The organism is Thiohalomonas denitrificans (assembly GCF_900102855.1).
Classification (GTDB): Bacteria; Pseudomonadota; Gammaproteobacteria; order Thiohalomonadales; family Thiohalomonadaceae; genus Thiohalomonas; species Thiohalomonas denitrificans.
This window is the reverse complement of record NZ_FMWD01000007.1, coordinates 109,188-224,530: the sequence shown is the minus strand read 5'-3', so window position 1 is coordinate 224,530 and position 115,343 is coordinate 109,188. Positions and strand designations below refer to the sequence as shown.

Annotated in this window: 101 protein-coding genes, 7 tRNA genes and 2 pseudogenes (1 of these 110 only partly in view); 74 read left to right on the top strand and 36 right to left on the bottom strand. The window is 58.2% G+C overall.

Going from position 1 to position 115,343, the window contains the following annotated elements; translation table 11 throughout:
- Window positions 1-264, bottom strand: the beginning of a protein-coding gene (gene folD, locus BLP65_RS12500) for a bifunctional methylenetetrahydrofolate dehydrogenase/methenyltetrahydrofolate cyclohydrolase FolD (protein WP_092997690.1). Its footprint begins 591 nt before the window's first position; 264 of the gene's 855 nt are visible here — the first part of the coding sequence; it begins with the start codon at window positions 262-264; its stop codon lies off the left edge, out of view.
- 200 nt (window positions 265-464) lie between these two features.
- Between folD and BLP65_RS12495 the strand changes: the two genes are divergently transcribed.
- The 7 genes from BLP65_RS12495 to BLP65_RS12465 all read left to right on the top strand — a co-directional run bounded on the left by BLP65_RS12495 (window position 465) and on the right by BLP65_RS12465 (window position 3,531).
- Window positions 465-541: transfer RNA gene (locus BLP65_RS12495), tRNA-Pro, on the top strand.
- Window positions 542-577: 36 nt separating this feature from the next.
- Window positions 578-654, top strand: a tRNA-Arg gene (locus tag BLP65_RS12490).
- Between the two features lie 26 nt (window positions 655-680).
- Window positions 681-756 (top strand) — tRNA-His (locus tag BLP65_RS12485).
- A 288-nt stretch (window positions 757-1,044) separates the two neighbouring features.
- A complete protein-coding gene (locus tag BLP65_RS12480) occupies window positions 1,045-1,707 on the top strand; it encodes a MotA/TolQ/ExbB proton channel family protein (RefSeq protein ID WP_092997687.1) in 663 nt (220 codons plus the stop codon).
- Between the two features lie 22 nt (window positions 1,708-1,729).
- Complete coding sequence (locus BLP65_RS12475; RefSeq protein WP_175452561.1) at window positions 1,730-2,098, top strand: ExbD/TolR family protein; 369 nt, start codon at window positions 1,730-1,732, stop codon at window positions 2,096-2,098.
- Entirely contained in the window at window positions 2,095-2,841 is a 747-nt protein-coding gene (locus BLP65_RS12470; RefSeq protein WP_092997682.1) for a TonB family protein, read from the top strand. Before BLP65_RS12475 ends, BLP65_RS12470 begins: the two co-directional genes overlap by 4 nt.
- Before the next feature lie 201 nt (window positions 2,842-3,042).
- On the top strand, window positions 3,043-3,531 hold the full coding sequence (locus tag BLP65_RS12465; RefSeq protein WP_092997679.1) for a copper chaperone PCu(A)C: 489 nt from the start codon (window positions 3,043-3,045) through the stop codon (window positions 3,529-3,531).
- Between the two features lie 126 nt (window positions 3,532-3,657).
- On the opposite strand, the gene BLP65_RS12460 is transcribed toward BLP65_RS12465, so the two are convergent.
- Together BLP65_RS12460 and BLP65_RS12455 are read right to left on the bottom strand one after the other, a co-directional pair.
- Complete coding sequence (locus BLP65_RS12460) at window positions 3,658-4,614, bottom strand: sigma-54 interaction domain-containing protein (RefSeq protein ID WP_092997676.1); 957 nt, start codon at window positions 4,612-4,614, stop codon at window positions 3,658-3,660.
- A gap of 12 nt (window positions 4,615-4,626) precedes the next feature.
- On the bottom strand, window positions 4,627-5,334 hold the full coding sequence (locus BLP65_RS12455; RefSeq protein ID WP_092997673.1) for a sulfite exporter TauE/SafE family protein: 708 nt from the start codon (window positions 5,332-5,334) through the stop codon (window positions 4,627-4,629).
- 122 nt (window positions 5,335-5,456) lie between these two features.
- Between BLP65_RS12455 and BLP65_RS12450 the strand changes: the two genes are divergently transcribed.
- The 5 genes from BLP65_RS12450 to clpX all read left to right on the top strand — a co-directional run bounded on the left by BLP65_RS12450 (window position 5,457) and on the right by clpX (window position 9,229).
- Window positions 5,457-5,532 (top strand) — tRNA-Lys (locus BLP65_RS12450).
- Window positions 5,533-5,659: 127 nt separating this feature from the next.
- Window positions 5,660-5,744 (top strand) — tRNA-Leu (locus BLP65_RS12445).
- Window positions 5,745-5,858: 114 nt separating this feature from the next.
- A complete protein-coding gene (gene tig / locus BLP65_RS12440) occupies window positions 5,859-7,160 on the top strand; it encodes a trigger factor (RefSeq protein ID WP_092997670.1) in 1,302 nt (433 codons plus the stop codon).
- Between the two features lie 25 nt (window positions 7,161-7,185).
- Entirely contained in the window at window positions 7,186-7,839 is a 654-nt protein-coding gene (gene clpP / locus BLP65_RS12435) for an ATP-dependent Clp endopeptidase proteolytic subunit ClpP (RefSeq protein WP_092997667.1), read from the top strand.
- 109 nt (window positions 7,840-7,948) lie between these two features.
- Entirely contained in the window at window positions 7,949-9,229 is a 1,281-nt protein-coding gene (gene clpX / locus BLP65_RS12430) for an ATP-dependent Clp protease ATP-binding subunit ClpX (RefSeq protein WP_092997664.1), read from the top strand.
- A 45-nt stretch (window positions 9,230-9,274) separates the two neighbouring features.
- Here clpX and BLP65_RS16975 read toward each other — a convergent pair whose 3' ends face one another.
- A complete protein-coding gene (locus BLP65_RS16975; protein WP_092997661.1) occupies window positions 9,275-9,598 on the bottom strand; it encodes a hypothetical protein in 324 nt (107 codons plus the stop codon).
- A gap of 133 nt (window positions 9,599-9,731) precedes the next feature.
- Between BLP65_RS16975 and lon the strand changes: the two genes are divergently transcribed.
- The 6 genes from lon to BLP65_RS12395 all read left to right on the top strand — a co-directional run bounded on the left by lon (window position 9,732) and on the right by BLP65_RS12395 (window position 16,428).
- Complete coding sequence (gene lon / locus BLP65_RS12420) at window positions 9,732-12,152, top strand: endopeptidase La (RefSeq protein ID WP_092997658.1); 2,421 nt, start codon at window positions 9,732-9,734, stop codon at window positions 12,150-12,152.
- Between the two features lie 243 nt (window positions 12,153-12,395).
- Window positions 12,396-12,668 carry an HU family DNA-binding protein gene (locus BLP65_RS12415; RefSeq protein ID WP_092997655.1) on the top strand — a complete coding sequence of 91 codons (273 nt, stop codon included), beginning with the start codon at window positions 12,396-12,398 and terminating at the stop codon, window positions 12,666-12,668.
- Window positions 12,669-12,683: 15 nt separating this feature from the next.
- Window positions 12,684-12,759, top strand: a tRNA-Val gene (locus BLP65_RS12410).
- Window positions 12,760-12,772: 13 nt separating this feature from the next.
- Window positions 12,773-12,849, top strand: a tRNA-Asp gene (locus BLP65_RS12405).
- Between the two features lie 162 nt (window positions 12,850-13,011).
- Complete coding sequence (locus BLP65_RS12400) at window positions 13,012-14,913, top strand: SurA N-terminal domain-containing protein (protein WP_175452560.1); 1,902 nt, start codon at window positions 13,012-13,014, stop codon at window positions 14,911-14,913.
- Between the two features lie 207 nt (window positions 14,914-15,120).
- Entirely contained in the window at window positions 15,121-16,428 is a 1,308-nt protein-coding gene (locus tag BLP65_RS12395; RefSeq protein ID WP_175452559.1) for a dicarboxylate/amino acid:cation symporter, read from the top strand.
- A 100-nt stretch (window positions 16,429-16,528) separates the two neighbouring features.
- Here the strand turns inward: BLP65_RS12395 and BLP65_RS12390 are convergent, their stop codons facing one another.
- Window positions 16,529-17,842 (bottom strand): enoyl ACP reductase FabMG family protein, encoded by a 1,314-nt coding sequence (locus BLP65_RS12390; RefSeq protein ID WP_092997649.1) that lies wholly within the window; start codon window positions 17,840-17,842, stop codon window positions 16,529-16,531.
- A gap of 567 nt (window positions 17,843-18,409) precedes the next feature.
- Here BLP65_RS12390 and BLP65_RS12380 point away from each other — a divergent pair.
- The 4 genes from BLP65_RS12380 to BLP65_RS12365 all read left to right on the top strand — a co-directional run bounded on the left by BLP65_RS12380 (window position 18,410) and on the right by BLP65_RS12365 (window position 24,232).
- On the top strand, window positions 18,410-20,218 hold the full coding sequence (locus BLP65_RS12380; protein ID WP_092997643.1) for an extracellular solute-binding protein: 1,809 nt from the start codon (window positions 18,410-18,412) through the stop codon (window positions 20,216-20,218).
- Window positions 20,218-21,267, top strand: coding sequence for a microcin C ABC transporter permease YejB (locus BLP65_RS12375; protein ID WP_092997640.1), 1,050 nt, complete (start codon window positions 20,218-20,220; stop codon window positions 21,265-21,267). The genes BLP65_RS12380 and BLP65_RS12375 overlap by 1 nt, the downstream gene beginning before the upstream one ends.
- A gap of 92 nt (window positions 21,268-21,359) precedes the next feature.
- Window positions 21,360-22,376 (top strand): ABC transporter permease, encoded by a 1,017-nt coding sequence (locus tag BLP65_RS12370; protein WP_092997637.1) that lies wholly within the window; start codon window positions 21,360-21,362, stop codon window positions 22,374-22,376.
- Between the two features lie 239 nt (window positions 22,377-22,615).
- The gene (locus BLP65_RS12365; RefSeq protein ID WP_092997634.1) at window positions 22,616-24,232 is read left to right on the top strand and encodes an ABC transporter ATP-binding protein; all 1,617 of its coding nucleotides are present in this window, start codon (window positions 22,616-22,618) and stop codon (window positions 24,230-24,232) included.
- Here the strand turns inward: BLP65_RS12365 and BLP65_RS12360 are convergent.
- From BLP65_RS12360 to gloB, 3 genes are all read right to left on the bottom strand, one after another.
- Window positions 24,229-24,573, bottom strand: coding sequence for a hypothetical protein (locus BLP65_RS12360; RefSeq protein WP_092997631.1), 345 nt, complete (start codon window positions 24,571-24,573; stop codon window positions 24,229-24,231). The genes BLP65_RS12365 and BLP65_RS12360 overlap by 4 nt on opposite strands.
- Window positions 24,574-24,590: 17 nt before the next feature.
- Complete coding sequence (locus BLP65_RS12355) at window positions 24,591-26,270, bottom strand: lytic transglycosylase (protein ID WP_092997627.1); 1,680 nt, start codon at window positions 26,268-26,270, stop codon at window positions 24,591-24,593.
- A 120-nt stretch (window positions 26,271-26,390) separates the two neighbouring features.
- Complete coding sequence (gloB, locus tag BLP65_RS12350; protein WP_245688320.1) at window positions 26,391-27,200, bottom strand: hydroxyacylglutathione hydrolase; 810 nt, start codon at window positions 27,198-27,200, stop codon at window positions 26,391-26,393.
- Between the two features lie 38 nt (window positions 27,201-27,238).
- Between gloB and BLP65_RS12345 the strand changes: the two genes are divergently transcribed.
- From BLP65_RS12345 to dnaQ, 3 genes are all read left to right on the top strand, one after another.
- A complete protein-coding gene (locus tag BLP65_RS12345; RefSeq protein ID WP_092997624.1) occupies window positions 27,239-28,027 on the top strand; it encodes a methyltransferase domain-containing protein in 789 nt (262 codons plus the stop codon).
- 75 nt (window positions 28,028-28,102) lie between these two features.
- Complete coding sequence (gene rnhA / locus BLP65_RS12340; protein WP_092997621.1) at window positions 28,103-28,567, top strand: ribonuclease HI; 465 nt, start codon at window positions 28,103-28,105, stop codon at window positions 28,565-28,567.
- A gap of 109 nt (window positions 28,568-28,676) precedes the next feature.
- Window positions 28,677-29,408: a DNA polymerase III subunit epsilon gene (dnaQ, locus tag BLP65_RS12335; RefSeq protein WP_092997618.1), complete on the top strand. Its 732-nt coding sequence runs from the start codon at window positions 28,677-28,679 to the stop codon at window positions 29,406-29,408.
- A 516-nt stretch (window positions 29,409-29,924) separates the two neighbouring features.
- On the opposite strand, the gene nuoI is transcribed toward dnaQ, so the two are convergent.
- The 3 genes from nuoI to BLP65_RS12320 all read right to left on the bottom strand — a co-directional run bounded on the left by nuoI (window position 29,925) and on the right by BLP65_RS12320 (window position 31,754).
- Entirely contained in the window at window positions 29,925-30,413 is a 489-nt protein-coding gene (nuoI, locus tag BLP65_RS12330; RefSeq protein WP_092997614.1) for an NADH-quinone oxidoreductase subunit NuoI, read from the bottom strand.
- A gap of 188 nt (window positions 30,414-30,601) precedes the next feature.
- The gene (locus BLP65_RS12325; protein WP_175452558.1) at window positions 30,602-31,075 is read right to left on the bottom strand and encodes an AP2 domain-containing protein; all 474 of its coding nucleotides are present in this window, start codon (window positions 31,073-31,075) and stop codon (window positions 30,602-30,604) included.
- A 196-nt stretch (window positions 31,076-31,271) separates the two neighbouring features.
- A complete protein-coding gene (locus BLP65_RS12320; RefSeq protein WP_092997811.1) occupies window positions 31,272-31,754 on the bottom strand; it encodes a MarR family winged helix-turn-helix transcriptional regulator in 483 nt (160 codons plus the stop codon).
- A 393-nt stretch (window positions 31,755-32,147) separates the two neighbouring features.
- On the opposite strand from BLP65_RS12320, the gene ectA reads away from it, so the two are divergent.
- From ectA to BLP65_RS12305, 3 genes are read left to right on the top strand one after another with little or no spacing between them, the layout of a single operon-like run.
- The gene (ectA, locus tag BLP65_RS12315; protein WP_092997608.1) at window positions 32,148-32,645 is read left to right on the top strand and encodes a diaminobutyrate acetyltransferase; all 498 of its coding nucleotides are present in this window, start codon (window positions 32,148-32,150) and stop codon (window positions 32,643-32,645) included.
- A gap of 22 nt (window positions 32,646-32,667) precedes the next feature.
- A complete protein-coding gene (gene ectB, locus BLP65_RS12310; protein ID WP_092997605.1) occupies window positions 32,668-33,948 on the top strand; it encodes a diaminobutyrate--2-oxoglutarate transaminase in 1,281 nt (426 codons plus the stop codon).
- Entirely contained in the window at window positions 33,945-34,346 is a 402-nt protein-coding gene (locus tag BLP65_RS12305) for an ectoine synthase (protein ID WP_092997602.1), read from the top strand. Before ectB ends, BLP65_RS12305 begins: the two co-directional genes overlap by 4 nt.
- Before the next feature lie 197 nt (window positions 34,347-34,543).
- On the opposite strand, the gene narL is transcribed toward BLP65_RS12305, so the two are convergent.
- From narL to BLP65_RS16970, 3 genes are all read right to left on the bottom strand, one after another.
- On the bottom strand, window positions 34,544-35,200 hold the full coding sequence (gene narL, locus BLP65_RS12300) for a two-component system response regulator NarL (RefSeq protein ID WP_092997599.1): 657 nt from the start codon (window positions 35,198-35,200) through the stop codon (window positions 34,544-34,546).
- Window positions 35,201-35,203: 3 nt separating this feature from the next.
- Window positions 35,204-37,144, bottom strand: a complete 1,941-nt coding sequence (locus BLP65_RS12295; protein ID WP_092997596.1) for an ATP-binding protein — start codon at window positions 37,142-37,144, stop codon at window positions 35,204-35,206.
- Between the two features lie 127 nt (window positions 37,145-37,271).
- Entirely contained in the window at window positions 37,272-37,622 is a 351-nt protein-coding gene (locus tag BLP65_RS16970; RefSeq protein WP_175452545.1) for a hypothetical protein, read from the bottom strand.
- Between BLP65_RS16970 and BLP65_RS12290 the strand changes: the two genes are divergently transcribed.
- From BLP65_RS12290 to moaA, 9 genes are all read left to right on the top strand, one after another.
- A complete protein-coding gene (locus tag BLP65_RS12290; protein ID WP_092997593.1) occupies window positions 37,531-38,793 on the top strand; it encodes an MFS transporter in 1,263 nt (420 codons plus the stop codon). The two genes, BLP65_RS16970 and BLP65_RS12290, sit on opposite strands and share 92 nt — an antisense overlap.
- Window positions 38,794-39,333: 540 nt before the next feature.
- Complete coding sequence (locus BLP65_RS12285; protein ID WP_092997590.1) at window positions 39,334-40,947, top strand: MFS transporter; 1,614 nt, start codon at window positions 39,334-39,336, stop codon at window positions 40,945-40,947.
- Between the two features lie 222 nt (window positions 40,948-41,169).
- Complete coding sequence (locus BLP65_RS12280; protein ID WP_092997587.1) at window positions 41,170-44,925, top strand: nitrate reductase subunit alpha; 3,756 nt, start codon at window positions 41,170-41,172, stop codon at window positions 44,923-44,925.
- A gap of 50 nt (window positions 44,926-44,975) precedes the next feature.
- Complete coding sequence (gene narH, locus BLP65_RS12275) at window positions 44,976-46,526, top strand: nitrate reductase subunit beta (RefSeq protein WP_092997584.1); 1,551 nt, start codon at window positions 44,976-44,978, stop codon at window positions 46,524-46,526.
- A gap of 11 nt (window positions 46,527-46,537) precedes the next feature.
- Window positions 46,538-47,062, top strand: coding sequence for a nitrate reductase molybdenum cofactor assembly chaperone (gene narJ / locus BLP65_RS12270; RefSeq protein ID WP_092997581.1), 525 nt, complete (start codon window positions 46,538-46,540; stop codon window positions 47,060-47,062).
- A gap of 71 nt (window positions 47,063-47,133) precedes the next feature.
- Window positions 47,134-47,832, top strand: a complete 699-nt coding sequence (gene narI / locus BLP65_RS12265; protein ID WP_092997578.1) for a respiratory nitrate reductase subunit gamma — start codon at window positions 47,134-47,136, stop codon at window positions 47,830-47,832.
- Window positions 47,833-47,925: 93 nt separating this feature from the next.
- The gene (locus tag BLP65_RS12260) at window positions 47,926-48,387 is read left to right on the top strand and encodes a c-type cytochrome (protein ID WP_175452557.1); all 462 of its coding nucleotides are present in this window, start codon (window positions 47,926-47,928) and stop codon (window positions 48,385-48,387) included.
- A gap of 284 nt (window positions 48,388-48,671) precedes the next feature.
- Window positions 48,672-49,037, top strand: a complete 366-nt coding sequence (locus BLP65_RS12255; protein ID WP_092997572.1) for a TusE/DsrC/DsvC family sulfur relay protein — start codon at window positions 48,672-48,674, stop codon at window positions 49,035-49,037.
- 85 nt (window positions 49,038-49,122) lie between these two features.
- Window positions 49,123-50,094 (top strand): GTP 3',8-cyclase MoaA, encoded by a 972-nt coding sequence (gene moaA, locus BLP65_RS12250; RefSeq protein WP_092997569.1) that lies wholly within the window; start codon window positions 49,123-49,125, stop codon window positions 50,092-50,094.
- Window positions 50,095-50,111: 17 nt separating this feature from the next.
- On the opposite strand, the gene treY is transcribed toward moaA, so the two are convergent.
- The 5 genes from treY to BLP65_RS12225 all read right to left on the bottom strand — a co-directional run bounded on the left by treY (window position 50,112) and on the right by BLP65_RS12225 (window position 59,185).
- Window positions 50,112-53,000, bottom strand: a complete 2,889-nt coding sequence (gene treY, locus BLP65_RS12245; RefSeq protein ID WP_092997566.1) for a malto-oligosyltrehalose synthase — start codon at window positions 52,998-53,000, stop codon at window positions 50,112-50,114.
- Window positions 52,993-54,852 carry a malto-oligosyltrehalose trehalohydrolase gene (gene treZ / locus BLP65_RS12240; protein ID WP_092997563.1) on the bottom strand — a complete coding sequence of 620 codons (1,860 nt, stop codon included), beginning with the start codon at window positions 54,850-54,852 and terminating at the stop codon, window positions 52,993-52,995. Before treZ ends, treY begins: the two co-directional genes overlap by 8 nt.
- Window positions 54,853-54,998: 146 nt before the next feature.
- Entirely contained in the window at window positions 54,999-57,146 is a 2,148-nt protein-coding gene (gene glgX, locus BLP65_RS12235) for a glycogen debranching protein GlgX (protein WP_092997560.1), read from the bottom strand.
- Window positions 57,147-57,257: 111 nt separating this feature from the next.
- Window positions 57,258-58,499 carry a glycosyltransferase gene (locus BLP65_RS12230; RefSeq protein WP_092997557.1) on the bottom strand — a complete coding sequence of 414 codons (1,242 nt, stop codon included), beginning with the start codon at window positions 58,497-58,499 and terminating at the stop codon, window positions 57,258-57,260.
- Window positions 58,496-59,185 (bottom strand): DUF5752 family protein, encoded by a 690-nt coding sequence (locus BLP65_RS12225; protein ID WP_092997554.1) that lies wholly within the window; start codon window positions 59,183-59,185, stop codon window positions 58,496-58,498. The genes BLP65_RS12230 and BLP65_RS12225 overlap by 4 nt, the downstream gene beginning before the upstream one ends.
- Before the next feature lie 387 nt (window positions 59,186-59,572).
- On the opposite strand from BLP65_RS12225, the gene BLP65_RS12220 reads away from it, so the two are divergent.
- The 4 genes from BLP65_RS12220 to BLP65_RS12205 all read left to right on the top strand — a co-directional run bounded on the left by BLP65_RS12220 (window position 59,573) and on the right by BLP65_RS12205 (window position 63,181).
- Window positions 59,573-60,106 carry a NapC/NirT family cytochrome c gene (locus BLP65_RS12220; protein ID WP_175452556.1) on the top strand — a complete coding sequence of 178 codons (534 nt, stop codon included), beginning with the start codon at window positions 59,573-59,575 and terminating at the stop codon, window positions 60,104-60,106.
- Window positions 60,107-60,267: 161 nt separating this feature from the next.
- Window positions 60,268-61,209 carry an ankyrin repeat domain-containing protein gene (locus BLP65_RS12215; RefSeq protein WP_092997548.1) on the top strand — a complete coding sequence of 314 codons (942 nt, stop codon included), beginning with the start codon at window positions 60,268-60,270 and terminating at the stop codon, window positions 61,207-61,209.
- Between the two features lie 60 nt (window positions 61,210-61,269).
- A complete protein-coding gene (locus BLP65_RS12210; protein ID WP_092997545.1) occupies window positions 61,270-61,863 on the top strand; it encodes a c-type cytochrome in 594 nt (197 codons plus the stop codon).
- A 16-nt stretch (window positions 61,864-61,879) separates the two neighbouring features.
- Window positions 61,880-63,181 carry an NAD(P)/FAD-dependent oxidoreductase gene (locus BLP65_RS12205; RefSeq protein WP_092997542.1) on the top strand — a complete coding sequence of 434 codons (1,302 nt, stop codon included), beginning with the start codon at window positions 61,880-61,882 and terminating at the stop codon, window positions 63,179-63,181.
- Between the two features lie 48 nt (window positions 63,182-63,229).
- Here BLP65_RS12205 and BLP65_RS12200 read toward each other — a convergent pair whose 3' ends face one another.
- Both BLP65_RS12200 and BLP65_RS12195 read right to left on the bottom strand, forming a co-directional pair.
- The gene (locus tag BLP65_RS12200) at window positions 63,230-63,922 is read right to left on the bottom strand and encodes an SDR family oxidoreductase (protein WP_092997539.1); all 693 of its coding nucleotides are present in this window, start codon (window positions 63,920-63,922) and stop codon (window positions 63,230-63,232) included.
- 13 nt (window positions 63,923-63,935) lie between these two features.
- On the bottom strand, window positions 63,936-64,580 hold the full coding sequence (locus BLP65_RS12195; RefSeq protein WP_092997808.1) for a nicotinamidase: 645 nt from the start codon (window positions 64,578-64,580) through the stop codon (window positions 63,936-63,938).
- A 149-nt stretch (window positions 64,581-64,729) separates the two neighbouring features.
- Here BLP65_RS12195 and BLP65_RS12190 point away from each other — a divergent pair, with 149 nt between their 5' ends.
- From BLP65_RS12190 to BLP65_RS12135, 12 genes are all read left to right on the top strand, one after another.
- On the top strand, window positions 64,730-66,142 hold the full coding sequence (locus BLP65_RS12190) for a DegQ family serine endoprotease (protein WP_092997805.1): 1,413 nt from the start codon (window positions 64,730-64,732) through the stop codon (window positions 66,140-66,142).
- A gap of 57 nt (window positions 66,143-66,199) precedes the next feature.
- Window positions 66,200-66,691, top strand: a complete 492-nt coding sequence (locus tag BLP65_RS12185) for an Hsp20/alpha crystallin family protein (protein WP_245688318.1) — start codon at window positions 66,200-66,202, stop codon at window positions 66,689-66,691.
- Between the two features lie 331 nt (window positions 66,692-67,022).
- Complete coding sequence (locus tag BLP65_RS12180; RefSeq protein WP_092997536.1) at window positions 67,023-68,810, top strand: thiamine pyrophosphate-requiring protein; 1,788 nt, start codon at window positions 67,023-67,025, stop codon at window positions 68,808-68,810.
- Window positions 68,811-68,815: 5 nt separating this feature from the next.
- Complete coding sequence (locus BLP65_RS12175) at window positions 68,816-69,907, top strand: enolase C-terminal domain-like protein (protein WP_092997799.1); 1,092 nt, start codon at window positions 68,816-68,818, stop codon at window positions 69,905-69,907.
- A 12-nt stretch (window positions 69,908-69,919) separates the two neighbouring features.
- A complete protein-coding gene (locus BLP65_RS12170) occupies window positions 69,920-72,856 on the top strand; it encodes an FAD-binding and (Fe-S)-binding domain-containing protein (protein WP_092997533.1) in 2,937 nt (978 codons plus the stop codon).
- A 16-nt stretch (window positions 72,857-72,872) separates the two neighbouring features.
- Window positions 72,873-73,247, top strand: coding sequence for a sensory rhodopsin transducer (locus BLP65_RS12165; protein WP_092997530.1), 375 nt, complete (start codon window positions 72,873-72,875; stop codon window positions 73,245-73,247).
- 80 nt (window positions 73,248-73,327) lie between these two features.
- Window positions 73,328-74,215 (top strand): alpha/beta hydrolase, encoded by an 888-nt coding sequence (locus BLP65_RS12160; protein ID WP_092997527.1) that lies wholly within the window; start codon window positions 73,328-73,330, stop codon window positions 74,213-74,215.
- Window positions 74,216-74,312: 97 nt separating this feature from the next.
- Window positions 74,313-76,127, top strand: a complete 1,815-nt coding sequence (gene recQ, locus BLP65_RS12155) for a DNA helicase RecQ (protein WP_092997524.1) — start codon at window positions 74,313-74,315, stop codon at window positions 76,125-76,127.
- Between the two features lie 195 nt (window positions 76,128-76,322).
- Window positions 76,323-76,820, top strand: coding sequence for a GlcG/HbpS family heme-binding protein (locus BLP65_RS12150; protein WP_092997521.1), 498 nt, complete (start codon window positions 76,323-76,325; stop codon window positions 76,818-76,820).
- 363 nt (window positions 76,821-77,183) lie between these two features.
- Window positions 77,184-77,357, top strand: a complete 174-nt coding sequence (locus BLP65_RS12145; protein ID WP_092997518.1) for a YqaE/Pmp3 family membrane protein — start codon at window positions 77,184-77,186, stop codon at window positions 77,355-77,357.
- Window positions 77,357-78,874: an FAD-dependent oxidoreductase gene (locus tag BLP65_RS12140; protein ID WP_092997515.1), complete on the top strand. Its 1,518-nt coding sequence runs from the start codon at window positions 77,357-77,359 to the stop codon at window positions 78,872-78,874. Before BLP65_RS12145 ends, BLP65_RS12140 begins: the two co-directional genes overlap by 1 nt.
- 36 nt (window positions 78,875-78,910) lie before the next feature.
- On the top strand, window positions 78,911-79,504 hold the full coding sequence (locus BLP65_RS12135; protein ID WP_092997512.1) for an exopolysaccharide biosynthesis protein: 594 nt from the start codon (window positions 78,911-78,913) through the stop codon (window positions 79,502-79,504).
- A gap of 30 nt (window positions 79,505-79,534) precedes the next feature.
- Here the strand turns inward: BLP65_RS12135 and BLP65_RS12130 are convergent, their stop codons facing one another.
- Both BLP65_RS12130 and BLP65_RS12125 read right to left on the bottom strand, forming a co-directional pair.
- On the bottom strand, window positions 79,535-79,960 hold the full coding sequence (locus tag BLP65_RS12130; RefSeq protein WP_092997509.1) for a c-type cytochrome: 426 nt from the start codon (window positions 79,958-79,960) through the stop codon (window positions 79,535-79,537).
- A 39-nt stretch (window positions 79,961-79,999) separates the two neighbouring features.
- Window positions 80,000-80,416: a DUF4399 domain-containing protein gene (locus BLP65_RS12125; RefSeq protein ID WP_217631987.1), complete on the bottom strand. Its 417-nt coding sequence runs from the start codon at window positions 80,414-80,416 to the stop codon at window positions 80,000-80,002.
- 155 nt (window positions 80,417-80,571) lie between these two features.
- On the opposite strand from BLP65_RS12125, the gene BLP65_RS12120 reads away from it, so the two are divergent.
- From BLP65_RS12120 to BLP65_RS12110, 3 genes are read left to right on the top strand one after another with little or no spacing between them, the layout of a single operon-like run.
- Window positions 80,572-81,627 carry a DUF2235 domain-containing protein gene (locus BLP65_RS12120; RefSeq protein ID WP_092997506.1) on the top strand — a complete coding sequence of 352 codons (1,056 nt, stop codon included), beginning with the start codon at window positions 80,572-80,574 and terminating at the stop codon, window positions 81,625-81,627.
- Between the two features lie 37 nt (window positions 81,628-81,664).
- Window positions 81,665-82,120: an NfeD family protein gene (locus BLP65_RS12115; RefSeq protein ID WP_092997503.1), complete on the top strand. Its 456-nt coding sequence runs from the start codon at window positions 81,665-81,667 to the stop codon at window positions 82,118-82,120.
- A gap of 35 nt (window positions 82,121-82,155) precedes the next feature.
- Complete coding sequence (locus BLP65_RS12110) at window positions 82,156-83,118, top strand: SPFH domain-containing protein (RefSeq protein ID WP_092997500.1); 963 nt, start codon at window positions 82,156-82,158, stop codon at window positions 83,116-83,118.
- 138 nt (window positions 83,119-83,256) lie between these two features.
- Here BLP65_RS12110 and BLP65_RS12105 read toward each other — a convergent pair.
- Window positions 83,257-84,781, bottom strand: a pseudogene (locus BLP65_RS12105) (OFA family MFS transporter).
- 164 nt (window positions 84,782-84,945) lie between these two features.
- Here BLP65_RS12105 and BLP65_RS12100 point away from each other — a divergent pair.
- The 4 genes from BLP65_RS12100 (at window position 84,946) to BLP65_RS12085 (ending at window position 87,644) form a co-directional block, all read left to right on the top strand.
- Complete coding sequence (locus tag BLP65_RS12100; protein WP_092997494.1) at window positions 84,946-85,566, top strand: TetR/AcrR family transcriptional regulator; 621 nt, start codon at window positions 84,946-84,948, stop codon at window positions 85,564-85,566.
- Window positions 85,567-85,814: 248 nt separating this feature from the next.
- Window positions 85,815-86,036, top strand: a complete 222-nt coding sequence (locus BLP65_RS12095) for a hypothetical protein (RefSeq protein ID WP_092997491.1) — start codon at window positions 85,815-85,817, stop codon at window positions 86,034-86,036.
- Window positions 86,037-86,054: 18 nt separating this feature from the next.
- Window positions 86,055-86,498, top strand: coding sequence for a hypothetical protein (locus BLP65_RS12090; RefSeq protein WP_245688317.1), 444 nt, complete (start codon window positions 86,055-86,057; stop codon window positions 86,496-86,498).
- A 69-nt stretch (window positions 86,499-86,567) separates the two neighbouring features.
- Window positions 86,568-87,644 (top strand): NAD(P)-dependent alcohol dehydrogenase, encoded by a 1,077-nt coding sequence (locus BLP65_RS12085; RefSeq protein ID WP_092997485.1) that lies wholly within the window; start codon window positions 86,568-86,570, stop codon window positions 87,642-87,644.
- A gap of 18 nt (window positions 87,645-87,662) precedes the next feature.
- On the opposite strand, the gene BLP65_RS12080 is transcribed toward BLP65_RS12085, so the two are convergent.
- Both BLP65_RS12080 and BLP65_RS12075 read right to left on the bottom strand, forming a co-directional pair.
- Entirely contained in the window at window positions 87,663-89,255 is a 1,593-nt protein-coding gene (locus tag BLP65_RS12080; RefSeq protein ID WP_092997482.1) for an ABC-F family ATPase, read from the bottom strand.
- Window positions 89,256-89,555: 300 nt separating this feature from the next.
- Window positions 89,556-91,199 (bottom strand): hypothetical protein, encoded by a 1,644-nt coding sequence (locus BLP65_RS12075; RefSeq protein WP_092997479.1) that lies wholly within the window; start codon window positions 91,197-91,199, stop codon window positions 89,556-89,558.
- 487 nt (window positions 91,200-91,686) lie between these two features.
- On the opposite strand from BLP65_RS12075, the gene BLP65_RS12070 reads away from it, so the two are divergent.
- Complete coding sequence (locus BLP65_RS12070; RefSeq protein WP_175452554.1) at window positions 91,687-94,896, top strand: ATP-binding protein; 3,210 nt, start codon at window positions 91,687-91,689, stop codon at window positions 94,894-94,896.
- Window positions 94,897-94,951: 55 nt separating this feature from the next.
- Here BLP65_RS12070 and BLP65_RS12065 read toward each other — a convergent pair whose 3' ends face one another.
- Window positions 94,952-95,785: an alpha/beta fold hydrolase gene (locus BLP65_RS12065; RefSeq protein ID WP_092997474.1), complete on the bottom strand. Its 834-nt coding sequence runs from the start codon at window positions 95,783-95,785 to the stop codon at window positions 94,952-94,954.
- 53 nt (window positions 95,786-95,838) lie between these two features.
- Window positions 95,839-96,906, bottom strand: coding sequence for a CAF17-like 4Fe-4S cluster assembly/insertion protein YgfZ (gene ygfZ, locus BLP65_RS12060; RefSeq protein WP_092997471.1), 1,068 nt, complete (start codon window positions 96,904-96,906; stop codon window positions 95,839-95,841).
- 364 nt (window positions 96,907-97,270) lie between these two features.
- Between ygfZ and sdhC the strand changes: the two genes are divergently transcribed.
- From sdhC to BLP65_RS12030, 6 genes are all read left to right on the top strand, one after another.
- Window positions 97,271-97,651 carry a succinate dehydrogenase, cytochrome b556 subunit gene (gene sdhC / locus BLP65_RS12055; RefSeq protein ID WP_092997468.1) on the top strand — a complete coding sequence of 127 codons (381 nt, stop codon included), beginning with the start codon at window positions 97,271-97,273 and terminating at the stop codon, window positions 97,649-97,651.
- Complete coding sequence (gene sdhD / locus BLP65_RS12050) at window positions 97,648-97,998, top strand: succinate dehydrogenase, hydrophobic membrane anchor protein (protein WP_245688316.1); 351 nt, start codon at window positions 97,648-97,650, stop codon at window positions 97,996-97,998. Before sdhC ends, sdhD begins: the two co-directional genes overlap by 4 nt.
- Window positions 97,989-99,749 (top strand): succinate dehydrogenase flavoprotein subunit, encoded by a 1,761-nt coding sequence (gene sdhA, locus BLP65_RS12045; protein WP_092997465.1) that lies wholly within the window; start codon window positions 97,989-97,991, stop codon window positions 99,747-99,749. The genes sdhD and sdhA overlap by 10 nt, the downstream gene beginning before the upstream one ends.
- Window positions 99,750-99,897: 148 nt before the next feature.
- On the top strand, window positions 99,898-100,593 hold the full coding sequence (locus BLP65_RS12040) for a succinate dehydrogenase iron-sulfur subunit (RefSeq protein ID WP_092997462.1): 696 nt from the start codon (window positions 99,898-99,900) through the stop codon (window positions 100,591-100,593).
- 10 nt (window positions 100,594-100,603) lie between these two features.
- Window positions 100,604-100,849 (top strand): FAD assembly factor SdhE, encoded by a 246-nt coding sequence (locus tag BLP65_RS12035; RefSeq protein ID WP_092997459.1) that lies wholly within the window; start codon window positions 100,604-100,606, stop codon window positions 100,847-100,849.
- Window positions 100,815-101,300 (top strand): protein YgfX, encoded by a 486-nt coding sequence (locus BLP65_RS12030; RefSeq protein WP_092997455.1) that lies wholly within the window; start codon window positions 100,815-100,817, stop codon window positions 101,298-101,300. The genes BLP65_RS12035 and BLP65_RS12030 overlap by 35 nt, the downstream gene beginning before the upstream one ends.
- A gap of 150 nt (window positions 101,301-101,450) precedes the next feature.
- Here the strand turns inward: BLP65_RS12030 and BLP65_RS12025 are convergent, their stop codons facing one another.
- The 6 genes from BLP65_RS12025 to BLP65_RS12000 form a co-directional block, all read right to left on the bottom strand.
- Window positions 101,451-102,578, bottom strand: a complete 1,128-nt coding sequence (locus BLP65_RS12025; RefSeq protein WP_092997788.1) for a 3-deoxy-7-phosphoheptulonate synthase — start codon at window positions 102,576-102,578, stop codon at window positions 101,451-101,453.
- Between the two features lie 89 nt (window positions 102,579-102,667).
- Entirely contained in the window at window positions 102,668-103,558 is an 891-nt protein-coding gene (locus BLP65_RS12020; protein WP_092997452.1) for a carbon-nitrogen hydrolase, read from the bottom strand.
- 509 nt (window positions 103,559-104,067) lie between these two features.
- Window positions 104,068-104,970, bottom strand: a complete 903-nt coding sequence (locus tag BLP65_RS12015; protein ID WP_092997449.1) for a cache domain-containing protein — start codon at window positions 104,968-104,970, stop codon at window positions 104,068-104,070.
- Between the two features lie 92 nt (window positions 104,971-105,062).
- Window positions 105,063-105,497: a nuclear transport factor 2 family protein gene (locus BLP65_RS12010; protein WP_092997446.1), complete on the bottom strand. Its 435-nt coding sequence runs from the start codon at window positions 105,495-105,497 to the stop codon at window positions 105,063-105,065.
- 67 nt (window positions 105,498-105,564) lie between these two features.
- Entirely contained in the window at window positions 105,565-106,038 is a 474-nt protein-coding gene (locus BLP65_RS12005) for a cupin domain-containing protein (RefSeq protein WP_092997443.1), read from the bottom strand.
- Between the two features lie 110 nt (window positions 106,039-106,148).
- Window positions 106,149-106,952, bottom strand: a complete 804-nt coding sequence (locus tag BLP65_RS12000; protein ID WP_092997440.1) for a cache domain-containing protein — start codon at window positions 106,950-106,952, stop codon at window positions 106,149-106,151.
- Window positions 106,953-107,126: 174 nt separating this feature from the next.
- Here BLP65_RS12000 and BLP65_RS11995 point away from each other — a divergent pair, with 174 nt between their 5' ends.
- From BLP65_RS11995 to BLP65_RS11970, 6 genes are all read left to right on the top strand, one after another.
- Entirely contained in the window at window positions 107,127-108,119 is a 993-nt protein-coding gene (locus BLP65_RS11995) for an HlyD family secretion protein (RefSeq protein ID WP_092997437.1), read from the top strand.
- A gap of 2 nt (window positions 108,120-108,121) precedes the next feature.
- Window positions 108,122-110,860 carry a ribosome-associated ATPase/putative transporter RbbA gene (rbbA, locus tag BLP65_RS11990; protein ID WP_092997434.1) on the top strand — a complete coding sequence of 913 codons (2,739 nt, stop codon included), beginning with the start codon at window positions 108,122-108,124 and terminating at the stop codon, window positions 110,858-110,860.
- Window positions 110,860-111,990: an ABC transporter permease gene (locus tag BLP65_RS11985; RefSeq protein ID WP_175452553.1), complete on the top strand. Its 1,131-nt coding sequence runs from the start codon at window positions 110,860-110,862 to the stop codon at window positions 111,988-111,990. The genes rbbA and BLP65_RS11985 overlap by 1 nt, the downstream gene beginning before the upstream one ends.
- Window positions 111,991-112,208: 218 nt before the next feature.
- Window positions 112,209-112,505, top strand: coding sequence for a GYD domain-containing protein (locus tag BLP65_RS11980; RefSeq protein WP_175452552.1), 297 nt, complete (start codon window positions 112,209-112,211; stop codon window positions 112,503-112,505).
- Between the two features lie 56 nt (window positions 112,506-112,561).
- Window positions 112,562-112,993: a nucleoside deaminase gene (locus tag BLP65_RS11975; RefSeq protein ID WP_217631986.1), complete on the top strand. Its 432-nt coding sequence runs from the start codon at window positions 112,562-112,564 to the stop codon at window positions 112,991-112,993.
- Window positions 112,994-113,046: 53 nt separating this feature from the next.
- Complete coding sequence (locus BLP65_RS11970) at window positions 113,047-113,277, top strand: hypothetical protein (protein ID WP_092997422.1); 231 nt, start codon at window positions 113,047-113,049, stop codon at window positions 113,275-113,277.
- Between the two features lie 139 nt (window positions 113,278-113,416).
- On the opposite strand, the gene BLP65_RS11965 is transcribed toward BLP65_RS11970, so the two are convergent.
- Both BLP65_RS11965 and BLP65_RS17430 read right to left on the bottom strand, forming a co-directional pair.
- Window positions 113,417-114,301, bottom strand: a complete 885-nt coding sequence (locus BLP65_RS11965) for a sulfite exporter TauE/SafE family protein (RefSeq protein ID WP_092997419.1) — start codon at window positions 114,299-114,301, stop codon at window positions 113,417-113,419.
- Window positions 114,302-114,368: 67 nt separating this feature from the next.
- Window positions 114,369-114,672: pseudogene (locus BLP65_RS17430) on the bottom strand (Fic family protein); the annotation flags it as partial.
- Between the two features lie 237 nt (window positions 114,673-114,909).
- Between BLP65_RS17430 and BLP65_RS11955 the strand changes: the two are divergent.
- Window positions 114,910-115,343, top strand: a 434-nt coding sequence (locus tag BLP65_RS11955) for a helix-turn-helix domain-containing protein (RefSeq protein ID WP_217631984.1), incomplete at its 3' end; no start/stop codon positions are given.

Here is a 115,343-nt window from a genome sequence, read left to right as displayed (position 1 = left end):
GCCATTGAGATCGTCGATGAGTGCGAGCAGTTCCTCCTGTGAGGTATCTGCCGGCAGATCGTGAGAGACGGAGTTGAATCCCACCTCGTCGCAATCCTTGCGCTTGTGCGCCACGTAGACCCGGGATGCCGGATCCTCGCCCACCAGGATCACCGCCAGGCCGGGCGCTCGGCCGCCGGCCGCGAGGCGCTCGTCTACCTTCTGTTTCAGTTCACTGCGGATTGCCGCCGCGGTGGCTTTGCCATCGATGATCTGTGCGCTCATTCGCTGCCCCGTTTTGGAACGACCGTGAAAAACGCGTAATTCTCGCATGGGGCCTCACTGACGCCAAGCTGGAAGGGACCCGCTGTTCGGTTCATTCGCGATGGGAATGGGCCGAAGCATTGACGAGGGGTGACATGATGGGTATTATCGCCGGCTTTCCTCGCGCACATAACGGTTCCTGGGTCGTTTCGCGAAATACTCGGGGTATAGCGCAGTCTGGTAGCGCGCCTGCTTTGGGAGCAGGATGTCGGGGGTTCGAATCCCTCTACCCCGACCAGAACGTCCCGAAGTGGGGACAAGAGGCTCGATCAAGGCGCCCGTAGCTCAGCTGGATAGAGCATCGGCCTTCTAAGCCGAGGGTCGCAGGTTCGAGTCCTGCCGGGCGCGCCAAATGCCCGGTAGTACAAAGTACAGTGGTGGACGTAGCTCAGTTGGTAGAGCCCTGGATTGTGACTCCAGTGGTCGGGGGTTCAAGTCCCCTCGTCCACCCCATACAAGAAAGCTTAGGCATCGCCTAAGCTTTTTTTTTGCCTTTCTGCGCCTTCTCAAGATCCACTGTTGTTCTCGGCAATCCCCCGTTTTCTGTCGATGGTAATCTGCTGGAATTCTCGCGGCATATGCCGCGCCTGCCGCGTCATATGCCACACACAGCCGCCTTTTTTTCCGCAATGATAATTCTTATCAAAAGGTTACGTTTGGCATGCCTTCTGCAGGGTCACCACGATTGACCGCACTGGCGGGGTCAATCCTGTTTTACTCGTGTTTTCGGACGGTACGACCATGATGATTTCGGAGTTGTTCGCGAAGGGCGGACCAGTGGTGTGGATCCTGGCCGGCTATTCCCTGGTGGCCTTGACCATCATTGTCGAAAGGTTGATCCACTTTGCGCTGCTTGGCCGTGTCCCTACCGACTTTGGGAAGCAGGCCCGCTCGGCGCTCCATGTGGGTACGCTCGGGAAGCTGACGGCCCGGCACCGCGGCCCGGAAGTGAATGTCATGCGCGCCGTCCTCGAGGCCAGCGGCGAGGGAATCCGTGAATTGAGTCGTGTCGCAGAGCGGGTCGGCTCCCAGGAACTGCAGCGCATGGAACGGGGCTTTCGCACCCTGGCCATACTCGGCAACACCGCACCGCTGCTCGGGCTGTTTGGCACCATCACCGGCATGATCAAGGCCTTCATGGTGATTGAGGCCGCTGGAGGCCGGGTCGACGCACAGGCTCTGGCCGGCGGCATCTGGGAGGCGATGGTCACGACCGGTGTCGGGCTTGCCGTGGCCATTCCCGTCCTGCTCATTCTGCACCTGTTGGAAGGGATGGCCGATCGTCGTGCACAGTCCATGAAGGCCTGCGCTTCCCTCGTACTTGAACGGCTTCCGCATGCCCCGGAGGCGGACGAGGAGGAGGATGCGGTGCACCATCGGGACGGGGGAATCCATGCATTTTGAAGGGCGGCGGCGAGCCACTCAGATGCCCAATCTGACGCCGTTGATCGATGCCGTCTTTCTGCTGCTGGTGTTCTTCATGCTGACCTCGCATTTTGTGCGGGAAGAGGCCCTCAATATCGATCTCCCGGTGGCGGAAAGTGGCGAAGCCACCGGGGAGGATGATCAGCTGGAAGTGATCATCAATGCCCAGGGTCGCTTTCTGATGAATGATCATGTGGTCGACCCCGAGGCGCTGGAAGCTACGCTACGCCGCGCTCTGGAACAGCGTGAGAATCGCGTGGTACGGATTCGCGGAGATCGCGGCGCCGATCTCGGTTCTGCGGTGAAGGTTCTGGATACGGCACGCAAGGCCGGGGCCGAAGCAGTGGACATCGTAACCGAAACGAAATGAGACGGCGCGATGCAGGAATCTGGGTCGGAGCGTTTCTGATCTCTGCCATGGTCCACGGCAGTCTGTTCTTCAATGCCGGTACCCGCCTGGGTACGGAAGAGCCGCTTCCCAGCCAGCAACAGGCGGTGACGCGAGTCAGCTTTCGCTCCGTGGCCTCGCCTCCGCCGGAAGTACCGCCAGAAACGGTTGAAAAGCCGCCGGAGCCGGAACCCGAGCCTCCGAAGCCGGAGCCCAAGCCCGAACCTGAACCAAAGCCGGAGCCCAAGCCCGAACCAAAGCCCAAGCCCGAGCCCAAGCCAGAACCAAAGCCCGAGCCTGAACCGGAGGTTCGTCCCGAGCCGGCCGAAGCCGAGCCGCAGCCGCAACAGCCACCGTCGCCATCACAGCCGACTGCAGAAAAGGCGGTGGAACCGCCCCCGGCGGTGGCCGGGCAGTCAGTGCATGATCCGAAACTCGTCGAACGGGAGAAGAACGAATACTTTGCCCGCCTCATCGCCCGCATTGAAGCGCATAAGCATTATCCCCGCGCGGCTCGCCGCCGGGGGATTCAGGGGGAGGTGGAGGTGACCTTTTCGATCCGGGAGAGAGGTGAGATCCGGGGCCTTCACACGTCCGGCAAAAACAGCGTTCTGCAAGCGGCCGCAGAGGATGCCGTCGAAGCGGCCCTTCCGATGCCCACGCCGCCGGAAACGGTGGCGTTACCGCTCGAGGTCTCTTTCAGGATGACTTTTGCGCTTCGTTAATCGACAGGTCGAGAATGTTCGAGGAGCAGATTTATAATCGGGCTTCCTGGAAGGGGAGGCGCCGATATCGAGAGGTCTGAGCAGCGAGCCGGGCCGCACCCCAAGGCTGCAGGCCTCGGCACAATTTAGGTGAGAGAAAAACCTGTTACCGGAGCGTTCGGTGCGGGTTCGTGATTTTTTTTGACAACCGAGAAGGGAAAAATGATGAAAGTGCTCAAGACACTGATGATTCCTGCATTCCTCTGTCTGTCCGCCGCTGTACAGGCTGCTGGAAATGGGGTGATGGTTGAAGACCCATGGATTCGGGAGGCACCGCCGACTTCCAAGGCCATGGCCGGCTACATGGTGCTCCACAACCATGGTGAAAACGAGCGTGCCCTGGTGGCCGCGCAGAGCCCCGCTTACGACAATGTGATGCTGCACAGAACGATCGTCGAGGACGGGTTGGCCAAGATGGTCCATCAAATGAAAGTGACGATTCCGGCGGGCGGATCGGTTACGTTCGAGCCGAAGGGGTATCACCTGATGCTCATGAAGCCGAAACAGGCGCTGAAGGCGGGCGAAAAAGTGCCGGTAACGCTCGAGTTTGCCAATGGAGAGAAAATGGAATTGATGTACGAGGTCCGTCCCGGCGGCTCCATGGGCGGCATGAGCGGTGAAAAAATGGACCATAGCTCCATGAGCCATTAAATCCCCGTTGCATGAAAAAGGGCGCACCGTGGTGCGCCCTTTTTTGCTGGTGCGGGGGGATAATCCCGCCTCCTGCGTGATCCGATGCCCTAATGGACAGTCGCGATGCGATATCGTCCGGTAGCTTCAGCCAATCGCGTATTTCTTCAGACGATAGAGAAACGTATCGCGGGTGAGACCGACCAGACGGGCGGCCCGGCTGCGATTGCCGCGACTTTTCTCCAGCGCCTGGAGGAGCAGTGACTGCTCCAGCTGGTCGAAACGAATCCCCCCGTCCGGAAGCTCGAAACCGTTAATGCGGGTGGCGGCGGTTGTTTTATGCCGTATTTCGGCGGGAAGGTTATCCACTGTGACCTCACGCCCGCCGAAGAGGATTACCAGGCGTTCGCAGACGTTGCGCAACTCTCTGACGTTGCCGGGCCAATCGTAGGTTTCCATCGCATCGAGGGCTTCAGGCAGGAGGCGCGGCGCCTCTAACCCGTGCTGGTCGGCCAGCTGGCGGGTGAACATCGGCACCAGCCGCAGAGTGTCACCGGTGCGATGGCGAAGGGGTGGAACTTCCAGCGGTATCACGTTGAGCCGGTAATAGAGATCTTCACGGAAGCGGCCTTCCTGAACCAGCGAGTGCAGATCGCGATGAGTGGCAGCGACAATGCGGGTATTGATCTGGCGGCAGTGGGTGCTCCCCACTGCCTGGCATTCGCCGGATTCGAGAAAACGCAACAGCTTGGCCTGGATAGCCAGAGGAAGTTCGCCGATCTCGTCCAGGAACAGGGTCCCGCCTTCGGCTGCCCGCACGCGCCCAACATTTTCGTTGACCGCCCCCGTAAACGCACCTTTGCAATGGCCGAAGAGTTCGGATTCAGCGAGTCCTTCCGGCAAGGCGGCGCAGTTAATGGTCACAAATGGCGCCTCTGCCCGTCGGCTTCGGGCATGGACCGCCCGGGCCAGCAGTTCTTTTCCGGTGCCACTTTCCCCCAGGATCAAGACGGTGACGTCCGTTGCGGCGATCACTTCAGCGGAACGGATCACCGCCTGGAATTCGGGGGCATCGCCCAATAGTTCTTTTTCGAAAGAGCTCATGCCAAATCACTTTTAGTGAACAGAAAGCGAAGGTCCCAATCGGTGCAGCGGTTCTGTGAGAGCAACACTACCGATGGCGAGTGCAATCAGACTTAGACCGGCCACGCGACGAACCGCGGGTCGACGGCTTATACGGCCCAGCCATGCGGTAAGCATACCCGCGCCCATAACAGCAGGTAAAGTGCCCGCCCCGAATGCGGCCATCGCCAGCATGCCCTCGACCGGTCCCTGAGCCGCGACGGTCCAGAGCAGCATGCTGTATACGGTCCCGCACGGAAGCCAGCCCCAAATGGTTCCGTACAGCAGGGCCTGGATGGGAGAACGGACCGGTAGCATCCTGCGCCCGAGTGGCTCGAGGCGCCGCCATAGCGGGATGCCGAGTCGCTCCACCAGTGCGAATTTGGGGACCCCCCCGGCAATATACAAGCCGATACCGGTCATCAGGAGTGCGGCGAGCCCTTGCAGCAGCGCGTGCCCCCGATCGCCGAAAATACCGAGCAGACTGGCCCCAAGTCCGCCGAGTAGGGCGCCGGCTGCGGCATAGCTGAGAATGCGCCCTCCATTGTATGCGGCCAGATAGGTCAGAAGCCGGGGGCGCCGTTCACGCACATCGGCAGGGAGACTGAAGGTGAGCGCACCCATAATGCCTCCGCACATTCCGACACAGTGAAGGGTATTGAACAGGCCGACAATGAATCCGGCAATTAGGGGAAACTCCACGACTTTCCACGCATGCGGCTGAACGACTATGTTATCAAATGAAACTGCAGTGCGACTGCCTTCAATCTCGAAGTTGGGCTTGATCGCTGCCGCCGAATTTGATTAACTAGGCGACCTTCACGGGGCCGTTAGCTCAGTTGGTAGAGCAGCTGACTCTTAATCAGTAGGTCCAAGGTTCGAATCCTTGACGGCCCACCAGATTCGTATTGACCCCTCACGCGAGGGGTCTTTGCTTTTTAGATGCCACTATCCATGCGGTTATGCGCGGAAACGTACGCCCCCTGTCCGTGCACCCCTTTCTCTTTGTATAATCCCCGGAATTTTAGCGAAAGTGGCGGAATTGGTAGACGCGCTGGATTTAGGTTCCAGTGGGGCAACCCGTGGGAGTTCGAGTCTCCCCTTTCGCACCATACATCAGGGTCGGGGTGGTATATCTGCCTCGAACACGTTTTATGTGATTCCCAGGTGAAGTTTTTTCAGTCGGTTTTCACACTATCGAATTGTAGAAATGTCAAGGAGTTAAGATGCAGGTTTCAGTAGAAGCGACTGGCGGACTCGAGCGCCGCATGACCGTTGACATCCCCGAGGAGCAGATTTCCCGGGAGGTCGACAAGCGCCTCCAGCAAATGGCGCGCACCACCCGCATCAAGGGTTTCCGGCCCGGTAAGGTGCCAATGAAAGTGATCAAAACCCGCTACGGCGACCAGGTCCGCCAGGAAGTCCTCGGGGAAGTGGTGCAATCCAGCTTCTATGAAGCCGTGGGCCAGGAGAACCTTCGTCCCGCAGGGCATCCCCGGGTGGAGCCGAAGGAGGGCGACGAAAATCAGGAAGGGTTTGCCTACACGGCCACTTTCGAGGTGATGCCCGAGATCGAGCCTGCCCCCGTGGAAGGTGTCGAGGTCGACAAGGTGACCTCCGAGGTGACCGATGCCGATGTCGAGAAGATGCTGGAAACCCTGCGCAAACAGAACGCCGACTGGGTGAAGGTTGACCGCGAAGCCGGCGACGGTGATCGGGTGGTGATTGACTTCAAGGGCACCATTGATGGTGAGCCCTTCGAGGGTGGGGAGGGCGAGAATGTCCCGGTGACCATTGACAGCGGCCGTATGATTCCCGGTTTCGAGGAAGGGCTGAAGGGTGCGAAGGCGGGTGAGGAGCGCACACTCGATCTTACTTTCCCGGACGACTATGGTTATAAGGAAGTAGCCGGTAAGCCGGCCCAGTTCCAGGTCAAAATCCATGCGGTCGAGCAGCCCAATCTCCCGGAGATCGACGACGAGTTCGCCAAGCGTTTCGGAGTCGAGAGCGCCGAGGCCCTCAAAAAGGAAGTGCGCGACAACATGGAGCGCGAGCTTGAACAAACCCTGAAGGCCCGGGTCAAACAGCAGGTGATGGACAAGCTGGTCGAGCTGAATGACGTAGAGATTCCCAAGGCACTGATTGAAAACGAAAGTCAGGCGCTTCTTGAGCAGATGCGGCAAAACATGCAGGTTCCACAGGGCAAGCAGGGTCCGGACCTATCCCCATCCATGTTCGAGGAGCAGGCCGCCAAGCGTGTGACCCTCGGTCTGATTCTGGCCGAAATCATCAAGCGCAATGAACTCAAGGCGGAACCCGAACAGGTGCGGGCAGCGGTCGAGAAGATTGCGGCCAGTTACGAGAAGCCGGAAGAGGTGCGTAGCTGGTACTTCGGTGATCAGCGTCGTCTCGGCGAGGTGGAGTCGGCAGTGCTTGAAGATCGTGTCGTGGACTGGTTCCTGGAACAGGCGAAAGTCACCGAGGAGTCCAAGGGCTTCGACGAACTCATGAACCCTCAGCAGCAATGAAAAAACTCTAAAGGGACACGAAATAATGACCGATAACAACACCATGAGCCAACAGCATTCGATTTCCAATGTGGGTCTTGTACCCATGGTAGTGGAGCAGACCTCGCGTGGTGAGCGCGCTTACGACATCTATTCCAGGCTGCTCAAGGAACGAGTCATTTTCATGGTGGGGCCGGTCGAGGATTACTCGGCGAACCTGCTGGTAGCCCAGCTGCTGTTCCTGGAGTCTGAAAACCCGGATAAGGACATCCATCTCTACATCAATTCGCCGGGCGGTGCGGTTACCGCCGGGCTTTCGATCTATGACACGATGCAGTTCATTAAACCGGATGTGAGCACCCTGTGCATCGGGCAGGCGGCCAGCATGGGGGCGATCCTTCTTGCCGGCGGCGCTGAGGGCAAGCGCTATGCGTTACCCAACTCCCGCGTGATGATCCATCAGCCTCTGGGTGGCTTCCAGGGCCAGGCTACCGACTTCGAGATCCACGCCAAGGAGATTCTGGACACGCGCGCACGACTCAACGGTATCCTGGCCAAGCACACCAAACAGCCGCTCGAACGCATTCAGGCGGATACCGAGCGCGACAACTTCATGAGCGGTGAGGCGGCCATCGAGTATGGGTTGATTGATAGCGTACTCGAAAATCGCGAAACGACCCTCTCGACGGCGGGTAAATGACCCGGCGCCGGGCGGAAACAATAACATAGTAAGCAGGTCGGGCTTGAAAAATGAGCTCTGACTGTGCATGTTGTAAGACAGATACCCGGCATTCGGATGGGATAGGCTGATGAGCGACGAGAGTAAAAATACGGGCGAAGACAATGGCAAGCTGCTGTACTGCTCTTTTTGTGGAAAGAGCCAGCACGAGGTGCGGAAGCTGATCGCCGGTCCGTCCGTCTTCATCTGCGATGAGTGCGTTGAGCTTTGCAACGACATTATCCGCGAAGAGGTGCAGGAGGACGCTACCGGCACTTCACGGAGCAAACTGCCTACACCGCATGAGATCAATGACAGTCTCGATGAGTACGTGATCGGCCAGAAGCGGGCCAAAAAGGTACTCTCTGTAGCGGTATACAACCACTACAAACGCCTCGAGGCCGGCCTCAAGAAGGACGAGGTCGAGCTGTCCAAGAGCAATATTCTCCTGATTGGTCCCACCGGTAGTGGCAAAACCCTGCTGGCGGAGACCTTGGCGCGGTTGCTGAATGTACCGTTCACCATTGCCGACGCCACCACCCTGACCGAAGCGGGTTATGTCGGTGAGGATGTGGAGAATATTATCCAGAAGTTGCTGCAGAAGTGCGATTACGACGTTGAGAAGGCACAGAACGGCATCGTTTACATCGATGAGATCGACAAGATTTCCCGCAAGTCGGACAACCCCTCGATCACCCGGGATGTCTCCGGCGAGGGTGTACAGCAGGCGCTGCTGAAGCTGATCGAGGGAACTGTCGCATCGGTGCCGCCGCAGGGTGGCCGCAAGCATCCGCAGCAGGAATTCCTCCAGGTGGATACCAGCAGCATGCTGTTCATCTGCGGTGGCGCGTTCGCCGGACTCGACAAGGTGATCCGCGATCGCTCCGAAAAGGGTGGTATCGGCTTTTCCGCCGAGGTGAAAAGCAAGGCCACCGCAAGGAGCGCGAGCGAGGTCATCCAGAGTGTCGAGCCGGAAGACCTGGTCAAATACGGACTGATCCCGGAATTTGTGGGACGCTTGCCGGTCCACGCCACACTTGAGGAGTTGGACGAGGACGCGCTGGTTCAGATCCTCACCGAGCCGAAGAATGCGCTCTCCAAGCAGTACACCAAGCTGTTCGAGATGGAGGGTGTGGAGTTCGAGTTGCGTGAGGATGCACTGATGGCGGTAGCGCGGAAGGCCATGCAGCGCAAGACCGGCGCCCGCGGACTCCGTTCGATCCTCGAGTCGGTGCTGCTGGATATCATGTACGACCTTCCTTCCATGGAAGGGGTCAGCAAGGTTGTCATCGACAATGGCGTGATTTCCGGCGAATCGGAACCGCTTCTTATCTACAAGGGCTCGGAAAAGTCGGCCGCGGCTACCGACTGAGCGGAACGTAATATCCGCAACAGAGTCCAATCAAGGGCCGGCCGGTCAAGCCGGCCCTTTTTTTAACCCCTGATCCTTGCGATCCTTTGGTGAATTGTGAATCCTTTGGATCAGTTGGTGTACTGTTGCATGCTTGGCGGTGCTTTCAGCGAGCCGCTGGCCGGTCAGTTGCAAGGCGCGTTTCGCAGGGAATGGCGCGCCCTTTCCAAGAAACGTAACGCCGCAGATGGCCGGCCAGCGGCTCGCCCGAAGGGAGCCCCCCAAAAACGCCATTACGGCGTTGCAGCGCTTGACAAGGGAACAACCATTGCCTGCGCGCTGCGCCTTGTCCTGACGTTTTTGGGGGGCTCTGAAAGTATCGCCAAGCATGCAACAGTACACTAGTGCCTTGATTCTTCCGTTGGCTGTCCCAAAGTATTCAATAGTGAAGTAACTTACTCAGGTTTAATTGGCACGGCTCCGCTGTAGAGAAACGAGCCGTGACCCTCGAAGAGGTGCCTCAATGACGGACAAGATTTCCGAAGTGACCGACCAGATGCGCTCCATGCCTGTCCTGCCGTTGCGGGATGTGGTGGTCTATCCGCATATGGTGATTCCGCTCTTCGTCGGCCGCGACAAGTCCATCAAAGCCCTTGAGGCGGCCATGGCAGACGATAAGGAAATCCTGCTGGTCGCTCAAAAGAGTGCCGGGGAGGATGACCCGACCCAGGACGATATCTATCGGATCGGTACCGTCTCCAACATTCTGCAGTTGCTGAAACTTCCGGATGGGACTGTGAAAGTGTTGGTCGAAGGTGACCAGCGGGCAAAAATCTCCCATTTCCTGCCCAATGAGGAGTTCTTTACCGCACAGGTGGAGATGCTCGAATCGGAACCGCTGGATGAGCGGGAAGGGGAGGTACTCTCACGATCGGTGCTGAACCAGTTCGATCAGTACGTGAAGCTGAACAAAAAGGTTCCGCCGGAGGTGCTGACTTCCCTGTCGGGGATTGAGGATACCCACCGGCTGGTGGATACCATCGCTGCCCACATGTCGCTGAAGATCGATGAGAAACAGGAGATCCTGGAGATCACCGATCTGCGCGACCGCTTCGAATATCTGCTTGGTGTGATCGAGTCCGAGCTGGATCTGCTTCAGGTAGAAAAGCGCATCCGTGGCCGCGTCAAGCGCCAGATGGAGAAGAGCCAGCGCGAGTACTATCTCAACGAACAGATGAAGGCCATTCAGAAGGAATTGGGTGAGATGGAGGATGCACCCAACGAGATCGAGGACCTGGAAAACAAGATCGAGAAGGCGGGCATGACCAAGGAGGCCAAGGAGAAGGCCACCGCCGAAATGAACAAGCTGAAGATGATGTCGCCCATGTCTGCCGAAGCAACGGTGGTGCGCAACTACATCGATTGGCTGGTGTCGGTGCCCTGGAAGAAGAAGACCCGCGTGCGCCACGACCTGGCCCAGGCCGAAGAGGTGCTGGATGCGGACCATTACGGGCTGGAGAAGGTCAAGGAGCGCATCCTCGAGTATCTGGCTGTTCAGCAGCGTGTCAGGAAGCTCAAGGGCCCGATCCTCTGCCTGGTGGGGCCGCCGGGGGTGGGTAAGACCTCCCTTGGACAGTCCATTGCCCGAGCCACGAACCGCAAATTCCTGCGCATGAGCCTGGGTGGTGTGCGTGACGAGGCGGAGATCCGGGGGCATCGCCGGACCTATATCGGTTCGCTGCCTGGCAAGATTATCCAGAACCTGGCGAAGGCGGAGAGCCGGAACCCGCTGTTTCTACTCGATGAAATCGACAAGATGGCCATGGACTTCCGCGGTGATCCGGCTTCTGCGCTGCTGGAGGTGCTGGACCCCGAGCAGAATCACACGTTCAACGATCACTATCTGGAAGTGGACTATGACCTTTCGGACGTGATGTTCGTCGCAACCTCCAACTCCATGAATATTCCCGGTCCGCTGCTTGACCGAATGGAAGTGATTCGCCTTGCCGGTTATACAGAGGAAGAGAAGCTCAATATCGCCAAGCGCTATCTTGTGCCGAAGGAGCTGAAAGCCAATGGCGTGAAGGAGGATGAACTGGAGATCACCGACGATGGTCTCTACGGTATTATCCGCCATTACACCCGTGAGGCCGGAGTTCGCAACCTGCAGCGGGAGATCGCGAAAGTCTGCCGCAAGGTGGTCAAGGAAATCCAGCTGCAGCCCAAGGAAAAGAAGGTGGTGGTGAACGGGGAAAATCTTAACGATTTTCTCGGGGTGCGCCGCTTCCGTTACGGGCTCGCTGAAGAGGCCGATCGGGTCGGCCAGGTGACCGGTCTGGCATGGACCGAGGTTGGGGGCGAGTTGCTTTCTATCGAGACAGCGGTAATGCCCGGCAAAGGCAAGAATGCCGTCACCGGTCAGTTGGGCGACGTGATGAAGGAGTCGATTCAGGCCGCAATGAGTGTGGTCCGCAGCCGTGCCCGGATGCTCGGTATTGATCCGGATTTCTATGAAAAAAATGACATCCACATCCATGTGCCCGAGGGCGCGATCCCGAAGGATGGCCCATCGGCTGGTGTCGGCATGTGTACCGCTCTGGTGTCGGCGTTGACTGGCATCCCGGTGCGTGCCGATGTCGCTATGACTGGCGAGATCACGCTGCGGGGCGAGGTGCTGCCTATCGGGGGCCTCAAGGAGAAGCTGCTTGCGGCCCATCGCGGTGGGATCAAGACCGTGATTATCCCTGAGGAGAACGAACGCAACCTCGAAGAGGTCCCGGACAACATCAAAGAAAAGCTGGAAATTTGTCCCGCCAACTGGATCGATCAGGTCCTGGATATTGCCTTGGCGCACAAGCCGGAACCTCTCCCTGAAAAGGAAGAGGTGGAACTGGTCGAGCAGAAAGGGAAATCCGGAGACCCGAAAACGGTCCATACGCACTAGGAATCTGCTAAGGAAGGACCATCGGGGCCGCTCATCGCGGCCCCGGCTACAACGGAATCCGTTAACATCGCCTCAAAGGCTGGAAGGGTTGCTTGACACGTCTTGAAGCCAGTTGGTATAAAACTGCGGTGTCGCGTAGCCGCCCAATGGGGAAAATGAGGCGGTGTTTTTTTTTCAGGCGGACTTAATCTCGTTTCATTCCGAGACACCGAACTCAAATAATCACAAGGGGAGAGTTATTCTGTGAATAAATCCGAGTTGATCGATGCGGTTGCCGCTGGTGCCGACATTTCCAAAGCGGCCGCAGGTCGTGCAGTAGACGCCATGTTTGACGCCGTGACTGGTGCCCTCAAAAATGGTGAACAGGTCAATCTGGTCGGTTTTGGCACCTTCCTGGTTCGCGAGCGGGCCGCTCGTACAGGCCGCAATCCGCGCACCGGTGAGTCGATTGAAATCGCAGCATCCAAAATGCCCAGCTTCAAGGCTGGCAAAGCGCTTAAGGATGCAGTAAACTAGCGCGCCTTTGGTCCAGGGTGCTTAGCTCAGCTGGGAGAGCATCGCCCTTACAAGGCGAGGGTCGGGGGTTCGATCCCCTCAGCACCCACCAAAATTTGAGTTCAGGAGTGGTAGTTCAGCTGGTTAGAATACCGGCCTGTCACGCCGGGGGTCGCGGGTTCGAGTCCCGTCCACTCCGCCATCGCAAAAAGGGCGCAACTCAGTTGCGCCCTTTTTTTATGCCGTCCATTATCGGCGTGGAAGGCTGCAGCAAACCAAAAATCTGTCACCCGGAGAACACTCCAGGCCTTCTGCGGTCGAATAGGGCAGATTTCCAGATAACCGGATGCAAATCGGAGTACCGATGCTTGATTTAATTCGCCAGAGGGCGCAAGGGTGGATCGCCTGGGTGATCGTTATACTGATTAGTATTCCGTTTGCGCTATGGGGCGTGAACGAGTATTTCGGTGGGGGCCGCGGAGCTCCTGCGGCAGAGGTGGATGGTGTATCCATCTCCCAGGAGCAGCTGCAGCGCGCCTACTACCAGGAGCGACAGCGGCTGCAGGAGCTGATGGGGGACGAGTTTGATCTCGGCCAGTTCCCCGAGGAGCAGATCAGGCAGCAGGTGCTCCAGAAGCTGATCCGGCAGGAACTGCTAACCCAGGCTGCTGCGGAGAATGGACTTAGAGTGTCCGATGCGCATCTGTCGCAGAGTATCCGCAGTATGGAAGCCTTTCAGGGTGATGCCGGCTTCGATCCGGCCCGCTATCAGCAGCTGCTGTCACAGCAAGGCATGCAACCGGCCTATTTCGAATCCCAGGTCCGGCGTGATCTCGTGACCGAGCAGCTCTATCGCGGCTTTGTCACTACGGATTTCATCACGGAGCGCCAGGTAGACGCCTTTTTGCGCGTGCAGAATCAGCAGCGGCACATTGGTTATCTGCAACTGCCGGCGAACACCTTTTCCGACGAGGTCGTTGTGACCGAGGATGAGATAGCCGCTTACTACCAGGAGAACCCTGGGCAATTCATGGTCCCTGAGCGCGTCAAGGTCGCCTATCTGGAGCTGAATCGGGAAGAGCTGGCGTCCGGGTTCGAGGTCGAAGAATCGGTCCTGCGTGCGCGCTATGAAGCCCACGAGGAAAATTATCGCTCACCCGAACAGCGCCGCGCCCGGCACCTTCTGATTGCGGTGGATTCCGACGCGACCGAAGCTGAGGTGCAGGCCGCTGAGAAGAAGGTGCAGGAGATGGTCACCCGGCTGGAAGAGGGTGCGTCCCTGGCGGAATTGGCAAAAGAGTATTCCGATGATATCGGGTCCGCCAGTGATGGGGGTGATCTCGGGTTCTTTGAACGCGGAGCCATGGTTCCGGCTTTCGAGGAAGCGGTATTCGCCATGCAGGAGGGTGAGGTGAGCGAACCGGTTCGCAGTGAATTCGGCTATCACCTCATCGAGCTTGAGACGGTCCGGGAGAGTGAGGTCGAGCCCTACTCGGCGGTTCGCGACCAGATTCGGGAGGATGTGCGTCGTGAACAGGCCGATGAGTATTTTTATGACTTGGCGGATCGGCTGGCGAATCTGACCTATGAGCAGCCGGACTCGCTTGAGCCGGCGGCGGAAGAGCTGGGCCTCGAAATCAGACAGACTGAAGCCTTCCCTCGTCAAGGGGCTGAAGAGGGGGTGGCTGCCAGCCGTGAGTTTGCCGAAGCGGCCTTCAGTGAAGATGTTCTATCGGGGGGCAATAATAGTCAGACCATCGAATTGGATTCGGGAAGCTTGGTGGTCCTGCGGGTTCGCGAACACTTTCCGGCGACCAAAAAGCCACTCGATGAGGTCGGGGAGGATATCCGCTCACTCCTGCGCGAGCAGCAAATGGCCGCACTGGCGGCTGAAAAAGCTGCCAGCCTGGTTGAGCATATCAATGCAGGCGAGGCGCCCTCCGAGGTAGCTGAGGTGGTGGGCCAGGAGTGGCAGGAGATCGCCGCTCTGGAGCGGGATGCTTCGGAGCCAGACCGCTCAATCATCGCTGCGGCATTTGCCATGCCCCGCCCCGGCGGAGATACGCCGACCGCACGTGCCGTTACGCTCGATTCGGGTGATCAGGCCGTTATCGCCCTGTATGGCGTCGAGTCGGGTCAGACCGAGGTTGGGGAGGCGCAGCGGCAACAGGCCCGGCAGGCACTGCGACAGGCCGCGAGCGAGCATATCTACTCGGGACTGGTTGAGGCTCTGCAGAAGCGCGCAGACATAACAAGACCTCAATAGCCCATTGGCGGGCCTCTTGTGGGCAGGGATGCCCGGATGCCTGTAGGTCGTTCAGGCCGTCATCGGGTTACGACGGGCTGAAGCCTGACCTACATCGCTGGCCACGGGGCCAGCACATCCTTTGTTAGTAATAGTAATCCCCTACCTACACTGCCCCTTCCGGATCCGGTATGCTCCACCGGAGTTCGCGATCGAATAGGGGGATTAATGCGGCTGAAGCTTCACTGGCAGATTCTCATTGCGCTGGGCCTGGCGGTTCCCGCTGGCCTTGCTGCCGGCCAGGAAGCGGCCCTGTTCGGCATAACTTTCTATCAGCTATTCGATTTCGTAGGAACGCTGTTCCTGAATGCGCTGAAGATGCTTATCGTTCCCCTGGTAGTGGCTGCAATCATCACCGGAGTGGCCGGTGTTGGTGGTGCGAAGGGATTGGGCCGTCTCGGGTCAAGGACGGTGATTTACTACTTCAGCACGAGTCTGCTGGCCATTCTGGTGGGGTTGGTGCTTGTCAATCTCTTCGCCCCGGGGGTAGTCAACGGCGATCCGGGGGAGGTTTTCGGCTTCAGCGCTGATACCAGCGAGATTGAGGCGCGTGTCGCGGGACGGGGTATGGGAGACGTTGCCGACGTTTTCCTGCGTATGGTACCCGTGAACGTGGTCGCTGCCGCCGCCGATGGCCAGATGCTGGGGCTGATTTTCTTCAGCCTGCTGTTCGGCTACTTCATGACCCGAATCCAGCAGGACTACGCCGACGCCCAATACAATTTTTGGCAGGGCATTTTCCAGACCATGATGGCTATCACCGACTGGGTCATGAAATTCGCCCCTGTCGGTGTCTTTGCGCTGGTTGCCAAGGTGGTGGCGACCACCGGGCTTGAGGCCGTCGGTCCCCTGGTAGCCTTCTTTTTTACGGTTCTCGGCGCGCTCGCCTTTCATTTCCTGGTCACCATGCCGCTGCTGCTGCTGTTCGTGGCACGAGTCAATCCATTGCGTCATTACCAGGCCATGGCACCGGCACTGCTGACGGCTTTCTCCACCGCCTCTTCCGCGGCGACCCTGCCGTTGACCATGGAGTGTGTCGAAAAGAACGCGGGTGTCTCCAACCGCACCAGTAGCGTTGTTCTGCCGCTGGGGTCGACGGTGAACATGGACGGCACGGCGCTTTATGAGTGTGTGGCCGCCATTTTCATTGCCCAGGCCTATGGGCTCGATCTCTCCTTTGCCCAGCAGTTCACGGTCGTGACTCTTGCACTGCTTACCTCGATTGGAGTCGCCGGGATTCCCGCCGCCAGCCTGGTGGCGATCACCATCATCCTTGCAGCAATCGGTTTGCCTGCCGAGGGAATCGGTTTGATCCTGGCCGTGGATCGGATCCTCGATATGACCCGTACGGCGGTAAACACCTTCGGGGACTCCTGTGGCGCGGTTATCATCGGACGCCTGGAAGGCGAGAAGGGGATACTGCAGGGGGAGTCCGACAAGCCTCGGCGGACCGAAGCAGCGGTGGAAGTTGGTTAACCTGGATTTTTTACCACAGAGAACACAGAGAGTTAAAATTCGAAATTGAGTGGTTTCTCTGTGTTCTCTGTGGTTATTTGTGAAAAACGGCTCCTGATTCTCAGTGCATGCTGTTGAGCTGGCGGGCGATGATGTCGTGGTTAAGCCATAGCACCGGACCGTGCGGGCGCGATGCCTCGTGGAAAATCAGCGGGCCGGTCCCTTCGAGAACCAGCGAACTGAGGTGGTCCGTGATAAGCGCCTTCCGATCCTTGTGCAGCTTGGTGATCTCTTCGGATGTGCCGACCATCACCTCCGCCAGTTCTGCCGTATTGTCCATCGGCCAGGCTTCGAAATTGCGGAATTCGGCGATGGTCGGATCGCTGTTATAGGCTTCGATCTTGTCCAGGATCTCCTCGAGCTGTACTCCCTCCTGGAGCAGCTCCTGGCATATGGACCACTGCTCCTTTGCCCAGACGCCGCCATTCTCGCGCTTGAGCGCCTTGAGTAGCGGGAACAGCGACAGCTCTACGCCAACAAAGATGTCGCTCGAATTGGTGCGGATCTCCGGACAGTTGAATACGGTCGCCTTGACGCCCTGCTGCCACGCCGCCTCAGCGTGGCTCTCGAGGCGCATTTTGGCGTAGCCCTGGGTGTAACTGGTATAGGTTTGCCAGTGGTACTCGCCGTCAATCAGGATTTCGGTGCCGTGGTAGCCATAGGCGGTATAACGTGCTTCGCCGCCGGTCTCCGCCAGACGCTTGCGAATGCGGGTGCTGCCCTCGATCAGATATTCGAAGGTATTGGCGGTCACCTCATCGAAATTCATCAGGATCAGTTTGCCGAGATCGCTGTCGAGGAGGGCCCGCGAGGAGAGAAAACGATCACCACGCCCCTTGTAGATCCGGTTGGCGATGGCCAGGAAGACCTTGGTCTTGGGAATACCCCCTGCCATGGTGTGCGCAAAAAACACATTGGCGCCGTCGGGGATCAATCCGTTCAGTTCCTCCATCACGGTTGCCAGTGACGACCTGAAGCGTTCTGTTCCGACCTCGCGGCAGCGCTCGATATGCGCCCAGTCCAGCTTCGCCTCCTGCCAGTTGGAGAGCTTCAGTTCCGCCAGCAGGTCGGTCGGGGTCGGTGTTCCCTCGGGTGCGTCCAGATCAAACCCGGCCATCAGCGGGACGTTGATAATACGTCCGCCCAAGTTGGCTTCGGCCTCCTTCAGTTCCTCATCGGTGAGCGGGCGCAGTTTGTGATCATCATCCCGGCGTCCGACGGTGATGCCGAGGATGGTCATTCCGGCCTTGCGAGCCTCATCGATGAGACCATTGGCATAGCCACGACCAAACAGTTCCCCGAACAGGACGAAGACATCGCCGGATCGGAAGATATTCTCGGTGGGCATTTCACGAAGTGGCGTAAGTGCGGACATAGGCAATTCAGTCAGTTTTTTGCGTTGTTTTAGAATCCAATCCCTTAGGCTCATCATTCCTGCTTCGGGAGAGGCAAGTGAGGCCGCCCTGGGGCGTCCTGTCCCAATCCATCTTTATATCAAAACGGCATTCTCAAGACACTTATCGAGGTCACAGACCGGCGGTTTTCGGGGCGAATCGGGCCATGGAGCATCGCAAGATGCCGGCAGGTTGGCTCCACGGAACATATGGAGGCCGACCTTGCCTAATGCTTGGAAGCTACAGGGGCTGATTTGGTGATCGCTAGTGAAGTGTGTACGTTGAGCACCTTCCCGGTGCACGGAGTTGGCGAAGCTCCAGGTGATGGGCTGGTTGCTGGCCTCACTGGCGATCAGGGCACGTTTACCCCGCAAGAAGCCCATTGGCAAAACTCCTGTTGTTCTGTTTCTCTATACTGACTATCGTGTTAGCCGGACCGGCAGTGCCGGGCCTTCCCCGCGAAGCCGACAATGATACAACCGATACCGACAAAAAACGAGCGCTTGGAAGTTAGGCGGGCACATCTACACTGGGAATATAAGCGGCTGATGTTTCGTATTTTTTTATTGTTGATCGGTCTTTCACTGGCACTTTCCGGAGTCCCCGTTGCCCACGCGGCGGGTGCCCTGGCGCTCGGCTATGAGCCCAAGTACCAGGAAGGATTCAAGCACTTTGATTACGTCAATCCGGATGCACCCCGGGGAGGGCACCTCACGCTCTCGGCGCTTGGCAATTTCAGTAGCCTCAATCCCTTTTTGCTGCGGGGCACCGGAGCGGCAGGGCTCGATCCGCTGGTATTCGAAACGTTGATGGTCTCCAGTCTGGATGAGCCGTTTAGCCAGTACGGGCTCTTGGCGGAAGATGCAGAGCTGGCTGAGGATGGGCTTTCTGTTACCTATCGTCTCAATCCCGAAGCGCGGTTTTCGGACGGTTCGCCCGTCACGGCTGAGGATGTGAAGTTCTCATTCGATACCCTGAAGAGTTCCCAGGCCCACCCGCAATACCGGATTTACTGGTCTGACATCGAGCGTGCGGTCGTGCTCGGTGAGCGCATCCTGCGTTTCGAATTTGTTCGAGTCAATCCCGAACTCCATATGATTGCCGGCCAGATCCCTATCTTTTCGGAACGCTGGGTGGGCGACCGTTCCTTCGATGAGGTGGTGCTGGACGAGCCCGTGGCCAGCGGTCCCTATCGAGTGGAGAGCTATGATCTGGGAAAAAGTATCACTTACCGGCGAAATCCCGATTACTGGGCGGATAATCTCAGCGTGCGGCGCGGCATGTTCAATTTCGAGCGGGTCACGTTCCGGTACTATCGAGATAGCACGGTGCAGCTGGAGGCCTTCAAGGCGGGCGAGTTCGATTTCAACCTGGTGAACAACTCCAAACAGTGGGCTCGGGACTACGTCGGGTCCAAGTTTGAAAACGGTCCCATTCAAAAGACCACTTTCGAACACCAGAATAATGCCGGAATGCAGGGTTTTGCGTTCAACCTGCGCCGTTCGATTTTTCAGGACAAACGCGTTCGTCGGGCCATTACGCTCGCTTTCGACTTTGAATGGGCCAATCGCAACCTGTTCTACGACCAGTATGAACGTTGCGACAGTTACTTCAGCAACTCCGAACTCGCGGCGACGGGAGTGCCGAGCGGGGATGAACTGGCACTGCTGGAGCCGTATCGCGACCAGCTTTCTCCGGAGGTTTTTGCCGGAGAGTGGGAACCACCGAGCGTGGAACCACATGGACTGCGGCAGAATCTGATCGAGGCACAGCGCCTGCTCAACGAGGCCGGCTGGCATTACCGCGACGGGGCCCTGCGCAATGCCGACGGCCGACCGTTCCGCATCGAGTTCATGCTGTTCCAGAAAGGTTTCCTGCGTATTGCCGCGCCGTTTGCCCGAAACCTGGCAAAACTCGGCATCGAAATGAGATACCGCACCGTTGACGCCGCACTGTATGAGCGTCGCGCCAAGAGCTTCGATTTCGATATGATGGTGGCTTCCTTTGGCCAGTCGCAATCGCCGGGCAACGAGCTGATTGGGACTTTTCACTCCCAGTCGGCCGACCAGGAAGGCTCCCGTAACCTCATGGGGATTCAGGACCCGGTGGTGGATGCCTTGGTCGAAAAGGTGGTGTTTGCCCCTGACCGTGACGCGCTGGTCACGGCGGTGCATGCGCTCGATCGGGTCCTGCTGAATGGGGAATACCTGGTCCCCAACTGGTATATAGCGGAGCACCGGGTGGCTTTCAGAAAGTGGCTGGCACATCCGGACACGCTGCCGCTCTACTACAATGCAACCGATTGGGCCCTTGAGACCTGGTGGCTGCCCGAACAACAGAAGGAAACGGGTTCCTGATGGCGGCCTATATCCTCAAACGCATACTTTTGATGCTGCCGACCCTGTTCGGGGTGATGCTCATTACCTTTATGGTGATTCAGTTCGTGCCAGGGGGGCCCGTGGAGCAGCTGGTTCACCAACTTCAGGGACAAGCGGGGGGAGGTGAAGCGGCCGCCGGGACGCAGGGGCTCTACCGGGGTGCCCAGGGGCTCGATCAGCAGCGTGTCGCCGAACTTGAGGAACTCTACGGATTCGATAAACCGCCCTGGGAGCGGTTTGTCGTGATGATGGGTAACTACCTGACATTCGATTTCGGCAAAAGCTTCTTTCACCCGCAATCGGTTATCGACCTGATCATTTCCAAGCTGCCGGTCTCCATCAGTCTGGGTCTGTGGACCTTCCTTCTCACTTATTCGATCTGCATCCCGCTGGGTATCGCCAAGGCGGTGCGCGATGGGACCTCGTTCGACGTAATCACCAGCACCATTATCCTCATCGGTTATGCCATTCCCGGCTTCGTGTTGGGTATCGCCCTTTTGGTACTGCTCGGAGGCGGGAGCTTCCTCGACCTGTTTCCTCTGCGCGGTCTGGTATCCGACAACTGGAGTGAACTGCCCTGGTGGCAGCAGATCCTCGATTATCTGTGGCACATGGTGCTACCGATTACCTCGCTGGTGGTGGGCAGCTTCGCCATCATGACGATGTTGACCAAGAACAGCTTCCTGGAAGAGATCCGCAAGCAATACGTGTTGACCGCCCGTTCCAAGGGACTTGCCGAACGCACCGTGCTGTACAAACATGTCTTTCGGAACGCCACCATACCTTTGGTGACCAACTTTCCGGCGGCGTTTATTGGTGCATTCTTTACCGGCAGTCTGCTCATCGAGACCATCTTTTCCCTGGATGGTCTGGGGCTGCTCTCCTATGAATCGGTCCTGAAGCGTGACTACCCGGTGGTGCTCGGCACGCTCTTCCTGTTCACACTGATGGGGTTGATCGCCAAACTGCTGACCGATATCGCCTATGTGGTGATCGACCCGCGCATCCAGTTCGAGTCCATGCGATGACTGCACGCCCCTCCACTCAGACACGCCCGCCAAATGGCAGCAGTCGGTATGAAGGCGGTGCTGCCGTGCGCAGTAATGGACCCAGCCCGGTGATGCGGGGGCCTTACGCTCGGGCCTGGCGGCGCTTTCGGACCAACCGGCGCGGATACTACAGTCTCTGGCTATTCGTTATTCTGTTCGGGCTAAGTATGTTCGCCGAGTTTCTGTCCAATGACACGCCACTGGTCGTGCACTATCAGGATGCCTACTACTTCCCGGTCTTCCAAACCTACCCGGAGACCACCTTTGGTGGTGATTTTCCCACCGAAGCGGACTACCTGGACCCCTACATCAAGGAAAAGATCACTCGTGGGGAGAACTGGGCGATCTATCCACCGAATCCCTACAGCTACGACACCATCAATTACTGGGCCGACCAGCCCAATCCCGCGCCTCCATCTGCACAGAACCTGTTCGGAACGGATGATCGCGGGCGTGATGTGCTGGCGAGGCTTTTCTACGGGTTCAGGCTATCGGTGATCTTCGCCCTGGCACTGACTGCCATCGGCACCCTGATCGGTATGGTGGCGGGTGCACTGCAGGGGTATTTCGGCGGCAAGGTTGACCTGTTTGCGCAGCGCTTCGTCGAGGTCTGGGGCTCCATGCCCGAACTCTACCTGTTGATTATCTTCGCCTCGATCTTCGAGCCCAGCCTGCTGCTTCTGATCGTGCTGCTTTCACTGTTCGGGTGGATGGGACTGGCCGATTATGTGAGGGCCGAATTCCTCAAGGGGCGCAACATGGATTACGTGAGGGCCGCCCAGGCGCTGGGCGTTCCCAACCGTTCGATTATGGTCCGGCACCTGATGCCCAATGCCATGACACCGGTGATCACTTTCCTCCCGTTTCGGATCAGCGGTGCCATCCTGGCACTGACCAGCCTCGACTTTCTGGGCCTCGGCGTGCCTCCTACGACGCCCAGCCTCGGCGAGTTGCTGTCCCAGGGTAAGGACAATATCGAGGCGTGGTGGTTGTCGCTCAGTACCTTCATGGTGCTGGTAGGCACACTGATGCTGCTGATCTTCATCGGCGAGGCGATTCGCGAGGCCCTGGATCCGCGGCGTGGTTAACTGCAAGAACCGCAAAGGCGCAAAGAGCGCAAAGGTAGATTGAAATTGGGTTACCAAAAGCGAACTGCCGGGTTCGAACCTGTCCTGTGGCTTCGAGCCGGCGTGGTCGCCTGCTGCGGGACCGTTGGCCGCAGGGATGTGGCCATTGAGCGTACAGGAATCGATCCACAGCGTGTCCCGGCTCGGGAAAGGAGCAGGTTTCACCTTTGCGCTCTTTGCGCCTTTGCGGTTAATTCGTTATGAGCCAATTGTTGGAAATCGAAAATCTGTCGGTGGCCTTTGGTGTTCCCGGGGAACGCAGTGAGGTGGTGCACGGGGTCAGCTTCTCGGTTGGCGAAGGGGAGAAGGTCGCGCTGGTAGGCGAGTCCGGATCGGGAAAGTCCGTAACTGCGCTGTCCGTGCTGCGCTTGCATGATACGAGCCAGACCGATTACCCGACCGGCCGGATTCTCTTTGAAGGGAATGACCTGCTGAAGGCCCCTCAAAAAGGGATTCGCAGGGTCCGCGGCAGGGATGTGGCAATGATCTTTCAGGAGCCGATGACCTCCCTCAATCCGGTCTATACCATCGGCGACCAGCTCATGGAGCCGGTCATGCTCCATGAGGGCCTGGATCCCGTGAGGGCCAAAAGCCGCATGCTCGAACTCCTCGATATGGTCGGTATTGCGGAGCCCGAGAAACGCTTCGATGCCTTTCCCCACATGCTCTCGGGGGGGCAGCGCCAGCGTGTCATGATAGCCATGGCCCTGGCCTGCCGGCCCAAGCTGCTCATCGCCGATGAACCGACCACCGCCCTGGATGTGACGATTCAGAAGCAGATCCTCGAGTTGCTGAATCGTCTCCAGCGGGAGTTCGGCATGGCGATCCTGCTGATTACCCATGACTTGAACATGGTGCGCCATTTCGCGCAGCGTGTCTGTGTTATGCAAAACGGCGAACTGGTGGAGCAGGGCGGCGTAGCCGAGTTATTCGATAAGCCGAAACACCCCTATACCCGACACCTGTTGGGCAGTGAGCCGGAGCCGCTGCTGAAGGGTGAAGACCGTGACGCGCTTGCGGCCAGGTCGCCGGTGATGTCGGGTGACAGCGTGCGTTGCTATTTTCCCATCAAATCCGGATTTTTTCGCAGGCAGGTAGGCGAGGTGCGTGCAGTCGATGATGTCTCCCTCGCCATCCGACCGGGTGAAACTCTCGGCATTGTGGGTGAGTCAGGGTCCGGCAAGTCAACGTTGGGTATGTGCCTGTTACGCCTGCAGAGTTGTGAAGGCGAAATCCGCTTCAGGGGTCAGCGCCTGGACTCGCTCAACGGTCGCCAGCTGCGTCCGTTGCGTCGGAATTTCCAGGTGGTGTTCCAGGACCCGTATTCATCACTGTCGCCGCGCATGACCGTTGCACGGATCCTCGACGAGGGTCTGCGGTTGCACTTTCCCGATCTTTCCAGGGACGAGCGGCGCCGGCGTGCCATCAAGGTACTGGGAGAGGTTGGGCTCGAGGAGTCGATGCTGGATCGGTACCCCCACGAGTTTTCCGGCGGACAGCGGCAGCGGATTGCCGTCGCCCGGGCGGTGGTTCTGGAGCCGGAGATGCTGGTGCTCGACGAGCCCACCAGTGCTCTGGACGTTTCGGTACAGAAGCAGGTACTGGAGCTCTTGCGTGACTTGCAGCGCCGTCATCGGATGAGTTATCTGTTCATCTCCCACGACCTGCGCGTGATCAGGGCCGTAGCCCATCGTGTTATGGTGATGCGCGAGGGGCGTGTGGTGGAGGAGGGCGAGACGGAAAAGGTCTTTGATCATCCCCGTCACGAGTATACCCGCACATTGCTGGATGCGGCGCTGTTGCGCGACATCGGTTAGAGCTCGGCTTCGGTCGGTCTTGTTATGGAATTTATGGGAACGCGATTCATTTGGGTGGAGTGATGGAAGAAGGTAAAAAAGATGTTGACCTGGTCCGCTGTCTCTATTGCGGGCGGGATATCCCCGATAATCACCCCAATTGCATGCATTGCGGAGCGCCATCGCACTTTCAGAAGCGGGGCCGCCTCGACGTGCAGAAGAAATTCATCATCTATTTCATCATCCTGACCATCAGCGTACTCCTGCTCGCCTTCCTCCTGCCACGATAGGCAAAGGCTGCGGTTGCCCATGATGCCCACCAGCGACAGACTCTCGGCCACCAGCCACCAGCCACCAGCCACCAGCCACCAGCCACTAGCTAGATACTGTCCGCCTGCTTGGTAACGTCCACATACAGCGTGAGGCTCTGTCCCGGCTGGAGGTATTTCTTTCCCTGCAGGTTATTCCAGCGTTTCAGGTTATCCACGCTCACGCGAAAACGTTGGGAAATACGAGAGAGTGAATCGCCGCTGCGCACGGTATAACCAATACGCTGACGGGTGCTCTTTTCAAAGGGATGGGCGAAATTGACCGGGTTGGCGTTGGACGCCTGCTGTTGCTGGTTCCGGGTCCAGAGCGTCAGGGTTTGGCCGGGACGCAATAGATCTCGCGGTGCCATACCGTTCCATTTGGCAAGGGTACGCACGCTCACTCCGTAACTGCGCGCGATGTCCCACAGCGTATCGCCATTTTGAACGTGGTGCTTGATCTTCTTCCCTTCCCGATCCTTGTCCTGAAGTTTTGCCAGGCGCTGGTCGGCACTCAGGTTGTAGCGATCGAGGTCCTTCCGGGCAACGGGAATAACCAGGGACTGGCCTGCGCGAATGGTGTGGCTGTTGAGGTCATTGACCTGTTGTATCAGGTTCACGGTGGTTTTGTAGTGCTGGGCGATTTTGCCGAGATTTTCGCCAGAGCGTATCCGGTGGCGAGTCCAGGTGAGTCGCTCGTTGGCGGGGTAATCCTTCAGCTTTGCCAGGAAACTTTCAGATTTTTCCAAAGGTAGCAGCAATTTGTGAGGGCCGTCGGGGGCAGTTGCCCAGCGGTTGAATCCAGGGTTGTAGCGATAGACGTCTTCGATGGGAAGCTCAGCCAGCTCTGCCACCAGGTCCAGGTCGATTTGGGAACCGACATCCACTCGGGCGAGATAGGGGGTATTGGAAATGGGCTTCAGCGTTACGCCGTGCCGTTCCGGATCCGCTACAACACGACTGATCGCCAAAAGCCGCGGTACGTAGCCCCGGGTCTCATCGGGCAGGTTCAGAGAAAAGAAATCGATCGGTTTGCCTTGCTGCCTGTTGCGGCGAATGGCTTTCCCCACCGTGCCTTCACCGGAATTGTAAGCCGCCAGGGCCAATAGCCAGTCGCCATCGAACTTCTGGTGGAGGAATTCCAGGTAGTCCAGTGCGGCGCGGGTGGCCTCTGCCACATCACGGCGCCCGTCATACCACCAATTCTGTTGCAGGCCGAAGCGATGCCCGGTAGCCGGGACAAACTGCCACAGTCCTGCTGCCCGGCCATGGGAGTAGGCGAATGGCTGGAATGCACTCTCCACCACCGGCAGTAAGGCGATTTCCGTGGGCATGTCCCTCTCCTCGATGGACTCGACCACCATGTGAAGGTAGGGCTCGGCCCGTTCGGCTACCCGATCCAGGTAGCTCTGGTGGCTGGCATACCAGTTGATGTCCGCATCGATATGGGCGTGTTCGATTGCGGGGAGCCGATAACCGCTGCGCAGGCGATCCCAGAGATTTTCCGGAGGTCCAGCCGGCTCTGGAAGTGATTCAGCGGCTTGTGTCGTCGATTCCAGGCTTACGTGTACCGGTTCGGGCGCTACGGGCGTGGGCTGCCCGGACCCGGACGTTGAAGTTGTTACCGGTTCACGAGTTTCCGGTTCCGCTGTTTCCGTAAGCGCCTGCTGGAGAAGGCAACCCGAAAGGGTAAGGGGAAGCCAGGAGAGAGACAGGACACGCAGGAAAGATTGTTTGATAGGCTTTGGCATGGCGAAATAGTAAAGAGGCCCCCTTGCGGACGCAACCCCAGGTTCGTTGTACTTTTATGGGTGGTTAGGGGACGTATACTGCGGGATAGGCAGAGGTGTGACTGTGAAGCCGATCACCTCTCAATCGAGAGTATCTTTCCAGTGCCGGACCACGGCAAAGACTTCGGCGCCCGAAGTGAGGGGACGGCCGGCAAAACGCTCCGCCGATGCTTTCAGCTCCGGATCGTCGTAGCGAAGGAAGGGATTGGTCATGCGCTCCAGCCCCAGGGTTGACGGGACCGTCGGTTGGCCTTTATCGCGCAGGTGTCGAGCTTCCACCTCCCGGTCCCGAATATCCGTATTATCCGGTTCCGCTGTCCGGGCGAAAGCGAGATTGGCCAGGGTATATTCGTGGGCACAGTAGACGAGGGTCTCGTCGGGCAGGACGGCGATCTTTTCCAGGGAGGCATGCATCTGTTGCGGAGTGCCCTCGAAAAGCCTTCCGCAACCGCCTGCAAACAGCGTATCACCGCTGAACAGCAAACCGTCGCCGTAGTAACAGGCATGGACTCGGGTGTGGCCGGGCGTATCCAGAACCCGCAAGGCGACCTCTTCACCCAGACGGATGATGTCGCCCTCGCTTACCCGTTGGTCGACCATCGTGATACGCTCATCCCATGGGCCATATACCGGGACCGGATAGCGATGGAGAAGGTCTCGAATCCCGCCGGTATGATCGCCGTGCAGGTGGGTGACGAGAATGGCGGATAGCTCAAGGCCATCGCGCTCCAGGACCTTGATCACCGGATCGGAGTCGCCCGGATCCACTACGGCGACACGGCGGCTGCCGGCTGCACCGATGAACCAGATATAATTGTCATCAAAGGCGGGAACGCCTTGTATCCGGATACCCATATGCTGGATGTTGGCAGTGGAACCGTAGCCGGTCAACTCCGGGGTTTGGCAGTAAATTGCTCTAAATGTGCAGCATGAGAAATCGGCTTATCAAAAACCAATGTACTCCAGACCATACTGCCTGGCAGGAACTCAGGGATTGGTACGAAACATCGCTTGGGAAGCTGTTGCTCAAGCAGGAGCAAGCGGTACTTGATGCGGTGCTGTCCAATCTGTTTGGCTATCACCTGCTACAGGTGGGGAGGCCTAATTCGCAGGACCTGACCCGATCCAGCCGCATAACGCATCGCATGGAACTGGATCTCGACCCGGATACAAAGGTGGAAACCCCCGGCGGTGTTGAGCGCTGTATCGCCGAACACCACCAACTGCCGATGCTATCCGACAGCCTGGATCTGGTGCTTCTGCCGCATGCGCTCGAATTGAGTGCAGAACCCCATCAGGTGTTGCGGGAGGTTGAGAGAACGCTAATCCCGGAGGGACATGTCGTCATTCTCGGTTTCAATCCACTGAGCCTGTGGGGAATCCGCCGTCTGGTCACCGGATGGCGCGGCCGTGTGCCCTGGTGCTGCCAATGCTATACGCCGACCCGGGTGAAGGATTGGTTGGCACTACTCGGCTTTGATACGGTAGCGGTTCGCGGCTATTTCTTTCGACCTCCTTTTTCGCATCAGGGTCTGATGGAGCGCCTTCAGTTCGTCGAGCGTGCCGGTGGACGCGGTAGTCTGATGCTGGCCGGCGGCTATGCCCTGGTGGCGAAAAAACGTGTCACGACGTTGACACCGATCCGGCCGCGCTGGCGACCGCGGCGCGCATTGGTCGCCAATGGATTGGCCAAGCCGAGTGTGAATAATTCCCGGTAACTTGCTTCACGGCTGTAAGGGCATGTATCTGCGTGATCGTGCCGTTTTGGATGGCAACTGGAAAAGCCGATTTTGATGAAAGCCGATTGCGACAATAACGATATCGTAGAGATATTTACCGATGGCGCGTGCCGTGGAAATCCCGGCCCGGGAGGCTGGGGAGTGGTTATGCGTTACCGCGGAAAGGAAAAAGAGCTCTTCGGTGGTGAAGCCGAAACGACCAATAATCGTATGGAGCTTACAGCAGCTATCGCCGGACTTCGTTCGTTGAAGCGGGCGTGTCGGGTCAGGCTGACCACTGATTCCCAATACGTCATGAAAGGGATCACCGAATGGATGCCCAACTGGAAGATCCGCGGGTGGCTCACTGCCGGCAAGAAACCCGTCAAAAATGTGGATCTTTGGAAACAGCTGGACGAAGCCCTGATTGCGCACGAAGTGGAATGGGAGTGGGTCAGGGGACATACGGGCCATCCCGAGAACGAAAGGGCGGATCAACTGGCGAATCGCGGCATCGACGAGCTGGTACTCGGCAAATAATTGATGGATTTTCGATTCACCGCAATAAGGCACAAGGAACAGCCAGGCAGGCTCCAGTAACGCCTCGCGCTCCTTGCGGTTAACCAATCACTAAACCCCGGCAGAGACCATGCGACAGATCGTTCTTGATACAGAAACCACCGGTCTGGAGTACCGCGACGGCCACCGCATCATCGAGATTGGCTGCGTCGAGTTACTCAATCGCCGGTTGACGGGTAATAACTACCATATCTATCTGCAACCCGACCGGCTGATCGACAGTGGGGCCATGGAAGTGCATGGCATTACCAACGAGTTTCTTGCCGACAAGCCCCGTTTCAAGGATATCGTCGAAGATTTTTTGGCCTATATCCAGAGTGCGGAACTGGTCATTCACAATGCGCCGTTTGACGTCGGTTTTATCAACAACGAATTGACGTTGCTTGGCCGTACGTCGGGCGGTGTAGGGAAGCTCTGCAGCGTACTGGACACGCTGCTTCTGGCTCGACGGCTCCATCCCGGTCAGAAGAACAATCTCGATGCCCTCTGCAAACGTTACGGTATCGACAACACGCGCCGTGATCTGCACGGGGCACTGCTCGATGCGGAGATACTGGCCGACGTTTACCTCGGAATGACCGGCGGGCAGACGGCGTTGTCGCTGGGTAGTGGAACGGCCGGCACGGACTCCTCGGCCGAAGTTGGAATTCGCAGGGTTACCGCCGAGCGCCCCACCCTGAAGGTGGTACGGGCGACGGATGACGAACGCACTGCACACCAAGCGGCTCTCGCAGCAGTGGAAAAAGCGGGCGGCTCCTGCGTCTGGAAAGAGCTGGAGCAGCCGGAACTCACCGAAGCTTGACTCATCAGTGGTTGCCCGACTATTCCTCGGCCGAACAGCGCTGGATCAGTGCCGGGATTCCTATCGACCGATGTGCGGGGGTTCAGTGCCGGAAAAGAATGTCCCCGGTTAGGTATCGTTTTGACAATCACGGTCTATACTTCGGTTGAGTTGCCTGGAACTGTGCGTTGAGCAGTCCAGGACTCCCCAAGTTGGTTGTTGCCGTGTTTCCTCCCCTGCGCAATGGCGCAAACTGTGTAGCCCTGTTCCCCCGCAGGGCTTTTTTTTTGGTGCGCCCTGCAAGGTGGGATCAGATGGAAGGAAGTCAGAGGCACATGCGCCGCCACCTTGGCTAAATACGTGTTCCTATGCATGTAGGAGCGACGGAAGTCGCGATAACGCCGAATCGCGGTTTCCGCCGCTCCTACATGTATCTCGGTATGTCACCAAAGGAGCGTGTTGGACACGATTTCGGAACAGCTATTTTAAGCGCCTGTATTGACGGGCCAGGATGCTGCTACGCTTGGGATTTTCGAGTTACCGGTAGGGCGCATCCTCCGCACGATCGGTAGCAATCTGTTCTTCGTGGCGCCGGCCCATCTCCAGTAGTGCCTCTTTGCCGATGATTTCGTCGCCCCTTTTTTCGAAATGGAATTCATAGATCCGTGTCAAAACGACCGCATCGACCGGGCATGCCTCTTCACACATCCCGCAATAAATACATTTGAACAGGTCGATGTCATAGAGGGTTGTGCGGCGGGTACCATCCTCCCGCTCGGCTGATTCGATGGTAATGGCCAGGGATGGACAGATTACTTCACACAGTTTGCACGCAATACATCGTTCCTCGCCATTGGGGTAGCGACGAAGCGCATGCAGGCCGCGAAAGCGGCGTGACTGCGGGGTTCGCTCTTCGGGGTATTGGATCGTTACCTTCCGGTCCACGAATCGCCGGCCGGTCACCGAAAGGCCACTAAACAGCTCGGAGAGAGTGAGGCTCTTGAGGAAAGCAGCGATGCGGCTCATGAAATCCCTGCCGGTCTACGGATATTCAAAATCCGTGCAGTTCGGAGATTGTCATATCCTGGCCCGCGAATCCCTCGGAACCATGTCCAGCTTGGCAGCATATCCTTGTTCTCCTCCCAGAGTTGTTTGCCGGGATCCGGCCAAACGATCGTGGTGGGGGATTGGTCGCCAAAGGCCTAACGGCCCCATTACTGGGGCCGTCGCGGCGTACTCTCTTTCAGGATCTCCTCTACGCGGGCTTGCCGAAAATCCACCGCTTGGCGGAAGGCTTCGCGCTTGCCCAGTTTCTTGACCGAGAAGTATTTGTGGCGTTGCGGGCCGCCCTTGGTAGGGCACCAGGAGGCAACGTAGGCTTGGCTGACCGAATTGCCTCGCTGTTTTTCCACGTAATGGACACCCACCACACCGGACGAATTGCTCTTGAACGAAGTGCATATTCTCCGGCCGGCGTCGGCATGTTCCCCGAACAGTCGGCGGCGGAGTTCGTCCCGGTAGGCGCGGGCGGCGGTGATTGCTTTGCGTTTACCGCCGTATTGTCCATCGGAAAACAGCTTTTGGTGCAGCTTGCCATCCTTGACTACCCGAACCCAATAGCCGCGAACCTTCTCATGTTCCATCCGTGTGATGTTGCGGTTTGCGGGGTTCTTTCTGCTCAGTTTCATCGCACCATGCATCATGTTGGTTTTCCATCCATGCCCCTTCTTATAGTCCCTAAACTGGGGCAATTCAAAAGTGCCAGGGTTCCGTGGGGTATTAACAGGTAAATTAGCCTGGATCTGCTATTAATTACTTGTCGTGACGACTATTTGCCCATGGCTGACGCTTCACTTTCAGGGGATATCCGTCCCCATCGAAAGGTTAGATGGAAAATGGGCCGTTGAGTTCGTCAGTTTCGAGAACGGGAGCGGCATCCAGCTTGTAGGCGTCCATCATGCCCGCGACACGTTGCAGCGATGAGAGAATGAGGTTCTGTTCCCAGTCGGAGAGTTCGCTGAAGGCGCGAATGAAATGCTCCTGAAGGAGGGTAGGGGCGCTGGCGAGCGCCTGCTCACCAGCGGTGGACAGGCTGACGACTACCCGGCGTTTATCAGTGGTACTGCGGCTTCGCGTTACCAGATTCTTGCGCTCGAGGCGGTCGAGAATGGTGGTGACGGTCCCCTGACTGACATTCACCAGGCGTGCCAGTTCGCCTACGCCCAGCGGGCCATGGCGCAGGATCGCCTGGAGCGTCAGTAGCTGGGGACCGGTGAGCCCGGAGCGTTGCATCAGCTGTCGTGATTGCAGATCGATGGCGCGGATGATTCGCCGCAGGGCAACCAGGACTTCCTCGTGTCTTTCCATGGCCATGGGCGCGATTATAAGAGGTAAGTGTATTGAGTTCAAAATATTTCTGTTCAAAGCAAATATCGTTTTCCTCGACCAAAAAGGGTGCTGAAACTGGGCATCCGACGAATTCATAGGCGAGCGGAGTGTTCGAAAAAAGGTGTCGAGAACGTGGACAAAGCTGATGCTGAGAACAGAACGCCTCTCTTCCTCTAAGCGATTTCAGTTGCTTACAAATGGTGTGCTCGAAAAAAGGTCTTGGTGTACGACTTCCCACAAGCCTGGCGGAGCCCCGGTTGAAACTCACAAGCCCAAGAACGTATAATACTCAAATCTCGGGCACCGGCCGGACTGTAGTGCTTGATTGTTTTGAAAACAAAGTGAAATCCGCAACTCCGGGAACCTGAAAACATGGAATCAAAAGTAGCGGAGGGGTTGCAGTTGAGAGAACCGGTTCTGGACGACGGAAAGGCCGTCCACGACCTGATCAGTAATTGCCCGCCTCTCGACTTGAACTCTACTTACAACTATTTCCTTCTTTGCAGCCACTTTTCCGAGACCTGTGTGGTTGGGGATCAGGACAGTACTATCCTGGCTTTCCTTTCCGCTTACCGTCTTCCCAAGTCGCCCGAAACCCTGTTCGTCTGGCAGGTGGCAGTTGATAGTGCCCTGAGAGGGCATGGGATGGCAGGTCGTATGCTGGAGGAGGTCTTGGCGCGCCCGGCGTGTCACGGCGTGCGCTATATCGAGACTACCGTGTCACCCTCCAATACCTCGTCCCGCCGGTTTTTTGAGCGCTATGCTGAAAAGCGGCAGCTCGGCTGGCACGAAGAAACCTTCCTGGCGGAGGAGCAATTCGGTGGCGAAGGCCATGAATCCGAAGTGCTGTTCCGCGTCGGACCTTTTTAAAACCATAACCAGGGAAACCGCCATGAGAATTTTCGAGCAACTTGAATCGGAAGTGCGCGGCTACGTTCGTTCGTTCCCCACTATTTTCAAAACTGCCAAAGGCTCATTCCTTTGGAACGAGGACGGAACCAAATTCATCGACTTTTTTTCCGGTGCCGGTACGCTGAACTACGGCCACAACAACCCGATCATCTCCCAGGCCATGATCGAGCACCTGCAAAATGACGGTATCGTTCACGGTCTGGACAAGGCGACAGTCGCCAAAAAAGAGTTCCTGCAGACCTTCTACGACAACATTCTTGCGCCGCGGAACCTGGAGTATAAGGTCCAGTTCACCGGGCCGACCGGCACCAATGCCGTGGAAACGGCCCTGAAACTGGCGCGCATGGTCAAGCGCCGCTCCAACATCATCGCGTTTACCAACGGATATCACGGCCTGACGCTGGGCTCGTTGGCGGTGACCGGTAACACCTTTTACCGGGATGAGTTCTATGGGATGCGGCTCAATGCCGACCATATGCCGTTCGACGGCTACTTCGGTCCGGACGTGAATACTGTCGATTACCTGCGCAAATTCCTTTCGGATAATTCCTCGGGTATCGATTTGCCGGCCGCGGTGATCCTGGAGACGGTGCAGGGCGAGGGCGGCATCAACGTCGCCTCGGTGGAGTGGCTACAGCAGCTGGCCGAACTGTGTCGCGAATTCGATATCCTGCTTATCGTCGACGATATCCAGGTGGGCAACGGCCGTACCGGAAACTTCTTCAGTTTCGAGCGTGCCGGTATCAAACCGGACATGGTAACCGTGTCCAAATCCATTGGCGGTGGCATGCCGCTGGCAATGCTGCTGATGCGTCCCGAGTTGGATCAGTGGAAGCCGGGCGAGCATACCGGCACCTTCCGCGGCAACAATCTGGCCTTCGTCGCAGCCACCCAGGCGCTCTCTTACTGGGAGAACGACGATCTGACCGAAGCGGTGAGATACAAGGGACAGATCATGGAGCAGGAGCTCAAAGCCATTGCCGAGAAGTACCCGCAGCTGATATCCGATGTACGCGGTCTGGGCATGGTATGGGGACTGGAGATCCCGCGCTCCGGCTTCGCTGGTGAGATCGCCAAGGAGTGCTTCGAAAACGACTTGATCATCGAGTTGGCCGGTAGTGAAGACCAGGTGGTCAAGTTCCTGCCGGCGTTGACCATCGAGGAGGAAACACTGCGCGAAGGGTTGGCTGTTATCGACAAGGCCATCGGTGACCTGCTCCAGAAGAAAGAAGATCTGCGTACAGGGGATACTCACCAATGATCGTAAGGACCCTTGACGATATCCGGGGCACGGATCGGGAGGTCGAGGCTGAAAACGGCAATTGGGTAAGCCGCCGTTTTCTGCTGCGCAAGGATGGAATGGGATTCTCGTTCAACGAAACCATCATCCGCGCCGGTACCGAAACGCATATCTGGTATCAAAATCATCTCGAGTCAGTGTACTGCGTCGCTGGTAATGGTGAGATCGAAGATCTGAAGACGGGCAAGATCTATCCCATCAAGGATGGCACCATGTATGCCCTGAACGAGCATGACGAGCATCTGCTGCGCGGGGGTACTGAAGATATGCGCCTGATGTGCGTCTTTGTTCCGCCGCTCACAGGACGCGAAGTGCACGATGAAAATGGTGTCTATCCGGCGATGACCGACGACGAATAGGTAAATGGTACACCAGCAGTAAAAAAGCCGGGTCGCTGTAGCGGCCCGGCTTTTTTATTGGGTTAACCTCCAATGGAACAGTCAGGCCGTACATTCAGCCCAAAAGCTTCCATACCGCTTCTGCCCTAAAATGCACGGCCTGCACTCCGAAATAGACAACCGAATAGCCCTCTGTGTTCTCAGTGGTGAATTGGTTGCTAGTGCGGTACGCCCTTGCTGACCGCCAGTACCGCCGCTTCAACACGCGAGCGCAGGTTGAGTTTTTTCAGCAAGTGTTTGATATGCACCTTGACCGTACCGACAGTAATGTCGAGTTCACGCGCGATGAGTTTATTGCTCATTCCCCGGGCGATCAGGCCCAGAATCTCCCGTTCCCGGTCGGTCAGTCCGGCTTCCGACGGATTGCGTGGCCGGTTGTCTTCACGCAGCGCCTTGGCAAGCAGTTCCGTCAATCGATCACTGATGACAAGTCGCCCCTGTGCGGCGGTCTGGATATTCTCCAGAATATGTTCCGGCTCCATGTCCTTGAGAAGATAACCGTCGGCACCTGAGCGCAAGGCAGTGACAACATCTTCCTCGTGGTCGGAGACGGTGAGCATGATCACGCGTCCTTCTATGGAATCCTCGGCTTTCAATGCCTTGAGGGTTTCAATACCGTCCATACCTTTCATGTTCAGGTCGAGAAGAATGATGTCCGGCGCGAGTTCCTTCGCCTTTCGAATGCCCTCCTCACCGGACGAGGCCTGGCCGATACACTCCAGGTTCTCGTCCATCGCGATCAGGTCTTCCACTCCCTTGCGGAACAGGGGGTGATCATCAATGACGAGAATCGTATTCTCGGTCTTGTCATGCATTTGCTATCCAGTCTCGGTTTCAGTTTCAGTTTCGGATTTGGTAACAGGTCTGCGGGTCGATGGCAGGAAATTCAGCTCGACTCGGGTTCCGCCCTCGGGTTTGGAATTGATCGTAACATCACCCCCGAGGATCTGGGCGCGTTCTTCCATGATCGCGAGCCCATAGTGCTGACGACGCTGAGGAGAGGGAGGGATCCCCTGACCGTCATCCTCGACCACTACAGTGACATAGCCGTCGTCATTCGAATCGAGCGTGATGGCAGCGTGTGTGGCCTGGGCGTGCTTTATTACATTCCCGATAGCCTCCCGCACCAGTTGCAAGGTGTGGATCTCCTCGTTGGCGGTGAGCTGTGCACTGTAAAGCCGGTCATGTAGTTCGACTGTGACGTTACTGCGAACTGCGAACTCACGGACCGTCTCCTCCAGCGCCTTGGAGAGACCATGACCGTCCATTTTGAGCCGGAAGGTGGTCAGTAGTTCCCGCAATTGCCGGTAGGCACTATTCAGGCCTTCGCGCAGCTCTTCCACCACCGCCTGCGCTGACTCCTTGCCGTCCGGTTTTTTGAGCGCCGCGTGGATACGGCTTACCTGGATCTTCAGGTAAGAGAGGGACTGGGCCAGGGAATCGTGCAGCTCACGGGCGATTACGCTCCGCTCCTCCAGCAGGGCCAGACGTCGTGATTCCGTGTCCCGTTCGGCAATGGTGATTGCGTTGGCGATATTCTGGGCCACGGTTTCGATCAGGCGGATTTGCCAGTCGGCGAGTCGCTTTCCTGGCGGGATTTCGATAAGAAGCACGCCATGATAATGGTTCTGGTCGCGTATGGGGATGGATATCACCCGGAGATTGTCGCCACGACCTCGCGGCACATCGATCAGGTGCGTTGTCCCGCCTCCGAAGCAGTTAATGCATTCGGGAGGGTTGCAGAGGTCGGGTAGGCCCTGTTTCGGGGTTCGGGTCGATGCCAGCTTGAGCGCCCGTATGTCATTGTGCTTGGTCAAACAGATGGTGCCCGGGCCGGTACCGACCAGTTTGCGAATGTCTTCCAAAAGAAGACGGTACGTTGATTCTGTCAACGGACCGGCATTCAGGAGCACCGAGGTGTTGTACAGCAGTTCCAGGGAGCGATTGCTATGCTCCAGATCGGTTGTCTTATCCCGTACGCGGGCTTCCAGATCGGCGTACTTGCGGGAGAGGTCCGCCGACATGACGTTGAAGGCATTGCCGAGGCGGCCCAGTTCGTCATCACTGGTATGGGAAACGCGTCCCGAAAAATCTCCATGACGCGCTTTTTCCGCGGCCGCCAACAAGTCTCTGAGCGGGATAAGAACATCTGTATGCATCAAATGCATGGTGATGAAGACGACGGCAAGCGTCAGGAAAAGAGTCACTACCTGGATAATGCGCAGCCGCTCGATCTTGGCCTCGGCGGCGTTTTCGATCAATTTAACAAGGTAATCGACCTCATTGAAAAAGTCTGCCAGCTTTGCCAGATAAAATTTCTGGTAGGTGGCAATGCGCTCGTCTCCGATTTCCCCGAGCCGATAACGATCGACCAGTTCCTTCGCTTCCGAAATCAAGGGTTCTATGCGTTCGTGCCACTTCGATTCGACAGAGTCGTACGTAGCCCGTAACGGATCGTCGCTCGATTTGGGAAGGGCGCGGACCAGCCGGTTATCTTTCAGGCGGCTGATGAACTCGTCGGCGGCGGCCTGAACCTGGGGGTATGTGCCGTAGGCCCCGTTTTGATAATAGAGAATGGCGGTGGCGACCCGGTAGGACTGCATACGCAGCGAGCCGGCCTGGTTGATGGCGCTGGCATCCCCCTTGCCGGTTTCTGCGATGAAGACCGAGCTTAGCATCCCCAGAAAGGCAAGGGTGGTGATCGTCGACAGTGCCAGGCCAAGGCGCAGCAGCAGTGAGCGCTTCAGGAAATGGCTCATCGGGTTCTTCGCAGATTATCGGAAAGGATTCTTGAGTTGAGCCATGATAAGCCCATGCGGATTCGAATTGAAGCACCGGCTATTAGGGAGTACCTCGAAAGGTTGTGATGCCTGCGAGAAGCCGCTTTTAGATCAGGGTATCGAGGCGAAAAACGGGTAATACCATGAATTCACGGTTCCTGTTTCGTTTGAATCGATTGGATTCCAGCCTGTTCATGGCTTGATGTACATCAAGGTGGTAGTTGTTGTAACCCATTACTTCTTTATGGGTATTGCGGGTGCGTGGCGCCTGTTTTGTCCGCCTTGCGATCCGTTTGCCTACCATTGTAGTGTCGCGCAAAAGTAGCTCCGGTCGGCATTTCAACCAATTAACCAGGGGATAAGTCATGGCATTATCACGTGAACAGATAATGACGGTCACCATGAATACTACGGCGTTCACCGTATGTTTCGCGGTGTGGACGATGTTTTCCGTCATAGGCATTCCGATCAAGGAAAACCTGGGGCTGAGTGATACCGAGTTCGGTATCCTCGTCGCCACGCCCATCCTCACCGGCTCTCTGGTGCGGCTTCCTCTTGGTATGCTTACTGACAAGTTCGGCGGGCGTATCGTGTACTTCTTGCTGATGGTTTCCACCATCTTTCCCATCTGGCTGATTTCGGTATTGACCAGCTATTGGGCGCTACTGTTATGTGGTCTATTCGTGGGGCTCACCGGCGGCTCCTTTTCGGTGGGTATTGCCGCCACGGCGCGCTGGTTCGACAAGAAGAATCAGGGTTTTGCCATGGGTATTTTCGGGGCGGGCAATGCCGGCGCCGCGGTGACCAAGTTCGTGGCGCCCACCCTGGTGGTGGTGTACGGCTGGACCTCCGTGCCGCAGGTCTATGCTGCTGCCATGACCATTATGGCCATTTCCTACTGGTTCCTCACCTATAAGGAACCGGCGTCCCACACCGCGGGCAAGAGCATCACCATCAAGGAACAGTTGGCTGCTCTCAAGGATCCGACGGTGTGGAAATACTGCCAGTACTATTCTCTGGTCTTTGGGGGGTTTGTCGGTGTAACTCTGTGGATGACCAAATACTATGTGAGCGAGTACGGGCTCGGTATTCAGGTGGCCGCGTTGATGGCCGCTATCTTCGTTTTGCCTTCCGGCGTGATCCGGGCGGCCGGGGGCTGGTTGTCCGATCGGTTCGGGGCTCATACGGTCACCTGGTGGGTGATGTGGACGAGCCTCGCCTGTCTTTTTGTCATCGCCTTTCCGGACACTACGGTCTCCATTACCACCCTTTCCGGCGACCCGATCGTGATGGATTTGGGTGTCAACATGTGGGTATTCACCGCACTGCTGTTTATCGTCGGCATCGCCTGGGGATTGGGCAAGGCCTCGGTATTCAAGTACATCTCCGACGAATACCCGGACAATATCGGTGTTATCTCGGGCATTGTCGGGTTGGCCGGCGGACTCGGCGGATTCCTGCTGCCCATTCTGTTCGGCATACTGGTCGATGTGTTCCAGTTCAACACGGTCGTCTGGTGGCTGCTGTTCGGCATCACGCTGGTGTCGCTGATGTGGATGCATTACTCGGACGAACGGGCGACGGATCGCCGGCTCAAGGCCGAGGGAGAAGCAGAAGGGATACGTTAACTCCTCTCCCAATCCTTACCTGTAAGAGACACGCGCAAAAACGCGGAGTTCGCAGAGGCCGGGCGCGAAAGCACCAACATCTTGGTGACTTTTGGCCTCTGCGCTCTCGGCGCCAGCCGGGACATCGTCCTGGACCGCCTCGTTTCCTGCCTGACGAAAACCACTGCGGATCCCTCTTTTCATCAATCCAGGCTGGCCCCCGGTCGACAGCCCGAGTGCGACCCTGCGGGTATCGAAAGCGCCGGGACAGGACAGGGGCGGCACGATGAGATACCACCAAAAAGCCGGTTTGGTGGTGGGGCTTTATATGAAAGTCTTGTGTTCTTCGTAAATCATTGAATTTACTTGAAAAGTTTAATATATCCCGCTACCACTCAGGTGGTAGAACCTGTCCAGAATCCTCTTTTTGCCCTCTTGTCAGGGTTCTCCACATCCTTAAACTCGGCAGGCATAAAGCAGTCGCAGAAAATTGACGGCTTGATAAAAGGCACTTATGTGTCGGGTTCGATCGCCTGCAGAACTACACAGAGGTAAAACGCCATGGCTGATCTACAAGAGTGGAACGTTGAAGATCCAACGTTCTGGGAGAAGACCGGGAAACGAGTCGCTAATCGGAACCTGTGGATATCGATTCCCAGTCTTCTTTGCGGGTTCGCGGTATGGCTCTACTGGGGCATCATTACTGTACAGATGCTTAATCTCGGTTATCCCTTCGAGGCGGCCGAGCTATTCACGCTGTCGGCGATTGCCGGCCTTACCGGCGCAACACTGCGCATTCCCAGCAGTTTCTTCGTTCGCATCGCCGGCGGTCGCAACACCATTTTCTTCACGACCGCGCTGTTGATGATTCCGGCCCTGGGAACGGGGTTGGCGCTGCAGGATAAAGACACGCCGCTGTGGGTGTTCCAGATTCTGGCGTTCCTGTCCGGTTTCGGCGGCGGCAATTTTGCCTCGTCGATGTCCAACATCAGCTTCTTTTTTCCCAAAAAGTCACAGGGGCTGGCGCTGGGCCTCAATGCAGGTTTGGGTAATGCGGGCGTGACCACCATGCAGATCCTGGTGCCGCTGGTGATGACCGTACCGCTGTTCGGTGCCTTTGGCGGTGCCGGCATGGAACTGCAGAGCACCTCCGGAACGCTGATCGGCAAGATCCCGGCGGGTACCACGACCTATATCCAGAACGCAGGCTTCGTCTGGCTGCTGTTCCTGGTACCGCTGGCCTTCGCGGGTTGGTTCGGGATGAACAACATCCGCACCGAAGAGGTCTCGCCGCACATCGGCTCTCCATTCAGTGCCTTCGGTAAGATCATCGGCCTGCTGATCATCGGCTTCATCACGGCGGCCTTGGGTCTCTACATCATACTCCCGGAACCGGTGGGTCTGGGTGCCCCGGGTTGGGCCAAGTGGCCGGTCATCGTGGGTATCCTGTTCGCCACTGTAATGCTGATGAAGATGATCCCGGGCGACATCAAGCCGAACCTGCAGCGTCAGTTCAAGATCTTCGGCAATAAGCATACGTGGATCATGAGCGTCATCTACACCATGACCTTCGGGAGCTTCATCGGCTACTCCGCCGGCTTCGCCCTGGCCATCAAGGTGGTGTTCGGGTTCCAGCATGTCGAGGTAGACGGCGTGATGACCCACGACCTCGTGAACCCGAACGGCCCCTCTGCCCTGATGTACGCCTGGATGGGCCCCTTTATCGGTGCGTTGATTCGCCCTGTGGGTGGCTGGATCTCCGACAAGGTCGGTGGTGCCAAGGTGACCCAGATCGTTGCTGTCATCATGATTGCTGCGGCCCTGGGTGTTGCCTACTACATGCAGGCGGCTTACGCCTCGGCGACTCCGGAAGAGTACTTCGTACCCTTCTTTATCCTCTTCCTGGTGCTGTTCGGGGCTACAGGTATCGGCAACGGCTCGACCTTCCGCACCATTGCCATGGTATTCCCGAAAGAGCAGGCCGGTCCGGCCCTGGGATGGACCTCGGCAGTTGCTGCCTACGGCGCCTTCATCATTCCTCAGGTGTTTGGCGAGCAGATCAAGGCTACGACCCCGGAAAATGCCCTCTATGGGTTCGCTGTCTTCTACCTGATTTGTCTGCTTCTGAACTGGTGGTTCTACCTCGGTCCGAAAGCCGAGATAAAGAATCCTTAATCGTTAACCATCGTTCCAAGGAGCGATGGAACCAAATGCCGGAGCAGGTTCTCAGAGTCTCTGATGAGTTCCCTGGACGGACCTGCTCCCATTCTTAAACGCGAACAGAAGTAACCCATGAGTCACTTGCTCGACCATGGGTCCACTTAAACCCCATAAGAACCCGACCACAGAAGCTTTGCTGGTCGAGATCACAAGTGCCCAAGGCAGGAGACAAGAGCGATGAGCCACTTCCTCGACAGACTGAAATTCTTTGAAAAAATTAAAGATACCTTTTCCGGCGACCATGGGATCGTGACCAACGAAGATCGGCAATGGGAAGATGCCTACCGCGGCCGCTGGGCGCATGACAAGATTGTACGTTCCACACACGGTGTGAATTGTACTGGTGGCTGTAGCTGGAAGATTCACGTAAAAAATGGTCTGGTGGCGTATGAAATGCAGCAGACCGATTACCCGCGTACTCGCCAGGACTTGCCGGATCACGAGCCGCGAGGCTGTCAGCGTGGCGCTTCTTATTCCTGGTACCTGTACAGCCCGCAGCGCATCAAGTACCCGCTGATTCGCGGCCGCTTGCTTGATTTATACCGCACTGAACGCAAATCCGGGAAAGACCCCGTGGAGGCATGGTCCACGATTCAGGCTGATGCCAACAAACGCAAGCAATACACCGCCGTGCGTGGTCTGGGTGGCTTCGTGCGCGCCGACTGGGAAGAAGTGAAAGAAATCGTTGCTGCAGCCAACGTCTTCACCGCCAAGAAATATGGCCCCGACCGTATTTTCGGTTTCTCGCCCATTCCTGCAATGTCGCAGATCTCCTACGCTTCCGGCGCACGCTATCTGTCTCTGATCGGTGGCGCCTGCGGTTCGTTCTATGACTGGTATTGCGATTTGCCAGCAGCCTCCCCGCAAACCTGGGGTGAGCAGACCGACGTGCCGGAATCAGCTGACTGGTTCAACTCTACTTATCTCATCGTTTGTGGTTCCAGCCTGCCCACCACACGTACACCGGATGCACACTTTGTCTCCGAGGTGCGTTACAAGGGTGCGAAGGTCATCTCCATGGCACCCGATTACGCCGAGTACTGTAAGGCATCGGACCTGTGGATGCCGGTCAATCCGGGTACCGATACCGCAGCCTTCCTGGCGATGGGTCATGTGGCACTGAAAGAGTTCTACATCGACAATCAGGACCCCTATTTTTCCGAATACGCTCGCAAGTACACCGACCTGCCCGTTCAGGTAATGCTGCGTAAACAGGGTGACGGTTATGTCTCCGATCGCTGCCTGCGTGCCTCCGATCTGGATGGTGCCCTTGGTGAGACCAATAACCCTGAATGGAAAACCATCGTTTATGATGAGAAGTCGAAGTCCTTCGTAGCGCCGAACGGCTCGATCGGATTCCGTTGGGGCGAAGAGGGCAAGTGGAATCTGCTGCCCAAGAATGCGGCCACTCAAGAGGAAATCGTCGCTCAACTCTCTTGTGTTGATAGCAAGGATGACGTTGCTTCCGTCGGTTTCCCGCACTTCGAACCTGGCGAAGGTGACTTGCTGTACCGTAACGTACCTGTGCGCAAGGTGAAGCTGGCCAACGGCGAAGAAGCCCTGGTTGCGACCGTTTTCGATATGCAGGTTGCCCAGTATGGTATTGACCGCGGTTTGGGCGGTGACAATGTAACCAGTGATTACAACGACGCCAGCGTGGCCTATACCCCGGCCTGGGCGGAAAAGGTCACCGGGGTGAAAGCTGCCGATATTGAACGTACCGGTCGCGAATTCGCCTATAACGCCTCCAAGACCCAGGGTAAATCCATGGTCATCATGGGTGCGGCGATCAACCACTGGTATCACAACGACATGATGTACCGTGGTGTGATGAACCTGCTGCACCTCTGCGGTTGTGTAGGCCAGTCAGGCGGTGGCTGGGCCCACTACGTGGGACAGGAAAAACTGCGTCCGCAGGCAGGCTGGGCACCCATTGCCTTTGCTCTCGACTGGCAGCGTCCGCCCCGCCACATGAACTCCACCTCGTACTGGTACTTCCACACGGATCAGTGGCGCTATGAAACTCTGCGTCCCGATGATCTCACCTCACCTGCCGGTAAGGGCAAGTACAAGGGGTATTCATTGGCCGATTACAACGTGGCCGCCGTTCGCATGGGCTGGCTGCCATCCGCGCCTCACTGGAACACCAATCCGCTTGATCTGGTTTCAGAAGCCGAAAAGGCTGGTGCCACCGATGAGGCTGGCATTGCTCAGCACGTGATCGGCAAACTGAAGGATGGATCCCTGGATGTGGCGTTCGCCGACCCGGACAACCCGGTCAACTGGCCGCGCAATCTGTTTGTCTGGCGCGCCAACCTGATCGGTACGTCCGCCAAGGGACACGAGTATTTCCTCAAGCATTTGCTCGGTGCACAGAACGGCGTGCTGCAGGAATCCGGCGACGGGCGTGAAAACAAGCTGGTTAAATGGCACGAAGATGCACCGATTGGCAAACTGGACCTGATGGTGGATATCAATTTCCGCCTGAACTCCACTGGCGCTTACTCGGATATCGTTTTGCCGACTGCCACCTGGTATGAGAAGAACGATCTCAACACCACCGACATGCATCCCTTCATGCATCCGCTGTCGGAAGCCGTATCCCCGGCGTGGGAGTCCAAGTCCGACTGGCAGATCTTCAAGAACATCGCCAAGACGTTCTCGGAGCTGGCGGAAAAGCATCTCGGTACCCGCAAGGACCTGGTTGCCCTGCCGATGCAGCACGACTCGGCATTCGAGATGGCTCAACCATTCGGTGAAGTCAAGGACTGGAGCAAAGGCGAATGTGATCCGGTTCCGGGCAAAACCATGCCGCTACTCAAGGTGGTCGAGCGAAATTTTGCCGACACCTACAGAAAGTACATTGCCATCGGCCCCCTGATGGTCAAACTCGGCAACAACGTCAAGGGTCTCGACTGGAATACCGAAGAAGAGTACGAACAGCTCAAGGTGATGAACGGCGGAGTCAAGGAGCCGGGCGTCTCCCAAGGCATGCCGTCGCTGGAAGAGGACATCTTCGTCTGCGATTCGGTGATGCGCCTGGCGCCGGAAACCTGCGGTGAAGTCGCTCACAAGTCCTGGTCAGCGCTGTCCAAGAAGACCGGTATCGACCATCACCATCTGTATGCTGCACGGCAAGAGGACAAGATCACCTTCCACGATATCCAGGTGCAGCCGCGTAAGATCATCACCGCGCCGACCTGGTCGGGTATCGAGTCCGAAACCGTCTCTTACACTTCGGGTTATACCAATATTCATGAGCATATCCCGTTCCGTACCCTGACGGGTCGCGCGCACTTCTACCAGGATCACGAATGGATGCTCGACTTTGGTGAAGGTTTCTGTGTCCATAAGCCACCCCAAGACATGAAGTCCTTCAACAATCTTTCGCCGGATATCGCGAAAGACAAGCACATCAAACTGAAATGGATTACGCCGCACTCCAAGTGGGGTATTCATTCAACCTATCAGGATAACCATCGCATGCTGACGCTGTTCCGCGGCGGTCCCTATGTATGGATTTCCGAGGTTGATGCCAAAGCCGCCGGTATTGAAGATAACGACTGGGTCGAGGCCGTCAACGCTAACGGTGCAACCGTTGCTCGTGCGGTAGTTTCGCAGCGCGTATCGCGCGGCATGGCGATGATGTACCACGCCCAGGAGAAGATTGTGAACGTGCCGGGTTCCAATACCACCGGCAAGCGTGGCGGCATTCTCAATTCTGTTACACGAGTCGTAATCAAGCCGACCAACATGATTGGTGGCTACGTGCAGCTGGCCTACAGCTTCAACTATTACGGCACAGTGGGTTGCAACCGTGATACCGAGGTGATTATGCGAAAAGTCGCCGACAAGGATATCGATTGGCTGGAAGGTGCACTTACTCCAGATCGGGAAGCGCAACTCAACCCGCCCGGTATTGGCAGTCGTTAGTCGTCGTGTGAACTGGGTCATTCGTGAACTGGATATATTAGGAGAAACCTATGAAAGTACGTGCACAATTCGCATTTGTCTTTAATCTCGACAAATGCATCGGCTGCCATACCTGCTCGGTTACATGCAAGAACACCTGGACCAACCGCAAGGGTGTGGAATACGTATGGTTCAACAACGTTGAGTCCAAGCCCGGCATCGGCTATCCGAAGCAGTGGGAAAACCAGGAGAAATGGAAAGGCGGCTGGACGTTGAACAACGGCAAGCTGGAGCTGAAATCCGGCGGGCGTATGTCGAAGCTGTTGAATATCTTTGCCAACCCCGATCTGCCGGAAATTGACGACTACTACGAGCCGTTCACCTACAACTACGCACGCCTGCAAAATGCGCCGTTGTCCGAGGCAGCGCCGACGGCACGCCCGCTTTCGATGATCACAGGCGACCCCATGGAAAAGATCACCTGGGGGCCGAACTGGGAAGATGACCTGGCGGGTGAATACGCTAAGCGTGGCCAGGACAAGAACATGGACGACATCCAGAAGGAGATGTATGGCCAGTTCGAGAACACCTTCAATCTCTATTTGCCGCGTATCTGCAACCACTGCATGAACCCGGCCTGTGTGGCAGCCTGCCCTTCCGGTTCGCTCTACAAGCGCGAAGAGGACGGCATCGTGCTGGCCGATCAGGACAAATGCCGTGGCTGGCGCTTCTGCATGAGCGCATGCCCCTACAAAAAGGTGTTCTACAACTGGGAATCCGGCAAGGCCGAAAAGTGCATCGGTTGCTACCCGCGTGTCGAGTCCGGCATGCCGACGGTCTGCTCCGAATCCTGCGTCGGCCGCATTCGTTACAACGGCATCATGCTTTATGACGCCGATCGCATCGAAGAGCTTGCCAGTACGGAAAATGACCAGGATCTGTACGAAGCACAGTGCAACATCTTCCTCGATCCCAACGATCCGGAAGTGATTGCGGCAGCCAGGGCAGAAGGGATCAACGAAGACTGGATCCAGGCAGCCCAGAAGTCGCCGATCTACAAAATGGCCATCGACTGGAAAATTGCCTTCCCGCTGCACCCTGAGTTCCGCACTCTGCCGATGGTCTGGTATGTACCGCCGCTTTCACCGGTCCAGTCCCAGATCGACCAGGGCAACCTGCCGGTTGGTCCGGACGGTGCGATCCCGGAGGCGGGGACCCTGCGTACGCCGATGAAGTATCTTGCCAATCTGTTCACCGCAGGTAAGGAAGAGCCCGTTCTCAGTGCAATGAATCGCCTCATCGCCATGCGCAGCTATCAGCGCTCGGTGCATGTCGAGGGCGTCGCGGATACACGGCCTCTTGAAGCTGCGGGCATTACGGAAGAGCAGGCCAAGGAGATGTACCGCTACCTGGCGATTGCCAACTATGAAGACCGTTTCGTTATTCCTACCGGTCACGCAGAGGAGCGGATGGAAGACGCCTACGGTTTCCAGGGTCAAAACGGGTTTACCTTCGGTAACAGCTCTTCGTCGGGCATCAATACGATCTCCCTGTTTCCGCGGCGGCGCAAGGAAACACCAGAGCCGGCTGACCTGGCTCCGCCTGCAGACAAGAAGAGCTAGGAGGAAGTGCCATGCCCATATTCAAAATAATATCGGCGCTGCTGGACTACCCGGATCAGGAGTTGATCGATCATTTACCGGAAATACGTGCTGAAGTCGAAGAGAGTCAGCGGATTGACAGCGAGGAGAAGGAGCGTTTGTTCAAGTTCCTTGACCACCTGACCAATACGCCGCTGACTCAACAGCAGATTGATTACGTAAAAACCTTCGATATGACGCCGGAGCACAGCTTGCATTTGACCCACCATCTGTTCGGTGACGACAACGACAGGGATCGCGGTCCGGCGTTGATCGATCTGGGTGAGCTGTACAAGGATTACGGCATTAAGGTGGCAACGAATGAGTTGCCCGACTTTTTGCCAGTGATCCTGGAATTCGCCGCAATGCTGGAGGACAGCGAGGCGACGACATTCCTGTCTGACGCTCACAAGGTATTGGCAGTGCTAACGGACAACCTGGAGAAGGCCGACAGCCCTTATGCAGCGCTGCTTTCTATCGTTAAAAACCGCGCTTCACTGACTCGTTTGGCTGCTTGAGACTGGTGGTTGAACCGTGAAGATAACAACTTTATTGGTGGCCGCATCTGGCGCGGCCAGAGGAGAGTAATGTGGATTACTTGAATTTCTTTGCTTTTGGCGTCTATCCCTATCTGGCGGGGTCGGTGTTTCTTATTGGCAGTTGGATACGTTTCGACCGCGAGCAATACGGCTGGACCAGTTCGTCCAGTCAGCTGCTCTCCTCGTCGGGTGTTCGTCTGTCCAGCAATCTGTTCCACATAGGCATTATCGGTATTTTCTTCGGCCATTTGATCGGGCTGTTGTCACCGTATGCCGTCTGGGAGGCCATCTCGCTGTCCAGTCTTGGCAAACAGAATATTGCCATGTATGGCGGCGGGTTCCTTGGCATACTTTGCCTGATCGGGGGCGCCATGCTGTGGTGGCGGCGTGTGACCAACCCACGTGTTCGCGCAGCAGGTCGTGTCTCGGATCTGGTCATTCTGAGCTGGCTTCTTGTTACCTTGATGCTCGGACTCGGTACTACCTTTGCAACTGCACAGCATGCGGCGCATGGCAGTGCCGATACCATGATGGCCATGGCTCAGTGGGCCAAGAGCATCGTGCTGTTCGGTCCCAAGCCTGAGCTGGTCGCGGAAACGCAGTTGATCTTCCGTCTGCACTTGATCTTTGGCATGACGGTTTTCCTGCTGTTTCCGTTTACCCGTCTGGTGCACATCTGGAGCGCACCCATCGGCTATTTGGGACGTGCCTATCAGATTGTTCGTACCAACCGTGCCGGTGCCCATTAGTAACTGACCCCTCCCATGTATCTGCCACCATCCCTTCCGGGATGGTGGCAGATACATCCTGCTTTTCTCCAAGAACTATCCACGATCATGAATATGAGCGAGACCGTTGGTTGTGACAAGGTGAATACGCGTGGCAGAATGCGGCGCTATCTCCAGACGCTAAGTTGGTTGTTACTCGTAGTGGCGATCGGTCTGGGAGTACACTTTACGATCCAGTTCATCACCAAGGGTGGCTCAGCACATTCCGGGGAGTCTCCGGCATTGCCCAAAATCCTTGAGTTGGAGAACAGTAGTCCTGAACAGGCGCGCAAGGCCAGGGCCGGGATGCGCAAATACGATGCAATCTGCCGGCTCTGCCATCACCGTGACGGACATGGTGGCCGTTTCACCCCCAGCCTGGCCGGCAAATCAGCCATCGGAGTCGAGACCATGCTCAACCTCTATCGAGACGGCCAAAAGGTCGGTCCAATGACAGAACTGATGGCACCGTGGGCCAAAGAACTTTCCGACGAAGAAATTCGGAATCTGGGTATTTACATCGAATTACTGGATTGAACCTTTGGCTTGGTTCAAGCCCGGCGAGGGTGCCTGAACGTTCCCTGCATATGCCTTCCTGTGCTGGCCCCCGCTTTCCGGAGGGCTTTTTGGTTTTTCGTTTTCCACGTGTAGGATGAACAGGAGGAGCAATGCCAAATCCCTGCCGATCCGCAGTCTGGCGCTCCTCCAACCGTGATCAGTACCTACCTCCAAAGGGGTAGCGCCTCTTCTGTATTTACCTGATTTGGTGGCTGCGAAATGATGACGACAATAGTTCGATGGACGATAACGGAGGCGGACGGATGAATACCAATCCGTGGGCGCACAAAACAAATACCATACTGGTCAATGGTCAGCCCGTGATGACCGATTCGGAAGGCTATATCCAGAATATGGGCGACTGGTCGGAAGACTTCGCCGTAGCGCTCGCAGCGCACGAAGGGCTTGAGCTGACCGATGACCACTGGGATGTCATTCACTACATCCGCGAGTACTATGAAGAGCACAATGTTCAGGCCCAGGTAAGAACCATGATCAAGCACTTCAAGGCGAAGTGGGGCCCGGAAAAGGGCAACAACCGCTACTTGCACGACATCTTTCCAAAGGGGGGGCCGCAGAAACAGGGCAACCGCCTGGCGGGCATTCGCAAGACCAAGGGCGAGCACTGAGGCGAGTAACTCCGGAGAGCGAGGCTTGCCGCTTTGCAGATCCGACGTCCCGGCGAACGCTGCACTGCTTCCAGAGGGCCAGAATATGCTGAAAGACGGGCACGGGCGGCAAGTCGACTACTTGCGGGTTTCGGTAACGGACCGTTGCGATCTGCGCTGTTTCTACTGTCTGCCGAAGGGCTTTAAAGGCTTCTGTGGACATGAGGAGCGGCTCTCACCGGAAGAAATCGGGAGATTGGTCGAGGCATTCGCCGAGCTGGGTGTTTCCCGGGTCCGCCTGACCGGCGGCGAACCGCTGGTGCGTACAGATATCGTTGAGGTATGTGAGGCGGTAGCGAACATTCCCGGTATTGAAGACCTGTCACTTTCCACCAACGGAATACGGCTCGGGAAACTGGCAGGGGCGCTAAAGAAGGCCGGAGTCGACCGGCTCAATGTCAGCCTTGACTCGTTGCGTGCCGAGCGGTTCGCCGAGATTACCGGTGGCGGTAATCTGCAGTCAGTACTCGATGGTGTATCAGCAGCCATTGACGCCGGTCTGACACCGATGAAGGTCAATGCGGTGGTGATGAAGGGAATCAACGACGACGAAGTCGAGGCGATGGCCTCCTACTGTGATGCGCACGGCATCACGCTTCGCTTTATCGAGACCATGCCGATGGGGCAGACCGGACAGGATGCCGCCGACCGATTCGTTGATCTGCGCGAGGTACGTGAACGCCTGGAGGCGACCTACGAGCTGATTCCCGATGTCTTTCCCGGAGGCGGTCCGGCACGCTATGTCCGAATATCGGGGACGGATACCCGCATCGGTTTTATTACTCCCTTGTCTCAGCATTTCTGCGATACCTGCAATCGGGTCCGTGTGGGTTCCGATGGGGTGCTCTATACCTGCCTGGGGAATGAACACGCCGTGCCACTGCGTCCCTGGCTTCGAGACGGGACACGGGAAGGGCTGATCGAAACCATTCGGGACGCGTTGGCTCGCAAACCGGCCCGCCATGACTTCGGTGGAGATACGCGAGTCGTACGTTATATGGCGCAAACGGGTGGGTGAATGCCGCTCGAGCCGGCCTATGTGTTCTCTGCGCCTGAGATGAGGACTGCAGCCGGGAAGTTGTGAATCAGATCAGCGGCCGGTATCCGGTCTGATTCGGTCTCGAAGACTTCGTCGGTAAACCAGTTTCGGAAGCGCCCTTTGAATGGCCACTCCACCTGGGTATCAATCCAGACAAGCTCGCCGGTGGGGCGATTGCTATCGGTCATCAACCGGGTGAACCATCTCGGTACCACCACTACCAGCCACTGTCCCCGGTCTTCCCTGGCGAAGGCACACAGATGCTCCGACATAGCTCCTTCCGTTGCCAAAGGCGTGTATTCGCCTTCCAGAAACAGCCGCGGGAAGCGGCGGCGTAGCGTCAGAAGCCGCCAGGTGATAAAAAGCTTGATCCGGCCGTCATCAATGTGGTCCATCAGATCGCGAGCAAGGTTGGTATTGGGTCGCTGGCCGATCAGGTCGTCGAGCAGCCGCTTGCGCAATGCGTAATCGACCGGATGGCGATTGTCCGGGTCCACCAACGCAAACTCCCACAACTCGTTGCCCTGGTAAATGTCCGGCACTCCGGGAGAGGTGAGCTTGAGTGTCACTTGGGAAAGGGAATTAAACAGGCCGAAGCGGGAGACCCGCTCCACGAACGGCTGGAAGTCGCTGAGAAAGCGGTTGTTGGTGTCGGAGAGCAGGCTTTCAACGAAGTGCACCACGGCTTTTTCATATTCCTCGTTCGGATTAATCCACGAGGTATGTACCTTGGCCTCCTTGACTGCCTTCAACATGTAGTCCCGAATTCGTCCCCGAAACGCCTCCAGACCATGATTGTCTTCAAGGTGCAGCGGCCAGGCTCCCACCAGTGTCTGATAGAGAAAATACTCATCGTTGCGTGATGGTGCCGATTCATCATCGACCATCATTTTCTTTGTACGATTGAGGCGGCTCCAGCGACTGACATGGCGCTGCCACTCGTTTGGCAACTCTGAGATCACGTTGATTCGGGCGCGAACATCTTCGCTGCGCTTCGTGTCATGCGTTGATGTCGACAGCATCGTCGCGGGCCAATGCTGGAGTCGTTCGGCATTGGTGTGATGAAATGCGGATACAGACAGACAAAACCGGCGCGGATCGCCCCCCACTTCGTTGAGGGAAATAAGCCGGTTGTACACATAAAAGGCCGTATCCTCCATGCCCTTCGCCATCACCGGAGCGGTGTATTGCTGGAATTTCATAGTGAAGGCGAGCGCCTGTCGTCGAAGCTCTTCATTCTCCAACATCGTCTCTTCGCCCAGGAGAACGTCTTTTGCGAAATCAAAGATACTGATGTCGGTGGCCGGACTGCGTTTCTTCGCCCACGCTACCGCCCAGTCGATGTATCTCCGGTCCTCCTCCTTGAGGGGGGTGCTGCCACTGACATAGGTGCGGTAAACGGGAAAGCTGGCAACGATGACCATCAGGGCGTTGCGCAGGCCATTGAGGGTGAAATCACGTGTGTAACGGTTATGTTGTGCAATCTGGTCGAGCATGTTGGCCAGCACCGCTAGTTCACTCGACAGCTGGGTCTTGATCACCAGCTTTTTCTTCTCGAACAGGAGTTCATCGAACTCGCGGCGGTTACCCGTAAAGCGGTTGTAGAGTCTGGTCAGCTCGTTCTCGGAATCGGGAAAGACAAGTAGACCACTTAGCAGATTCGCGAAATCGTACCCGGTTGTGCCATGAACCGGCCAGTCATCCGGAAGATGTTCATGGGTGCCGAGGATCTTTTCCACCACCAGATAGAACGGCGGTACCGGAGAAACCGTGGGCGTTTTCTCCGGGGACAGTGCCCGTGAACCGGCCTTTTGCAGTTGACGGTAGTAGTCGGCCGGATCATACAGACCATCCGGATGATCGATACGTACTCCGTCCAGACTGCCATCCTGCATCAGTTGCAGGACGAGGTGGTGGGTGTGCTCGAAGACTACCGGCTCTTCCTGGCGCAGTCCCGCCAACTCGTTGATATCGAAGAACCGGCGATAGTTGATGTCGTCAGAGGCCACCTGCCAGAATGCCAGGCGATAGGCCTGCTGCTCGAGCAGCCGGTGCAGGGCATCGAATGATGGCCCCTTGCCCGCAGTACCGTTGAAGCGTTCAACGCAGGCGTTGACGTATTCGGCTATTTCCGGTGCCCGATGACACAATTCGGCCAGGTGACGCTTGTGGATCTCCTTGTCACGGCGGCGTTCAGCCAGCCGGTCCCCGGATTGATCCCAGCGTGCCGGCAGATGACCGAAGGAGGTGATAAGGGCCTGCAGATCCTGTAACGCCGGATTCTGGTCGCTCCGGCTCCCAGAGAGGTCCTCCATTCCGGATTCGAGAATAACGGGATAGGTGGCGGGGTCGATCGGAAACCGATGCTCCCAGTACCAGACGCTGAACTCGCCACGCTCCACTTCGAACTCCAGGGTGAGTTGTCCATCCTCGAGCACCTGTCCGTAGTGGTCTCCCAGCACGGGAATCAGCACCTTGCCGCGCAGGACCTCCTTGATGGGCCGCCAGTCGATATCGAAGAACATGGCGTATGCCGAGGTGGGCCCGTTTTCCAGAACATCCAGCCACCATGCATTGTCGTTCCCGAATATAGCCATGTGATTGGGTACCAGGTCGAGGATCTGTCCCATGCCATGGTCGTGAAGGGTGTTGACGAAATGGTGAAAGCTTTCGCCATCGCCGATTTCTGGGTTGAGCTCACTGTGATCGACGATATCGTAGCCGTGACTGCTGCCGGCCCGTGCCTTCAGGTAGGGTGAGGCGTAGGCGTGGCTGACGCCGAGGCGATCAAGATAGGGAACCAAACGGGCAGCATCGGCAAAGGTGAATTCGCGATTGAACTGCAGCCTGTACGTGCTGAGTGGAATACGTTGCTGTTCAGCCATGCCGCTTCCCACCATTCGATACGGCGTTATCGATATACCAGACGGCAGACCAGGGGGGGAGCCCGGCCGGGCCGACACCCTCCGGTGCGGTCGGCCAGGCGAAAAGAAGTTCACCCGGGCCGGAGATTGCACCGGGCAGGGAAGCGTCTCCCAGGTTGGTATAGAGGTCGAGAACCGCGCCATCCGGGCAGTGCCACCAGACACGCAGTGCCCGTTCGCCAATGCTCTCATAACCCGAATCCCAGTCGCTCCCACTCAGATGGGGAACCAGAGAACGGTTGCGGATCTGAAGCAGTTCCTGATGCAACTGAAACCAGCGCTGCCCTTCGGGATGCTCCTGTTCCTCCCAACGAAGGATGGCGCTGGTAAAGGTTTCTTCGGCCATTGGGTCCGGTATCCGTTTACGGAAGCCGGGATCGGAAAACTGGGGAAAGCGTTCGAACTCGCGGCGCCTTCCCTCGGTGACCGCCTCGCGCAGGTCATCGCCAAAATCACAAAAGAACGGAAATGGCTGCCGGCTGCCCCACTCCTGGCCCATAAAGAGGAGGGGAGGAGCCGGTGCCAGCAGCAGGACCGTCAAGGCAGCCCCTACCGCCTCTTCGGACGCGAGCTGCGTCGGTCGTTCACCGAAGGCGCGGTTGCCGACCTGGTCATGGTTCTGCAGAAACGACACGAAAGCCAGCGGGGGAAGATGCGCGCTCGGCTCTCCCCGAGGTGCACCTTGGCGATGCTTTGAGGGTTCTCCCTGATAGGCAAATCCTTCCGCCAGACAGCGCCCCAGATGCGCGATTGGCCCCTGCGCGTAATCCTGGTAGTAGCCGGAAGTCTCACCGGTAATCAGAACGTGAAGTGCATGGTGAATGTCATCGTTCCACTGTGACTGGTACCAGCGGGGTTTGTCGCCTGCGCGTTCCAGATAATGAGCAATATTGTTTTCGTTCTCGAGCACCAGGTGTACTTGCCTCTCACGGCCGGGACCGTCTGCCACCGCCTGCGCAAGATCCTCGAGAATGTCCGGCCGGGAGTCGTCGCATATGGCGTGAACGGCATCCAGGCGCAGACCGTCGAAGTGATATTCATTCAGCCAGTAAAGCGCGTTTTCGATAAAGTAGCGTCGTACCCAGTGGTTCTGATCACCATCGAAATTGATCGCGGCTCCCCAGGGCGTATGGTGCCGCTCATTGAAAAACTGCGGGGCATACAGGTGGAGATAATTACCCTCCGGCCCGAAGTGGTTGTAGACCACATCCAGGAACATCATCATTCCCCGTTCATGGGCCGCCTGTACCAGCCGCTTGAGGTCTTCGGGGGTTCCGTAGCGAGCGTCCGGCGCGAAAGGCAGAACTCCGTCATATCCCCAATTGCGACGGCCGGGGAAATCGGCGACAGGCATCAATTCGACAGCCGTGACACCCAGTTCGGCCAGGTGGTCGAGACGTGTTTCTACACCGGAAAATGTGCCCGAATCGGTGAAGCTGCCCACGTGAAGCTCATAGAAAACGGCTTCCTCCCAAGGGCGTCCGTTCCACGCCTCGTCCCGCCACTCAAACGCTTGAGAATCGACCACCTGAGCGGGGCCGTGAACATCCTGTGGCTGGTATCGGGAGGCCGGGTCCGGCACCAGGGTATCCTGGCCCCCTATGCGGTACCGGTAGTTTGTGCCGGCAGCCGCGCGATCGGTTTCGAGGGCAAACCAGCCATCATCGAGGGCTTCCATAGTCAGCGACTCTGACCCCTGGGCTCCGTCCAGGCATAGCTCCACCTCGCGGGTGTCCGGCGCCCAGAGCCGAAACCGGACACCACCGGATGGGATGATCTCCGCGCCAAAGGGCATTGTGTGCTTACGCCGCATGAATTCTCCTAAATACGTGTTCCAAATTGGTGTCCTTGCATGTAGGAGCGACGGAAGTCGCGATAACACCGAATCGCGGCTTCCGCCGCTCCTACACTCGGTATGTCACCAAAGGAGCGTGTTGGAGACGATTTCTGTACAGCTATTTAGGCTGCTCCCCATTTCTGCCCCGTCCATTGGGCCAAGAGCGCCATCGAGCGGCTTCGCAGGGGGTACTCGCCTCCCGAATAAAAATAGCGTCCATCGTCACGTTTACCCTCTTCATAACTGGTGTCGACAACAACGCCCCAGCGTGCTTTCGGCGGAAAGGGCGGGATCTTGAAAGGTATCTCCTCGTGATGGGCATTGAGCAGGAGCAGCATATTGTCATCCTTTACCGGTTGTCCCTTGGCGTCGGTTTCTTCGATGGCTCCGGCAAAAAAGACTCCTAGACAGCGAGCGAATGACTGTTGCCACTCCTCGTCTGTCATTTCCCTGCCATCCGGTCGCAGCCATGTGATGTCCTTGACACCCGCTCCCTTGATGCGGCGGCCCTGAAAGAAATAGTTTCGGTGGAAGGTGGGATGGTGTTTTCGAAGACGGATCATGGATTCGGTGAAGCGGATCAGTTCCCGATCTTCGGCAGAGAGGTCCCAATTGACCCAGCTGATCTCGTTGTCCTGGCAGTAGGCGTTGTTATTGCCATATTGTGTTCGCCCCATTTCGTCCCCGCCGACCAGCATCGGAATCCCCTGGGAGAAAAACAGCGTGGCGAGAAAGTTGCGTTTCTGTTGCGCGCGAAGGCCTCTGATGTGCTTGTTGACAGTGGGTCCTTCATGGCCGCAGTTCCAGCTGCGGTTGTGATCCTCGCCGTCGTCGTTGTTTTCGCCGTTGGCCTCATTGTGCTTGCGGCTGTAGCTGACCAAGTCCTGTAGTGTGAAACCGTCATGGGCGGTGATGAAATTGACTGAGGCAAAGGGGCGGCGACCGCTCTGCTCATACAGGTCGGAAGAGCCGGTGAGCCTATAGCCGAGTTCACCGATGACGCCGCCATCCCCCTTCCAGTAGGAGCGCACGGTGTCGCGGTATTTGCCATTCCATTCGGTCCACCCGACGGGAAAGTTTCCAACCTGGTACCCGCCCTCGCCGAGATCCCAGGGTTCGGCGATCAGCTTTACCTGAGAGAGGGTCGGGTCCTGGTGGATAATGTCGAAGAAGGCCCCCAAGCGGTTGACTTCATGCAGCTCCCGCGCCAGTGCCGAGGCGAGATCGAAACGAAATCCGTCCACATGCATTTCCTGCACCCAGTAGCGTAGCGAATCCATAATCAGCTGCAATACGCGCGGATGCATCATGTTCAGGGTGTTGCCGCAGCCGGTGTAATCCATGTAATAGCGCTGATCGTCCTGCACCATACGGTAGTAGGCCGCATTGTCGATTCCACGGAAGGCGAGGGTAGGGCCCAGATGGTTGCCCTCGGCCGTGTGGTTGTAGACCACATCGAGAATCACCTCGATGCCGGCCGAATGGAACGTCTTGACCATCGTCTTGAATTCGTTCACCTGGCCACTTGCGGAATAGCGCATGTCCGGCGCAAAAAAGCCGATGGAGTTGTAGCCCCAGTAGTTCCGCAGGCGTTTTTCGACCAGATGGCGATCGTCGACGAAAGCGTGCACCGGCATGAGTTCCACCGCCGTAACACCGAGACGTTTCAGATGCTCTGTCACCGGTGCCGTGGCGAGTCCCGCATAGGTTCCACGGAGTGGGGCGGGGATCTCCGGGTGCTGGGCCGTGTAGCCCTTGACGTGCAGCTCATAGATGATGGTGTCGTCCCAGGCAATGTTGGGAGCGCGGTCGTCACTCCAGGTGAAGGCCGTGTCGATTACCCGGCACTTCAGCATACCGGCCGAGCTGTCCCGTTTGTCGGGGGTCAGATCCGCTTCGGGATCGCCAATGTGGTAGCCAAAGAGGGCGTCGCTCCAGCGCAATGAGCCTACAAGGTCCTTTGCATAGGGGTCGATAAGCAGTTTGTGAGGATTGAAGCGGTGCCCTGATGCCGGGTCGTAGGGGCCATGGACACGATAGCCATAGAGTTGCCCCGGACGGACCTCGGGCAGATAGCAGTGCCACACCTGGTCCGTCTGCCAGGGAACATCTAGCCGCTGGATCTCGCGCCTTCCCTTGGGGTCGAACAGGCATAGCTGTACCTTGTCGGCATGCTCGCTGAACAGGGCGAAATTGACACCTTCACCAGTCCAGGTCGCTCCCAGGGGATAGGGGTTGCCGCGCCAAACGGCCAGTCCGTTTCTTTTCATATCGCTCCTTGACGGTCGCGTGCCGAAGCTCCAGCCAAGCTTGATGGCCCCTCGCGCTGTCTGTTTATCGGGTACTTCGGTTGGTTTCCAAAAACCTGGAAAGGAACGGATTTAACCAATAATGATCCGATTCGCGGCGCCGTGGAGCAGGCCTACGCTCAGGGTCAGGTATTCCCGCAGTTGACGAGTCAACAGGAAATTGTCGCGCACAAACTCCCGAGCCTTGGAGCTCATCTCGTGCATTTTTGCAGGCTGTCTGAAAAGATAGCGCATCCGCAGCGCGGCGCCTTCGGGGGTATTGACCAGAAAGCCTGTGTGGTGATCGACCACTTGCAGGCGAATACCTCCGGTATCTCCGCCGATGACCGGTTTGCCCTTCCACATGCCCTCGGTCACCGTCAGACCGAAGCCCTCCCGGATGGATTTCTGTATCACGATGTCGGCGATGCGCTGCAGTGCATTGATGGTCCGGTGGGCATCCGCGGGAAGCAGGAGGACGTGAATATCATCGTCTTCCTCCGCGGCCGAGTGCACCTCTTCAAGGACCAATTCGCCTTCCGGGTCGTCGCTGGCACCGCCGCCGGCCAGTACCAACTGTAGTTGCGGCATGAACTTCTTGGCTAACCGATAGGAACGGATCACTCCCACCGGATCCTTGAAACGGTCATAGCGGGAGATCTGTGCCACTATCGGTCGACTGGTATCCAGGTTGAAGCGCTCAGCCACTTCCTGAAGCTCGTCCGCATCAATGTCGACATTTTTTTCCGAAAGAGGGTCGATGCTGGGCGGAATGATGTATTCCAGGTTGGGTAGCGGCTGGGCAAACGCTGGCAGCGAAAACACGCTGGCATCATAGGCGGAAAGGTGCTGACGCAGGTATTTCCAGACGATCCGGTCCGGATGGCTGACATCGATGTGGCAGCGCCACACCCACTTGCCCTTGCGGTTTGGGCATAAACCTAGCAGGGGAGCCGGCTGGGGGTCATGGATGAATACCACGTCGGCCTCTTCCAGCACCCCCCGCAGTCTTTCTGCATTGGCGACATTGGTCTCTTCATAAGCCTGGTAGAGGTGATCGGGTATCCGCAAGGGATTTCCCTGAAGGGCGTTGTGCATGCTCTTCGTACACTGGTAAAACTCCATGTTGCCGTTGATCACTTCCCAGCGCGTATCGATCCCCAGTTCGTTGCTGAGGGGCACCAGTTTGTCCAGGATCTCCGCTACGCCACCACCCACTCGGGTGGAATTGACGTGCACCATGGTCATGCCGGCCAGAGGCTCGCTCAGTTGGCGAAGGTGATCGATGACCTCTTCACCGGCTACCTCGGCGTAGGCTTCTAGCATGCCGCTCATGAAGCACTCTCCTTGAAGTATTCCCGGAATACATTGATCAGATTGCTGCGCAGTTCGGTCATCGGCGCGAAGTAGGGGTCTACCTGTGCAAGCCGTACCGCCAGGTCATCGAATTCATGACCAAAACCGCTGAGCCAGAACCGAAAGTCGTCCACGCCTTCCGGAAAACGCTGCCGGGCGTCGATGAAATGGTAGAAGATGCTGGTACTTGATACATGGGGCAGCAGTGCACAGAGTTCCCTGGGATTCGAGACCCGGCTGTGGGTATCGAAGACCACAATTTGAGATCGGATGAACTCAAAGGACCGCCCCGCGGGCATCCAGCGCAGGAATTCCCGTTCCTCAAGACGCTCCTCCACCAGTTCGACAAGCTCGTTGCGCAGGGTATTGGGGTCGGTGAACTCGGTGGGGTCTACAACCGCCAGTTTTTCCGCCAGCGTACCGTCGTGCAGCCCGTGGCGGGCCCATGAGGCAAAATCGTTGTTAAATTCCCGTTCTTCGAAACGCGGCTGGATAAGACCGCCCCAGAAATGGTAGTAGATACTGTCCTCATTGATGGTTACGAGGTGATCACGCAGTTCCTTCAAGGAATGGGCGCGTTTTCCCGTGGCAATAGCGATCAAGGCGCAGTCCTTGAGCGCAAAATGGCCGGGTGAGTCCTGTGGCGAGGTATCATCGGCTTGCATGGACAATCGCGTCCCTCCTTGCCATCCACGGGCTTGCTGTAGCAAGTATAGTCACCCGGTTTTTCGGGGCGAAACCCGGGAAACCGTATGCCTGTGATTAGCTTGGGGGGTTCTCTTCCAGCCGTTGGTGGCAGGGTGGAGGTGTATCACTATAAACAACCAAGTGGAACACACTGTTATATTCCTATCCCTTTGGTCTAATTGACCCCCTTCAGAGCGCATGTAAAAATCCCATACCCACAATATTCGTAAAATCGGTTATTTAGAAAGTACTTAAATACTAAAAATGAAAAAACCGGTTAGATACTCTGTCACTTAATTTAAGGTTTCAGCGAGGATAGGATGCTAGGTTTCGGGAAAAAAAACTCAAAGCTTGGTCGAAAACCGATGGTTATCGGCCTGGTGATTTTTGTCGCGGGATTCGCCAGCTATGGTGGTGTAAACACGTTCTTCACCTCTACCAATGAGATGGAGTTCTGCACCTCCTGTCATTCGATGAAGATCAACTTCGAGGAGTACAAAGAGACCGTGCACTACAAGAGTGCATCCGGGGTGCGTGCGACCTGTTCCGATTGCCATGTGCCCAAGGAGTTCTTACCAAAGATCAAGGCGAAGATTATTGCTGCCAAGGACGTCTACCACGAAATCATCGGAACAGTGGATACCAAGGAAAAATTCGAGGCGCATCGATGGGACATGGCAACGCGCGTTTGGGAAAAAATGGAGGCGACCGACTCCCGCGAGTGCCGCAGTTGCCACGATTTTGAACAGATGGATCTGTCTGCACAAAGCCGTATGGCCCGTCGCAAGCATGGCCGGGCCGAGATGGAGGGTAAAACCTGTATCGAATGTCACCGCGGAATCGCACACTTCGAGCCCTTCCCGCCGGATGATTGGGTTCCTTCGGAAGAGGAGGGCTAGCCGTTAACGAACTCCAGGAATTCACTGTAGCGTACAGGTACCCGGGAAAGTAGGATGAGGTGTCCTGAAGCAGAATCGTTGAGCTGCTTCCCGCTTTGGGACCGGGAAAACTGAAATGCGTCAAGACCAGGTGAAGGTCGTATTCGCAACGGGGGAAGTCAATGCAAAGACGAAGCTGGATCGCCGTGCTGGCCCTGGCCCTACCGCTGTCGCTTCAGGCCGCGGACATGAATCTGGAAATCAGGGAGGCCGCCATACTCGGCGATGCCGAGAGCGTCGGAGAGTTACTTAAGAAAGGTGCGGACGCCAATGCAGCGGGAGAGTACGGCAAATCGGCACTCATGTTTGCTGTAGAAGAGGGAAATATCGAGGTCGCCAAGCGTTTACTCGAAGCTGGCGCCGATGTTAATGCCAGAAGCGATGCTGGTTGTACCGCATTGACGTTTGCTTCCGAAAGTGGCCATCTGGAATTGGCACAACTGCTCCTGGAAGAGGGGGCGAAAACCGATCCGAAAACCCGGATCGGCTGGGATGCCCTGATGATAGCAGCGCGCTACGGCTACGACGGCATCGTGGAGCAACTGCTCGATGCCGGAGCCTACGTCAATACCTCCGACAAGGACGGTACTACGGCCCTGATGGCTGCTGTCGAGAAGGGCCACCTTGAAACCGCAAAACGTCTGATCGAGGCCGGTACCGAGTTGCACATTCGCAATGGTCAAGGTGCCAGCGCTCTCATGCTAGCCGCAGGCAGTGGTCAGATGGATATGCTGGAACTGCTGCTGGAACAGGGAAACAGCATCAATGCCATTGATGGTAGCGGAGCGTCCGCCCTGCTGTGGGCTGTCGAAGGTGAGCACGAAGATATGATTGCGTATCTTCTGGACCATGGTGCCGATGCCAACCAAGCGGATGCCAATGGGATTACACCGCTAATGAAAGCAGCCGCACTGGGCAACGACGAGGTCGTTAGACTGCTGGTTAGAAATGGTGCCAATCCCGAGTTGAAAAGTCGAGGCAGGAGAACAGCGCTTGATTATGCACGTATCAATCATCACAAAAAAACGTCTCGAATGCTTGAAGAGCTGTTACTCATCGATTAGATTCGGAACCGCGAAGTTATTTTGCGTAAATCATAAAAGTCGACCCAGAAGGGGGGATCAATGAAATATAAAAAGGTCATGCAGGGTGCGCTTGTACTGACTGGCTTCGCTTTCGGTGCCAGTGCATTGGCAGCGACACCGAGTGCCTCCATGCTCGGCAATAGCTGTGCCGGTTGCCATGGACCCAACGGGAACACCGAGGGACCGGCAACGCCCGGCATTGCGGGGATCAGTTCGGAGTATTTCGTCGATGTCATGATGGACTACAAAGCCGATGAGCGGCCGGGTACCATTATGAATCGCATCGCCAAAGGCTACACCGATGAAGAGATCGAGTTGATGGCGAGCTACTTTACTGCGCAGGAGTACGTCCCGCTGGAGCAGGAGTACAACGCTTCCGCTGTACGCTTGGGCGAGATGCTGCACGATCGCTCTTGTGAGAAGTGTCACGAGGATGGTGGTACATTTGCCGAGGATAGTGCCATTCTCGCCGGTCAGCCCAAGCTTTACCTCCAGTGGAGCATGGCCGATTTCCAGGCAGGCGTACGTGAGATGCCCAAAAAGATGAAGCGCCGTATGGACGAAGTCGAGAAAGTCAAAGGCGACGAAGGCTTCAACGCGCTGGTCGACTACTACGCCAGCCAGGGCAAATAAGGGGGACGACAGAAACATGGCAAACTTTACACGTAGAGATTTTATCAAGGTCACCGGTACCGCCGCCGCCGCCAGCTCCCTGACGCTAGCGGCAGGACGGGCGAGTGCCGCACCGAAAGGCAAGGTTGTGATCGTCGGCGGTGGCATCGGCGGCGCAACGACGGCCAAATACATGCGTATGGCCGATCCCTCTATCGAAGTGACGGTCATTGAACCCAACGAGCACTATCACACCTGCTTCATGAGCAACGAGGTGCTCTCCGGTGAGCGGGATATCGATAGCATCCGGTTCGATTACAGCGGTCTCAAGGGACACGGTGTCAATGTCGTACAAGATTACGTAACCGGTATCGATGCAGAGAAAAAGGTCGTCAAGACCCGTGGTGGGCAGTCGTTCCAGTACGATCGCTGTGTGGTCTCGCCCGGTGTCGACTTCCGTTGGGACACCATCGGCGGTTATGACGAGAGCGTGGCCGAGCAGATCCCCCACGCCTGGAAGGCGGGTTCCCAGACGGTGACCCTGCGCAAGCAAATCGAAGCCATGAAAGATGGCGGTACCGTTATCGTCGCGCCGCCGCCCAATCCCTTCCGTTGCCCGCCGGGACCCTATGAGCGCGTTTCGCAGATTGCCTGGTACCTGAAGAACAACAAGCCGAAATCCAAAATCCTTGTTCTGGATCCGAAAGACAAGTTCTCCAAATTTGGTCTGTTCACCGCCGGCTGGAAGAAACACTACGGCTACGGCAGCGATAACTCGATGATTGAATGGGTATCGGGTGCCAACGGCGGCAAGGTTGAATCGGTCGATGCCAAATCCAGGACCGTGCAGGCCGCCGTCGAGTCTTTCAAAGGTGACGTTCTCAATATCATTCCGGCACAGAAAGCGGGAAAAATCGCATTCGATGCCGGGCTGGCTAACGATAGCGGCTGGTGCCCGGTGGACATGAAAACCTTCGAGTCCAAACAGCACAGCAATATCCACGTCATTGGCGACGCTGCCATCATGAGTCCGATGCCGAAGTCGGGATATTCGGCCAACTCCCAGGCCAAGGTATGTGCCGCCGCTGTGGTAGCGCTGCTGAACGGAGATTCGACTCCGCAGCCGTCACTGGTCAATACCTGTTACAGCATCCTCATGCCGGAAGATGCCATGTCCGTGGCAATGGTTTACAACTACTCCGACGGGAAGATCAACAAGGTCGCGGGATCGGGGGGTCTGACTCCTGGTTACGACGACACAACGATGGAGATGCGCAAGCGGGAGGTGGGCTTTGCCCACTCCTGGTTCAATAACATCACTAAAGACGTGTTTGGTTGATCTGCGTTGCAGGGTGACCCAGGAACGGGGCCTTCGGGCCCCGTTTTTTTACCAGGGCAGCTCGCTGCCGTCATAGCGGTAAAAACGACCGTGCATCTTGTGGTCGAACTTTTCCACCAGCCGATACATGCCCGCAACGCTCTCTTCGGGTGAAAGACCATGGGCAGGCCCCATGCGGGTCATCACACCGCCCGGATGGAGAAGCATCAGTCCGATTCCGTGTTCCATGAGTTCGGCCGCAAGTCCCCGCATTGCGGCATTCAGCGCCGCCTTGCTGGAGCGGTAGTAGTAACTTCCCGGAACAGTGATATCTGCGATACTTCCCATATGGCTGCTGATGGGTACCACCAATGGATTTCGGGCCCGTTCGAGGTTGTCGTGAAAGGCCTCGATTATGCGGACCTGACCGAAGACATTGACCTCGAGTGTACGCATCCAGTCATCAAAGCGCAGACTTCCCAGTGTCGTCGCACCCTTTTCCAGGTAGACACCGGCATTGGTGATAAGGAGGTCTATGGGTTGCTCTTCCAGCTCCCAGTACAGGCCGCGAATATCGTCCGCTACGGTAACATCGCAGCGGTGCACGCTGATGCTGTCTTTATGTTCGGCAAACGCGTTTAACTCGGTCGCATCGCCCGGGTGCCGACAGCTGGCAAAGACCCGCCAGTTTTCACTCGTCAAGTGACGGACCCAGGCCAGGCCCAATCCACGGTTACTTCCTGTAATGAGCGCATTTGGCATTTTCGCCTCCCTTTCAGGCCGTCAGATCCGCCTGCCCGATAATCCTGACTCCGCAGTTTTCCAATTCCTGCTGCACAGCCGTATCGTCACACGGATCCACGGGACGCGTAAGATCCCAAATCACATACGTATTGAAGCCCGCGGCTACCGCATCCCGGGCGCTCCAGCGGGCACAAAAGTCCCGCGTCAGTCCGGCTATATAGACGTCCCCGATGCCACGGTCACGTAAATAGCCGGCGAGCCCCGTTGCTGGTCTCTGACCCTGCGAATCCCAGTTATTGCGAAACGCACTGTAGGAGTCCACCAGCGGATCTTCGCCTTTGCGGACGATTGCACTGACCCGCTCCCAGGGCAGGCCTTTGGCGAGTTCTGCGCCGGGACTGTTTTGTACGCAGTGATCGGGCCAAAGCTCCTGAACATGGCCGTAGAGCTCGATTCGGCTCATCGGCTCCTTGCCATGATGACTGGCAAAGGAGATGTGGTCGGGCGGGTGCCAGTCCTGGGTCGCCACCCGGTGTGCAAATAGTTCCGAACGCATCACATCGGCCAGAGGCGCGATGATTTGGTCGGCGCCCCGAACCCCGAGGGCGCCTCCGGGAAGAAAGTCAGGTTGTACATCGACGACCAGCAGCACGCTGCGTTCATTCTGGATGGACATGGCAACTCCCCGGTTTTTTTTCATAAACCTTTCCAAAAGGTAGCCCAACTTTTCGAGCCAATGCCTTGTCTCTGTGGGGCGATTCCTGGTGGCGGGAGAGGATGGCCGTGTATAGGCTTATCGAAACGGGGTTGGACTTGGTGATCTACATGGCTAGTGCGATATTTCCGGTTCGTCACGCCCGCTCGCTTTTGACAGCGGCGATACTTGTTTTGGGCATTCAGCTGGCGCAGGCGCAGCCTGACTTTGTACCTTTGGTGGAGAAGCACAGGAGTTCAGTGGTCAGCATCACCTCCGAGGAAGTTACCGGAGGGGAGGGCGGAATACTGGAGCAGTTGCCGATTCCCGAGGACAGCCCACTGTACGACTACTTCCAAAAGTTCTTCGAGTCGCCTCATGATGGTCAGGGTCCACCGGCGCAGCTGCTGCAGTCCATGGGCTCGGGTTTCATTATTTCCGACGATGGTTATGTGCTTACCAACGCTCATGTGGTTCAGGGAGAGAAAATCCGGGTAACACTCTCGGACCGGCGTCAGTTAACGGCCGAGGTCGTTGGCGAGGATCTGCCCAGTGACCTCGCGCTTTTGAAAATCGATGCCACCGATCTTTCCGTGGCTCCCATCGGTGATTCGGACCAGCTCAAGGTGGGCCAGTGGGTAATGGCCATCGGCGCACCTTTCGGACTCCAGCATACGGCCACGCAAGGCATCATTTCAGGGCTGGGACGCAGCCTTCCCGGCGACTCCTACATCCCGTTCATTCAAACGGATGCGGCGGTTAATCCGGGCAATTCCGGAGGCCCGCTGTTTAGTCTGGATGGCCGGGTGATTGGGGTTAACTCCATGATCTACAGTGGTACCGGTGGTTATATGGGTGTCTCGTTCGCTATTCCAATCAATGTGGCCATGGATGTGGCGGAGCAGTTACGCACCGAGGGGAGGGTGAGTCGCGGCTGGCTCGGTGTGATGATCCAGGAGGTGAGCCCCGAATTGGCTGAATCGTTCGGCCTGGATGAACGACGCGGTGCCCTGGTGAGTGCCGTCATGGATGATAGCCCTGCCGCGGCCGCCGGTCTCCAATCGGGAGACGTCATTCTCTCTTTTGACGGGCAGCCCATATCGAACGCCGATGAATTGCCGACAGTCGTGGCGGGGACCGAAGTCGGGAAAACCGTGTCGATTAACCTTGTTCGTGATGGCCGTGAGCAAGAGATACGGCTCGAAGTCGGTGAACTGCCAGAGGAAGTGGCCGGTGGCGCCACCAGGGAACGCCAGGAGCGCCAAAGCCCCGAGGAGGGGCGCCTCGGCATCTCTGTGAGTGAATTGCCTCCGGAGGGGGGGGAGCCGGGTGTACTGGTCGAGAATGTCTCTCCGGGACCGGCCGCCAGTGCCGGCATTCAACCTGGGGATATTATTCAGCGATTTGCCGGAGAGGAGGTTCGCAATCCCCTACAGTTTCAGCAATTGCTGGAAGAGCTTCCCGGTGGAAGAACGGTAGCAGTCTTGATTCGGCGCGGTGAACAGCCGCTCTTCGTGGCCCTGGACTTGCCGTCCAGCAAGTAGCAAGCACTTGCCGGAGTACCGGTGCAGTATACCAAACTGGAAAAGGAGGAAGTAAACATGGCTAAGGAAAACAAACAGGAAATCACCACTCGGCGGGAAAGCCCGATGGGTCAGCGAATGCCGACCCCCTTCGACGAGATGGAGCGGATGTTCGAGAGTTTCTTCCCCTCGGGTTGGCCACGTCCGATGCGAATGGCACCGCTTTTGGGAGAAATTGCACCGGGCGTCAAGATACCACCGGTCGACATCATCGATCGGGAGGCAGAAATTGTGCTGCGAGCGGAGATGCCGGGAATCGACAAGGACTCCATCGATGTTTCCATGAGCGACAACAGTGTCACCATTCGCGGCTCCAGTCATCACGAGGAAAAGGAATCGGAGGAAAACTACTACCGTAGCGAGATCAGCCGTGGTGCCTTTTCACGTACGGTCACGCTGCCGGCTGATGTGGATGGCGACAAGACCAAGGCCACTTTCAAGGAAGGGGTGCTGGAGCTGACCATGCCGAAGGTCGAGCGTGCCAAGCGGCATTCCATCAAGGTGGAATAGCTCTGTTCGGGCACCGGGCCTCGAAACCGATCAGCTAACGGTGGGGCGGGGTGCAACTCATTGATATTGGGGATGCCATGAATACGTTCCTGTAGGCTCGACGGCCGCGTCCGTGCGGCCGACGCCCCAATATCAACGAGTTGCACCCCGCTCGGTGCCGCAGCCGCTACGCTCCCCCGTCGTCTCGGTTGGATCGAGCACTTCGCCTGCAGCTTTCTCTTCGTCATAGCTATCGATTTTCCCGCCGCCATCGTCCCTGGAAAATGCCTGGGTAACCGCTAGTTTTTAACGCAACAAGGAGCATTCACGGATTCCCAAGGAAGGGGGTTTCATGGCAGATCAGGTCAGTGATTTTCTGCTCGAACGGCTGCATGGTTGGGGTGTTCGCCGTATCTTCGGCTATCCAGGCGATGGCATTAATGGAATCGTTGGTGCGCTGGAACGGGCAAAGGAGAAGCTGGAGTTCATCCAGGTGCGCCATGAAGAGATGGCGGCGTTCATGGCGAGTGCCCACGCCAAATTCACCGGTGAGGTCGGGGTGTGCCTTGCCACTTCCGGGCCCGGCGCAATCCATCTTCTCAACGGCCTTTATGATGCCAAGCTTGACCACCAACCGGTATTGGCGATTGTCGGCCAACAGAAAACCATGGCTCTCGGCGGGGACTATCAGCAGGAAGTCGATCTGCAGGTTCTGTTCAAAGATGTAGCCCACGAGTACATTCATACCATCATGCACCCCGCCCAGCTGCGGCATGTCGTGGACCGTGCAATGCGGATTGCCATGGCCGAGCGCCAGGTGACTGCCATTATCATCCCTGCCGATATCCAGGAGCAGTCGGCGGTTAAAAAACCGCCCCGAATGCATGGAAGTGTCCATTCCGGTATGGGTTACACCGCTCCACGCGTGGTACCCAGAACCGAGGACCTTGAACGGGCAGCGGCGGTGCTCAATGCGGGCAAGAAGGTTGCCGTGCTGATCGGTGCCGGTGCTCAGGGTGCCAGGGACGAAGTGTTACAGGTGGCAGACCTGCTGGGTGCCGGTATCGCCAAGGCTTTGCTGGGCAAGGCTGTGTTAGCGGACGACTTGCCTTTTGTGACGGGCCCGATCGGACTCCTGGGCAGCAAGCCGAGTTGGAAAATGATGAGCGATTGCGACACGCTGTTCATGATCGGTTCGAGTTTTCCCTATTCGGAATGGCTCCCCAAGGAAGGCGATGCGCGCGGAGTCCAAATCGACATCGACCCACGCAAGCTCTCCATGCGCTACCCGATGGAGGTGCCGCTGACGGGCGATACCGCCGACACCCTGCGGGCACTCATTCCGTTTCTGGAGAAAAAGAGTGATCGCTCCTGGCGTGAAAATATCGAAAAGGAGGTGGCGGACTGGTGGAAGACCCTCGAGGCGCGTGCCATGGAAAGCGCCGATCCGATCAATCCGCAACGGGTGTTCTGGGAACTCTCGGCCAAGTTGCCGGACAACTGCATCATCACCGCCGATTCCGGTTCCGCCGCCAATTGGTATGCCCGGGACCTCAAGATTCGTGATGGCATGATGGCGTCTCTATCGGGAGGCTTGGCCACTATGGGTCCGGGCGTTCCCTATGCGATTGCGGCCAAATTTGCTCACCCGGACAGGGCGGTCATCGCCGCCGTGGGCGATGGTGCGATGCAAATGAACGGCAATAGCGAGCTGATTACCGCAGCCAAGTATTACAAGCGCTGGTCGAGCCCGACGCTGGTCATCGTCGTGCTCAATAATCATGACCTAAACCAGGTGACCTGGGAGCAGCGGGTACTGGCCGGCGATCCCAAAAACCCGGCGACCCAAGATATCCCCGAGTTCGCCTATGCGGCTTACGCTGAGCTGATCGGGTTCAAGGGGATTCGGGTCGAGAAACCCGAGGAGCTTGCAGCCGCATTCGATGAGGCACTGGCGGCCGACCGGCCGGCACTGGTCGATGTGCGATGTGATCCGCAGGTCCCGCCTCTTCCTCCTCACATTCGCTTCGATCAGGCGAAGAAATACATGACCGCTATTTTGCATGGTGATCCTGAAACGGCCGGGATCATCAGGAAGTCCGCCAGGGACTTCATGGATGATGTATTCCCGCGCAAGTGAAGGCGGTGAAGGATACGGCCATTCGAAGCGTGACGGTTTCGGCTTATACGGTGCCCACCGACTCGCCCGAATCCGATGGCACGCTGGCCTGGGACAAGACCACACTGGTTCTGGTGGAGTTGGAGGCTGGCGGCCGGGTCGGCATCGGTTACACCTATAGCGGAGTCGCTACCGCGCGATTGCTGCAGGACAAGCTGATCCCATTACTGGAAGGGGTCGATGCCCTGGCCATTGCGGCACGATGGTGGGAGATGCAGGTGGTGGTTCGCAATCTCGGCAGGTTCGGCCTGGCGGCAGCAGCGATCAGCGCTGTGGATACCGCACTCTGGGACCTTAAGGGGAAACTGCTTGAGCTCCCACTGGTGACACTGCTCGGCCAGTATCACGCGGACATGATGATCTACGGCAGCGGCGGGTTCACAGCCTACACCCACCGAGAACTGTCCAGTCAATTGGGCGGATGGGCAGAACAGGGGTTGCTCGCAGTCAAGATGAAGGTGGGAAGGGAGCCGCACCGGGATGCTGAAAGGGTAGGTTGCGCTCGCGATGCGATTGGGTCCGGCGTCCAGCTCTTCGTCGATGCCAATGGAGCCTATGCCCGTAAACAGGCGCTGGAAAAAGCCGAGGTCTTTTCCGCTCACGGCGTCAATTGGTTTGAAGAGCCGGTCTCGTCGGATGACCTTGAAGGACTGCGGATGGTTCGCGATCGCGCGCCGTCGGGACTGGAAGTCAGTGCCGGTGAATACGGCTACGTCCCGGTCGATTTCCGTCGTATGCTGGAGTCCGGGTCGGTGGATGTGCTTCAGGTAGATGCCACGCGCTGCATGGGCATTAGCGGGTTCCTTCGGGTGACAGCGCTCAGCGATGCCTTTCATATTCCCCTCTCAACCCACACCGCACCAGCCCTGCATTTGCATCCGGCCTGCGCCACCCGCGGCGTCCGACACATGGAATGGTTTCACGACCATGTGCGAATCGAGCGCATGCTGTTCGACGGTTTTGTGGAGCCCGCGAGGGGAAGGCTGCGGCCCGATCGGTCACGGCCCGGCTTGGGATTGACGTTTCGTCACAGGGATGCGGAACGTTTCGCGGTCTGATTAGGAGAAGAGATGGAAGCTCAACATCGGACCGTCATTGATGACCTCAACGTCGAAGGGCTAATCACTGCACTTCGCAGCACGGTTTCCGGCGATGTCAAGTTCGATGCAGGGAGCCGCGCCCTCTATGCCACCGATGGCTCCAATTACCGACAACCACCTATCGGATTGGTGATCCCGAAAAGCGCGGACGATGTGGTTGCAACGATTGCCGCCTGCCGCCGCTACCGAGTACCTCTGTTGAACCGCGGCTGCGGTACCTCTTTGGCCGGACAGTGCTGTAATGCTGCGGTGGTGATGGACCTTTCGATCCATCTGAACCACATACTGGAGATCAATCCCGAGGAAAAGTGGGCGCGGGTAGAGCCCGGCGTCATTCTCGACAACCTGCGCGAAGCCGCCGAAGAATACCAGCTCACCTTTGCACCGGACCCTGCCACTCATACGCACAACACCCTCGGTGGAATGATCGGTGACAACTCCTGCGGCGTGCATTCGATGATGGGGGGGCGAACGGCCGACAACGTTATCGAACTGGATATCGTTACCTACGATGGTCTGCGCATGACGGTCGGTGCTACTTCGGACGAAGAGTTGGAAGCCATTATCGCGGAGGGAAAAAGGCGCGGCAGGATCTATCAGGAACTCAAGCAGCTGGTGGATCAGCATGCGGAGGAGATCCGCAGGCGCTATCCCGATATTCCCCGACGTGTATCGGGACACAGCCTTGACGAATTACTCCCCGAAAAGGGATTCAATATCGCCCGCGCCCTGGTGGGTACGGAGTCCACCTGTGTCACCGTTCTGGAGGCCAAGGTCCGGCTGGTAGACAGCCCGCCGTACCGGACACTGCTGGTGCTCGGTTATCCCGATGTCTACGCCGCCGGTGACCATGTCCCTGAAATTCGTCAATTTGGACCGCTGGGTATCGAGGGTCTGGACGCTGGGCTGATCCGGGATATGTGGCGCTCCAATCTGCATTTGGGGTCCATTCCCTATCTGCCTCAAGGGCGTGGCTGGCTCCTGTGCGAGTTTGGCGGCTGGACAAAAGAGGAGGCGATAGGCACGGCCGAGCGGGCCAAAAAGACGCTGGAAAGCTCCAGCCATTCCCCGGAAATGTATCTCTACACCGATCGTGAAGAGCAGAACCGGGTGTGGGAAATCCGCGAATCGGGACTGGGAGCCACCGCACATGTGCCGGGAAAAAAAGACACCTGGCCCGGCTGGGAGGACTCCGCGGTACCGCCCGAGCACGTTGGGGACTATTTGCGAGCGCTGCGTTATTTGTTCGACAAGTATGGGTACGAATGTGACCTGTACGGTCACTTCGGTCAGGGCTGTATCCACACCCGCATCGACTTCGACCTGCGTTCCCGCCAAGGCATCGAACAGTATCGCAAGTTTGCCGAGGAGGCCGCCGACCTGGTGGTCAGCATGGGCGGTTCATTCTCCGGTGAACATGGCGATGGTCAGGCCAGGGGAGAGCTTTTGCCCCGTATGTTCGGTGAGGAGTTGGTTGAGGCGATGCGCCGTTTCAAACGTATCTGGGACCCCACCTGGAAGATGAATCCCGGTAAGGTGATCGATCCCTATCGGATGGATGAAAACCTGCGTCTTGGCACCGACTACAACCCGCCCCACCTGAAAACCGAGTTTCAACTACCGGAGGACAGAGGCGATTTCGCCAACTTTGCACTGCGCTGTGTGGGGGTCGGAAAATGCCGGCGGGAGAAGGGCGGTACCATGTGTCCGAGTTTCATGGTCACCCGTGAAGAGAAACACTCGACCCGTGGTCGCGCCCGGCTGCTGTTCGAGATGGTGAGAGGCGATGTGATCACCAATGGCTGGCGTGAAGAGACGGTAAAAGATGCGCTTGAACTCTGTCTCGCCTGCAAAGGCTGCAAGGGGGAGTGCCCTGTCAATGTGGATATGGCCACCTATAAAGGTGAATTCAATTACCACTACTACAAGCTTCGTCCGAGGCCGCTGAAGCATTATGCCTTCGGTCACCTGGACATCTGGTCGCACTGGGCCTCCAAATCCCCCGCAATCGTCAATGTCCTGATGCATTCAGCCCCGTTGAGTGGATTGGCGAAATGGATGATCGGGATTGCACCACAACGCCAACTCCCCCGTTTTGCGCACCAGACCTTTCAGGCCTGGTTTGCAAAACATGAAACGCCGAACCCGATCGGCCTTCCGGTTCTGCTCTGGCCCGATACTTTCAACAACTACTGGTTTCCCGAGATCCTGAAGTCGGCGGTCCAGGTCCTGGAGGCGGGCGGCTATCGGGTCATGGTACCGGAGAAGAAGGTCTGCTGCGGTCGGCCCCTGTATGACATCGGGATGCTGCCCCGGGCCAAGCGGCTGCTGAAGCGCAACCTTCGCCTGCTTCACAACGAGATCACGGACGGTGTTCCCTTTATCGCCCTGGAACCGGCTTGCGGTGCCACCTTCATCGACGAGCTCGTGAATCTGTTTCCCGACGAGCCGCAGGCCCAGCGTCTGGCCAGGCAAACCTATTCCTTCGCCGCCTTCGTGCAGGAAAATTCCGAACGCTTTGAGCTGCCGTCACTGGATAGCGAAGCGCTGCTGCACCTGCACTGCAACCATAAAGCCCTCCAGTCGACGGAGCCAGACGTGGCGTTGCTGAAAGCCATGGGGATCCGCGCATCGATGCCAACCACCGGGTGCTGTGGAATGGCGGGCTCGTTCGGTTTTGAAAGGGATAAATACGATCTGTCCGTCGCTTGTGGGGAAAGGGTGCTGCTGCCCGAAGTGAGAAACTCCCGCGACCGCCTGGTCATCACCGACGGCTATTCCTGCCGGGAGCAGATCCGCCAGGCCACCGGACGCCGCGCCCTGCATATCGCCGAGGTGGCGCAGATGGCGTTGCAAAAAGGTATTTCCGGAACGGCTTCGAGCAAGTCCCCGGAACCGTTCGAGTAAACCAGGAGGATCCGTAATGAAACCGATCGGAAAACGGCGCTGGGCAATCGCCGAGGGTTATATACCCGGTAGCAGCACCGGTCCGGCACCGGCCATGACTTCGCACGAAACCGCATGCATCCTCAACGCAGGCGACGATGAGGCGAATATCGTGATAACCATCTTCTTCAGCGACCGAGCACCCGCCGGTCCCTATCGGTTTGTCGTGCCGCCCCGGTGTACCCGGCATATTCGTTTCAACAATCTCGACGACCCGGAGCCGATTCCCACCGACACCGACTATGCCAGTGTGATCGAATCGGATGTACCCATCGTCGTTCAACACACCCGACTCGACTCCCGACAGGCGGAGCTGGCACTGCTCTCGACGATGGCCTACGGCAGTGATTGAGCCGGTGCCGGCGTTTGCGGAAACTGCCCCGGGGTGAGACTCTCCTCCGGTAGACATCCACCGGTATTTCAAACTGAACCATGCTGTTCTGGCCCTATATCTTCATTGCACTGTTGATAGGTGCTTCGATCTGGGCGGCACCGCGGGTGGTGCGGCGGGCCTTCCGGGTTCCCCGCCACCGGGAACGCGGAACGCCCGCCGATCGGGATCTCTCCTTCGAAACCGTCGAATTCCCTACCGAACGGGGCAAGCGTCTCTTCGGTTGGTTTATTCCTCCACGGGACGAGGGGCCGCAGCCCGTCATGGCGGTGGTGCACGGCTGGGGCGGCAACGCCGAATTCATGCTGCCGCTGGCTCCCATGCTCCACGAGGCGGGCTGGGGTCTCCTGCTGTTCGATGCGCGCTGCCATGGCAACAGTGATGATGACGATTTTGCCTCGATGCCGCGTTTCGCCGAAGATCTGGAGAACGCGGTCGAGTGGCTCAAGACCCGTCCCGAGGTCGATAGCGTGGGTATCGGCCTGCTGGGTCATTCGGTCGGGGCGGCTGCCAGCCTGCTGCTGGCCTCCCGTCGCGACGATATCACCGCGGTAGTCAGTGTGGCCGCCTTCGCGCATCCGGCGGAAGTGATGCGGCAGATGATGGCAGCCAAACACATTCCGTATTGGCCGGTGGGTCGCTGGGTTCTGCGTTACGTCGAAAAGGCGATCGGGGCAGGCTTTGAAGCTATTGCCCCGCGCAACACGATTACCCGGGTGAGGTGTCCCGTACTGCTCGTTCATGGGGACAGGGACCGTACGGTTCCGGTTGGCGATGTCCATGAGCTGCATGCCCGCGGTGGCACACATGTCGAACTGCTGGTGGTCCCGGGTGCGAACCACTTCTCCATCGATCGGATGCTGGCACACCGCAGTGTGCTGGTGGATTTCCTCAGGAGCACCGCCCCGAAGGGGGACAGCAGTGGTTGACCATCCGGGGTATCGAACGATGCCTGTGCGGCCTGACTAACACCGAAGGGCCCTGTTCCTTGCCTCGGGCACACCAGACCGGCAGAATGCGGAGGCAATGGACCTGCGCAAAATCCTTCACTCCGTATTCGGTTATGAGACCTTCCGGCCACCCCAGGATGAGGTGATGGCCTCCGTGGTCCAGGGACAGGACGTGCTCGTCCTGATGCCGACAGGGGGTGGCAAATCACTTTGCTATCAGATCCCCGCCATTGCCCGCCGTGGCGTCGGAGTGGTGATCTCGCCGCTGATAGCCCTGATGGAAGACCAGGTGACCGCTCTGCGCCAGGCGGGCGTCAAGGCGGCGTTCCTCAATTCCACTCTCGACCGCGCCGAGGCGGACCACGTCGAGGAGCAGCTCCTGCGGGGCGACCTGGACCTGCTCTACGTGGCCCCCGAACGGTTGATGACCGCTCGCTTTCTATCCCTGCTGGAGCGGGCCAGCGTAGCGCTGTTCGCCATTGATGAGGCGCATTGCGTCTCCCAGTGGGGGCACGACTTTCGACCCGAATACATCCAGCTCGCCATACTGGCCGAGCGCTTTCCCGGCATCCCGCGTATCGCCCTGACCGCTACCGCCGATGAGATCACCCGCCGCGAGATCATCGAGCGGCTTCGACTCGGTAATGCACGGGTCTTCATCAGCAGCTTCGACCGGCCCAATATCCACTACCGGCTGGCACAGCGGCGCAGTCCCCGCGAACAGCTGCTCCGCTTCATCCGTGAGGAGCATCCGGGTGAGGCCGGCATTGTCTACTGCATGACCCGAAAACGGGTAGAGGCCACCGCCGAATGGCTGGCGGAGCAGGGCGTCACGGCGCTTCCCTATCACGCCGGCCTGCCCGCCGAGACCCGCCAGTCCAATCAGGCGCGCTTCCGCAACGAGGAGGGCGTGGTGGTGGTGGCGACCATCGCCTTCGGCATGGGGATCGACAAACCCGATGTGCGTTTCGTGGCTCACCTCAATCTGCCCAAAAGCCTGGAGGCCTACTATCAGGAAACCGGCCGGGCAGGGCGCGACGGACTCCCCGCCGATGCCTGGATGGTCTACGGACTGGACGATGTCATTACCCTGCGCCAGATGCTGGAGAGCTCCGAGACGGATGACGCTCACAAGCGCGTCGAGCGCCACAAACTGGAGGCGATGCTCGCCTTCTGCGAACAGACCGACTGCCGCCGTCGTTCCCTGCTTGGTTATTTCGGTGAACAGCGGGATGAGCCTTGCGGTAACTGCGACAGCTGCCTGGAGCCGCCCGAAACCTGGGATGCCACCGTGCCGGCCCAGAAGGCCCTTTCGGTGATACATCGGACGGAACAGCGCTTCGGTGTCAATTACCTCATCGATGTGCTGCTCGGCAAGGAGGATGAGCGTATTCGTCGCTTCGGCCATGACAGGCAGAGCACCTTCGGCATCGGGTCGGAACTGACCGGTACGGAATGGCGCGGCCTGTTTCGTCAGCTTATTGCCAGGGGCTACATCGCCGTGGATGTTCAGGGCCACGGTAGCCTGCAGCTCACCGAAAACTGCCGTCCGGTGTTGCGTGGCGAGGAGAAACTTCTGCTCCGCAAGGAGCGCAAGCCCACCCGAAAGCGTTCGCGAACCGAAAAGCCCGCCACCCGCTTTACCGACGAGTCGGACCGCCGCCTGTGGGCCGCGCTGCGCGAGCGGCGTCGCGAACTGGCTGCAGAGCAGGGCGTGCCACCCTACGTGGTCTTTCATGATGCCACGCTGGTGGAAATGGTCACGGAGCGACCCACCGATCGCAAGGAACTGTTTGAAATCCAGGGCGTCGGCGAGAAGAAAATCGAGGCGTATGGGGAGGCATTTCTCAAGGTGATTCGGCAGCACCTTGCCGCCGAAATCGACACCTGACTTCAAGAATGGTAACTGTTCACTCCCTCGTCATTCCCGCGGAGGCGGGAATCCAGAGAGCAGCGGCATGGCTCAAAATGGATCCCCGCCTGCGCGGGGATGATGGTTGGCCTGCGCGGGGATGACGAATCTCCTATGCCGCACATGATCAACCGGGCGAGCAGTTACAAGAATGGAACGTAAGAGGAGGACCCCATGAAGTACATGCACCTCTTAATGCTGGTCCCGTCGCTGATGTTTCTTTCCGCACCAGTGGCGGCGGATGACATCATCCAGGTACGGCGACTCTCCATGGAAATGGCCCACGATATCGCCCGGGGTGCCGTCGAAGCCTGCCGCGACGAGGGCTATCAGGTGACCGCCGTGGTGGTGGATCGCGATGGCTTCGAACAGATGGTCATGCGCGACACCCTGGCCCCGCGCTTTACCCTGCAAATCGCCCGGGACAAGGCGAATGCCGTCATTCTCTCCGGCGTGGATTCCAGCACCTTTCGCTACAACCGGCAGGATATCCGTGAAGAGATGAATCACGTGGATGGCATCCTGGTTCTCGAAGGGGGTGTTCCGATCCGGGCGGCCGGTTCTCTGGTCGGGGCGGTCGGCATCAGCGGCGCCCCCGGTGGGGACAAGGATGCCGTCTGTGCCAAAGCCGGTGTCGCTGAGGTGCAGGAGCGCCTGGACTTCGCTGACTGACCAACTGCTTTGCTGCTCGCCCGTTCGGGTCCCATGTCCGTCGCATTCCATGCGGGGAAATAGTGTGACACTCAAAGCCCCGCTAATGGGCCAAGGCAAGGCGGCTGCGCAGGGAATGGCGAGCCGCATGCCTGTAGGTCGGTCTTCAGGTCGTCAGCAACGCCGGACTAGTCCATTAGCGCCGCTCCCTTCAGGCCGGCTTCCACAAGCACCCTCGGCTGCGTTGCAGTCGCTTGAATTGGCTACGCGGCCAGTCCTGCGCTCCTGCGCCTTGCCGAGGGCGCTTGTGAGACCGGCTGAGCGTTACTATTTTCCGCATGGACCACTAGACTCGAAGAAATACAGGGAAAGGAGAAATTGCATATGGCTGTGACCGTTGGTGATCCGTTCAAGATCCTGTTTGCGGTGCTTCTGCCGCCCCTTGGCGTTTTCCTGGAAGTCGGGTTGACGAAGCATTTCTGGCTGAATGTGGTGCTGACCATTCTGGGTTACCTTCCCGGTATCGTTCATGCCCTCTATATCATCCTGAAGCGTTAATGGTGGACACTGTGGCGACGGAAGAGGAGCAGCCTTACTGGACGGCCGGGGCGCCATCGGAAATTTATGCCCCCTTACCCGGGCTCACCCGATGCGAAGTGGCCATCATTGGTGGCGGCATCGTCGGACTGACGGTGGCGGAGCGCCTGAAAAAGGCCGGGCGCCATGTCGTCCTGGTAGAAAACGGACGCGTGGGTGCGCAGGTGACGGGTCGCTCCACAGCCAAGGTGACGGCACTGCACGGGCTCGTCTATGACGATCTCATCCAGAAGCACGGGTTCGATGCCGCCAGCGAGTATGCCGATGCCAGCCGGGGCGCGATCCGGTATGTGGAAGAGCGGACCCACGAGTTCAGTATCGATTGCGATCTGACCCGTTCGGCGGCTTACACGATCAGTGAAAAGGGTGCGCAGCGTGAGGCCATCGACCGGGAGGTCGATGCGATGCAACGGCTGGGACTTCCGGTGGAGAGGGTCACTGAAGCGAACTCCCCGATCGCGTTTGACAGCGGCGTGGTGCTGCCCGATCAATTTCAGTTTCAGCCGTACCGCTATGTGGTCGGTTTGGCCCGGGCGGTTCACGGCGACAGTACCCTCCTGCACGAAGGAACCCGCGCCTACTCGATTCGCGCCGGTTCGCCGAACGAGGTGGTTACCGACCACGGGATGATCAAGGCCGACCACGTCGTGATCGCCACCAACCTGCCGTTCATGGACCGGGGACTCTTTTTTGCCAAGGCTTCCCCCCGCCAGCACGTGGTTCTTGCAGCACGGCTTCCGGACGAGAGTGCTCTGGAGGGCATGTTTCTCAATGTCGACGAACCCCGCTACTCCTTCCGTCGCCACCAAAGTCCGGAGGGGCCGGTGCTCATCCTCACCGGTGCGGGTAGCCGTCCCGGCCACCATTCTGCCTCGCAACGGCTCTCCGATCTAAAACGTCTGGCGGCGGAGCGCTTCGGGACGACGGAGGTGCTTGGCTGGTGGTTCAATGAAGACTATGACTCGGTGGACCGTCTTCCCTATGTGGGTCCCCTGACTCCGGTGACGCCCGGGATCCTGGTGGCCACCGGGTTTTCCGCCTGGGGACTGACCAATGGCACCGCCTCTGCACAGATGCTGGCAAGGCATATCCTGGGCGAGGCGGACGTAACGAAAACGCCGTTTTCATCCGGCCGCTGGAATCTTCGATCGGCAGGGAGAAAGTTGCTGGACATAAATCTTCATGTGGGACGTGAATTTGTCGAGGATCGGGGCAAGGCGCTGGCTTCATGGGATGCGAGCACCCTTGCCGCAGGGGAGGGGGGTATCTGTCGTCGACACGGCCGTTCGGTCGCTGCCTACCGCGACAGTGAGGGCGAGTTGCATCTCCTGTCACCACGCTGTACCCACCTGAACTGTTACGTCTCCTGGAATGGCGAGGCGCGCACCTGGGAGTGTCCCTGCCACGGTTCGGTTTTTGCCCATGACGGGCGAATGATCCACGGCCCGGCGGTACGGGACATGAAACGCCTGGATTAACAGTCCGAAGGTGGTGGCGAACGGGTTGGGGTCTCCATGGAAGGTGAACAGCAGCCGCAGAATCTGGAGCAATTGCTGGACAGTATCGAGCAGACGACCAGCGATCGCGACCAGATTACCCTTGAGAAAGTCCTGGAGGCGGTGGGGCGGCGCTCGTTTGGGCCCATTCTGCTCGTTGCGGGTCTGGTAACGGTGGCGCCATTAGTGGGCGATATCCCGGGTGTACCCACCCTGATGGGGCTGCTTGTGCTTCTGACCGGCGGTCAACTGGTACTGCAACGGGACCATTTCTGGCTCCCGCACTGGATGCTGAAGCGGACCATCAGGCGCGACTCCCTGTGCAGGATTCTGGGCTGGTTGCGACCGGTGGCACGGTTTATGGATCGCTGGTCTCGACCGAGGCTAACCAAACTGACGCGGGGCCCTGGCGCCTACCTCGTGGCACTCGCCTGCGTCATCATCGCCATCGGCATGCCGCCTATGGAAGTGGTGCCCTTCAGCGCCAACGGAGCCGGCGCTGCATTGACCGCTTTCGGGCTGGGTCTGGTTGCCCATGATGGCGTCCTGGTGCTGATTGCGCTTGCCGTATGGCTGGCGACCCTCGGTTCGATTATCTACAACCTCATCTGAACCCGAACAGGGTACCGGATCACCGGTAGGTCACTGCGCGGCCACATCCCCGGTATCATCGAGCAAACCGGCCTCCCGCTGAGCCTGTCGGATGAACGTCACGATGTCCCGCGCCTGGTCCCGGTCAATCACCGGTACCGGTGGCATGTCGCCGAAGTTCCAGTGGTGCTGGACAACACCATCCCTGATGGCCATGTAAAATGCCAGGTCCGCGTGGTGATCGGGACGGTAATAGGGGTGAATCAGGGGCGGCCCCTCTTGCGTTCCTTTCAAATCGGCGCCGTGGCACTGAATACATTCAGCCTCGAACAGCTGCGCTCCCGCTCCAGGATCCCCGGCGCCCGATTCCAGTGGCATGGCCGCTGAATCCCGACGGGACTCGGCATCCGGCGCCATCCAGTCCAGCACGGCCAGGGACGCAAGCAGTGCAACTACCAGTACAAGTGCAATACGCATGTTCAAACGCCGTTCAGGTTGCAGGTATGCTCGTAAGATTCAATCCGTTACCGTGATGCGGATGCGGTCGGAAAGCAGCGGCGGATAGAAGCTCTCGTGCTCTTCGTCACCGAGCAGCAGTTGCAGGGAGTGCTCGCCCGGAGCCAGGTCGATTTCCGCCGTCTGCTCGCCTCCATCGAAGTGCAAATGATGCTCATCTGCCGGGACTGGTCCCTCAAGCGGAGGGTCATCGACATCAATCAACAGGTGATGGTGGCCGGCTTTGTGCTTGTTCTCGCCCACGGGCGCTACGCCAAACCCTTCGACAGACATCCGTACTCTGACCGGATTGGACAAAACGGCTCCATCCTTGGGCTCCAGGAAACGGATTTCGGCGCCCTCCGGCACCTCATGTGCCCAACCGGTGGCAACCAGCAGGCCGGTGCCGAACAGTAGAAGCAGTACCTTTCCCGTCACAGCAGTTCCCCGTTGTCCATACACACCATTCACTCTACATACCTTAATGTCATAGTCAAGAATAGTCGCTAGACCGTCGATTGACCCGACTCCAGCGGTTTGGGATAGTTCCGGTTAGGAAATTTGGTCTGGCTTTTTGCAGGGACAATGGACAGATGAAACGGATAGCCGTATTCGCCGACGGAACCTGGAACTCACCGGAACATGGAGGCGCAACCAATCCACTACTGATGGCCAGGGCGGTCAGGCCGGATGCCGGCGGCGTTAAACAGGTAACGTTCTATGACTGGGGCGTCGGCACTGATCGAAGGCTGATTGCCGGGGGACTCTCGGGCGAGGGTGTCGACAAGAACATCATGGACTGTTACCGGTTCCTCGTACACAACTATGAGCGCGGGGATCGACTCTACTTTTTCGGGTTCAGCCGCGGCGCGTACACCGTCCGTTCACTGGCGGGATTCATTCGTAACTGCGGCCTGCTGCGACGCCAATACGCGGGGCAAATACCTGCCGCCTACCGCCTCTACCGAAGCCGTTCCGGAAACAGCAGACCCAGCGCCCCCAAGTGCGTCGCATTTCGGCAGAAGTATGCAGTAGCGGACATCACCCCCATCGAGTTCGTCGGTGTATTCGACACAGTGGGCTCCTTCGGCGTGCCACTGCCGTTCTGGGGCACGCTGGGAGACCGCGACTATCTGTTTCACGATACCGAGCCCAGCAAGATCATCCGGCATGCCCGGCACGCAGTGGCCATCGATGAAAATCGCGGGGACTTTGAACCCACCCTCTGGGATCAAAGGTCCGGGCTCGACATTCGGCAGGTCTGGTTCGCCGGCACCCACTCCGACATCGGCGGTGGCTACAAAGAGCCGGGGCTGAGCCACTGCGCCGGGCACTGGATGCTTCACGAAGCCACCGCCTTTGGACTGCAATTCGAATCCCACCTGAACGACTCCCTGGTACCGGACCCTCTGGACAAGCTTCACAACGAACGCAAAGGGCTCTACCTGATGCGGGCCGAAGCCATCCGTCAGATCAGCGGCCCACTGCATGTATCGGCCAGGCAGCGTTGGGACGCCGATGCCCGGGACTATCGTCAAAAAAGCAAGGCATTGAAGCGGCTACTGGAGGCGAAGGAGCACGATTGGTCGCAGATTGAATTGGTGAGGACCGGGATCGGAAGAGTAGAATCGCCCGTAGTGCCTGTTTAGAAGAAGTGTGAAATTTGGCTAAAGGGGTTCAATCAACATGAGTGCCGCCACTGTCTGGATCATCGCCGGCATTGTTCTGATACTGTCCGAACTGCTCGCTACCAGCATCATCGCCGTTTTCATCGGCATCGGGGCGATTACCGTCGGAGTATTGCTGCAGCTGGGATGGATTGAGTCGCTGGCCTCGCAACTGACGGTTTTCGGGCTGGTGAGTATCATCAGCCTGGTGCTGGCGCGAAGGCAAATGAAGGGCTGGTTCGGTGGGTTCAGTACCGACCAGGGTGAAGCCCGGAGCCGGTTTCAAAGGGATATTGGTGAACGGGTGACCGTGCAGGATGACTTCGTCCACGGAGCGGGCCGTGTTGTGCTGAACGGCGTTGCCTGGGATGCCGTCTCCGAAGACGAACTGAAAGCGGGTGACGTCGCCTGGGTGGTGTCCAATGAAGGTATTCGCCTGACCGTATCATCACAACGGCCCCGAACGAAGCAGTAATTCCGCAATCTCAAAAACGATAAAAAGGATATCTGATGGAAAGGTTTCTCGACTTTGGCTCCCTGTTGGCAATCGGCTTCGCACTGGCCGTTGTCATTATTATCCTCAAGACCGCGCGGATTGTGCCCCAGCGTTCGAATTTCGTAGTGGAGCGTCTGGGCAAATACTCCCGGACCCTCGATTCCGGGTTCCATATCCTGATCCCCTTCATCGACAAGGTGGCCTACCAACACACGCTGAAAGAAGAAGTGATCGATGTGCCCCAGCAAGCCTGTGTCACTCGGGACAACATTCAGGTGGGTATCGATGCCATCCTGTACATTCAGGTCATCGATGCGCACAAGGCCAGTTACGGTGTCGACCACTATCGCAATGCCGCGACGCAGTTGGCGCAGACCACCATGCGTTCGGTCATTGGCCAAACCGATCTGGACAAAACCTTCGAGGAGCGGGCGAAGATCAACGAAGAGGTGGTTCGAGCACTGGATGAGGCCGCTTCACCCTGGGGCATTAAGGTATTGCGTTATGAGATCTCCGATATCGAGCTGCCGGAGAGCATCAAGGGGGCACTGGAGCAGCAGATGCGTGCCGAGCGCGAGCGCCGTGCGGCGATTGCCCGATCGGAGGGCGAACGCCAGGCCATGATCAATGTCTCCGAAGGCCAGAAGCAGGAGGTCATCAACCTCTCGGAGGCGACCAAGCAGAAGCAGATCAACGAGGCCGAAGGCCGCGCCCAGGAGATTCAGTTGATCGCCGAAGCCACCGCCGTAGGCTTGAGCAGGATCGCTCAGGCCATCCAGCAACCCAGCGGCAAAGATGCCGTCAGCCTGCGCATCGCCGAGCAGTATGTAGGTGCATTCAGCAAGCTCGCCAGGACCAACAACTCCATGATTATCCCCGCCGAACTCTCCAGTATCGGTGGCGCCGTCGCAGGGTTGTCGGAAGTGTTGAAGCATGCGAACCGGGAGAAAGCCGGTATTGGCGAGCGCCAGGGCTGACGAGTCTCTTCTTGGTCCCCCTATGCCGTGGGAGCGGCCAGCCACGATAGCTTGTCCGGGCCGATCGCGGCAGGATGCCGCTCCCACAGGGGCATGCCATCGATTACTGCCGAGTGTTGCGTGGTCAGGAACAGCTATTTAGTCGCTCAACCCGAACAGTATCAACGACTGTGTCACCACATTCCAGACACCCCAGCTCAGTGGAATGCCGACCAGAAACCAGTAGAAGAACATCTTCAGCTTGCTCCTGTCATATCTTTCCGATCGGGCCTTCATTGCAACCTCCGCTTGATTTCGGGTTTCATGCCGCCACCCGCTGCGCACTGTTGTCGGGCCACTCACACTTGCGGATCAGCAGGTTGGCTGTAAGGCCGATCAACAGCAGTCCGGCAAGAATATACATAGTGGTGGAGTAGGCCTCAGCCGGTGCCACGCCCGCATTAATCTGGAACTCACGCAGATAGGTGACGAGGCTCGGCCCGATAATGGCCGCCGTCGACCAGGCGGTGAGCAGACGTCCATGAATTGCGCCCACTTGCTTCATTCCAAACAGATCACGCAGATACGCAGGAACGGTGGCGAATCCGCCACCATACATACTGACGATGATTGCTGCCGCTGCCACGAACAGCAGTGGCGTGCTGAACTGGCCAAGTGAGGGTACCGACGCATAGAGCACGGCACCGAAGCCCAGAAAGATTGTATAGGTCCATTGCCGACCGAGTTTGTCGGAGAGAGAGGACCAGAAGATCCGTCCCACCAGATTGAAGAGACTGAGCAGACCTACAAAACCCGCCGCTGCAGCCACAGTCATCTGTGTGGAATACATCTCCTGAATCATTGGCGATGCCTGGGCAAGAATGCCGATACCGGCGGTTACGTTCACACAGAGCACGATCCAGAGCAGCCAAAACTGTCGAGTCCGGATCGCTTGGCCCGCTTCCATTCCGGGGAGATCACCGTTTGCGTTCGAGGCGGAGGTCTCTGATGTGGCCGGCATACTCGCCGGGCGCCAGCCGGGAGCGGGAATACGAATGTTCCACATGCCGAACATGATCATGCAGAAGTAGATCGCGCCCATGGTCAGCATGGTCTCCCAAACGCCGACGGAGAGCGGTGTCGCATAGAAATCCATCAGAGACACGGCAAGAGGTGAGCCGAGCATGGCGCCGCCGCCGAAGCCCATGATGGCAAGCCCCGTCGCCATCCCCGGACGGTCGGGAAACCATTTCATCAGCGTGGAGACGGGGGAAAGATAGCCGATGCCGAGTCCTACCCCGCCGAGCACACCGTACCCGAGGTAGACCAGCCCGATCTGGTGCAGGTAGACCCCCAGCGCCGAGACAAAAAATCCGCCCCCGAAGCAGAAGGCGGCTGCGAACATCGCCTTGCGGGGACCGACGCGCTCGACCCACTTGCCGAACAAGGCTGCCGAGATGCCGAGGAAGAAGAAGGCGATATTGAAGATCCAGACCGTGGTGGTCAGCCCCCAATCGCTGGCGGCCGGTTCGGTGACACCGAGCAGCCGTGACATGGGCAGGTTGAAAACGCTCAAGGCGTAGGCCTGCCCGATTGAGAGATGGACAGCCAGTGCAGCCGGTGGGATCAACCAGCGGTTGAAGCCGGGCCCGGCCACGATTCGCTCTTTGGCCAGAAACGACATTGGGCAGACTCTCCTAAGTTGTGCCATGCCAGGGTGGAACTTACGAAGGGATCGTTTCGGTTGGACTTGGAAGCAAGATGTTCGTTCCGGCCCGATACGGCGATTCGCCGAGGAGAATGACAAACCGCTTGAACTGAACCGACCGGTCAACTAAGGTAGTCGGCATGGGAAGGAACAGTGACACACGGGATCGGCTCGTCGAAGCCGCCATCGACCTCATTTATGCTCGTAGCTTCGGCGCGGTGGGCGTGCAGGAGATCTGTGCCCGCGCCCGGGTCCAGAAGGGCAGCTTCTATCATTTTTTTCGCTCCAAGCAGGAGTTGGCGATGGCGGCCATCGACGTGCTGTGGCAGCGACTCCAGGTGGAGGTGTTTGATCCGGCCTTCGCGGATGATGTGCCGCCGCTGGAACGGATCGCGCGGTTTTTTACACTCAGTGCCCGATTCCAGCGTAACCAGGCGAAAGTCTCCGGCCATGTGCTCGGTTGTCCCTTCGGCAATCTCGCTCTGGAGATGAGCACTCAGGACGAAGTGATACGCGGCCGGGTGGACGCTGTGTTCAGGCTCGCTGAGCGGCGCATTGAACAGGCGCTGGAGGCGGCCCTGGCCGATGGTTCGGCGCCTCATATCGATCCGCCGTCGGCCGCTCGGGCGGTGTTCGCCTTTATGGAAGGGGCGCTGCTTATGGCCAAGACGCGCAATGACGCGAAAGCGGTCTCGACCCTGGGACGTTCGGCACTGGCATTGCTAACGGCAGGCGGGAAGCAATCGGCACGGGCCGGCTGAAGAAACACTTAACGAGGGGCGCTGGCGTGCCCTTTTTCTGGAAATTGAACTGTACCGACCGGTCTACTAGAGCGGTCACAGTGCGTTGCAAACGAAAGGAAACGGAGAATGCAGTGGCTCGAATTGATCTCGATGCGCTCTCTGAGTCCGCCGTCACAGGCTCCTTGAGTCAGGAGCTATTCATCGGGTTCAACCTTTCTCGACACACTGCAGATTGATGTCGATTCTTGACTGAGGAGAATTCCACCATGCGTGAAACGATGCTGCACCTGGACAAGGCACTGAGTGAGGTCGAGCGCGAGCGGTTCTGTGCTCGCCTGCAGGGGGAAGGGGTGATCTGTGAGGCGGCTAACGCCTCCATGAAGCCGCACCTGATCTTCATCACCTATGACGAAGACCGCGCATCCCCCCATGAGTTGGTACGAATGGCTGCGGATGCCGGATTCGTCGCGCGGGTGATCGACCTGTAATTCTTCGCACCGGAGCTAATGATGAATCTGCAGGGTAGCTATTTTTCCGTCGAGGGCTGGAATCCGTTCACCGCGATGGAGCGATTCCTCAACCCCTACCGATACACGCAGAAGGTTCCGTTTCGCGGCGGTGAACTTACCGTCCGCTGGACCTCGCGGGTGGAGCGGGCGATTCGTTTGCGAACGGCTCCACTGCCGGTGGAGATGCAGCTCTACTTTGCCTGTGTGGTGAAGAAGCGAACACTGTTCCCGGCCGCGGCTCCCTCCGATGCCGTTGCTGTGGACGATCGCTTTCTCGTGTTCCTGACTACCGTCGAATCCGACCGATGTGACCCGATTGCCTTCGCCGCCAACTACCCGGCCCGGCGTGAATTGGTCTCCACCGGGGCGAAGCGAATGCGTGCCCGGGAATTGTCGCTTGATTATCGGAAAGATCGCTGGTCGGGGGATTTTTTCGTATAGATTACCGATGCGTCAGGCGGTCTTCTGTTCTATTTGTTTCGGGATACTCCACGGCCAGGGAGACAGGCCATGACGGAAAAAATGAAGGCTGCCGTATTCGTAGAGCCGGGGCGCATCGTTCTCGAGGATAAACCTGTGCCGGCCCCCGGCCCGAATGACGCATTGGTACGAATCACCACCACCACCATCTGCGGGACCGATATCCATATCCTCAAGGGCGAATATCCGGTCGAAAAGGGTCTGACGATTGGTCACGAACCGGTGGGCGTTATCGAGAAACTGGGGGCCAACGTCGCCGGCTACCGGGAGGGTCAACGGGTTATCGCCGGTGCCATCTGTCCGACCGGATACTCCAATGCGTCGCTGGACGGACTGCACTCCCAGGATGGCGGTGCCGGTGCCCACGGTTTGAAGCCTCTGGGGGGCTGGCGCTTCGGCAACACCATCGACGGCTGTCAGGCCGAATACGTGGTCGTACCGGATGCGATGGCCAATCTGGCACTGGTGCCGGAGGGGATCACCGATGAACAGGTGCTCATGTGCCCCGATATCATGTCGACGGGGTTTGTCGGAGCGGAGCGGGGACGGGTCCGTATCGGCGACATGGTGGCCATATTCGCCCAGGGGCCGATTGGTCTCTGCGCGACGGCCGGCGCCAGACTCTCCGGTGCCAGCACCATCATCGCGGTCGAATCGGTGCCCGAGCGCAAGGAGATGGCACGAAAGATGGGCGCGGACCACGTGGTCGACTTCAAGAAAGTCGACCCGGTTGATGAGATTCGCCGAATCACCGATGGACGCGGGGTCGATGTCTCCATCGAGGCGCTTGGAATGCAGTCCACCTTCGAGGCGGCCCTTCGCGTTCTCAAACCGGGCGGCACGCTATCGAGCCTCGGTGTCTACTCGAAGGATCTGTCCATTCCGCTCGATGCCTTGCACGCCGGACTGGGTGACAACCAGATCATCACGTCACTCTGTCCGGGCGGCAAGGAGCGCATGCGACGAATGATGAACGTCATCGAGGGTGGGCGCGTCGACCTCGAGCCGCTGGTGACGCACCGTTTCAAGCTTGACGATATCGAAGCGGCCTATGACCTGTTCGGAAACCAGCGGGACGGTGTCCTGAAGGTCGCCATCTCACCCTGACAAGGGGTTAACTCTCGGTCAGGCAGCCTCACGGCTGCGCAGATACTCCTCGTAGGTACCGCTGAAATCGATGACGCCGTCCGGCGTCAGTTCGATGATGCGGGTCGCCAGCGAGGAGACGAATTCGCGGTCATGGCTGACGAAGATGAGTGTACCTTCGTAGTTCTCCAGTGCCAGGTTCAGCGACTCGATGGATTCCATGTCCAGATGGTTGGTCGGCTCGTCCATGACCATGACATTGGGACGTTGCAGCATCAGTTTCCCGAACAGCATGCGCCCCTGTTCGCCGCCGGAGATCACTTTGACCGACTTCTTGATCTCGTCCTGGGAGAACAGCAGTCGGCCCAGAGTGCCTCGGAACACCTGCTCGTCGTCTCCCTCCTGGCCCCAGAGTGAGATCCAGTCGAACAGGGGCATGTCATTGGAGAAGTCGGCAGCGTGGTCCTGGGCGAAGTAGCCGATACTGGCGTTCTCGGAAGATTTCACCCGGCCGGTATCGCTCTCCAGGTCTCCCACCAGACAGCGCAGCAGCGTGGTCTTGCCGATGCCGTTGGGGCCGATGACGGCGATGCGCTCGCCGACTTCGACCAGCATGTTCAGATCGCTGAATAGTGGTTGTCCATCGAACCCCTTGCCGAGCCCCTCCACCTCCAGGGCGTTGCGGTGCAGCTTCTTCTCCTGCTGAAAGCGGATGAAGGGGTTCTGACGGCTGGAGGGCTTGATATCATCGAGTTTGATCTTCTCGATCTGGCGTGCGCGCGAAGTGGCCTGCTTGGCCTTGGAGGCATTGGCAGAGAAGCGGCTGACGAAGGTCTGGAGCTCGGCAATCTGCGCCTTCTTTTTGGCATTGTCGGCATACAGCTGCTCACGAGCCTGGGTAGCCGCAGTCATGTACTCGTCATAGTTGCCGGGATAGACGCGCAGTTCGCCATAATCCAGATCCGCCATATGCGTGCAGACGCTGTTCAGGAAGTGGCGGTCATGGGAGATGATGATCATCGTGCTGTTGCGCGCGTTGAGCATATCCTCCAGCCAGCGGATGGTGTTGATGTCCAGGTTATTGGTCGGCTCGTCCAGCAGCAGGATATCCGGGTCGGAGAACAGCGCCTGTGCCAGCAGTACACGCAGCTTCCAGCCGGGGGCGATGGCACTCATGGGGCCGGCGTGCTGTTCGACCGGGATGCCCACGCCGAGCAGTAGTTCACCGGCGCGCGCCTCGGCGGTGTAGCCATCGTACTCGGCGAACTGCACCTCCAGATCCGCCACCTTCATGCCGTCCGCTTCGCTCATCTCGGGCAGCGAATAGATGCGATCGCGCTCGTGCTTCACCTGCCAGAGCTCTTCATGGCCCATAATGACGGCGTCCAGCACACTGTGCTCCTCAAAGCCGAACTGATCCTGACGCAGCTTGCCCAGGCGTTCGTTGGTATCGAGGCTCACATTGCCGGAGGTCGGCTCCAGGTCCCCTCCGAGGATCTTCATCAGCGTCGACTTGCCGCAGCCGTTGGCACCGATGAGGCCATAGCGGTTGCCGTCGCCGAACTTGACGGAGATGTTTTCAAAAAGCGGCTTGGCGCCAAACTGTATGGTGATATTCGCGGTGGTGAGCACTTATAGTATCCAGGTATCCGGTTAACGACAGAGTTCGGGCGAGCACCACAAATGATGGCGAGACGGCAACATGACGTGGTCGTCGGGTCTGACAACGAGTGGTTCGGGAGGTTCGGGCCAGAATCGTGGTGCTACGGCGCTATTGTCGCACAAGCAGGCGTAGGGCTGCACCTGTGACGGCAGAACGAGCGGTCGCCGTTCGGGAGAAGCAGGATGGCCGTCAGGCTCCCGGGAGCCTGCTTTTGAGAAAGAAAGAGGGGCCGTTCGGCCCCTCCTGTCTGTCTTGATTTTGGAAAACTTCTAGAGACTAAAGTTGAACTGGCTCAGAAGGCTGTCCATTGCCGTTTCGTTGAACCAATAGTCATCGTCGAAGGCGATCTCGCCCGCTGCCGTGAACTCGCCCTGGCGAACATAGCCGTCCTGTACCGCCAGAAAGAGCTGTCCCTCATCTTCCCACAGGCGGCTGGAGAACCGATCCGGCACATTGACCATCATCAGCTTGGTGCCGTGCACGGTCTGGTAGCTCCACGAGCCGTAGCTGACTTCGTTGCCGTTTGCGGCGTCCGTGATTTGTACGCGTCCGTCGTCAATGAAGCGGGCACCCAGCTCATCCCCGATATGAGCATAGTGGTAGCTGCTATCGGCGGTGGTTTCGTCTGGGAAGATCAGTTCCTCGAATGAGGTGGCCGGACCGGAAGTGCTGTGGCCCCACAGGACGTTGCAGTTGCCGTTATAGACACTGGGATCGTCACAATCGGTCCAGCTATCCAGTTCATAGCTGTCCTCATTGGCGATCCAGTTGACCCGGTAGGCAATGGAGTCGTCCGCAAAGACCGCGTCCGCGGGGACCTTGGTTCCGAACAGCCCTGTTTCCTTACCCTGCATGAAGGATTGCATCTTCTTGCCGCTCACATCCAGTTGCGCGGCCGTCAGTTTGAGATTGTCGGCATTACTGCCGAGACTGACGCTGGCGCTGCCATCGTCATTGAAGGTCACACTCCAGGCGGAGACATTGTCTGAGAAATGCTCCCAACCGTTGCTCGTCAGGATGAGACGGATCCCGTCTTCGGTCCAGTTTTCCCAGGCGTTTGTGTCAGCGTTGTATTCCCACAGTGTTTCGGCCAGATTGCCCGTTTCGCTATCGAATCCGACTTCACCGTACTCGTAGTAGTCATAGGATACGCCATCCCACTCTTCCCGCTCGCTCCACACCCAGTTGGCCTTGCTGGCCAGGACTGTTTCCACGGGAACCGCCGTAAAACTGGTCGCGTTGGCGGCCTCCTCGAGATCCTCTTCAATGTTGGTGGTATCGGCGACCGTCACCTCCGTAGTATCGATGTCGAAGCTGTCGCCCGAATCGTCCACCACTTGGGCTGACTCATCGAGCTGGTCAAGAACGGCATCCAGCACCAGCGCCAACAGGTCCTGATAGACTTGCTCTATATCAAGTCCTGCATCGCTAGCCGCTGTGGTGATCGCATCCTGGTTTTCGGCCATCACCTTGGCGGTCACCTGCGCCACCTTGTGCAGACGTTCATAATCGGCAGCAGACTCGTTGCTGGTGTCCTTCTTGGCCGCTACATAGTCCTCGAACAGGCTCGTATCGCTGCCGGCACCAATCTGTCCCTTTACCTGGGCCTCGGCTTCTTCCGACGTCAGAACGGGGTTGCGCTCAATAGCCGCCTGCACGGCGGTGGTCAACGGACTGACGAAGCCCGGCTTTCCGGCCGGGGCACTGAGGATATAGGGGTTTACAATAGGCTGGCCGGTGTCTTCGTCGATCGTGCCGGCCACGACGTCTACCACGATGCTGTAGGCATTCGCATCGATGTCGTCGGGCACATCCAGGGAGAACGTGCCGCCCGCACCCGTTTGTGCTGTCGGCTCGTCTGAATCGCACTTCTGGTTGCGGTTGGTGTCGAGGCAAACGGTTGCTCCGCTCAAGTAGCCGTCCGCCGCCGTGCCGACGACCTTGTTCGTTGTCCCCGTGGTGTCTTCCGAGCTGCTCCCACTGCCGCACCCCAAGAGGAACAGCGCGGGAACAATTGCAGCGGAAAGCGTTGTTAATCTAGGCCTGTCTGTATTCACCATTGTTTTCTCCAGTGCCGGCTTGGTATATCTGTTTTGATATTGACGGGCAGGTCTCCAACGGGAGGCTTTGCTGGTTCATCTCTGGAACCGCTGTAGCCGAGTGGTTGCTGTAAAGGGCCATTCGGCCAAACGGGTTAGTACAACCCGTGTTCTCCTATCCGCAGGCCCCACTATACGGAGCAGGTCTGACATTTTTCTGACATGCGGAGTCCTCGTCTCTAAAAATTTGTTAGGCTTTCCCAATGCGCCGGTTCGGGAGTGTCGTGGAAAGATTGCATACCGGGCGAGGTGGCTACCTACAGAGACGGGCACGACGAAACGAATCAGAAGAGAGATGGGCATGCCGGAACTCCGTTCGCCAACGGGACGTCAGACGTTCCGCCGGCGAGTAATTGAGGCGATAGCCCGGCAATTTCAGATCAGTACCCATCTGGTATTGCTGGAGGCCCAGGCGGGGCAGGGCAAGACGACGGCAGCCCGCCAATTCGCCCATTTCCATCGCGGTCCCTCAATCTGGTACTCCCTGACGGTTGCCGACCATGACCCCGTGGTCCTTCTTTCCGGGCTGCACGCCAGTTTCTCCCGGTCTGTACCAGGGTTTCGTGCCCAATTGCTGGAGGAGGTACTGGAAAAGGGCACCATTACACCGGCCGAGCATCCGCGCGCAGTCGATATGCTGATTGAAGGCTTGGGGCATGACGGCAAGGAAGAGTGCTATCTCATCATCGACGATATCCATCTACTGGAACCGCAATGCGCATCTGCCACTCTCCTGCGCCGACTAACAGAGAGCAAAGCCGAAGGGCTGCACCTGCTCCTGCTCTCCCGGGAGCCCGTTTTTCCCATATTGGGGATAACCGGGGAGAGTCGGCTGGTGGGGAGACTCGAAAACCCGGCCCTCGCCTTTACGGCGGCTGAAATCGCCGAACTCTACGCCACTACCTTCGACCTCTCCTTGCGCCGGGCCGATGTGGCTCACCTCGCACGTTTTACGGAAGGGTGGGCAATGGGACTGGCGCTGCTTGCCTCCAGCCTGCCGGAAGGTGGTCGGCTCGATTGGCTCCCGGAAGGACCGCTTGCCGCCTTGCATGGCGGGCAGATTCCCGACTACTTCCGGGCTCAACTCGTTAATCGGCTTCCGGAACGGGAGCGTATCGGCCTGCTGGAGCTGTCCCTGCTGGATACTATTCCGATGGCCTTGGGAGAACGGCTCACGCCCAATCTGGATCTCGACACACTGGTGGAGCGCAACTTTTTTCTACGGCGTATGGAAGGCGACCCCGACCGTTATGTCTTTCATCATCTTTTTCACGACAGTTTGCGTCGGCTGGCCGGTGATGTCTTGTCCGATGAGCGACACCAGGCGGTGCTCGGGGAGGCGGCCCGGTGGCACCAGATTCAGGGTGAGAGCGGGAGGGCGCTGCACTATCTCCTGCGCTCGGGCGCCTATGCACAGGCCGACCGGGTCGCCCGGGAGAACGGACTGGAACTGATGGCGCGCAACCGTACGGTCACCGTCCACGATCTCTTGCACCACCTGGCGGAGGAGGTCCTGTCAGCCTATCCCTGGCTCGCCTATCTCTACGCGGTCTCCTCGTTCAACACCGATCCCCCGAAAGCCTACGGGTATTTGCAGAAAGCGCAGGAGCGATTCAGTCAGCAAAAGGATGGAGTCGGAGAGCTACTCGCCACGAGTCAGCTGATGTACTTTCACATGACGGTAGATGCCCACTACCAGCGCGTGTTGCCGCTTCTGGAGCGGGCGACGAAACTGTTTCGGTTGTACGGTGACGCTCTTTCCGCTCCCATGCAGGTGCAGTGTGCACAATATCTATCGTTTGCGAACGCCCAGACGGATCGGGATATGGATGAAGCGGCAGACTATTCTGCATTCGCCCTGCGCCTGGCCGAAAAGCACGGACTCACCGACGCCGTGGCGAACATTTCAGTCGGGAGGGGCTATGAAGGAAGTCTGCGCGGAGACTGGATCCGGTTTGCGAAAAACATCGAGTACGCCTACCCGCTGCAGAGCAGTCCCCGGGTAACCGCCTTTACCAAGTTCCTGATGCATTTCACTCAAGCCAACCTGCTGCACCATTTGGGTGACTTCATGAATTATCGGCACCAGCGTGAACGGCTGGAACGGATGCTGAGTGGAAACCTGTTTGCCCGCACCATCTGTCGACCCTTGTTGGCCACTTACGATGCCGACATGGCGATGGCTGAAGGAAGAAACGAAGATGCCGCACGCATTCTCGATGAGGCGTTACACGGAGATCACGCCTCCACCAGTCCGCACATGCGCAGCCAGTTTCTGCACTACCGGGCCTGCATCGCCGCCCTGAGGGGCGATCGGAACGGCGTAGAGGCCGATGCCGCCGAAGCGATCCGACTGCGTGCCGAGGCGGGGCACCCCTATCACAAGTACCGGAATCACCTGCTGGTCGGGCACGCCTACGCCCGCATCGGTGAACAGAAGAAGGCCGAATACCACATCGAACTTGTTCTTGCGTACGCGGAGCGCCAGGGAGTGCACTCTTTCAAGCCGCTGGCCTGGTTTCTGCTCGCCTGGCTCAGGCTCGCAGAAGACGATATCCCGGAAGCCTTGAAGGTGCTGGGGCAGGCGCTTGGGTATATGCGCCAACACAATTACATGTACTTCTTCGGTTGGGAACCGGGAATGATGCGTCGACTCCTCGCCATTGCGGTCGCCCATGGGGTCGAGGCGGACTATGCACGGCGCCTCGCAGCTGAACGTCTGGACTATGCGGTTCTGGGAAATGGCGAAACGATACCTCGGATGAAGATCCATACCTTTGGCGGATTGAGCCTGTCGGTTCCCGGCCATGGCCAGATCAACGGAGCAACTCTGTCACCCACCCAGCGTCAGCTACTTGCCCTGCTAATCACAGCCCCACAGGGTGCCCTGAGCTATGACGAGATCCAGCTCGCGCTGTGGCCGGACATTGCCCCGGGAAAGGTTCGTGCCCGTCTGGACACCAATCTCGCACGGTTGCGCAAAACCCTCGCGGCGGCCTTTGGGGAGATCGTCATGTCCCATTACCTGGTACTTGAAAACAAGCAGCTTCGCCTGGTCCACTGTCATATCGATGTGTTCGAGTTTGGTCGTTTTGCCCGCAAGGGACTGACCCATGCTCGACGACGGGAGCATTGGCGTGCAGAAAATGCCTTTCGCATAGCGCACAGCCATTGGCAGGGACCGTTCCTGCCCGATTTGGCGGGGTCCGATCGCTATCGAACCGAGCTGACCCAGCTTTACATCAGCAGTGCAATGGCCTGGATTGATACGTTGGTTATCGCCGGCAGCGAGCGCGATGCGCTGGAGGTTGCGACCGCGGCGGTCTGCCAGCAACCGACCGACCCGGTGCTGGTGGGTGCGCTTTATGATCTCTCAACACGGACGCAGGGGCCGGCTAGCGCCCAGCGTGTGTTGAGGGAATACGAAAAAGCCCTGCATGAAGAGGGTAACACCCGTGAGGAGATCGCCGAACTCATGGAAGAACTGTGGGAGCAGCGTGAAACTGCCTGATGACAGCGAGGGAGGGGATCTTGCACGGGAAAGAACTCAGTCAGCTATACGGGAGCTAAATACCTCGTTTCGTCAGTTCTTCAAGAACAGGGCCCCACTCCTCAAACAGGAAGAAATGGCCTCGTCCCGTCAGAAAACGGGCATTGCAGTCCGGTAGAGTCTCTGCCAGGTAGCGCCCCTTTTCGGGGGGTGCGTTGAGATCCTCGGTACCGTGCCAGAGCTGAACCGGACACCGCACCTTTTCGGTTGAAAATGGCCATTCGCCACCCAGCAAGCGCAGTTCCCGCACGATTTCGTTGGTGTTTTGCTGAATGGCCTCTGACAGGTTGGCACGGTAGGCACGGGTGATCTCGTCATCCCGGAATACCGCGTCGTCGGCAGCTGACAGCCCGGCAGTCATGATTCTCCACAGGGCATTCCCGTCCGGGACCTGTTCGGCCAGCATTGCGGTCAGTACCTCCGGATCGCCCAAGGCGGCTTCATAGTAGGCGCGCGTCATGGGCGGCGGGCCACCTGTGCTTGAGAACGGTGCCTGACTGCTGACCACTCCCAGCCGATCGATACGTCCGGCGAGCCTCTGACCACAGGCCAGTGCGTGGGGACCGCCACCGGAAAACCCCAACAGGTTAAAGCGACTCAGCGCCAGATGGTCGGCAAGTTCGGCGACATCATCGGCCCAGTCCGTGAGGGTACGCCCCGGCTCGGGATCCGAGTAGCCGAAACCCGGCCGTTCCGGAGCAATCAGACGCACACCGGCAGGCAAGCGGCCGGAGCCCGGTTCCAGTCGGGAGCCGGGTGTGCCGTGGAAGTAAAACACCGGGGTGCCGGCCGGGTCGCCATACTCGGCGTAGGCCAGGCGCCTGCCACTCTGCAGTCTGAAGATCTTCACAAAGGAATTGCCTTACAATCTCGCCCTTTTCTGACTGCGGAAAGTCATCGAAATCACGAAGGCTGGGGTGCGTCTTTTGTCTCGACCGGATAGGGCAGGTTGAGGAAGCTCAGCTTGGGACCATCGGCCTCGTGAAGATGGACGTCATCCGCCTCGGCGCAGTCAATCTGAACGACCGCCAACAGTTCATACCCACCTTCGGGAGAGGGCCGCGCATCGACGACCTTCCCGGTGCCCTGGCCGCTCTTGGAGTGGACGGAGAAGAGGGCATCACCGGGGAAAGGGCGTTCGGCAGTATCGATATGAGCCCGATACATACGGCGCTTCAGGTTACCCAGGTACTGCATGCGGGCCACGATCTCCTGCCCGGGATAGCAGCCCTTTTTGAAGCTGACGCCCTCGACGAGTTGCATATTCGCCATCTGCGGTACAAACGCCTCGACGGTACCTTCATACACCGTCGGGATCGCGGCGTGGATATCCAGCAGCGCCCAGGCATCATGACCCACGGGTTTTGCAACCTCGGCAAGTCCTGTCCAGAGCCTCGCCATTTCCGCTTCCGGTCCGTAGATTTCGAAGCGTGGATGGGGGCCGGGAATCCGCATGATAGTGATATCCCCGGCATGGACCACCCCGTTGACCGCATCGGGAATCGTGCCGACCAGGCCCTGCAGTGCGTCGCTGACGTGCGGTCCCGAGACACCGAAGCGCATCAATGAATCGGATGCATCCTCTATCTCCACCTTGGACATCAGGACGAACATGCGCAGTTTTTTCAGAAAACCTTCCGACACTTCCTGCGGCATGCGCAAGGCATAAGCCCCGTCCGCCAGCCGGAAAAGGCGGAAAACGGACAGCATCCTTCCCTTTGCCGTGCAATAGCTGTTGAGTTCACTCTGTTCGCCCGATACCCGGCGAACGTCGTTGGTAAACTGGTTGTGGAGGAATCCCTGGGCATCATCTCCCGTCACCCGAACCACACTGAAGTGGGACAGGTCGGCTATAATATCGCTTTCGGTGGCGGCTTTGGCCTCTTCGCCGATGTCGCTGAAGCACTCGACACGGTCGTTTTCCACCCGGGCACCGGCCTTTTCGAGAAAGGCGTTCCAGCTTTCATTCATGCACATAACCCCACTAAAAGACAGATACACTTGCACAGTGATATTGATGGTTTCAGAGCCACCCAGAAGCCCCAAGACAAGGCGCGCTACGCAGGGAATGGCCGGCCCTTTCCAGGGAGTGCAACGCAGGATTGGGGCTTCTGGCTGGCTCCCTTCGGGCGGGCCGGGAAGCGGCCGTCCGCGGTGTTGCACCTCTTGTCAAGGGCGCGCCATTGCCTGCGAGGTGCGCCTTGCGGCCAGCCGCTTCCCGGCCCGCTGAAACCGTCAATATCACTGTGCAAGTGTATTAGACTACAGGATAGCTAATTCGGCCTCGCGTTGTAATACTGGATCGGTCCTCATTGAACCCTGAATTTCCTTTGGTATGGTAAACACGAACCAACGCCCCCTGTTTCTTGATCTACGGCGTATCCATATGCCGGTTACCGCGGTCATCTCCATCGGTCACCGCCTGACCGGGATCCTGCTGTTTCTTCTGTTGCCCTTCATGCTCTATCTGTTCGAGATGTCGCTCCGCGGTCCCGAGGGCTTCGAACAGGCCGCTGCGTGGCTGGCCTGGTGGCCCATGAAGTTGATCACTGTGCTGATCATCGGGTGGTACGGGTATCACCTCCTGGCCGGTGTGCGGCTGCTACTGATCGATTCCGATGTTGGTTCGGACCTGCCGGGTGCCCGGCGGGGGGCCTGGTCGGTCCTGGCGGGCAGTGGAGTAATTCTCCTTGTCGCGTTGCTGTTGATCCTGTGAGTCGCCCGCTGACAGGACTGTCCGCCTGGCTTGTGCAGCGGCTCAGCGCCATTTATATGGCGTTGTTCACGATCGCTGCCGTCGTGTTGTTTACCCTCGTGCCACTCGATGATTATGGCGCCTGGCATGCACTTTGGCAGCGACCAGTCGTCTCCGCAGCCACTGCGCTCTTTTTTGTTGCACTACTGCTGCACAGTTGGGTGGGGATTCGCGACGTGATCCTCGACTATGCAGGCTGGTCGACGAGCCTTCGGCTGACCCTGCTCGCCCTGGTTGGCGCCTGGCTGCTGATATTGGGATTCTGGATGCTGGAAATATTGCTGACGGTGGTGAGTCCATGGAACTGATGCGGCGCCGCTTTGATACGCTGGTCATTGGCTCCGGTGGGGGAGGCTTGCGTGCCGCCCTGCAACTGGCACAGGCGGAGGCAACGGTAGCCGTCGTCTCCAAGGTCTTTCCCACCCGCTCCCATACCGTAGCTGCCCAGGGCGGCATGAATGCCGCGCTCGCCAACGTCCTGCCCGACAATTGGCACTGGCATATGTACGACACGGTCAAGGGCAGCGACTATCTTGGCGACCAGGACGCTATCGAATACATGTGCCGGGCCGCCGCCCATCTGGTGGTCGAGCTGGAGCACGCCGGCGTGCCTTTCTCGCGCCTCGACAACGGCAAGATCTACCAGCGGCCCTTCGGCGGACAGAGCCAGAATTTCGGCGGCGAACAGGCGGCGCGTACCTGTGCCGCGGCGGACCGGACCGGCCATGCCATTCTCCACACGCTCTATCAGCAGAATATCCGCTCGCGCACCCACTTCTTCGACGAATACCTCGCAATCGATCTGATTCGCGACCGGCAGGGCTATGTACTCGGCGCGCTGGTGCTGGAGATCGAAACCGGTGAGCCGATGCTTATCGAGGCGAAGACCACCCTCATCGCCACCGGAGGTGTCGGTCAGCTTTTCCGAACCAATACGAATGCCCACATCAACACCGGCGACGGCATGGCCATGGCCCTGCGAGCGGGCATCCCCGTGCAGGATATGGAGTTCTTTCAGTTCCATCCGACCGGGATCGCCGGCAAGGGCATGCTGATTAGCGAAGGGGTGAGAGGAGAGGGCGGCTACCTGATCAACGGAGAAGGTGAGCGTTTCATGGAGCGCTACGCCCCCAAGGCCAGGGATCTGGCGAGCCGCGATGTGGTCAGCCGCGCCATCGCCACGGAAATACGTGAAGGGCGCGGTTGCGGTCCGGATAGGAATTATGTCGAACTGAAGCTCGATCACCTGGGCGAGAACACCATCGCCAAACGGCTGCCGGCCATCCGGCAGATGGTGCAGACTTTCCTGCATATCGATCCGGCCAGAGAGCCGATCCCGGTCTTCCCGACCGCCCACTATACAATGGGCGGTATTCCCACCGACCGTGCCGGCCGGGTGGTCGTCCCGGAAAAGGAAGGGGAAGAGCCTATCCCCGGTCTCTATGCGGTGGGGGAGTGTGCCTGCGTCTCGGTGCACGGCGCCAATCGCCTGGGCGGCAATTCGCTACTGGATATCGTGGTGTTCGGCCGCGCCGCAGGCAATGACATTCTCCGATTCCTGGAGGAGAACCGCCGTCATCGCCCGCTGGACCAGCAGAGTGTCGACCGGGCCCTGGAGCGGCTCGCCCGCTGGGACCGCCCGAACGGCACTGAATCGGTTGCGGGCCTGCGCTCGGAGCTACAACAGAGCATGGAACACTACTGCGGGGTGTTTCGAACCGAAGAGGTCTTGCAGGAAGGGCTGCAAAAGGTCATGGATATCCACAAGCGCCTGAGCGATGTTCGGCTCGACGACCATAGCCGGGTCTTCAACACCGCCCGCATCGAGGCCCTGGAGCTGGAGAATCTGGTGGAGCTCGGCATCGCCACGGTCACCTCGGCACTGGCCAGAAAGGAGAGCCGCGGTGCCCACTCGCGCATCGACTACCCGGAACGGGACGACGAGCACTGGCTCAAGCACACGCTCTTCTACAGTGAAGGCCGCGCCCTCGATTTCAAACCGGTCCGTCTGAAGCCGCTCAGTGTCGCTCCGTTTCCGCCGAAGCCACGTACCTATTGAGAAGCTAACCGCAAAGAGCGCAAAGAACTCCAAGGGGTGAGATTTGTGACTATGGGCCTAGGGGGAGACTTGAAAGCATACTCGGTGGAAGCCTTTCATTCCCATCTTTGCGCGCTTTGCGTCCTTTGCGGTTAATGGGGTCTTAAACATGCAATTCAGCATCTACCGCTATACAGAAACCGACCGCGAGCCGTATATGCAGTCCTATACGCTCGACAGGGTCGAGAACGGCATGATGCTTCGTGATGCCCTGCTGGTCATCAAGGCGGAGCAGGATTCGACGCTGACCTTTCGACACTCCTGCGGAGAGGGGGTCTGCGGCTCCGACGGAATGAACATTAATGGCACCAACAAGTTGGCCTGCACGACCCTGCTCTCCGAATTGAAGGAGCCGGTGGAAGTGCGGCCGCTACCGGGGCAACCGGTGATCCGCGACCTGGTGGTGGACCTGACCCAGTTCTTCCGCCACTACCGGGCGGTGCGCCCCTATCTCACCGCCAAAAGTCCGGAGCCGGAGGTGGAGCGCCTGCAAACGCCGGAGGAGCGCGAGCAACTGGACGGACTCTACGAATGCATTCTCTGCGCCTGCTGTTCTACCGCTTGCCCCTCCTACTGGTGGAACCCGGAAAAATTCCGCGGCCCCGCGGCACTGTTGCAGGCCGCCCGCTTTCTGGCCGACTCCCGCGACGAAGACACCGATCGGCGTCTGGATGAGCTGGAGGGACCCTATAAACTGTTCCGCTGCCACACCATCCAGAACTGCACCAGCGTCTGCCCCAAAGGGCTCAATCCGAGCCGTGCCATCGGCGACATCCGCAAGCTGATGCTGCGGCGGAATCTTTGAAGAGCCAGCCATGAGCCAATCGCCTTCAAAGTTGTACTGGCGCTGCCGACGGGGAATGCTCGAACTCGATCTGCTTCTGCAGCGTTTTCTGGGGCATGGCTATGGTTCCATGGATGATCAGGGTCGGCGGGTCTTCGAGGAGGAGGTCCTGGAACTCTCCGACCAGGACCTGCATGATTACCTGTTCGGGACAAAGCAGCCGGACGACAAGGAAGTGGCACGTGTCATCGAATCCATACGCACCGCTCAGGATTGAACCTCGCGCTTCCCTTCTCCTGAAGCGGGTCATTATCGCCGTTTGCATCGGCGCCATTGCCAGTCTCTGGCTGACGCCACTGCCTTTTTCCCTCCGGCTTTTTCTCTCACTTCTCGCGGTGGCTGCGACGGCCCGAACCTGGCAAAAACGTCCGGAGCTTGGCGGCCCGCCGGTCTGGGTGGAGTGGAATCGCGAAGGGGAGTGGTACTGGCACGAGGCGGGCCACGCTCTACCTGCCGACCTGCTGGGTGATACCTACCTCAACGCCGGTCTGGTCATCCTCAATTTCCGTACCGAGGACGGCCGTCGCTCCCTGGTCCTTCCGCGTGATGCGTTGGACCCGGTGACGTTTCGAAGAGTGAAAGTACGGCTTCGGATCGAGGGAATAAAGCCCGATGAAGACTTCCCGATGAAAACACCTGCTGCAGAGTCGCAGAGGCGGAATCAGTGAATAACCACGGGGGACACGAGGATCACGGGGTAAACAATTGTTTTGAGTTTTTCTTTCCCCGTGCGCCCCGTGTTCCCCGTGGTTCGAAATCCAGCGGGGGCTGAATTCGAAATACATTCCCCGAATCCACGGCGCACGGTCCGTCTTCGCCTACGCCTCCTCGCTGCTACGACGCCGCTCAGCCCGTGCACAGCGTTTCTCGTATGCCTCACGAGCGATCTGCACATCATCCAGGAACCATGACAACTCATTGAGCTGGAGCGCCTGCGGACCGTCCACCAGGGCCTTGGTGGGGTGTGGGTGGAAATCTGCGAGCACCATGTTGGCGCCCGCGACGATCCCCTGGGCGGTAACGTGCATGACATCCAGCAGCCCATCGGGTGAGGCGTCCCTGGTGCCTACCGAGTGCGATGGGTCTACGCAGACGGGCATGCGGGTAAGACGTTTCACCACCGGCACATGGGAGAAGTCGACGAAGTTTCGATGCGGATCGCCCATGTTGGTCTTCATGCCGCGCAGGGCGAAGATCACCTTGCTGTTGCCTTCCGAGGCCAGGTATTCGGCCGCATTCAGCGACTCCTCGAGGGTGATGCCGAAGCCGCGTTTCAGAAGCACCGGGAGCTCCCGCTGGCGGCCGACCGCCTTGAGCAGTTCGAAATTCTGGGTATTGCGCGTGCCGATCTGAAGCATCACCCCGGTCGGGTTGCCGGTGGCGTGCAACGCATCGTGGATCTCGTCGACATGGGATTCGTGGGTGATCTCCATGGCGATCACCTTGATACCGTATTTGCCCGCCAGTTCGAACACGTAGGGGAGACAGGTCTTGCCGTGCCCCTGGAAAGAGTAGGGACTGGTGCGGGGCTTGTAGGCCCCCATACGGGTGCAGACCTGGCCATGCTCGGCCAGCGTCCGCATCATGATCTCCACATGTTCAGGGGTATCCACGGCGCACAGGCCGGCGAACACATGAAGATTGTCCTGTCCGAAGTGGACACCATTATAGTTGAACGAAGTGGGGCGCTGGTCATCCTTGTGACGGCCAAGGATGCGGTACTCCTCCGAGACGCGAACCACCCGCTCCACACCGGGCAGCACTGCGATATCGTCCATTTCCAGCGTCTTGGTGTTGCCGACCAGGTAAAGCTCGGTAAGCACCTGCTCGACGCCGCGCTCTTCGTGGACCCGAACACTGACGCCCGGCAGGTTGGAGAGGTACTCCATGACGGAATGGTACTCTTCCGTGTCCCGCTCCACATTCGGTTGAAGAATTACGATCATTTTGGCTTCGTCGAGGTTTGAATGGTAGAAAATGATGATAACCGATCTGCCGCAAGGTCGCAGAAGGCGCAGCCTCCGGAATCCGCTATTCACTCATCCCGAAACCGCTTGCCGAGATCTCCATAGGCATCGATCCGCCGATCCCTCAGGAAGGGCCAGATCCGCCGCACCGACTCGCTGCGTCCCAGATCCACGTCCACCACCAGAACCTCTTCACTCTCTTCACCGGCCCGCGCCAGGAACTCCCCCTGCGGTCCCGCAGCGAAACTCGACCCCCAGAAACGGGCACCTGAAGTGTGGCTGCTCGGGTCCGGCTCCGCACCGGTGCGGTTGCAGGCCAGTACCGGCAGGCCGTTGGCGACGGCATGACCACGCTGTACGGTGATCCAAGCCTCGCGCTGGCGCTCCTGTTCCGCGGCGTCATCTGCCGGGTCCCAGCCGATGGCGGTGGGGTAGAGGAGCAGTTCGGCCCCGGCCAGCGCCATCAGCCGGGCGGCTTCGGGAAACCACTGATCCCAGCAGACCAGCACACCGAGACGTCCCACCGCGGTATCGATGGGGGTGAAGCCGAGGTCGCCCGGGGTGAAATAGAACTTCTCGTAATAGCCCGGATCATCGGGAATATGCATCTTGCGGTAACGGCCCGCCAGCGAACCATCGCTGTCCAGCACCACCGCCGTATTGTGATAGAGGCCGGGGGCGCGGCGCTCGAAGAGCGAACCGACAATCACCACTCCCAATTCTGCGGCGACACGCCCTAGCGCCTCCGTCGAAGGCCCCGGGATCGGCTCGGCCAGGTCGAACTGACCGATATCCTCGCTCTGACAGAAATAACGTGAAGTATGCAGCTCTTGCAAAAGCACCAGCCGGGCACCACGGGACGCCGCCTCGCGAATTCCATCGAGGTCCTTGTTCAGATTGGTCTCACGATCCTCGCCGCAATCGTGCTGAACGAGGCCGACCGTCAGTATTCGGGACATTAGCACTCCCGCTCTTAAGAGAATCAAAGAAATCGAGGCGAGGGAGTTTCAGACCGCCCTGCGCAACGGACGATAATACTGCAATTCAGATGCGGGAACAGTGGTGGAGTTCCACCGGCTGGCGAGCCGCTATTGATCCTGAAGGGTCACTCAATCGTTCTTTGCAAGCCACGGTTCAGTGGCCGAAAGCGGACTTCGGCCATGGAGTCATTCCCACGGAGGCCCTGGGCCGTGCTCGTCTTTCAGCGATTTCGGCTAATCTTCCATGACTACTTATGACTAAATACGTGTTCTAAATTGGTGTCCATGCATGTAGGAGCGACGGAAGTCGCGATAGCGCCGAATCGCGGCTTCCGTCGCTCCTACATGTATCTCGGTATGTCACCGAAGGAGCCTGTTGGACATGATTTCGGAACAGCTATTTAGACACTCCAAGAAGAGTGCATCTCCATTCTTTTTTCTTGTTAGTCAGAGGAAATTGAATGTCGGGAACCTTGACTTGTTCACCGTTACTTCGGTTCATACATCCCGGCACCGACAATCCACTCTTCACCGTTGGCGCGCACGCGTCGTACGTGAGCTACCTTGCGTACCGGCTCGGCAGATCCGGGTCGGGGCCAGTAGTACTCCACCCAGGCGCTCCCTTCCGCGGTTCGGGTGATCATCTCCTTCACGAGACGATTGCCGGCGGCATCTTCGTACTCCATGAGATTGCGCCCCTCGAGGTTGGGGAATGCCGGGTTTACCAGTTCGGTCCCGGTGGTATCCAGCACGAAGACATAGGTGTCCATGAAGATGAACTTGTCCGACTCATTGCGCAGTTGGGAGAATGCGGCCTGGCTCTGCTCTTCCAGGAGTTTGGCTGCGTCATCGACCAGATCGACCAGGATAGCCCGTGTCAGCGGCATGTCGTACTGCCCGGAGCCAACCAGATAGCGCTCGCCGTCAGGATCGACGGCGCTTTGGATGTAGGTTGACTTCCATGCGGGAAATAGCTCGTTCGGCCGGGGCCATTGGTAGTGGACCCAGCCATGCCCCGGCTCTATGGCCGCTTGCTGCACGAACCAGGCGCCGATGGGTTTGTCGTTGACGTCCTTTAGACCAAGCATATTCTTTCCCTCGCCGGAAGGGTCCGGCGGGTAGACGTACCTTGTGCCGTCCAGGCCCCACACGAAGATGTAGCGCTCCCCCTGGAACCATTTACCCCCTCGCTTTCGAAAATCGTCGAATGCCGCCTTACCTTCCTGCTCAAGCTTGTGGGCGGCCTGTTTCACAAAAGCGGAGAGCTGCTCGTGACTCAGCGCCTTTTCGGCCTGCGCCGGACCGGTCGTAACGAGGCAAAGCAATGTAAGAATTGCGTTGAGAAAGCCGGGCCATGCGTTACCCGGCTGGAGAAAGGACTTCCGTGCCATGAGAGAGTTCCTTCTGATGTAAAGTTGATATGTATTCCTATGGGTGAGGCAGGTTTCCTGCCGAAGCGGTGGCCTGCCACCCGTTCGCACGCCTATTGGCTCGGAAACGAGCGTCCTTTTTCCTGCCCGGACATGGGGACGGACAGGTGCCACTGATCTATTAGCCAGTGGCCATCACGTTTGTCCATGACAGCAGTCACCCGCCCGGGGAGCGTTATCTCTTTGCCGTTCGTCTTTGCCCTCAGTGTGACATCAGCTGCCACCCAAGCCACCGGTCCTGCACTGGAAACAGAGACTCCGCCCCAGTCGATCGATGCCGACTCGCTTTGCGACCAGTCTCGGTGCAGTTGCTCTCCGATGTCGGACAGTCCCACTCGCTCTTCATCGCTGCCAGTGCCGAAGAATGTCACATCTGGATCCGGGGCGAGCGTGGCCTTCAAGCTATCCATATCCCGCTTGGCAAAGGCGTCAGCGAATCGGTTTAGGGTGTCTTTCACCTCTGACGTAGTCTGATTGTCCGCTTTCATGTTTGCCACCGTATGAATGATTTTGTAAACATTGTGCCGCTCTCTATCGTGCGTTTGCCCGGGAAACTTACCCGGATCCGGGCTCCTCCGCTTCCGGGGTGGTTACCGTATTGGCGATCCCTTGCGCGCCCATATAAAACGCCACCATTTCAACGGGCTCCATGCCCGTATTTCGCGCGTTGAGCAAGGAATCCATCGCCTCGACGATTGCGTCTCCCTGACGGTAGGTGATGACCTCGCCAGTCTCCCTCTCCACCTCGAGCGTGCCTCGGATAACATACCCATAGACCGGGATTGGGTGGTAATGCCACCCCGTTTCCGCTCCCGGCGGTAGCTCTACGACGTTGGCGGTCACTTCCGGCTTGTCGGTACGCGGATAATTGACGGGCTCGCCACCGGCAGTGACTGCAGTCTTTGCGATTTCCCGGACGATTACCTCCGTCCCGGATTCATCGCCTGACGCAGACAATGCTAATGAGGAAGTGATGGCGAGGAGGACGGACCCAATGAGGCGAGCTGACGTGTTCGCGTAAAGTGACACGGGCGTTCTCCTTCAGGCCCTTTCATCAGAACCTAGTACACCTGAGCTTCATACGCCCATCCGCTGTGCAAATCAGATTTTCAACCCGTGTCCGGCGGTGCCGGGCTTCTTTATCTACCCTCGGGAGCGACCCCGAAAGCATGCCACCAACCGGTTACCGGTGATCGACGGAATAGCACCGTTCTACCCCTGCCCCGGAAGCGGTAATTCACCATCCCCTGTTCTGTGGACAGAATCTCCTTAACGGCTCTAATCAAATCTTCCTCAGCTGTTTTCTCAGGTTCAAGGAAGATCAGGCTGGGATCCCATTCCAGGGAAAAGCGTCCCGTATGGTCGAACGCGTAGAAGATCACGCGATCGTCCAGGTCCATCTCCTGGCTCAAGCGAGCCGATAGCCGGTCCAGGTAGATCGACGCTCCCAGGACCCCGAAAACCGCATGCCCCGCTCCATGAACGGGCACCGCCACAATGGCAGCCGGCTTGCCCGTACTCTTACTGACCACCAGCTCGCCGATGATCGTCTGCCCGGCCAGGACCTTGGGGAAGTAATCTCGCTGCGCGAGGTTTGCGGGTTCTTTGCCGTTCTGTACGCTCCAGTAGGAGCCATTGGGCAGGGCAAACCAATTCAGTGCGGCGACATTTCGTTTCGCCACCTCCGCCAAGGGCCCCTTGATCTGCGCCCAATCACCGGACTGCGCAGCACCACTGAGGGCTAGGACGTGCAAGGAGTCCACCATCTTTTGAAAATGGGCTTCGCTTAGTGAAACCAGCGATGCAAGGCCGATTTTACCGTCGATGCTGATGGCCGATTCCGCAACCGGCTTGGCCTGTTCCACCCCGCCGGGACCCGCGCATGCGAAGAGACTGGCAGTCGTGACGACAAGTGCTAGCCCAAATCTTGGCGAATGACGCATGAGTCACCTCCTTCGGTCACCGGCTCCCCCATGGAGTCAGCATAGATTTCCGCGAGGCTAGCCTGTGCCCATGGGTGGTTTAAGGCGCCCCTCGACAGTCGCTGACTATACTCACCATTGACTGCACACGGTGGTGGCGCAGACGCGTCGCCTAACTGAAGAGGCCCCACCGAGATGTTCCGTTCCAGGCGAAGATGGCTGATCACCGCGTCTGTCGCACTCTTTTTCCTGCTCGCTTTCATCCTCACCGTTAAGTGGGTCGGGCGTCCCGATCTACCCGAGGGAATTGCCTCGGCCAATGGACGTCTGGAGGCGACACAAGTTGATATCGCCACCAAGAATGCTGGACGCCTGAGCGAAGTACTGGTATCCGAGGGCGATAACGTCCGAAAGGCCCAGGTGGTTGCCCGGATGGATGTGACCAGTTTGGAGGCGAACCTTCGCCAGGCTCAGGCCGAATTCCAGGAAGCCGTGCAGGCCATGTACGCCGCCAGAGCCAAGGTTGCGCAGGAGGAGAGCGCCGTTGAATTTGCGGCCGCCGAGTTCAGCCGCAACCAGGACCTGCTCAACCAGCAGCTCATTCCCCAGCAGCAAGCCGATTTGGCCCGTAGTCGGCTGCGAAGCGAAAGGGCTGCACTAGCTGCCGCCCGAGCCTCTGTAAGCCAAGCCGAGGCTTCCATCGCGGCGGCCCAGGCAAAAATCGACGCGATCCAGGCCGAACTGGACGACAGCATCCTCAAGTCTCCCATCACGGCACGCGTTCTTTATCGCTTGGCCGAACCGGGTGAAGTCCTTCCCGTTGGCGGGAAGGTTTTGACGCTCATCGATCGCAAAGATATCTATATGACCGCATTTTTCCCCACTCAACAGGCTGGCCAGACAGGCGTCGGTTCGGAAGCACGCATCGTGCTGGATGCCCGCCCCGAGGTACCGCTGCCCGCCCGTATATCGTTTATCTCTCCGGAGGCCCAATTCACACCGAAGGAGGTGGAAACCGAAAGCGAGCGCGAGAAGCTTGTGTTCCGGGTCAGGGCTCATGTGGACCCGAGTCTGATCGAGGAGCGTCTGGGAGGCATAGCAACCGGTGTCCCCGGTACGCTCCATGTGCGTGTCGAACCACTCACCGCATGGCCGGAGCACCTACAGCCACTTGCCGCTGAAGATTGATCATGGGCGAGGCGGTCGGGGCCAGGAACTTGAGCCACCGGTACCGCGGTACCGCGGCCCTCGCGGATCTTGATTTGAGCATCCCGGCCGGGAGCCTTATGGGTGTAATCGGTCCGGATGGCGTCGGAAAATCCACGCTACTCTCGCTGATTGCGGGCGCGCGCAAGCTACAAGAAGGAACCCTTCGGGTTCTAAATGGGGATATTCGCAGCCGTACCCATCGCACTGCCATTCAGTCCCGCGTCGCCTATATGCCCCAGGGACTTGGACGCAACCTCTATCTCAACCTCTCGATTTTCGAAAATATCGACTTCTTTGGCCGTCTGTTCGGCCAGGGACGCGTCGAACGGCAGTGGCGGATCGAAGAGCTCCTTGCCGCGACCGGCCTGAGCCCTTTCCGTGATCGGCCTGCCGGAAAGCTCTCCGGCGGCATGAAACAGAAGCTCGGGCTCTGTTGCGCCCTCATCCATGATCCCGACCTGCTCATTCTGGATGAACCCACCACCGGCTTCGATCCTCTCTCCCGCCACCAGTTCTGGGAGCTCATCGCGGAGCTCCGAACTCGCCGCCGGGGCATGACCATTCTGGTGGCGACAGCCTCCCTGGAGGAGGCCAGGGCCCTCGAACAGGTCGTCGTCATGGACTCGGGACGCATCCTTGCAGAGGGCCGCCTGAACGAACTGATGGCGCAAACCGCCGCCGAGAGCCTGGATGAGTTATTCATCCGCCTGCTGCCGGAGGAACGCCGAAAAACACACAAGGTGCTTTCGATGCCGGATCGCTGGTGCCGGCCCGGCGCCCCCGCCGCCATTGCCGCCGAAGGGCTCACTCGCCGTTTCGGTGACTTCACCGCGGTGGACCACGTCTCCTTCAATATCGGGTGCGGCGAGATTTTCGGCTTTCTCGGCTCCAACGGCTGCGGCAAGACCACCACGATGAAGATGCTCACCGGACTGCTGCCATTGACCGAAGGCAAGGCGTGGTTGTACGACAAACCGGTCGACGCCAGTGACATCGAGAACCGCCGGCACATCGGCTACATGTCACAGGATTTTTCGCTCTATCGTGAACTGACCGTGCGGCAGAATCTGACCATGCATGCGCGGCTGTTTCACCTGCCCACTGAGCAGATCCCATCGCGTGTCGAGCAACTGGTTGAGCGCTTCGAGCTTTCCCCCTATCTCGACAAGTTTGCCGGGTCGCTACCGATGGGGATACGCCAACGCCTCTCCCTCGCCGTTGCGATCATTCACCGACCGGAAATCCTCATCCTTGACGAACCCACCTCCGGTGTCGACCCGATGGCGAGGGACAGCTTTTGGGAGCTGCTGCTCGACCTCTCGCGAAACCAAGGGGTCACTATCTTCGTCTCCACCCACTTCATGGACGAGGCGGCCCGTTGCGATCGTATATCCCTGATGCACGCCGGCCGGGTGCTCGCGATCGGCAGCCCGGATGAATTGAAACGGGAAAAGGACGCGACAACGCTCGAAGAGGCCTTTGTGGGCTATCTCAAAGAGGCTGCGCCGGAGGCCGGTCCGATACCGGAGACCAAAACAAAAGCGGCCACCGCGAACGCCGTGGCACGGCCAAAAACCGGTACATCGGTGCTCGCCCGCCTGTTCGACATAAGGCGGACCTATGCTTACGGGCGTCGTGAAGCCCTCGAACTGCTCCGCGATCCGGTCCGGCTGGTATTCGCCCTGTTCGGTACCGTTGTTCTGATGATTGCTTTCGGCTACGGCATCAGCCTCGATGTCGAGGATTTGCCATTTGCGGTGTTGGACCAGGACCGAACGCCCGAGAGCCGCGCCTATATCGAGAACATATCCAGCTCCCGCTACTTCAATGAGCAGGAGTCGATCCGAACCAGCAAAGAACTCGACCGACGCATGCGTATCGGCGAACTGGCATTGGCCATCGAAATCCCGGAAGGTTTCGGCCGGTATTTGCGCCGGGGCACCTTTACACAGGCGGCAGCATGGGTCGACGGGACCAATCCGTTCCGGGCTGAAACGATTCGGGGCTATACGCAAAGGCTGCATGAGCGCTTCCTGAAAGAGCTGGCGGCAGAGAGAGGCACGGTCGAGTCGCTACCTGTCGATGTGGAGACCCGGTTTTTTTATAACGAGGATTTTCAGAGCGTTGCTGCCATGGTGCCCGGGGTAATCGGGTTCCTCCTTATCGTTATTCCCGCTCTGCTTACGGCACTCGGCGTCGTTCGAGAGAAGGAGTTGGGATCGATCACCAATCTTTACGTTACGCCGGTCACCCGCCTCGAATTCCTGCTTGGCAAACAGCTCCCTTATATATTGCTGGCGATGATTAATTACGCGGTTCTGGTGTTGATGGCAGTCACCATTTTCGGCGTACCTTTCAAAGGGAGCTTGGCCGCTCTGACGCTAGCCGCTCTGCTCTATGTCACCGCAGCTACCGGAATCGGCATCCTGGTCTCCTCCTTCACCAACTCGCAGATAGCGGCGCTTTTTGCTGCCGGTATCCTCACGTTACTCCCTGCAACTAACTTCTCGGGGCTCATCGATCCCGTTCATTCACTCCAGGGTCCGGCGCGATTTATCGGCGAGCATTACCCGACCACCTACTTTATCGAAGCCAGTGTCGGGGCGTTCAGTAAAGGCCTGGGATTGAGCGGCCTGCTGCCCTTCATCCAGGTGCTTGCCGTCATGGCGCCCCTTTTCACCCTGCTGGGCCTGCTGTTTCTGCGAAAACAGGAGCGCTGATGAATCGGCGACTAAGAAATATCTTCGACTTGGGAGTTAAGGAGCTTCGCAGTCTTCGACGTGATCCAGTGCTTCTGTTCCTGGTCGGCTGGGCCTTTACAGTCGGCGTGATCACACCCGGCCGGGGCGCAGGGGATGCATCCGTGCACAACGCACGTATCGCCATCGTCGATGAGGACCGCTCCGCATTGTCGGAGCGAATAGCCGATTCCTTTTATCCACCGTACTTCCGGCCACCCCGAAATATCCCCTTGTCTGCTGCCGAACCACTGATGGACCAGGGCGAAATTACCTTCGTTCTGGTCATCCCGCAGGGGTTCGAGCGGGACCTGATAGGCGACCGATCCGATGTTCAGCTTCTCGTTGATGCCACACGAATGAAGCAGGCCGGCATCGGCGCCGGCTACATCGAGCGTATCGTCAGGGGACAGGTGAAGGAGTTTCTGGAGAAGACCCGGCGGGAGGCCCCGGTAACTGCGGATCTGGTGGTCAGGACGAAGTTCAACCCCAACCTCGTACCCGCTGGATTCCAGGGGTTGGTCGCCCTCATCAATCACACCACCCTGCTCACCGTCCTATTGACCGGCGCCGCCGTTATTCGCGAACGCGAGTATGGCACCATCGAGCACGCGCTCGCGATGCCCATCACTTCCGTGGAAATCATGTTGGGGAAGCTCTGGGCCACCGCCTTGGTGATGACGGCGGTCGTTATCACCTCTCTGACGCTCGTCGTAAGAGGCGTCCTGGACCAGGCCATCGCGGGCTCTCTGCCGCTGCTGGTCACCGGCGTTGTTATCTATCTCTTTGCCGCCACCTCCATCGGTATTTTCCTTGCCACGGTTGCCCGCACCATGCCTCAGCTGGGGTTGCTGGCCGTTATGGTGGTGATTCCGATGAATATGCTATCCGGCAACAACACCCCTTTGGAAGCACAGCCGGTGGTGTTGCAGTGGCTTATGCAGTTCTCGCCCTCAACCCACTTTGTCAGCGTGGCACAGGCGGTAATTTTCCGCGGAGCCACACTGGCGGAGGTCTGGATCCAGCTTTCAGTCACCGCTGGAATCGGAGTTGCCCTTTTCCTCCTGGCACTGCTGCGATTCCGGAGCAGCATGGCAGCCGCGCGTGGCTAAAATTCGGCGCCAGGAAAAGGAAATACTGCGGGAGTGACTACAATACGAGTACACGCTGGAATCATTTTTTGGAAGAGCCGTACGCGGCAGAGTGCATCATCGAAACACCGAAGGAGAATTGTATGAGCGGCAGGACGCTGGCACTACTTCTCTCATTGGTACTCATTCTTTTATCTACTCAATCCTTTGCACAACAACCGGAGCAGGGAGGTGAACCGATGAAACTGTATGCAATCTTCTTTGGCTTCACTGCGCAGGGCATCGAAAACATCAGACAGAGTCCGGCACGGGTGGAGACCGCGAAGGAGATCGTGCGGAGTCTGGGCGGTGAGATGAAGACCTTCTACGGAATCCTGGGCAGCGAATTCGATACGATCTTCATTCTCGAAGCCCCCAGCGACGAGGCCGTCGCCAAAATGGCCCTTGTCATCGCCTCGGGCGGTAACGTTCGGACCCAAACCCATCGGCTGTTTACGGAAGAGCAGTACGGCAATCTGATTTCGGAATTACCCTAGTGGCCCACTAAGCCCGCCAAACGGTATGAGCGATGGACGCTAAGGATTGGCTTGCCATGCTAAAACCCGCTTACGAAGAGGCGCACGCCGGCTTCGAGGAGGGCGGCGTGCCCGTCGGCGCAGCCATGTTCGACTCACGGGGGAGAGTGCTGAGCCGCGGCCGTAATCGGCGGGTGCAGGATAACGATCCTTCAGCCCACGGTGAAACCGACGCGTTTCGAAAAGCGGGTCGGCAAACCACCTACCGTGACAAGATTCTCGTCACCACGCTGGCACCGTGCTGGTATTGTTCAGGACTGATCCGCCAGTTTCGCATCGGAACGGTCGTTGTCGGCGAGTCCGAAAACTTCGCCGGTCACCTGGATTGGCTCCGCGAAGCGGGGATTCAGGTGGTTGAGCTCAATGACCCTGAATGCACCGAGCTGATGCGGCGATTCATTCAGCAATCCCCCAATATCTGGAATGAAGACATTGGCGAGAGTGAATAGAGGCGGGGCCATTTACGGACCCGCATAGTACGATTCAGCAAGGAGCTTAACTCATGACCGAACGACAGCGGGACCGCGCACAGAAAGTCGTAGAGTCCTTTCGGGTACTGCTGGACAAGAAAACACTTGAAACGATTCCGGACAATGACTTTGAACAGTTGGCGCTCTTCGTCCAGGAGGCCCTCTCGGATGAGCTGCATGATGCTGCCGAACAGGTGGAAGAGCTGGCCCGAAAGATGCGCTCGGGCACGAGCCTGAGCGATGTCGGTATGGATGTTATGTAGAGGTACGGTCACCAACTTGCAAGCTGCTTGATAAGCGGACGCTGACCCACTGGTGGGATGCGCTTGATGGACCTTCACGGCGGGGCATGAACCATAAGATCATTGATGGGACACCGCTCGACCGAAGTGACCTGCCCATTTACTTCCCAACGAAAAACTCGTAAACGTAACCCACCGCAGGACCCACCAGGCAGACAACGAGCAACAACTTCAGCGTACGGGCGGGGACGTAACGCTGAAGCCGCGCCCCGCTATACATGCCAGCAGCACCGCCCAGGCCGAATAGCAGACCGAGGCCCCAATCCGGGGCGACCGCCATATCGGGAAAAACCGGGGCAATAAAGTGGTAAAAGGCGACTCCCGCGACCGAGGTGACCAACGTGCCCAGCAGCGCGGCCCCGGCGACCGTATGCACCGGCAGTGCGAACAGGCTGACCAGAAACGGGGCGATGATCGCTCCGCCACCGATCCCGTACGCGCCGCCGATCACACCAACAATCAGGGCCAGGGCAAACACGCCCCAGCGATTGGCGGTGAACAGTTCGCCGCCGTAGCGATAGGCGATACGGGAGGGAATGCGCGCAGGTACCACAGTCGCATTTTGAGGCGGGCCCTCCGACCGTCGGCCTCGCGAGAGGATGTCACGCCCGAGTTGCAGCCCGATGTAGAGCAGAACCGCTGCTACAAAAAGCTTGAAGTCACGGGCGCCCGGCAGCAAGGCAATGCGTAGCAGAGCACCAAGTGCCACGCCCGGTAGTGTCCCCGCCACGATAACCCACGCCAGAGGCCAGACCATGCGCCCCTCTCGCAGGTAACGATAGATCCCGCTCGGCGTGGCCACTACGTTAAACACCTGGTTGGTGGCACTGACCGCCGGGCTGGTGAAGCCAAGGACGCTCACCTGAAACGGCAGCAACAGGAAGGCGCCCGAAACGCCACCCATGGAGGTGAACAGCGAGATCGCAAACCCCACCAGCGGGGGGAGCCATGGCGAGACCTCTACCCCCGCGACATCGAAATACATCGGCTCCTGCTCCAGAGTTTTTGTGCCTGTGCAGACTGCCCGTATTCGGCGCCAATCTGCAAGCAAGCTACGGCAGTTCAGTACCGCGACTCATGATCTCGATATAGCCCGCATAGCTGAACAGCCGGTTGCGCTTCCGGGCGGTCAGCTCCTTCACGATGTCGAGCTGCTCCAGGTGGACGAGGGCCTTGTTGACGGCCGCCGGGGTGATGCCGGTCTTCTCCACCAGCGAGTCCGAGGTGGCGAAGGGATGCTCCATCAGCGCACGGTGAACCTGAAGGGTGGTGCCGCCGCCCGACCCAGGCCGCTGATCTTGTAACGGTCCCGGTTGGACAGCTCGAGGAGTAGCTGGCCGTTTCCACCGCCTGGGTGCGAAAATCCTAAAATAAAGAGTCGGGAAGGGCCAATTAAACGGATTTCCTAATTGGTTGTGTTCATCTCAACCCATTGGAAACTATAGATTTCGGTATGGTGCGGCTTCGAAGAAAGGCGCAGGAATATCTTGACTCCTAACAGACAACTAGATGTGATCTCTCAGTAGATTGTTCATCCGGAGCCTACCCGGAAGAATGGAGGTGCAAACCAAAACCAACCTCCAGGAGGCCCGGATGAACAAACATAAGAATGAACGTTTAACGGTCCATGGTCGAGCCCTGTTAGTGCGCAGGGTGGTCCACGAGGGACTCAGGCCTGAGGAGGTCGCGCAAGCCATGGGGGTGAGTGTGCGAACGGTTTACAAGTGGGTCCGACGCTATCTCGAAGAGGGCGAAGCCGGTCTGGAGAACCGCTCGTCACGCCCGCGCAGCCGCCCCTTGGCCACGCCCGAGCCACTCATCAGGGAGGTCATTGCCCGTCGCCGACAGCGCCAGACCTACCGCCAGATTGCCGAGGCGGTCGGTATTGGGCAAAGCACAGTAGCCAGGATTCTTAAACGTGCGGGCCTCAACCGTCTGGCGGCACTGGAACCGGCCCGGCCCGACAACCGCTATGAACACGAGGCTCCCGGCGACCTGCTGCATCTGGATATCAAGAAACTGGGGCG

Excerpts from the sequence above, each read along its gene's own strand:
- BLP65_RS12480 (WP_092997687.1), top strand. The coding sequence starts at position 1,045 with ATGATGATTTCGGAGTTGTTCGCGAAGGGCGGACCAGTGGTGTGGATC.
- BLP65_RS12475 (WP_175452561.1), top strand. The coding sequence starts at position 1,730 with ATGCCCAATCTGACGCCGTTGATCGATGCCGTCTTTCTGCTGCTGGTG.
- BLP65_RS12470 (WP_092997682.1), top strand. The coding sequence starts at position 2,095 with ATGAGACGGCGCGATGCAGGAATCTGGGTCGGAGCGTTTCTGATCTCT.
- BLP65_RS12465 (WP_092997679.1), top strand. The coding sequence starts at position 3,043 with ATGATGAAAGTGCTCAAGACACTGATGATTCCTGCATTCCTCTGTCTG.
- BLP65_RS12460 (WP_092997676.1), bottom strand. The coding sequence starts at position 4,614 with ATGAGCTCTTTCGAAAAAGAACTATTGGGCGATGCCCCCGAATTCCAG.
- tig (WP_092997670.1), top strand. The coding sequence starts at position 5,859 with ATGCAGGTTTCAGTAGAAGCGACTGGCGGACTCGAGCGCCGCATGACC.
- clpP (WP_092997667.1), top strand. The coding sequence starts at position 7,186 with ATGACCGATAACAACACCATGAGCCAACAGCATTCGATTTCCAATGTG.
- clpX (WP_092997664.1), top strand. The coding sequence starts at position 7,949 with ATGAGCGACGAGAGTAAAAATACGGGCGAAGACAATGGCAAGCTGCTG.
- BLP65_RS16975 (WP_092997661.1), bottom strand. The coding sequence starts at position 9,598 with ATGCTTGGCGATACTTTCAGAGCCCCCCAAAAACGTCAGGACAAGGCG.
- lon (WP_092997658.1), top strand. The coding sequence starts at position 9,732 with ATGACGGACAAGATTTCCGAAGTGACCGACCAGATGCGCTCCATGCCT.
- BLP65_RS12400 (WP_175452560.1), top strand. The coding sequence starts at position 13,012 with ATGCTTGATTTAATTCGCCAGAGGGCGCAAGGGTGGATCGCCTGGGTG.
- BLP65_RS12395 (WP_175452559.1), top strand. The coding sequence starts at position 15,121 with ATGCGGCTGAAGCTTCACTGGCAGATTCTCATTGCGCTGGGCCTGGCG.
- BLP65_RS12390 (WP_092997649.1), bottom strand. The coding sequence starts at position 17,842 with ATGTCCGCACTTACGCCACTTCGTGAAATGCCCACCGAGAATATCTTC.
- BLP65_RS12380 (WP_092997643.1), top strand. The coding sequence starts at position 18,410 with ATGTTTCGTATTTTTTTATTGTTGATCGGTCTTTCACTGGCACTTTCC.
- BLP65_RS12375 (WP_092997640.1), top strand. The coding sequence starts at position 20,218 with ATGGCGGCCTATATCCTCAAACGCATACTTTTGATGCTGCCGACCCTG.
- BLP65_RS12370 (WP_092997637.1), top strand. The coding sequence starts at position 21,360 with ATGCGGGGGCCTTACGCTCGGGCCTGGCGGCGCTTTCGGACCAACCGG.
- BLP65_RS12365 (WP_092997634.1), top strand. The coding sequence starts at position 22,616 with ATGAGCCAATTGTTGGAAATCGAAAATCTGTCGGTGGCCTTTGGTGTT.
- BLP65_RS12355 (WP_092997627.1), bottom strand. The coding sequence starts at position 26,270 with ATGCCAAAGCCTATCAAACAATCTTTCCTGCGTGTCCTGTCTCTCTCC.
- BLP65_RS12345 (WP_092997624.1), top strand. The coding sequence starts at position 27,239 with ATGAGAAATCGGCTTATCAAAAACCAATGTACTCCAGACCATACTGCC.
- rnhA (WP_092997621.1), top strand. The coding sequence starts at position 28,103 with ATGAAAGCCGATTGCGACAATAACGATATCGTAGAGATATTTACCGAT.
- dnaQ (WP_092997618.1), top strand. The coding sequence starts at position 28,677 with ATGCGACAGATCGTTCTTGATACAGAAACCACCGGTCTGGAGTACCGC.
- nuoI (WP_092997614.1), bottom strand. The coding sequence starts at position 30,413 with ATGAGCCGCATCGCTGCTTTCCTCAAGAGCCTCACTCTCTCCGAGCTG.
- BLP65_RS12325 (WP_175452558.1), bottom strand. The coding sequence starts at position 31,075 with ATGAAACTGAGCAGAAAGAACCCCGCAAACCGCAACATCACACGGATG.
- BLP65_RS12320 (WP_092997811.1), bottom strand. The coding sequence starts at position 31,754 with ATGGAAAGACACGAGGAAGTCCTGGTTGCCCTGCGGCGAATCATCCGC.
- ectA (WP_092997608.1), top strand. The coding sequence starts at position 32,148 with ATGGAATCAAAAGTAGCGGAGGGGTTGCAGTTGAGAGAACCGGTTCTG.
- ectB (WP_092997605.1), top strand. The coding sequence starts at position 32,668 with ATGAGAATTTTCGAGCAACTTGAATCGGAAGTGCGCGGCTACGTTCGT.
- BLP65_RS12305 (WP_092997602.1), top strand. The coding sequence starts at position 33,945 with ATGATCGTAAGGACCCTTGACGATATCCGGGGCACGGATCGGGAGGTC.
- narL (WP_092997599.1), bottom strand. The coding sequence starts at position 35,200 with ATGCATGACAAGACCGAGAATACGATTCTCGTCATTGATGATCACCCC.
- BLP65_RS12295 (WP_092997596.1), bottom strand. The coding sequence starts at position 37,144 with ATGAGCCATTTCCTGAAGCGCTCACTGCTGCTGCGCCTTGGCCTGGCA.
- BLP65_RS12290 (WP_092997593.1), top strand. The coding sequence starts at position 37,531 with ATGGCATTATCACGTGAACAGATAATGACGGTCACCATGAATACTACG.
- BLP65_RS16970 (WP_175452545.1), bottom strand. The coding sequence starts at position 37,622 with ATGACGGAAAACATCGTCCACACCGCGAAACATACGGTGAACGCCGTA.
- BLP65_RS12285 (WP_092997590.1), top strand. The coding sequence starts at position 39,334 with ATGGCTGATCTACAAGAGTGGAACGTTGAAGATCCAACGTTCTGGGAG.
- BLP65_RS12280 (WP_092997587.1), top strand. The coding sequence starts at position 41,170 with ATGAGCCACTTCCTCGACAGACTGAAATTCTTTGAAAAAATTAAAGAT.
- narH (WP_092997584.1), top strand. The coding sequence starts at position 44,976 with ATGAAAGTACGTGCACAATTCGCATTTGTCTTTAATCTCGACAAATGC.
- narJ (WP_092997581.1), top strand. The coding sequence starts at position 46,538 with ATGCCCATATTCAAAATAATATCGGCGCTGCTGGACTACCCGGATCAG.
- BLP65_RS12260 (WP_175452557.1), top strand. The coding sequence starts at position 47,926 with ATGAGCGAGACCGTTGGTTGTGACAAGGTGAATACGCGTGGCAGAATG.
- BLP65_RS12255 (WP_092997572.1), top strand. The coding sequence starts at position 48,672 with ATGAATACCAATCCGTGGGCGCACAAAACAAATACCATACTGGTCAAT.
- moaA (WP_092997569.1), top strand. The coding sequence starts at position 49,123 with ATGCTGAAAGACGGGCACGGGCGGCAAGTCGACTACTTGCGGGTTTCG.
- treY (WP_092997566.1), bottom strand. The coding sequence starts at position 53,000 with ATGGCTGAACAGCAACGTATTCCACTCAGCACGTACAGGCTGCAGTTC.
- treZ (WP_092997563.1), bottom strand. The coding sequence starts at position 54,852 with ATGCGGCGTAAGCACACAATGCCCTTTGGCGCGGAGATCATCCCATCC.
- glgX (WP_092997560.1), bottom strand. The coding sequence starts at position 57,146 with ATGAAAAGAAACGGACTGGCCGTTTGGCGCGGCAACCCCTATCCCCTG.
- BLP65_RS12230 (WP_092997557.1), bottom strand. The coding sequence starts at position 58,499 with ATGAGCGGCATGCTAGAAGCCTACGCCGAGGTAGCCGGTGAAGAGGTC.
- BLP65_RS12225 (WP_092997554.1), bottom strand. The coding sequence starts at position 59,185 with ATGCAAGCCGATGATACCTCGCCACAGGACTCACCCGGCCATTTTGCG.
- BLP65_RS12220 (WP_175452556.1), top strand. The coding sequence starts at position 59,573 with ATGGTTATCGGCCTGGTGATTTTTGTCGCGGGATTCGCCAGCTATGGT.
- BLP65_RS12215 (WP_092997548.1), top strand. The coding sequence starts at position 60,268 with ATGCAAAGACGAAGCTGGATCGCCGTGCTGGCCCTGGCCCTACCGCTG.
- BLP65_RS12210 (WP_092997545.1), top strand. The coding sequence starts at position 61,270 with ATGAAATATAAAAAGGTCATGCAGGGTGCGCTTGTACTGACTGGCTTC.
- BLP65_RS12205 (WP_092997542.1), top strand. The coding sequence starts at position 61,880 with ATGGCAAACTTTACACGTAGAGATTTTATCAAGGTCACCGGTACCGCC.
- BLP65_RS12200 (WP_092997539.1), bottom strand. The coding sequence starts at position 63,922 with ATGCCAAATGCGCTCATTACAGGAAGTAACCGTGGATTGGGCCTGGCC.
- BLP65_RS12195 (WP_092997808.1), bottom strand. The coding sequence starts at position 64,580 with ATGTCCATCCAGAATGAACGCAGCGTGCTGCTGGTCGTCGATGTACAA.
- BLP65_RS12190 (WP_092997805.1), top strand. The coding sequence starts at position 64,730 with ATGGCTAGTGCGATATTTCCGGTTCGTCACGCCCGCTCGCTTTTGACA.
- BLP65_RS12185 (WP_245688318.1), top strand. The coding sequence starts at position 66,200 with ATGGCTAAGGAAAACAAACAGGAAATCACCACTCGGCGGGAAAGCCCG.
- BLP65_RS12180 (WP_092997536.1), top strand. The coding sequence starts at position 67,023 with ATGGCAGATCAGGTCAGTGATTTTCTGCTCGAACGGCTGCATGGTTGG.
- BLP65_RS12170 (WP_092997533.1), top strand. The coding sequence starts at position 69,920 with ATGGAAGCTCAACATCGGACCGTCATTGATGACCTCAACGTCGAAGGG.
- BLP65_RS12165 (WP_092997530.1), top strand. The coding sequence starts at position 72,873 with ATGAAACCGATCGGAAAACGGCGCTGGGCAATCGCCGAGGGTTATATA.
- BLP65_RS12160 (WP_092997527.1), top strand. The coding sequence starts at position 73,328 with ATGCTGTTCTGGCCCTATATCTTCATTGCACTGTTGATAGGTGCTTCG.
- recQ (WP_092997524.1), top strand. The coding sequence starts at position 74,313 with ATGGACCTGCGCAAAATCCTTCACTCCGTATTCGGTTATGAGACCTTC.
- BLP65_RS12150 (WP_092997521.1), top strand. The coding sequence starts at position 76,323 with ATGAAGTACATGCACCTCTTAATGCTGGTCCCGTCGCTGATGTTTCTT.
- BLP65_RS12145 (WP_092997518.1), top strand. The coding sequence starts at position 77,184 with ATGGCTGTGACCGTTGGTGATCCGTTCAAGATCCTGTTTGCGGTGCTT.
- BLP65_RS12140 (WP_092997515.1), top strand. The coding sequence starts at position 77,357 with ATGGTGGACACTGTGGCGACGGAAGAGGAGCAGCCTTACTGGACGGCC.
- BLP65_RS12135 (WP_092997512.1), top strand. The coding sequence starts at position 78,911 with ATGGAAGGTGAACAGCAGCCGCAGAATCTGGAGCAATTGCTGGACAGT.
- BLP65_RS12130 (WP_092997509.1), bottom strand. The coding sequence starts at position 79,960 with ATGCGTATTGCACTTGTACTGGTAGTTGCACTGCTTGCGTCCCTGGCC.
- BLP65_RS12120 (WP_092997506.1), top strand. The coding sequence starts at position 80,572 with ATGAAACGGATAGCCGTATTCGCCGACGGAACCTGGAACTCACCGGAA.
- BLP65_RS12115 (WP_092997503.1), top strand. The coding sequence starts at position 81,665 with ATGAGTGCCGCCACTGTCTGGATCATCGCCGGCATTGTTCTGATACTG.
- BLP65_RS12110 (WP_092997500.1), top strand. The coding sequence starts at position 82,156 with ATGGAAAGGTTTCTCGACTTTGGCTCCCTGTTGGCAATCGGCTTCGCA.
- BLP65_RS12100 (WP_092997494.1), top strand. The coding sequence starts at position 84,946 with ATGGGAAGGAACAGTGACACACGGGATCGGCTCGTCGAAGCCGCCATC.
- BLP65_RS12095 (WP_092997491.1), top strand. The coding sequence starts at position 85,815 with ATGCGTGAAACGATGCTGCACCTGGACAAGGCACTGAGTGAGGTCGAG.
- BLP65_RS12090 (WP_245688317.1), top strand. The coding sequence starts at position 86,055 with ATGATGAATCTGCAGGGTAGCTATTTTTCCGTCGAGGGCTGGAATCCG.
- BLP65_RS12085 (WP_092997485.1), top strand. The coding sequence starts at position 86,568 with ATGACGGAAAAAATGAAGGCTGCCGTATTCGTAGAGCCGGGGCGCATC.
- BLP65_RS12070 (WP_175452554.1), top strand. The coding sequence starts at position 91,687 with ATGCCGGAACTCCGTTCGCCAACGGGACGTCAGACGTTCCGCCGGCGA.
- ygfZ (WP_092997471.1), bottom strand. The coding sequence starts at position 96,906 with ATGAATGAAAGCTGGAACGCCTTTCTCGAAAAGGCCGGTGCCCGGGTG.
- sdhC (WP_092997468.1), top strand. The coding sequence starts at position 97,271 with ATGGTAAACACGAACCAACGCCCCCTGTTTCTTGATCTACGGCGTATC.
- sdhA (WP_092997465.1), top strand. The coding sequence starts at position 97,989 with ATGGAACTGATGCGGCGCCGCTTTGATACGCTGGTCATTGGCTCCGGT.
- BLP65_RS12040 (WP_092997462.1), top strand. The coding sequence starts at position 99,898 with ATGCAATTCAGCATCTACCGCTATACAGAAACCGACCGCGAGCCGTAT.
- BLP65_RS12035 (WP_092997459.1), top strand. The coding sequence starts at position 100,604 with ATGAGCCAATCGCCTTCAAAGTTGTACTGGCGCTGCCGACGGGGAATG.
- BLP65_RS12025 (WP_092997788.1), bottom strand. The coding sequence starts at position 102,578 with ATGATCGTAATTCTTCAACCGAATGTGGAGCGGGACACGGAAGAGTAC.
- BLP65_RS12020 (WP_092997452.1), bottom strand. The coding sequence starts at position 103,558 with ATGTCCCGAATACTGACGGTCGGCCTCGTTCAGCACGATTGCGGCGAG.
- BLP65_RS12015 (WP_092997449.1), bottom strand. The coding sequence starts at position 104,970 with ATGGCACGGAAGTCCTTTCTCCAGCCGGGTAACGCATGGCCCGGCTTT.
- BLP65_RS12010 (WP_092997446.1), bottom strand. The coding sequence starts at position 105,497 with ATGAAAGCGGACAATCAGACTACGTCAGAGGTGAAAGACACCCTAAAC.
- BLP65_RS12000 (WP_092997440.1), bottom strand. The coding sequence starts at position 106,952 with ATGCGTCATTCGCCAAGATTTGGGCTAGCACTTGTCGTCACGACTGCC.
- BLP65_RS11995 (WP_092997437.1), top strand. The coding sequence starts at position 107,127 with ATGTTCCGTTCCAGGCGAAGATGGCTGATCACCGCGTCTGTCGCACTC.
- rbbA (WP_092997434.1), top strand. The coding sequence starts at position 108,122 with ATGGGCGAGGCGGTCGGGGCCAGGAACTTGAGCCACCGGTACCGCGGT.
- BLP65_RS11985 (WP_175452553.1), top strand. The coding sequence starts at position 110,860 with ATGAATCGGCGACTAAGAAATATCTTCGACTTGGGAGTTAAGGAGCTT.
- BLP65_RS11980 (WP_175452552.1), top strand. The coding sequence starts at position 112,209 with ATGAAACTGTATGCAATCTTCTTTGGCTTCACTGCGCAGGGCATCGAA.
- BLP65_RS11975 (WP_217631986.1), top strand. The coding sequence starts at position 112,562 with ATGCTAAAACCCGCTTACGAAGAGGCGCACGCCGGCTTCGAGGAGGGC.
- BLP65_RS11970 (WP_092997422.1), top strand. The coding sequence starts at position 113,047 with ATGACCGAACGACAGCGGGACCGCGCACAGAAAGTCGTAGAGTCCTTT.
- BLP65_RS11965 (WP_092997419.1), bottom strand. The coding sequence starts at position 114,301 with ATGTATTTCGATGTCGCGGGGGTAGAGGTCTCGCCATGGCTCCCCCCG.